We start from the raw sequence: 115,343 nt of genomic DNA on the forward strand, positions 1-115,343 counted from the left end.
TGATTACTTCGGAATCTCGCTTGTGGCGTTCAGTTAAATCGCGTCAAAGATTGGACTATCAGTTAGACGAGGAGCCACGTTCTGTCCAGATAGTTGGTGCAGATCCGCTTTTGCTCGCCGAGTCGGCCAGGCGTTGTGTCGACTTGGGTGCCCAGATTATTGATATCAATATGGGGTGTCCGGCAAAAAAGGTGTGTAATGTCGCAGCGGGGTCTGCGTTATTACAAAATGAAAACCTTGTTTCAAACATACTCGAAAAAGTCGTTGGTGCGGTTGGCGTTCCAGTGACCTTGAAAATTCGAACAGGTTGGAATAGGGATAATAAAAATGCTTTGAAAATAGCGAAAATTGCAGAGATCGCAGGGATTCAAGCCTTGGCGATTCATGGCAGAACCAGAGCCTGTGGCTTTTCTGGGGATGCGGAGTTTGAAACGATCGCGTATGTGAAACGCAATGTTTCGATTCCCATCATTGCAAACGGTGATATTACCGATGCAAAAAGAGCCAAACAGGTGTTGGACCTAACCGGTGCAGACGCAATCATGATCGGGCGTGGTGCACAAGGTCGGCCGTGGATATTCAACGAAGTGAATCACTTTCTCGATACAGGCGAAGTCTTGTCGCGACCGACAATAAAAATAATAAGCGCGCAAATCGAAGAGCATCTGCGACGACTGTATGATTTCTATGGGGAGTTCATGGGGCTCAGAATCGCACGTAAGCACATAGGCTGGTATATCAAAGGCTTAATGGGCAGCGATGCGTTTTGGAAAGAGATCACCAAAGTGGAGGATTCCCACCAGCAATTATCACTGGTGATGGAATATTTACATGAACTAGATGTAGAAGGGGATAAAGCGGCATGAATAGTGTTGCAGTACAACAAAGTGTGGAGGCGGCGATAGTGCAGCTTAAGAAAACATCCACAACAGAACAAAACATTAAGGACTGTGTTCGCGCGGCTGTGGAAAAATATTTGCGCGATATGGACGGGCATCAGGGGTGTGAATTATACGACTTGTTGATGAAAGAAGTTGAGCATCCTCTGCTGGAAGGTGTGCTGAAATTTACCAGGGGAAATCAAACTCAAGCCTCAGAGATTTTGGGATTAAATAGAGGCACTTTACGAAAAAAATTACGTCTACACGGCCTGGTTTAATACCAGGCCCTTTTCTTTTTAGCATTCGATTCAGGGGCAGATTCTATGGCGAAGATTAATCGCGCGCTTATCAGTGTGTCGGATAAGCGGGGCGTGGTGGACTTTGCACGTTCGTTAAAGAAATTAGGGGTCGATATATTGTCGACTGGCGGCACGGCTGTGTTGCTTGCTGACGAGCAAATTGATGTTACTGAAGTCTCTGATTACACCGGTTTTCCTGAAATGATGGATGGTCGTGTCAAGACTTTGCATCCTAAAGTCCATGGCGGTATTCTCGGTCGTCGTGGAACCGACGATCAAGTGATGCGGCAACATGGAATAGCAGCGATTGATTTAGTTATCGTAAATCTGTATCCGTTTGAACAAACGATAGCGCGCGCAGATTGTGAATTGCCGATGGCGATTGAAAACATCGACATCGGTGGGCCAACAATGGTTCGCGCTGCGGCAAAGAATCATAAAGATGTTGCTATCGTTGTCGACCCTGCCGACTATGATCGTATTCTCGCAGAGATGATATCGAGTGATGGTGTACTAAGCTTTGACACCCGCTTTGATCTTGCAGTAAAGGCTTTTGAACATACTGCTCGATACGATGGTGCGATAGCCAATTACCTCGGTACTATGAATGCGCGAGGAGACAAGGTTTCCGACTTTCCTCGGACGTTTAATCGCCAATACAAAAGAAAGCAATCCATGCGATATGGCGAGAATCCGCACCAAGCAGCGGCTTTCTATGTTGAACATGGAATTTCTCAGCCTAGCATTGCAACCGCAGACCAATTACAAGGTAAAGAGCTTTCCTATAATAATATCGCAGACGCAGATGCGGCTTTGGAATGTGTTAAACAATTTGATGAAACAGCCTGCGTGATAGTGAAGCACGCTAATCCATGTGGCGTTGCGATCGGTGATAGTTTGATCGAAGCCTACGATCGTGCATACCAGACGGATAGCGAGTCCGCCTTTGGCGGTATTATTGCCTTCAACCGAGAGCTTGATTTGGAAACGGCTACAGCAATAGTGGAGCGCCAGTTCGTTGAAGTGATTATAGCGCCATCTATTTCGCTCGAAGCCAGTGAGGCAGTGAGTAGCAAGAAGAATGTGCGCCTGTTGTCCTGCGGTTCCTGGGATAAAGCGAGTAACTTTCTCGATTTCAAAAAAGTTAATGGCGGTTTATTGGTGCAGGATGCCGATTTGGCGTTGTATGAAAAATTGGAATGCGTAACCGATTGCAAACCAACTGACGAACAAATGGCCGATTTGGTTTTTGCCTGGCGTGTGGCCAAGTTTGTTAAATCCAATGCAATTGTCTATGCTAAAAATAATATGACCATCGGCGTTGGCGCGGGGCAAATGAGTCGTGTCAATTCCGCCAGGATTGCGGCAATAAAAGCGGAGCATGCGGGTCTGAAGGTAAAGGGCTCGGTTATGGCTTCCGACGCATTTTTTCCTTTCCGTGACGGCATTGATGCCGCGGCTCAAGCAGGAATCGCCGCAGTTATTCAGCCAGGCGGTTCGATGCGTGATGAAGAAGTTATCGCAGCGGCAAACGAGCATGGCATTGCCATGGTGTTTACCAATATGCGACATTTTCGGCACTAGGGGTGAGTATTCAACGGTGTCAAAATACTGGACGGGTTTTCTAAACCCGTTTTTTTTGTCTGAAGGAAATGATATGGGTAAGTTTTCTTTGCATCCGAGACTAACGCAGGACACGATACACCTGCGTGACGTTGAATTCGCGCAGCTTCTACTTATGAATAATTCTCTTTACCACTGGTTTATTATCGTTCCAACGACGGAAATCACAGAATGGTATCAATTGTCAGAACAGCAACAGTTTTCACTAAATAAACTGATTAATCTTTTATCGCTAGCGATCAAGGAGAGGCTGAATGCGGATAAGTTGAATATTGCTCTGATTGGGAATGTTGTGGAACAAATGCACATACATGTCATTGGAAGGAATCGCAGTGACGTAGCCTGGCCAAATGTTGTATGGGGTAGAGAGGAACGGCAGAGCTATGAACCGCCCCAAATCGAAAAAATCCGACACATGGTCAACAAATTATTTTGAGAATCTATCAACTATTTCAAAAGGGAATACCCGAATACCTTGCCCGGCATTATTGGTGGGCCTACTTGTGGCGTCCGGCTATATGGTTCTTTGATCACCAGTTTATAATCAATTTGATCTTGTTTGGGCAGTATAAGCGACTTCTTAATGCTGCATTGGACATGGTGCCAGCAACTGACGGCGAGACGTTACAATTGACCTGTGCATATGGGCATTTGACACCTAAGTTGCTCGAAAAGCTTGATAAAAACAAACTTTATATTATCGATGTTGCGCAGCAACAGTTACTTCAAGCCAGAAAGAAGGTCAACGTATTACGATTGATTGCAAGTAGAATGAACGCCGAGAAGCTTGCTTTTAAAAATCAGTCTTTCGATACGGTGATTGTGTTTTTTCTTTTGCATGAATTACCTGAAGACGTGAGAGAAAAGGTTTTATCAGAATTGCTCAGGGTAGTAAAAAACAACGGGATATTGGTTTTTGTAGACTATTCCCATGCCCCGGTGCAGCATATTTTGTATCGTTTGTGGATTTTTCGAACAATTATTACAAAGTTGGAACCGTTTCTGGCTTCACTTTGGAAAGTGAATATTGATGAAAGATTGGCGCTTATCGGACGAGTTCAGAAAAAAGAATTAACTTTGGAAAAGTCTGTTACTGTATTCAATGGATTTTATTTTGTAAAGCGTTTTAGTGTTAAGCAATTGAGTTAACTGTTGTCATTAATGTGTCTTGTGTTTTATAAAGTGAATAAATTGAAGTTGCATGAGGGAAGTGTAAATGAGAGTTAAATTCTTGCTAAGTGTATTGGTTATTCCTGCGCTTGTTGCTTGTGGCGAGGACATTACACAAGGCGATCATAAAGACACAAAGTCGGGAAGCGTGGCAGACGCGTGTGTTGAATTGAAAACGACAAAAGGCGATATTCAGCTGCGCTTGAATAGAGCGGAGGCTCCCCAAAGTGTCAGTAATTTTCTCTCTTATGCGGGTTCAGGTTTTTATGAAGGTCTAATATTTCATCGCGTCATTTCGGGTTTCATGATACAAGGTGGCGGTTTCGATCAACTGTTTAATCAAAAACAAACCAATGCCCCAATCGAAAACGAAGCAAATAACGGATTACAAAATCTTCGTGGGACAATTTCAATGGCTAGGACGAGTGATCCTCACTCTGCCACATCACAATTTTTTATCAATCTTGTAGATAATTCTTTTCTAAATTATTCAGCCGAAACGACTCGAGGATGGGGGTACGCGGTTTTTGGAAAAGTAATACAGGGAATGAGTGTAGTTGATTCTATTGGTGCCTCAGCAACTGGTGCGAATGGTCCTTTTGCTCAGGATGTCCCACTCGAAGAAATTGTGATAAACAGCGTCAATGAGATCGCTTGTCCATAAATACGAAAATGAAAAGTATGACATTCATTTCCTTGTTGCGTGGTGTCAATGTAAGCGGCCAAAAACTCATAAAAATGGCAGATTTAAAGGCAATGTATGAAGCTATTGGATTGAATAACGTCACTAGTTATGTCCAGAGTGGTAACGTAATATTTCAGGCGACTGAAAAAGATGCTAGGAAACTAGAGCAAGTTTTGGAAAGTAACATTGCTGAGACCTTTGGATTTCACGTCCCGGTTCGTGTATTGACATTGAGTGAAATGAAGAATGTACTCGACAAGTGTCCATTCGGGCCGAAAATTGTTGCGAAAGATCCTACTAAAGTGCTTGTCAGTTTTCTCTCAGCTCGACCTGATGACGGAGCGATAGCACAGATCGAAGCTGTTGCTTCAAAATCGGAACAAATCAGATTCGATAGCCAATTGGCCTATTTGTATTGTCCCGACGGCTATGGCAAAAGTAAATTGAACAATAATTTTTTGGAAAAAAAGCTCAAACTGATTTCGACGACTCGAAATTGGAAATCGGTACAGAAACTGTACGAGTTGGCAGTTTCCAAATAGTGCGGAGGCTGTCTTAATTGCTATCCAACAAACCCTGTATGATGGCTTGTGTTCGTGACTGATCTGATTCACTGTCAGTGGTGAGCCATGTGTGGTCGGCCTGCATAACCCATGCGCCTCGGTACTGATGTGGGGGCGTGTTGTTCCAGTCCTGGGGGGATAGTAAGGACCAATAAAGCTGGTCTTCGTCTTTTGCATAAAGATGATAGGTTTTGCCCGCTACCTTCTTGAAATTACACTCAGCGTGATTGAGCTGTTGATCTTGTTGTGCCTTAGACAGAATGTCATGGGCAGCGTCCTGTAGTCGTTTAATCTGGTCTGCAATTACCCGTAATTTGTGATTTAGCTGCAAGCCAACCAGCTCATCGGCTTGGGCGATTTCTTTCGCAAGATCGACTAGTTCAACGGCAGGTGCCATGCGGCTAACCGGGTAGGGGGCTGTATTGTCACTGCCCCGGTGTATGTATGGTGCCGTTGGACTACGTTGCGGAGGTTTTTTCATCTCAGACGTGTTGTTCGCTTTCCTTTGCTCTTTTTGCCTTTTCGGCCTCGAACTTCTGGGCTGCCTTTTCATCCACTACCAGCAGTGTTTCTCCACGGCAGCCAATGACTCTAACTTTCGTACCCTTATCCAGGTCTCTACCATCGACAGGCCATATTTTTCCCTCAATATTGAGAGTGCCACTGCCTTCAAACATCGGGACTTCTAAGGTATAGGTCTTGCCTATGTGTTCCTTTCCCGGTCCTTCGTTGAGTGGGCCCTGTTTCGGAAACAGTTCGAGATTTCCCTTGTTGAGCAGGCTGGATATTAGGATGAGCGTCATCGCTAACATGACAAATCCGCCCATTTGATGCTTGACTGGAAAAAAGGGGTCTATCGTCAGGATAAAGCCGATGATGATGGCTGCCAGTCCGAGCATGGTAAGAATGACAGATCTCGAAAGCGCATTAAGAACGATGAGTAGGGTGCCTATGACCCACCAGTGCCAGTCCTGAACGATATTTATCATAAATTTAAACCGTATAATTTAAAAGGATGTTTGTTTTGTGGATCCCTATTTAATCGGATAGGTCAACCAAGATCAAGGGCAAGACTAAAATGCTTACCAGAGCGCATTTTACGCTATCTGACATTGAAATTAACCGCGGATTTCAGTAGGATATTGCGACTTTAGATAGCTTCTAAACATCGTGCTCGGGGGCCGCGCTCCCCTCCATCGCTCGGTTCCTGGGTTATATCATTCACAGCAAAAGGAGAATTACCGTGGCTGTACTAGTTGGTCGCAAAGCACCTGATTTTTCGGCACCTGCCGTGCTGGGCAATGGCGAAATCGTTGATAATTTCAATTTTGCCAATGCGTCGAAAGACAAATATTCCGTTATTTTCTTTTATCCGCTGGACTTCACGTTTGTGTGTCCATCAGAACTGATTGCATTCGATCATCGCCTTGAGGAATTCAAGAGACGAAATGTTGAAGTAATTGGCGTATCCATCGATTCGCATTTCACACACAATGCATGGCGCAATACACCTATCAACCAGGGTGGAATCGGACCTGTTGGCTATACGCTGGTAGCCGATATGACGCACAATATCTGTAAAGCCTATGATGTTGAAACGCCAGATGGTGCGGTGTCCTTCCGCGGTTCATTCCTTATCGACCGTGCTGGCGTTGTCCGTCATCAGGTCGTGAACGATCTGCCACTTGGACGCAATATCGATGAGATGTTGCGCATGATTGATGCGCTGCAATTCCATGAAGAACACGGCGAAGTATGTCCTGCTGGTTGGAAGCAAGGAGATGCAGGTATGAAGGATACGCCTGATGGGGTTGCCTCTTATCTGGCGGAAAATGCTGCTTCTTTGTAAAACATGCGTTTAAAGTAAAAAAGCCGCCTGCAGGCGGCTTTTTTTATTCATATTTAGCCTTCGATAAAATCGAATAGGGTTACTGTGTAATCCACCAGTGGCGTTGAGCCCAACTTGACTGGAATATCGGTGTGTCCGCCACCGCTTACTCGAACAGCGTGCTTGTTTACACCGTCTACACCAGGATGGTTTTTGTAAACAATCTCGCCGTGAGTATGAATGCTAAGAAAGTCATCCGCCGTACCGTGTATCCACAGTAGAGGCACGTTGGTAAGTTTTTTTATTTCCTCGGCGTTGTCGATTTTTAAATTCGTCACCATACTATCTGGTATGGCCAGCAGGGTGCTGTCCTGAACCATCACTTCCGCAGATGCGAAAGGCGCCTCAAGAATGATTTTTGATGCCACGAGATTACCTCGTGGATTAGCGGTTAGTTCGACTGCGGGAGCCGTTCCCATGCTAAAGCCATAAATAATGAAATCGCTCGACGCTAATCCTTCGCTTTCCAGCCAGTTGATGGCAGCCGCCGTATCCACGTAAAGACCTTCTTCACTAGGTTCGCCACCAGTCATGCCGAAACCTCGATAATCAAAGGCGAGCACACCATAGCGATTTTTGTCGCCCACATTGGCGAGTAGTTTTATCCTCGGCCAATAAAAATCCATGTGATCACGGTTGCCATGGCAGTACAGAATTACCTTGTAGCCTGGTGTCCCAATCTGCGTGCGGTCTCCGAGGAAATAAGAATAGACTTTCTGCTCTGATGTGCCGTCGTTAGATATGATCTCGTCTTGTAATGGAATGATAAGATTACTTGGTATGTTGTAACTACTATCAACTGTAATATCAGTTTTACCTTGGTAATTGTCCAGAGAGTACTGTGTTAACGTGGAGTTATTGTACAAATTTGCATCTAGTCGGGCACACGCTGTCAGCGCAATAACAGAAGCAAAAAAAATCGATTTCATCTGCATTAGAATCGATACCCCATACTTAAATAAATGCCAAGGGTGCCATAGTCCAATGGACCAAGATATTCGACGGCTATATTCTTGTTACTACTAAATGGAGCGAGATATTTGGCTTCAGCTGTAAGCCGCAGTCTACCCGGCAACCAGCTATAGCCCGCATGTAGAGCGGGTACCCAATGAGTTGGCTGATCTTCACCATGAGCTCTGGCTTGGCGTAACTCAAACCAGTTGGCCATACCCACGTAGAAATAATCGGGGCCTTCGAAAGCCAGCCAATACAAATTCATATCAATTGAAGGGTATGCGGCATAGGCGAATTCCCATCGATCAACCATTAGGTTAAGTGCGGGGGCAAAACTTACTCCCGGCAACATCCCGTCGGGCGGTAAAATCTCCTTTAAGACGCCAAGATCGATTTGCGCCACGCCGTATGCCGCAGCCGTGGTGTGCCAACCACCATACAGTGTAAGGTCGGGTTTGAGGCCATAGCTTGCAGAAAGAGAGCTCAAGGGCATGGGGATGAAATTATCCCCAAAGCGAAAGATCGGCCCACCCACATCTAGGCCCGCCTCCAATTGACCGGTGTGCAGCGGCTTCACTACGCGACTGTTCGTGCACGCAATAGAGCTGAGTAATAACACCAATACGACAATAGTTCTCATAGGATTGTTATCAAACCTAGTTTTCGGCCATCCACTTTTCCAGAATCTCAATCAACTTCTTTGCCTGATCCTTGCTAGAGATATTGAATTTCGATTTCTGTTGGTAGGCACCGTTGCGTTTCTGATAGCGACGTATACTGTATTTATCCGGCCCGTATTCTTGTTTGGTACGGTCCCAATCCTGGTAGCGGAAAACCACGGTTGACCAAGCGCCTTTAGTCAAAACTTCCTTATCCAGCTCCTTAACGGTCACCTGGCCATCTTCAGTGTATTCAATAGTTAATTCATCTACGGTAGAAGCCATTTTTTTTCCTTTAGCGTGTGAGGCCAAAGCTTAACCATAATGAATGCTTTGGGGCAAGTTTTGTGGGCATATTTGATCTAATGCAAATTAGATAGGGTGATGATGATTTCAATGATTATGAGTATGGTTATATACCATTCCACCCGATGGGTGCTGCGATGACGCATGAGTTCGAGCAAAGTTTCGGCGGTGCGCGTGATCAGGTTCAGTTTCTGTTCGAGGGCGGTATGCCGTTCCTGCAATTCGTATTCGTCTTCCAGGCGCAAATAATTGCGTTCGAGATCGGGTCTGTCCCATAGCAGCTCGGGTTTTTCATTAACTTCTACACGACCAAGCATTTTGTGCTCGACAGCGAGGCTGGCGCCAACTTGTTTTAGTAGGGCTTTGCTGTTAACACCGCTACGCCCTTTTTGTTGCAGATTGGTGGCGAGAGGCTCCACGCGATTGATGACGTCGGCCACGAGTCGCTCGTAGTATGCCAGGGCAACACTCTTCGCAAGTATCTCAGCCAAGATCTGCATTTGCTCCAGATCGAAACTTTTCAGGTTGAGAGCGTCCTGATACATGCCCTCTGCACGATTTGGGTCTATGGTAACGAGCTGTTGTTCGGCTTCCGGTTCGTCAAGGTTAGCACGAGAAAAAGCGCCAATTTTTTCCAACAGGTCTTTTTCCTCGTCAATATCGAGATTAAAAAAGACAACGGAACCGTAGCGGAAAAGGATAACATAACCATGATTGTTAACCTGTATAGTTAAGGGATAGTCCGCGACAACCTCTCCCAGTTCACTGCTGCGTATGCGTAGCCGATCTGCGATATGGTGGGCTCTGACAATGAGTGTTTCGTCGTTGTTAAACTGAAGCATAACGGATTCCTTTTCCCAATTTGATTGCATAAATGCTGCCGTTTAGACAGTTGCATATAGATAGGTTCTTGAGATAAGGGATAATCTACAACAGCAGGGGATTGTGGAAGGCAACGGTTTGGTTGCGTCCGGTACTCTTTGCCTGAATAAGTGCCTGCTCGGCCTTGCGCAAAAGTTCGTCTTTTTCCAGGCCATCCTCAGGAAAGGATGCAATGCCGATACTAAGGCTTACTTTTACTTTTTTTCTATCAACTTCCACGCTGGTATCCAACATGGTTTTTCGCAATCTTTCAGCTGCATTTTCACTATCAGTTTTGTCTGTATTCGGGAGCATAATCAGAAATTTTTCTCCCCCTATGCGGAACATAAAATCACATTCTCTGAGTTGCTCAGTGGCAATGTTTGCAAATTTTACAAGTGTATCGTCACCAGCAGAACGTCCGTACTTTTCATTTACACTTTTAAAATTATCGATGTCGAGAATCAAAATACTGAAGTAGTGTTCGTATCGACGCCCAGCCTGGGTATGATGGGTTATGATTTCGTCACAGGCTCGCTGATTAAGTAGCCCGGTTAGATCATCTACGCGCGCAATTTGGCCAAGCTGAACGGACATTTTGTCCATAGAGTTTGCCATAACGTCAATATTGGTTGCCAGCTGACCGATTTCATCTTTGGTATTGAAATTAAGCCGATCCTTTAGATTGCCACCAGCAAGTTTCTCAGCCATTTGCTTGATTCGAATTACCGGTTTTATGATTACATTATGGTTAACCCAAGTCGCGTATCCAACCAGTATGATTGTAAGTAAAGCCAAGGCACTTGCGTACATAAAGTAGTCTTGCATGCGTAGACTGTTTGAGTTTTGGATATGATAAACACGTTGCATATCCTGGCTATGCCATCGTTCGAGTTCTTTGTGCATCGGAGCAATGTGTAAATTCACAATTTTGTCGATGAGGTTCATCCCGATGTCGTGTTCTTTTGGTAGTTGTAGTTGCAGGATTTGCGTCGCGACGGCATTGATTGCTTCAAGGTGTTTCGCGATGTTTGATATTTTTTTTCGTTCTTCTTCGACCATATGCTCTTGTTTGAGCAGTGAGTCCAGAGTGATGTTAAGTTGATTAAGCTGTTCCTGTGCTTGCTGTCTTTGAAACTTGTGGTGTTCCTGATGCTGGCCCATGACGAATACAGAAAGTGGGAAAAGAAGTTCAGTGGAATGGCGGTCTAGCTGGTTGATCTTGCCGCCTTCCTCGAACCAGTCGATTAATTGTTCAGAGTGTGCCTGTGAATGCGATAGTGCTAATCCCCCTACAAAAAGCAGTAATAGTATGACTATCGCAAGGATTGCGACCGGTAGACCGGTTTTGAGTCGTATACTGAGGCTCACGTTCGACAGAATCTCTAAGCAGATGGAGGACGTGAACCTATATCGGTATCTGGTGCCGAGAATTGATCGAAAAAATGAAAACTAGAGGAATGAAATGGCGGAGCGGACGGGACTCGAACCCGCGACCCCCGGCGTGACAGGCCGGTATTCTAACCAACTGAACTACCGCTCCGCGGAGAGCGCGTAGTTTAGGGGAATCAATCACAAAAAGCCATCGAAAATATGTCGCAATTGCCTATCTCTTTTGAGGCGGAAATATCTTGCCGTTTACGCTGCGTAATATCGAGCTTGGTGATAGTGATTATTATTTAAAAATACATTTTAGGTTATTTATTCAGCCACTTACTGACTATTCTGGAAGTTTATCTTGCGATTGGCACGCGCTTCGCTCCTGTCTTTACAGTTTCTTTGCCAGGTAGAAATTATGATTTCCGTAATATCTGAGGTAACCGCTTTCGACACATTCTTGGAAGACGAGGGAGGGGCGGCGCTCACCCGCGAATCTCATCTCAATTCCGGTCAGGTACTGCGTCTGAGTAGCCGCCTTCAATCGACTCTCGATGTATATACGCTTATTGAATCCTTCGACCGCGAGCTGAAGAGCCTGGTCCAATTTTCGAGCGTGACTTACTCCAACGAGGCTTTGTCATTAATCAGAACCTTAGGTAATCCGGCGCAACATAGTCTGCGGTACAGGCTTGTTTTGCCAGACCATGAAATCCTTGGTCTTATTGAAGTGACAAGTGTCGCGCGATTCAGCCCGGAAGACATCGAACTAATCGAGTTCATGATTAGTAATCTCGTATATCCGTTACGCAATGCGTTGCTTTATTACAGGGCTCAACAGGCGGCATATAAGGATTCACTCACCGGATTTAATAATCGCGCGATGTTTGAGCTATCCCTGGAGCGGGAGATCAGCCTGGCCAGGCGTCATAGTAGCCCATTGAGCTTGTTATGCATTGATATTGACCATTTTAAGAAATTCAATGACTTGCACGGACATTTGGTCGGAGATAAGGTGCTCAAAGCAGTGGCTGAAGGTATTGGTGTCTGCATACGTGGGAGTGATGTGGTCTTCCGATATGGTGGCGAAGAGTTTGTTGTTTTGCTCAGCAATACCAATATTGTAGGCGCGTGTAATCTGGCTGAGCGCATACGCAGAAGGATTTCCAGTAGTTTCTGCATTCATAATGATCAACAGTTAGCAGTTACTGTCAGTATCGGCGCTGTAGCGCTTGCTGAAGAAGCGGGCTGGCGGGAATTTTTTGAGAAAGCCGACAAGGCGCTCTACACTGCTAAACGTTGTGGGCGAAATTGTGTGCGCACTGTGTAAACTCAGTCAGCAAATTCTAGTCGCTCGGCGAATTTTTCCAAGGCTTTTTGAGCGCAGAGTTCGTCGTTATCTCCGCCGGGGGCGCCACTTACGCCAATCGCTCCAAGCAGATTGCCACCGGCCGTGACGGGTATAGCACCGCGCAACATGAGTAAGCCATCTACATGGTTGAGTTCTTGACGTATATCCTGGCGGTTTTTTACTAGTTCACCGGATTTAATGCCGGCCATGATAGTGGCGTTAGCCTTTTCTTCTGCTATTTGTATGGTAAAACGCGGTGCAAGAGAGCTCCTGATAACCACCTGGGTGATAGCATTTCTATCCACGACGACGGCGCTAACCTGATAGCCCAATCCTTCACAAATATTGACCGCTGAAGATGCTAGCTCTACGGCTAAGGTGTGCGTGAGCGTGCGCGTTGATACTACATCAACGGCTGCGGTTTCGGTGCTGAAAGCGATGATGAGGATATATGCCAGTATTTTGAATCGTTGCATGGTTTGGAACTCGATTAAGAGAATTCCTACTATCACAGCAAATTCGAATTCTCTTGTAAATCAGTGTTTGCGGTCTTGGGCGGGCTTAGCGCGCATCTGCATGACGATCAGGGTGATGGCCACCAGACTACTGAAGACAGAGATTGGGGCTAGAACGGATAAAAAGCTTTGGCCAAGAACACTTATTATGCTCAGCGTTAACAAGCTTCCTACCCAGATGTTGTAGCGTTCTTTACACATAGGGTACACGCTAACAACCAAGAATTAACACTAGATTAATTGGTTATATCACTGATTTATATAATGATATTTCGATTCGTTACCTATTTCTCGTATGCCATTGTTTTATATCGGTATTCCTGTGTGTTAAGAGTCGTAACCGAGATTGGGTGCTAGCCATTTCTCTGCCTCTTCCACCGACATATTCTTGCGCGTTGCGTAGTCCTCAATCTGGTCACGATAGATTTTTCCAACATTGAAGTAGCGTGAATCAGGGTGAGAGAAATATATGCCACTGACAGAGGCGGTAGGCATCATGGCGTAGTGCTCTGTGAGTTCGATGCCAGTGTGTTTTTCGACCTCTAATACTTCCCACAATGTTCCTTTTTCGGTGTGTTCTGGACAGGCAGGATAGCCTGGGGCGGGTCGGATTCCGGCATACTTCTCAGCGATTAGATCCTGATTGTCGAGGTCTTCTTCGGTATATCCCCAGAACTCTGTGCGTACGCGCTGATGCAGGCGTTCGGCAAAGGCTTCCGCCAGTCTGTCAGCCAGCGCCTTCAACATAATCGCGTTGTAGTCGTCATGGTGATCTTCGAAGCGTTTGACATGCTCGTCAATGCCGATACCTGCGGTACAGGCGAATAACCCAATATGGTCAGCAATACCGGTTGTTTTGGGCGCAATAAAGTCTGCCAATGATTGATTGGGTTTTCCGTCTGGACGCTCCTGCTGCTGCCTTAGAAAATGAAGGCGTGCGTTTACCTTGTCGCGATTTTCATCGGCATATATTTCCACGGTGTCGTCATCGACGCAGTTTGCTGGATAAATCCGAATTACCGCTTTGGCCTTTAACCATTGATGGCGAATGATTTCGTCGAGCATCTGTTGCGCGTCATTGAACAGTTTTTTTGCTTCCTCACCTTTTTGTGCATCGTCGAAAATTTTTGGATAGCTTCCGCGTAGTTCCCAAGAGTGGAAGAAAGGCGTCCAGTCGATGTATTGAACCAGTTCTTCGAGGGAATAATTCTCGAAGACAACCAGGCTGCTGTCATTAGGCGTTGGCGCCTCGTAAAATTGCCAGTCGATACGCGTCTTGTTTTCTCGCGCCTGCGCGATGCTTAGTTTTTTCGCGCCGATTTGGCGACCTGCGTGCTGGATGCGTACCGCTTCATATTCGTCTTTTATCTTTTTAACGAACGCGGTTTTATTGTCCTTGCTAATCAGATTTTGCGCGACGCCCACAGCTCGAGAGGCATCTTTAACCCAAACGGTCTGAGAGGCATTGTAATGCGGATCAATTTTTACTGCTGTATGTGCGCGTGAAGTTGTCGCTCCACCAATCATTAAGGGGATATCAAAGCCCTGGCGCTGCATTTCTTTTGCGATGTGCGACATTTCTTCTAGAGAAGGTGTAATCAGGCCGCTTAAACCAATGATGTCTACGTCGTGTTCTTTGGCGGCTTCCAGAATCTTTTGTGCAGGGACCATGACGCCCAGGTCGAAAACTTCGAAGTTATTACACTGCAAGACAACGCCAACGATATTCTTACCGATGTCGTGTACATCACCTTTTACCGTAGCCATTAATATTCTACCGGCAGCACGATCACCGGCCTTTTTCGACGCTTCAATATAGGGAATCAGATAAGCGACGGCCTTTTTCATAACGCGCGCAGATTTCACTACTTGCGGCAGAAACATTTTACCCTCGCCGAAGAGATCACCCACGACGTTCATACCGTCCATCAATGGCCCTTCGATAACCTGTATTGGTTCTGGAAATGAAACGCGCGCTTCTTCCGTATCGCCTTCAATAAAGGCGTCTATGCCTTTCACCAGTGCGTGGGTCAGGCGTTCTCCTACAGGAAGTTTGCGCCACTCCTGTTCGTCATCTTTGGTCTTGCTGCTTTCACCCTCGCGATATTTGTCGGCGATCTCCAATAGTCTTTCAGTTGAGTCTTCGCGTCGATTGAGAACAACGTCCTCGACACGTTCGCGCAGTTCTTGCGGTAAGTCATCGTATACGGCTAGCTGTCCGGCATTGACTATACCCATGTCCATGCCGGCTTTAATCGCGTGATAGAGAAACACCGCGTGAATAGCTTCACGTACGGCATTATTGCCGCGAAAAGAAAATGACACATTGGATACGCCGCCAGAGATCATCGCGTGAGGCAGGGCTTTTTTTATCTTGCGAGTTGCTTCGATAAAGTCGACCCCGTAGTTATTGTGTTCCTCGATACCCGTCGCTACGGCGAAAATATTGGGGTCAAATATGATGTCTTCCGGTGGAAAACCGATTTGCTCTGTCAGGATGCGATAGGAACGCTGGCATATTTCGAATTTGCGTGCCTGCGTGTCTGCCTGTCCGGTTTCATCAAAGGCCATAACAATGACCGCAGCACCGTACTTTCTCACCAGCTTCGCATGTTTGATAAATTCCGCTTCGCCTTCCTTTAGGCTGATGGAGTTGACGATGCCTTTACCCTGTATGCACTTGAGTCCCGCTTCGATGATTTCCCACTTGGAAGAGTCAATCATGAAGGGTACGCGTGAAATGTCCGGTTCAGACGCGCATAGATTGAGAAAACGCTGCATTGCCTGTACGCCGTCGAGCATAGCCTCGTCCATGTTTACATCGACTATTTGCGCACCGTTCTCTACCTGATCACGTGCGATATCGAGGGCGGTATCGTAGTCGCCTTCAAGAACCAGGCGTTTGAATCGCGCGGAGCCGGTTACATTGGTTCGTTCGCCCACGTTGACAAATAAAGAATCCTCTCCGATATTGAGCGGCTCCAGACCGCTTAGACGGCACTCTGTCGAGACCTCAGCCTGTTTACGTGGCGGATAAGGTGCTACCGCTTTTGCAATAGCCGCTATATGTGGCGGCGTTGTACCGCAACAGCCACCGACGATATTGATGAAACCGCTTTTTGCCCAATCGGCTAACTCTTCTGCCATCCCTTCCGGGCTGAGATCGTATTCGCCAAACTCATTGGGCAGGCCGGCATTGGGATGTACGTTGACGCAAACATTCGAGACGCGGGACATTTCCTCGAGGAAGGGGCGAAGCAAATCTGGCCCAAGGGCGCAGTTAAGTCCAATGCTCACGGGGTTGATATGGCGTAATGAATTGTAAAAGGCTTCGGTGGTCTGCCCCGATAAAGTGCGTCCACTAGCATCGGTAATTGTTCCCGAAATCATGACGGGCAGTTTAAGCATGTTTTGCTCGAAAAAAGTTTCTATGGCAAACAGGGCCGCCTTGGCATTCAGTGTGTCGAATATGGTTTCCACTAAAAGAATATCGGCGCCACCATCGACCAGTCCTCTTATCGCTTCGAGATAGGATTCGACCAGTTGATCAAAATTGACATTACGAAAGCCAGGGTCGTTTACGTCCGGAGAGATACTCGCTGTACGGTTTGTTGGGCCGAGTACGCCAGCAACAAAACGAGGTTTGGATGGGTCTTTTGCCGTGTATTCATCGGCGGCCTCGCGCGCCAGTTTTGCCGATTCGAGATTGAGTTCGTACGACAATTCTTCCATGTGGTAATCCGCCATGGAAATGGAATTGGCGTTAAAGGTATTGGTCTCAAGGATGTCACATCCCGCATCGAGATAAGCGCAGTGGATTTCTTTGATTACCGCAGGTTTGGTCAGCGTCAGTAAATCATTGTTTCCTTTAAGGTCAGAATTCCAATCCTTATACCGTTCTCCACGATAGTCTGCTTCTTCCAGTTTGTGTCGCTGGATCATGGTACCCATAGCGCCATCAAGGATTAAAATGCGTTGGTCCAGGGCCTGGAGAAATAATTCGGTACGGATTGCTGACATGATGATTCCACTATTGGTCGATGCAAAGCCGCGTATTCTACCACACAAGCCTGCAGCAGCGAGTCTAAGACTCGATTAATAGATATTAATAGATGTTGATGACGTCGACGGCGGAACGATAAAAACGCATGTTTCCAACAACGACTTCAATGCTCTGCGTGCCAGGCGTGGGGCCGGTCTCCCACTCTACTGTTGCAGTGCGGGAAGTGGGATCGAGGTCCAGCACGTAACACGTTCCATTTGAGACACGGCACTCGAAATTCAGTTCATCCAGACTGTCCCAACTGACTTGGTACTGCAGGACAGATCCGAAAGAGACATCCTGATAGTCGTCATCGAGAGAAGGGCGAGCGTTATCATGGATATTTAGCCCCGCATACTGACTGATGTTATAGATGTAATCACGATCAACTGTCAGCGCAATACTGGATTCCGGTGTATTGTAATGGCCTGTGACGATGGGAGCACCAGGAGTCGATATATCAAAAATGAATACACCGGCATCTCCGGAAGCTGCGTATAACTCATTTTCATATAACTTGATTTGTTTGCAGTTAATGGCGACATCCGGTTCTACAACGCCAAGTTGCATGACTTGTTGTGGATTACTGATGTCGAGCATCGCGACACCAAAAGTACCGTTGGCTACATAGGCTATGTCGTCGACAATTTCAATATCATAGGCCCAGCCACGAATCTCAGTCGTGCCCATGTATATCGGATTTCTGATGTCGCTTATGTCATATATGGAGATACCAGCTTCCAATTCTGCAACGTAAAGATAATTTCCTCGTGTTGCTAAGGCGACAGAGCGACCCGGAGTATCAAATGTTATGGCATCTTCCGGTGTATCGATTCCGAAAAAAGACACCCCGTAAATATTATTGGCAACTATCACGGTTTGATCCACGATCAGCGCGTCATTCGCTTGTTCTACAGGAAACTGCGCTAATATCTCAGGATTATCTGGATGTGCGCTGAGGTCATAGACGCTAACACCGCGGTGTTGATTCGAAGCCAGCAAAAAGTCCTGATGAATACGTTGTTCCAACGTGGAAGACGGTGAAAACTGTGTCCCCGTAATTTGAATATCAAAAACATCACTTGCATCTAAGGTCTGTAGACCTTGATATGAAGATCCAAGATAGATGTAGTCTCCGGATCTACTGACTGAGAGGAATCGATTGTATCCAACATTTTCATCGATCCATGCTAAATCGCGTTGTTTTGCTAGGTCAAAGTGCTGGATGCCGTGTATTTCGTCAAGAAGAACCAGTTGGTTATTGTAAACATCGGCGTCAAGTAAGCGGTGAATGGAGTTATATATTCCAAGCAGTTTGGTGGAATAAATCTCACTAATATCGAAAACAAAGGCGCCTTTCAGTGGATTGATGACCAGCGCGTAATCTCCGGATATGCGTAAATAGGTGCCTGGGCTGTAGGCAACAGTTTGGCTATAAATAAGATTAAATGCATTGTCATAGATGCTGAATTGCGCGGTATCGAGGACAATTGTGAAATCATTTCGGCCATAAGCGTCGATAATCCCAACATGCTCGAAAAAAGATAATTGACCTGTGTCGTCGTTTCGTACGGTAAGCCCGTTACCGTCCGTAGTGATAAGCGTTTGGGAATCTTCATGAACATAAATGTTTTCATAGCTGCCACTGTTTGGCGTCATATCGCGTATGCTGCTGTCTTCTATATTAATATTGACTAGTCTGTTATCGAAAGTCTTGATTATCAGCGTGTGACCAATCAGGTTCATTCGGACGGGATCAAGAGATTCAACTTCTATGGATCTATTCAGCACGAATTTGCCAGGTATGGAATGGTCAATGATCTCTATACCATCATAGTGTGAAGCGAAAAGCTGGGTATCAGATATCTCAAGATTTTGTATAAAGTGTTGTGTTGCGTACAGCGCAGTAATTTTAGCTGAGTCCGGTACACTGATGTCCATACTGACAATGCCTAGATCTTCAAGATATACGAATAAAGTATTTTCCCGGCGTCGAACAAGAAGTCCCTTGTAAGGTAAAAGTTGTAATTGAAAAGGATTGAACTTGGTTGCTGTACTGCTTATAGCAGGCGCTGAATGAACCTCAAGAAGCTCTTCGTTGTCGGCGCCAACACGGTAGAGGCCAAACGTGAGTGCCCCACTATTGCCGTTGCGGTGTATTAACGCAAGACCATTCTGATTCGACACTATGCTTGCAGGAGAACCGCCAATTTGTTTCCAAACGAGTTGGCTTTCGCTTGGGTGTAAAGGGCGCAGGGCGAATAATTCACCTCGGATGGATTCATCGACATAGGCTAGCGTAGAGACCAATATTTCGATTTCGTACTCGAAACGTTGACCATTTTCATGCCAGCCGGTCACCTTCACCATATCAGTACCGAAAAAGTTGTCTGGTGCACGATAGATCAGCCGTTTATGGCTGGTAAGGGCAAGTGTTCCAAAGGTCGGTTTGCTTGGCGTTTCGAATTCGACGGTGTAGGGATGGGCGACCAGTGGCGTGATATCAATTGGCCTACCGGGTTCAATGCGAATATTTTCAGAGAAGGTAAGTTCCGGAACCGATATCGGGTCGGCTGCAGCCGGACCGCTATCGGTTTTGGCTAGAGTTTCCGGGAGTGAGAGGGTAATTGTACCGACGCGCCAGTTTCCGTAACGGTCGTTGACAATGTATTCAAAACTGTCCTGATCGGTAAAATTCTGGTCGGCGTGGTAGTTGGCCTTGTCAGAATGTAAGGCAAGCAAGCCTGTGTCCGGCATACGGCTTATTTTGAATTCCAGACCTTCACCAGAGGACAGTTTTGATAGCTGTATTTGCGCGGCCCCTTCGTCATCAAGAACGATATTGGCGTTTGCGGCCTGCAGTTGAGTTGTTTGGCCTCCTCCGCAGGCGGTTAACAAGCTGGCAAGCACTGCTGTTGACAAGGCGGTGCGCGTAAACCTAGCACCGTTTAATGTGATTTCTCTTTCTGGCTTGCTTTTCATAATTTAATCATATGGTTAGCATTGTTCCCAGGGAAGTCCTTCAAAGCGCCAACCCGAGATGCTGCTACGGTGATGGCTTTCGTCTAGCGGACCCTCGAACCCGCCTTCAATGTTAAATACCTCGGTAAATCCGTCTTCGATCAACTTTTTTCCAGCTTCCAGCGAGCGTTTACCGCTGCGGCAAATCAGCAGTACGGGTACGCAGCCTTCACCGTCACAGACTATCCCTCCCAGCATTAACTGTCGCACGTGCGCGGTAAAATGTGGGTCGACTACCCAGTCAGGTTCATCTATCCACGGCAGGTTTACCGAGCCTTTAGGGTGTCCTACAAACAGAAATTCCATAGACGAACGTACATCCACAAGGATGGCCTGTGGATTATTCTCTAGCAAATCGTATGCTGCTTTGGCGCTTATGCTCTTTACTTGGCTCATATTCCCTCCCGTCTCGGTATGCATCGCTTTGTAAAGGAGGATTCCGGTCTACAATTCCGGTAAAATGCCGCCTTTTCTCCATGATAGTGGGTTTACCAGTGGGTGTGAATAGCGGTGTTTGGGGGAGATTTCTCGACACCGTGCCAGAATTAGCAACGAAGGGCGTGATAGGCGAATGACAAATAATGTTTTTGAAGAACTCAAGTGGCGAGGTCTGGTGTTTGACGCCACTGAGGGTGTGGAAGAGTTACTGGCGCAAAAAAAGGTAAGTTTCTACACCGGTTTCGACCCTACTGGCGATAGCCTGCATGTAGGAAGTCTGGTACCTATCATCGGTCTGGCGCGTTTGCAGCGCTTTGGACACACGCCGATAGCCCTCGCAGGTGGTGGAACCGGGATGATTGGCGATCCCAGTGGCAAGACGCAGGAGCGCCAGCTACTAAGCCTGGAGCAGGTGCAGCACAACGTAGAATGCATAAAGCAGCAATTGGCCCGCTTTCTGGATTTCGACTGTGCTGGCAATCCTGCCCGACTGGTCAACAATGCAGATTGGTTAGGCAGTATGTCGATACTCGAATTTCTGCGCGATGTGGGTAAACATTTCACGGTCAATTACATGACCGCCAAGGAATCGGTAAAGTCGCGGATTGAACGGGAAGACGGCATTTCATATACCGAATTTAGTTATATGTTGCTCCAGGGTTACGATTTCTACCACCTCTTCAAACACCATGACTGCGTGTTACAAACTGGCGGCAGTGATCAGTGGGGAAATATAACTACGGGTATGGAGCTCGTTCGGCGTATGGATGGGAAACGAGGTTATGGTTTGGTCTATCCGCTGATTACCAAGTCTGACGGCACCAAGTTTGGTAAGACCGAAGAGGGTACGATTTGGCTGGACCCTCAGAAGACCTCGGCTTACCGGTTCTATCAATTCTGGATGAATACCGACGATCGCGATGTCGATCAATATCTGAAATATTTTACCTTTCTGACGCGCGAAGAAATTGCCGAACTACGCGCGAAAACGGAAGCTGAACCACATAAACGTGAGGCCCAGATTCGATTGGCGGAAGAAATGACGCGTACGGTTCATGGTGATAGCGCCCTGTCACATGCGCGTAAGGCGACACAGGCCCTGTTTGGTGGTGATATCTCTGGTCTAGATGCGACGGCAATTGAAGACATATTTGCTGATGTACCATCCGCGGAAATAGCGCGTGAAGGATTTGCGGGAGCCGGCTACTCGCTTATCGACTTGATGGCCGATGGTGGGGTGACTAAATCAAAAGGTGAAGCACGGCGTCTCATACAAGGTGGAGGAGTCTACGTGAATAACCAAAAAATAGATGATGTTGAACAGCGTATTGATTTAGATAACACAATAGAAGGTCGATATATTGTGTTGCGCAAAGGCCGCAAGAACTATCACCTTGTAAAGCTTTCGGATTAGCTTGTCAGAATTTTTTGTGTAGAGATAGGCCAGGAATCAACGTTAGGTTCTCGGTATTTATAAAATCAGAAAAATCGTTTGATTTAGTATAGATAGCCAGTTCCGGAATGATGCTTATCCCACTTTGGACGGGAAACTGGTAGTTAATGAGCATTCCCGTTACGTATTCAGTTCTAAGTTGTGTATATATATCGCCATTTTGTTGAACGATAAATCGCGGAATGAAGCTGAGTAATCTTCCTGAGGGCATTGGGATGGTATGGTAGTAAGAAAAATACCAGTCTTTTTTTAGCGGCAGGTTTTGTGTTGGTAGGCTTTTTACGCCAATACCCAATTCAATCGCGGATATAAATTTTCGGTTTTCCTGAGGAAGTGTATATTTTGCGTTGAGCACAGGACCACGAAGTAATTTGGCTTCAATGTCTAGAAAATCTGTTATTCCTAGGCGAGTCATGAATTCAAGTTCGACGACAGGTTTGGCGTCAGTAATGCCACGATCGAGTATGCCGCCTTGTATGCCTATCCCCGTTTCTTGCGAGCCTGCGGGCAATGAGAGCGCAGAGTTTCCGCTGCTAAAACTCGCGCAGCCGCTGACGAGAATCAGAAAAAGGACTGAAAGTCGTTCTATAGTTTTTATTCTGTTTCGTAACATGGTTCACCTGATTGCCAAATCCTAAGGGTGCGCCCCAGTATAATTACCTAAACCAAAACTGTCGCCAATATTCTCGTGGGTAACAAGCAAACCATTTTTACCGAAACGTAAGGGCTTCGATATAATGTCCTCTGTGAGCAGGTAATCGCTGAAGCCTCCTTCCATCGCTACCACTAAATCAGGCGCCTGGCTCGCCAACGACATAGCAGCGCGAGTTAGCAAACTGGTTTCTCCTACGTGGCTTCCGATTACAACAGGTAGGCCCATTTTTTGTGCGTTCCCAAGCATCTCATAAGAGCGTATAAGTCCACCCAACTTAGAAATACGTAGATTAGGTATCCACTGGTCTTCAAATCTTTCGAAATGCCGGAAATCGTCGGAACGTAGAAGGCATTCATCCAGAATAATTTTGCAGTTCACCCCAGTAGAAAACTTTTTAAGTTGTTTGAAGTCGCGGGCTCTTAGAGGTTCTTCGATAGCGAAAAGGTGCTCATGTAATGTCTCAAAATAATTTAGTGCAATCGCGGGCGTGCTGAAGTAATTATTTGCGTCGACGCGAACTCTGGCAGTTGGAAGTTTTTCCTTTATGGTTTTGATGCGAACCTGATCCAAGCCGATATCACCTGAAAGTTTTATTTTAAAATCCATAAAACCCAATTTTTGGTATTGCCCCAAAGTTGCCAGAAATGCCTTGTCGCTACCTGTGCCCAATACAGCGCTGTACTGAAATTGCGGAATTAGCTGTCGAAAACCGAGTAATTCTTCAACGGATAAGTTGTTTTCTTTGCATAGTGCATCAGTTAGTGCGAGTTCAATGGCGCACCAGGCAGCAGGATATCTGTTTATGAATTGTTGATGTGTATCTGCCCACTCGACTAACAGACTTGCGCTCCACTTTTGTTGAAAAATGTAATGAGAGATCTCTTTTATCTTTTTAACGGTACTGTCCAAGCGTTCCTGTGTAACATAAGGTCGTGGACATGATTCGCCATATCCACGGACACCGTTTTCTGTCTCTACGACGACGAGTACGCTTTCTGATACAGCCCGGTTTGCTGACGCATGGCTGAAACCGTAACGAAAAGGTATCCGCAGAGGCCTCGCGTTTAAGAAACAAATTCTCATGCTACCATCCCCTCTTGTTGCAATACTTCTTCTGGAAACTCGGATTGATACCAAAGTATGCGAGGTTTGTACTGACCTTCACGCTGTCCATGATCTACCGCATAGCGCTTAAGTCTGTCCTGCAAGCCGGGAGGAGCGACACTGATTTCCAAAGGCTCAAGACGCTTGCTATATCGCTTGGATTTGTACTCAATATTGTAATTGCATAGCAGCCGATCGATTTGCGTTGCGAGTTGCGAATAATCTGGTACATATTGACTTAAGCCATCAATGAAAAGTCGATATTTGGCCTGAGCAACGTCGGCTATCATTACATATGATGGTAGGAGCACCTGGCTCTCTTGCTGAACTCTCGTCACAGCACTGATGACCTGATGTTCATATAGTTTTTCGCCACTAATATTGGTAATTCCCTGTCCTTTTTGAACGAAGTTGAAAAGCGGTGTGTTCTTGTATTTTCCACAAACGCGCACGATATCGTTCATACAGTAACGATACAAGCCATTGCCAGTGGTTACGAATATGTAATATTCAGTTTGGTTTTTTAATTCGTGCAGCATCTCAAACAGATGCTGACCGTTTTCCCAGTTATGCTTTTCTACGAACTCAAAAAACACATGTTGAAGGTTTGGCATGCCTTCGCTCTGCGAGTTTAGCGGGAATGTAATGCGAGACTCGCTCGAGATAAGCCCGAGATCAAGTATTTGCGTATTACTTGGCAACACCTTTTTGAGTGCAGAAAGTGCTGTTCCACAACTTCCGCCGGTCCAGGTGTTTACCAGTTGTAGATTTGGCCAGATGTTGTGTATATGGCATTCTCCGCTTTGTAATTGAGTAATGACGTGTTTCCGTCTGATCTGTGTTTGCTTGCATCGTTCAGAAAATCGTCGGCAGACGACTGCTGGCACGTCTGGATGAGCATATAGTTTTCCCTGCTGTAGCACCTCAAGCAGAATATGTTTACGCTCATCTAGCAGTCGATCAATGCTTACCAATGAACTGGGATTTGCTGCTGCCAGATAGGTTACGTGTCTTTCAAGGAGCCCAAAGCACAAGATGACCAGATAACGTAGCTCGTAGTCTGCGATTTGATTAATTTCTTCCGGAATTAACATATTCTTCCGCAGAGTGGGTGGTGTAAGTCGTCCAATTAGTCCTGACACAGCGCCATAAGGGATGCCGTGAGAGGTATGTCCCTCTATCTCTGGGCTGGTAATGGCGAGTATTTTTCCGAAAAACGCCTGGGGGAATTGACGGAAAACGTTCAATCCAAACAGCGTTTGCTCCTTTTGTAAACGCTTAAGTTGGTCGTAATCTATTGGTAGATACTTAGGTTTGTCTGTCGAGCCGCTGGTGACAGCATAGTATAGAGGCGGCTTGCTGGTGATGGCAGGCAAGTTCTTATCAACTTGCAATTGGTACCAGTCACGCAGGTGTTCGTAATTATTTACAGGAATCTGTTCCTGAAATTGCTGGTAATCGTGGATTTTGGAAAATCCGTGTTGCTTCCCGTAAAGCGTATTCGCCTGTTCGTGAAGAATTCGTTTCAAAACTCTTTTTTGTACGCGAGCAGGGCAGGCGCTTTGCAATAAAATACCAGACCAGTTTCGTAGCCAGGCAATGCTTGCACCGAGATGTAGCAGGCTAAAGCGAATGGTTTTCATACATGAAAGCACCGGCACTTGATATTGTTCTATGCCCGGAATGAAGGGTGTTTTCATTTGAGTGATGAATCCGCTCGGATATTGGCGGTTGACGAGGCCAATATCTCCTATGACTGTATCTTTTGGGCAATAGTATGTGCCAAATAGTCGATCCCATATGATGAGATTGTTGCCAAAATTGTTGTCGGACTGTTGTTTATCTATGCTGTGATGCCAACGATGAAGCTCTGAGGTGCTGACAAAATAATTTAGCCACCCGAATTTGAGCTTGATATTGGCGTGTTGAAAAAAGCCATTTGTCGCATAGATGACGTAGTAGAGCGATAAGACAAGAATGTCGACACCCAACAGCATAAATGGCAAGGTGTCCAGGCTCAACTGCATCAGTTTTTCGAGTGGGTGAAAGCGGGATGTATTAAGCCAGTACATTTTTTTTGGCGAATGATGTACAGCGTGTAGTCTCCACAGAGGTCTCCAGGTATGTGCAAGCCGATGTAGCCAGTAGCGCAGAAAATCAGCGAGCAGAAATACCATTAAAAGCTGGGCGCCGGTGGATAACTCATGAGGCCAGAATTTATGAATTTGTGGAAAACTGCTCGTAATTGGCTGGTATGTGGCAAAGACAAATGACAGGACGACTAGCTTGGGCAGCAACATTTGCACGATGATTAAAAAAAGGCTGTCATTTATCCAGTCTTTTCGTCTAGGTTGCCAATGCTGACGATGTGGCTGTATGTGTTCCAAAATGATGATTCCGAAAACGGCCACCGCAATCGCAGAATAGCTTGCCACTTCGATAGGAAAGTGGCCTTTCATCATTAGAAATATTGCTACGCCTGATACCATCAGGGTCGGATAGCTCGACCATGCCAGTATTTGCGTCATAAATTTGTTCATATTGTTCACCCCTTTGTATTCTTTTTTTGTTTCAAGATGTTGGCTATTAGTAGTACGTACGCAGCGAGTACGAAATGAAAAATGGTCGAGAGCGTATTAGAAAACCAGCGACTCTCTTCAAATAGAGTCTGACCAAATATCAGACGCAGTATCATCACCAGCACGTATAGCAAGCCGAGTCGCCACAACCATTTCCCCCAAAATGGATTGACGGATATTCGGTTGTAGCGGGCGCGAAAGCTGTAACGCAACATGGCGAAAAGAATGAGAATCTGAAAAGTCAGTAATAAAAAATATGGCATCGTGCCGCTGTGCCAGGCTTCAAAAGGGGGCAGCGTAGGAAGGCTGATATGAAGCGAGGCAAACTGAGCAGCGACACGAAAACCAAAACACAGGGTCAGCAGAAACAAAAGAGGCGCGGTTCTTGTTGCCATTTTTGGACTCCTTTTCCTGTTAAACAATTTGTTATTGTTGTTTCCTCGGTATTCTGGCAAAGGTGTAGATATTTGCAACAATGATGTGTAAAGTAGCTAATGTATCGTCTATAAGTATCGTATATTGCTACCTTATGTCGCAGCCTACACTATTGATCTCGGCGCTAAAGAAAGTGTTGAAAAATCAGGGGGTCCGTTATCGAGATCTGGCGGAGGTCCTGGGTTTGAGCGAGGCGAGTATCAAGCGCATGTTCTCTGAGGGGAATCTGTCTATTCGACGCCTGGGAGAGGTATGTGCCTATCTCGGGGTGAATTTTACTGATCTGGCCAATATCATGGATCAGGAAGAGCGCCGTACCGACAGGCTTAACGAGCAACAGGAATATGAGCTAGTCGCAGACATCAAGCTGTTGTTGATGGCGTTCCTGGTAATCAACGGATTCCACTTTGGTGAAATACAACGTTATTACCGATATACAGATGCGGAAACGATCCGTTATCTCGCCCATCTGGATCGGATTGGTATCATCGACCTTTTTCCGAATAATCGAATTCGTCTGAAGATCTCGCCCAAATTTACCTGGCGTCGCGATGGGCCGATTCAGAAGTTCTTTACGCAGCGATTACAACCTGATTTTCTGGCAAGCCAATTTCTCAACGAGGGTGAGAGTCATTTCTTCCTCACGGCAATGCTGAGCCCGGAATCGGCAAAAGAGTTGGAAAAGCGCATCCATGATCTGGTTATTGATTTTCAACTTCGAAACCAGCAAGACGGTCTACTGCCTCTAGAGCAACGTACGATTTATAGCATGCTATTGGGGATGCGTTCCTGGCATCCTAGTGCATTTGAAGAATTACGTTTGTGAGCAATTATGGTGGCCCACTGCTTGAACTGACCTCAAGTTAATGTTTGATCCGAGGCCAATAGGTATCAAATTTGAAATCAGGGCTATGTTTTTGAATGTGGCATTGCTGACACATTTGTTCAGGTTTCCATCCTTTGTTGGCGACCGGCTTTGCTCCGCCACTATCCGCGTGCGCTTTGGCGGCACCATGGCAATTTTCACATTGCACATTCGCGAGGTCTTTTGTCAGCATGTAATCCAGATAACCGCCTTCTTTTTCAAAACCCACGGTATGACAGCCGATGCAGTTGGGGTCAAATGATTTGCCTACGTCCATTAACTTGAAAAATGCCTCAGCGTGCGGCGATTCGAACCATTTTTCATGTTCCTTCGCATGACAGGACTCACACACCTTTTCGCCGGCGTACGGACTTTGTCCTGTGGTCATGGCCTTGCGCGCAGCGACACGTGCTTCGTATTCCTCGCGAACCTTATCATTATAAGCCTTGTACCAGGCTTCCATACGCGGGGCGTCGCCTACATCAACCGGTAAAGCTATTACTTTGTGAATGTAGTTCTCGATATTGCCTTGTTCATTGATTTGCAAATCAAGTTTACCTAGGCGCATACCTCGAGAACCGGGTTGTAAGACAAGTGTATTGCCCTTCTTTATGGGTTCATTAATGATTTCATATGCGGCTTCGATCACCAGAATATCGATATTGTCTAGTGGAAAGAGCTTTTCTGCTGAATCCAAAGGCAGAGTTGTGGATAGTATTGTGATGTGCTTTTTCGCTTTTGCCTGTTTTAATTGTTGTGCAATGTCAGTCGTATCGTGCGAAACCGGGTTATCTCCCATCATGCCTTTGCTTTTTTCGCTATTGGGGTCGATCCAGTTAAAAATTTCTACAATTTGTTTACCCCGTTCGACTGCGACCGATTTCTGCAAGCTCTCGTTTTCCCAGTTACTTGCTATAAAAGTGTTAAAGGTTTCCTTTAGAAATGGCAAGCCGTAGGCAAGGTCTTGCCATTGTACCCCTATTGCATCGTAATTTAGCTCTTCGAGTCCGGAGAGTATGAATTGACTTTTAAGCTTGTCCTGTGGCATCTCGCTGACGAGCAAGCCGCCACTCGAGAATAAAATGAGGTCTGGCTGCTCCTTGCGAAGCTCATCGACCTTTTTGACGCGCCGCTTTATTCCGCCCTTGTCACCACCTTCGCTACAGCCGCAAGGCTCCAGTTCACCATCTAGATTTCCCGAATAGATCAAAGTGATGTTTTGAGATGACGCAAGGACAGTGGTTAAAGGTAAAGATATGTAAAGGATTACTAGTAGCGAAATCTTGAGAAATTTGTAGTTCATTTAGTATCAACCGTGAGTTTGTTCACCAAAAGTCTCTATAAAAATTAATCTTCGAATCATATGTCATGTATATATGAGTGTCATGTCTTTATTTAAGTTCTGTAGTTGAAAAAGACATGGCTGTTGTCAGTTTGCAGCCTCTCAAATAAGGAAAACGATAATCTACACGGAGGGAATATGGCGAATTCATATCAGCGCATTTCTGCGCTTGCTTCAATTATTGTAATGCTTGGGCTAGGAGGCTGCTTCCATGAAGGTATTTTTGCGTGGCAGTCTTCTGAAGTATCAGATGAATCGGTAGGCGATTCTGCTCATAATCATGATGCAAGCATGACACATGCTATGCACGAAGAGATGTACCCCGATCCTGTATTGGTTGATGAGAAAATTCTAAATAGCCTGTATAACGGCGAATTGCTTGATCATAGTTTGCAAAGCGTAAATAGCTGCACAGATTTAAAGCAAAATTTGGTTGCAAACTGGCTGGGAAAAGATATGGATGGTCACTCACTGGTTATGGTTGAACCAAATTATCTGCCTCCACCAATTCCATTTATGTATTCTCCCTATCGTTTGCCTGGATTTAATGACTTAATAGTTGATAATCAGACGCTTTTCTTTATGTACGAAAACACCCTGCACGTCGTGAGTGTGTCGGACGATGGCGCTATGAATCGCGTGAATAAGCTGCCTCTGGATTTTCTTTCATCTGGGCTGACCTTGCAGTCTGCCAATACACTGATTGTCGCAGGCCATCGCCTGGAGAGTGGTAGCATAATCAGCGGACAGGTATTCGCGATTATTGATATTGGCGAAGGTTCGGCACCTACTGAAAGACATCGTATTGTTGTCGCCGAGGGTAATGTGAACTTGACTAATGTGGATGCAAATAGCATGTCGATGTCTTATAGATCAGAGATTCGCTTGCCTCGCTCCTTGTTGGAAGATCAGCAATTTAGAGAAATAACGGAAAACTATCGGGATGCTGCGCGTCTTAATGAGCTATATCAATATGCCATAGACAATACTGAAGGCGACCCGGCGTCAGAGCTTGTCGAATTTCAAGCGGGTACGCAGGCCTTGCTTGATGCATATGAGATAATGTTTAACAATAAATTCGATGAGCATGTCGAAAGCATCAGTGAATTGCTCCCGTCTTTTACCTTGGTCAAAGGCCAAGAAAGCACGTCTATCAGACCCCTATCTTGTGACAATCTACTGACTTCTGAAGATGATGATGGGTTTAGCATATCTGGTTTTCTGGATTTGGAAAACGTCAATGGTGGTTTGCTGCGTTCTGTTGCACTATTAGGCCAATATGAGTTTGTATCCTTATCCAATGACTATCTGTTGTTGCTTTCTCAGCGTCACCCAGGCTACATGAATGAGTCGAGCTATCCATCAACACTTCTGGTGCAGCTGAAAGTTGAGGATGACAAGTATGAACTGGTTTCCGCCAAATCCATTGCCGGTCAAATCTTGATGGAAAACATTAAACTGAAGGATGGCTTGGCCTATTTGTTTTCTCAGCAACATTCGTTCAATTTCAATAGCGCATATCCTGATGTTGGTATGAGTAATTTCTTTGTTTTGTCAATTGATGAAAACGGATTGAATAAAGTGAGCGAATTGCCTCATGTTATATCGCAAATGTGGAACGTTCCACATCATGAAGCAGTGTTTTTGGACAAAGGGGTGGTTGTCTTTAATCGAGAGCACAACAGACGTGTCCTGGTGAACTATGTAGATCCCAATAATCCCTACGTTTCGGAGCAGGCTATGGAAAATACGCTGCACTCGTGGGTCGTAATCGATGACTCTCGTCTAGTAGTTCTTCTACAGAATCGTCAGTATGGAACTGGATCACTCATGCAACTGTGGCAAGTTTCTGGAGCTGTAGATGTTTTAGATACTCTGCATTTCGCTCAGGACATCAGCTTGGGCATGGACAGAGATGCGAAGGTAGCGCAGCTTGGTGATAAGCAGGTATTAGGGTTACGAATGAGCTATCCGCAAGTAAATGCAGACAGATCGCATTATGAAGGTCGATTACGTTTTATTGAAATTTCTGCCGCCGATACATTGGCCGATCTTGGCGAGGTGCGTATGAGCACCGTAAGGTCGAACTTTGCTTCATGTATTGGACACGCAGCACATGATGGGGTCGCGATGCAAACTGCACCTCCTCCTTATTACAAGGAGATGTGTTACATGGATGGTATGAGCATGATTAATTTTGATGGGGCTGTGAACACAGACGGCGCCTCCTATCTGGTAAGTCACCTCGACAATACTATTCAGTTAAACGAGTTTGGTGCACTTTCTCGTCAAACCAATTTGACTATTATCGAGTAGTGAAAAATGAAACAGGCCTCCTTCCTGAACGGAAAGAGGCCTGTTATCCACGTTTCTATAGCGTAGTAAAACTCCAGACCTCACTAGTAGACGATAAACCCTGAGTGTCTGTTGCTGTTACTTTCCAATAATAAGTCGTCTGTGCTTGCAGATTGAGTTCAATCTGTTCCATCGTGCCATTAGCGCCAGGTAGCGGAATGTTAGTTCCACAAGCCGTCATCAAGAGAGACGCAGCAATGAGCACGACTGCTTGCAGATAACGTTGTCGACGAGTGGAATTTCCCATCAAGCCGAACATCGCAAGCCCGATACCAGCACCGCCGCCCAAGCCTGCAATAGTTGCTACAGATCCAAATCTAAGTTGGGCGAGTTGTGTTCCACAGTTGGTGAAATCTGCATTTTCACAATACTCGAGTAGGTAGCTCACTTCGTCGCCATCCGGGTCGACGACAGCGTTCCATACAAATGTGACCAGACTCGGGTGTATGTTATTGCTGCCATTTGTTGGTGATACCAGGGTTGGCGTCTCAGGAGCCTGATTTTGCGGCGCCGGATCTTGCGGTATTGGATTCTGAGGCGTGGGATCAGCAACAACCGCATCATCGTCCGTGATGGTGATGTTAACTGATGAGGTGCCTATGCTTGCCCCGCCCGTTGCACCTGTTAGGCCAATAGATAGAATTTCAATATTTTCAACAATTGTATCGTCGACAATTGGTATGTTGAATGTTTTGGTCGCACTATCTCCATGCGCCCAATTTATAACACCAGAGGTAGATACATAGTCTTCCCCTGCCAGCGCAGAATTGTCGACGGTAGCATAGACCACGCTGATTGCACCATCGCTACCACCACTGCGTGTAACAGAAACAGTTGCACTCAGGCTATTTTCTGCAACCGACACTGAGCCTTCGGCAATAGATATCACGCCCGGGACGGCGGTGTCATTGTCGATAATGGTAACAGTTGTCGTGCTACTACCTATGGTTGCACCGCCGGTGGCTGATGTTAAAGCGATGCTGAATGTTTCACTGCCTTCGTAGATGATATCGTCAGTGATATTAACGACGACGAACTTGCTTGCAGCATCGGTATTCGACCAGTTTAAGGTGCCACTCACGGAGGTGTAGTCGGAACCAGTACTTGCGCTTCCATTTGCGCTGGTATAGTTGACTCCTACTGCTCCATCGCTACCACCACTGCGTGTGACTTCGATAGTCACTGCAATACCGTCCTCATTGACACTATAGCTGCTCGCGGCGAATGAAAGCGTACCGAAGACAGGTATATCGTCATCAATGATAGATAGTGTCGCACTGCCACCAGAGATAGTGGCTCCCCCAGTAACATTGCTTAACGACAGTGAGATGTCTTCGCTTCCTTCGATGGCGCTATCATTTGTGATGGCAACGGAAATGGTTTTATTTGCGCTATCGCCGTCTGCCCAGGACAGTGTGCTATTTGTTGATGTGTAGTCACTACCAGCGATTGCAGTCGAGTCGGCAGTGCTGAAATCAACCGAAATAGCCCCGTCACTTCCACCAGTACGTGACACTATAATAGTCGCTGTCGCACCATTTTCATTGACGCTGTATGAGCTGTTTGCAAAAGCAATAGAGCCCGGTACCGGCGTATCATCATCAATGATAGATAAAGTAGCATTGCCGCCGGTGAGTATTGCTCCACCGGTTGGATTGAACAGAATCAGACTGACGGTTTCAGTTGCTTCTTGTAGCGCATCGTTCGTCAAATTGACCGTAAACGATTTGTCTGCAAGGTCACCATTGCCCCAGGATAATGTACCGCTCGCGTAAGCGTAGTCTGCCGGTGATGAGGCACTGCCATCGGCCGTGGCGTAAGAAATACCCACCACGCCACCACTACCGTCGGTACGCGAAACGGTAATAGTCGCAGTGACACTGTTTTCAGCAGCAGAGTAGTTGATCGAACTGAACGCCAGTTTTCCTGCTGGTTCCCCAGCAGTCACACTGATGTTCACAGTGTCGCTTGCGCTTTGGCCGGAATCATCCGTTACTGTGAGTTTAAACGTCAGCGTCTCGGTTGTATTTGGCGCATAGAAAGACGGCGTTAGAGTATTTGCATTGTTAATTAGCACGGTAGTACCGGCTGTTTGAGTCCAGCTATAACTTAGTGTGCCGCCGTCCGGGTCCGATGCAGTTCCTGAAAGGTTAACTAATGCATTCCCTAGGACGTTTTGGTCAGTACCTGCGTTGACTGTCGGTGCGCCGGTATCCAATGTCCATATCCAGGCCTTGCCTGTAGCGATGTCTGGGTTAACTACATTAAAGTTTTGGGTTGTCGCGCGGGTATAGTCGACTTGAACACCGATAGTTGCGGAGTCGCCATTATTGTCTGTGGCAATATAGTGGACTTCAATATTCGGTGTGTTGACGGGTAGCACGACTTGCATTTGCACGAGGTTGCCTGTTGAAACACTTTTTCCTCTCCATTCCATTACAACTTCCTTGAAAGTGTAATTGAAGTTGGCGGGGTCGACATAGGTCTCAAATAATCTAAACCCGTAACCAGCCTGGCTAATATCCAGGTCATCCCAATATGGCGCTATTACATGCTCGAATACGTCTGTAGGAAGAGGTGTGTTTGCGCCAGTCATTTGTCCGGCCGATGGCGCGCCAAACATTGCTACGCCCTTCGGCAATAAGTAAAGCGTAGACGTATTCACACCACCAAACGGGAGTTGATAGTCGGCACTATAGCCGGGAAAAGAAATATAGGTGCTACTGTTAATCGGATTGTAAGACGACCCAAAGAAATCCGTTCGAGGCGCATAGGTAATAGCAACCGGTGCTCGATAGGCAATTCGAGAACTGTTGTTGGCGATGACGGTGACCGATTGAGTCTGTCCATTGCCAAAGCTAAGTGTGTAAGTTCCTGCGGTAGCCGGTGCCGTCCAATAGGCTGAATAAATTCCATCGTCTGCGGCTTCATCAAAACCAAGACCGTCATCTTGTAGTGTAAGGTTTGCGACGGTGCTGGGGCCAGTGGTTGTAACGGTGATACTTCCTGCAGGCGCCGCGCAGTTGATGTTCACTACGGCGAGTCCAAGCTTTTGTCCGGATATTTTTGATGAAGTTGTCGTTTGCGGATAGACGACGGCATTGACGCTCTGATTGTTACAAGTCAATGCACCAGTTCCATTGTTGTCCCATGCGCGAACGCGTCGACCGGTTACCGTGGTCCCGTTCAAAGTGGCGATCTCAGTTCCGCTGCTGATAATAAGATTTTTTACGGTTCTCCAATCACGCGTAGGATCTTCAGCAAATAAGAATCCAGCTAGTCCTGCAACATGCGGTGCAGCCATAGATGTGCCATTTAGGTGTGTATAGCCGCTTCCGGTGACGGTGCTATAGATATTGGTTCCAGGTGCGCCGACATGAACTGAGCGCACGCCGTAATTAGAAAAGGAAGCACGATTGTCGTTTTGATCAGTCGCCTCAACGGAAATGAGATTGGCAGCGAAGTAGTTAGATGGATAGTGTGGACCATTGTCATTATTGTTGTTCGAATTGCCCGCAGCGGCGATGAATAAAATGCCCGCCTGACGGTGCTTCGCAATTGCTGCAGCCACAGCCTGGCTACCACCGCCGGTGCCGCCCCAAGAATTGTTGGTGACAACGACATTGATACCCCGCATTTTTAAATCATAAATATAGTCGAGACATTTTAGTGCGTTGGAGTCGCTACCGCTTCCATTTGAAGCGAGAAACTTACACGCGAGTATTTTCGCCTGTTGGTTGATACCAGTGATGCCCGTGGAGTTGTTTCCAACGGCGGCAATTGTGCCTGCGACATGTGTACCATGATTATTGTCATCCATGGGATTACCGCTATTGGTGATAGCGTTGATTCCGTAGATGTCATCAACATAGCCGTTGCCATCATCGTCAACGCCTGCGGAACCGCCAATCTCTCCAGGGTTTACCCACATATTGGCGGCGAGATCTGGATGATTGTATTGCACACCGGTATCGATAACACCGATGACGATACTGTTGCTTCCGGTTGTGCCGCTGTTTGACCAGGCCTCGACGATATTCATATCCGCGTCAGCGGTGCCGGTAAAACCGTTTACGTTTTGTCCTGTGTTATGCAGTCCCCACAACTGGTTAAACGAAGTGTCATTGGTGGCATCGATTCCGACAATTGAATCGGGCTCGGCGAAAAGTACGTTGGGATTCTTCTTGTAGTGTTCGATGGCGGCTTGCACATCCTGGCCGGGAGGAAGTCTGAACATTTTGAGACCATCAAAATTTCTGTAACCGTGTTCAGCAACTGGCCTGCTAGGGCCATGAGACGCGTTAACAGCTGCTGCACTGGCGCCTGGTTTGAATTGCACCAGTATTTGATCAGGGGCCTGCTTGACTTCTGTGACGCCAAATTTTTGGGGTGCGGCCAATGCGTGAGTTCCCCAAACTATAGAAGTAGCTACAAGAACAGATGTCAGCAGATGTACATTCGGCTTTGTCAGTTTCATTATTTTTCCCCGGTTTTTGACGGATGCAACAGAGGGCCTGGCCTCTATCGGTCCTTGTGTCGTCCGGGGGTGATAATGCGTTAGCGAAAAAAGGCGAGAATACTTCGTAAATTCACGAAGTTAATCGATTCAGACTATGTTTTTTCGAGAACTAGAACCCAATTTTGAATTGAGTGAAAAAAATGGCGTAATCGTTAAAGCCTTTTGCGGGGGGAAGGGCGAAAAAATTCAACCCTACATTTTTTATATGAAAATCGAGATAAACTATCGGGGCAACCAGTCGTAACGGCTCTCTGACCGTACGGCCGTATTCGCCAGTAAGAACTCCGGCAAACAAGCGAAGGTTTCCCAGGGTATAGACGTCGCGCGCTGCTGTGGCATAGAGGAAAGGGCGATCGAGGCTATTAGTAAATTCGCCGGCAGCGATAGTTAGCCAAGGATGCTCGCACTCGATGCCTATGCCTGGGTGTGTCTGGCGCTTATAGCGAGTGTATTCATTAGGTTGATAAACTTCGACATGCTTGGATATGCCGGCGAGATGAACCCAGACTTTGTCACAGACGGCTGCTTGAGAAGAGGCAGACAGTATTGCCAAAACAAAAGTGAGAATGAGTCTATGCATGGCGACATCACCTGATCGTGAACTAGTCGCCAAGCATAGATTTGATTGCTTAGATCAGGCTTTAATACAACTCGTCAGTGTTATAGCCATTCTCTCGGTTTGAGATATTTCTCATACAATTCGGCTTCAGGTGTGCCTGACTCCGGGTGCCAGTTGTATTTCCAGGTAACGATAGGCGGTAGTGACATCAGGATGGACTCCGTACGTCCGCCACTTTGTAGTCCAAAAATAGTCCCTCTATCGAAGACCAGATTGAACTCAACATAGCGGCCACGACGATAGAGTTGGAAATCGCGTTCACGTTCACCGTATGTATCGTTTTTGCGTCGATTGACGATGGGGCGATAGGCTTTGATATAACTATTTCCGACACTCTGCATGAAGGCGAAACTTTGGTCGAAACCCCATTCGTTGAGGTCATCGAAGAACAGGCCACCAACACCACGTGGCTCATTGCGATGTTTCAAATAAAAATATTCGTCACACCATTTTTTGTATTTCGCATACACATCATCACCGAATGGATCGCAGGCTTCTTTAGCTGTGCGGTGCCACGCAATAACATCTTCGTCATTACCGTAATAGGGCGTGAGATCGAATCCACCGCCGAACCACCAGATCGGCTCTTCGCCTTCTTTCTCTGCCAGGAAAAAACGCACATTAGCGTGTGACGTCGGAACATAGGGATTGCGTGGATGTATGACCAGAGAAACACCCATGGCCTGCCATTGACGTCCAGCAGCTTCGGGACGATTAGCAGCAGCAGAAGGCGGAAGCTTGCTGCCATGTACATGAGAAAATGCAACGCCACCTTTTTCGAGCACCGCGCCATCGGCGATTATGCGTGTACGACCGCCACCACCTTCTTCCCTGGTCCAGGCGTCTTCAACAAATTTGGCTTCGCCATCTTCCTGTTCCAATTGTGAACAGATGTCATCCTGTAGGCCTAGCAAGAAGGCTTTTACTTTTTCGATATCAGGTGTACTCATATTGCTTCTCTCATGCTGCACGGATAACGCGATTGCTGATGGCGTCGCGTATCTCTGTGGGTTTACTGTTTGGATCGATGTCGCCACTGAGGACAAAATCAATTTGATCTCTGAACCAGTTGCGAACTTTAAGCGCGCTGCGCGCCGCTTGCCTGCCGTGATGATTGGCGCTGGTCGATACCATCGCGCCGCCAAAACTTTCACAAAGCGCACGCACTACGGGATGTGCGGTCACGCGCACTGCGACGCCAGAATGTTTTCCTTTTATCCAATAAGGCGTATGCTCGCTTGCGGGTAATACCCAGGTATGCGGGCCAGGCCAGCTTGACTGCACACGAGACAATACCTCGGCAGCGAGTGGTTCTACGTAAAGATTCAGTTGATTGAAATCGGAAGCGATGAGTATCAGGCCCTGATTTACTGATCGCTTTTTGATGGTCAGTAAATCGTGCACCGCGTGTCCATTCAATGGATCACAACCGAGACCAAACACCGCCTCTGTGGGATAGGCAATTATGCCGCCTTCTCGTAGAATATGCGCCGCTTGTTGTATGTGTATGCGTGGCATAGCGAGTCCTATTTTTCACGCGCGATAGCGCGATGCCCGATATCCTTGCGGTAATACATCTTGTCCCAATGAATTTGTTTGACCAACTCATAGGCTCGATGCTGTGCCTCAGTTACGTTTTTACCAAGTCCTACTGCGCACAACACTCGGCCACCATTGGTTACAACTTGGCCGTCTTTATTGTTGGTGCCCGCGTGGAAAACTTTTGCGTCGGCCATTTGTTCAGTTGGCAAACCGTTGATGACATCACCCTTGTTATAAGCTTCGGGGTAACCGCCCGCCGCCAAAACCACACCGAGTGATGCGCGCTCATCCCAGTCGGCGGTGACACTATCGAGCTTACGATCTAGAGCAGAATTGCACAGCCCTACGAGGTCTGATTTGAGTCGCATCATAATCGGTTGTGTTTCAGGATCGCCAAAGCGGCAATTGAATTCGAGAACCTTGGGCGTCCCATCAGGCCCGATCATCAGCCCGGCATACAGAAATCCGGTGTAAGAATTACCCTCGGCGGCCATACCGCGTATGGTTGGTTCGATAACTTCGCGCATGGCGCGATCATGAATTTCCTGCGTGACTACTGGTGCAGGTGAATATGCACCCATGCCGCCGGTGTTTGGACCTTTGTCGCCGTCGTCGCGGGCTTTATGATCCTGAGATGTCGCTAAAGGCAGGATGTGTTCGCCGTCGGCCATTACAATAAAACTGGCTTCTTCGCCGACGAGAAATTCTTCGATAACAACGCGGTGGCCTGCATCGCCAAAGGCGTTGCCCGCGAGCATATCCTCTACCGCCTGGATAGCCTCTTCTTCTGTCTGGGCCAGAATGACGCCCTTGCCTGCCGCTAGCCCGTCTGCCTTGACGACGATAGGCGCACCTTGGGACTTTATGTAGCTGACGGCTTCATCTACGCTGGTGAAATTACCATAAGCAGCTGTCGGGATATTGTGACGGGCGAGAAAATCCTTGGTAAAGGCCTTGGAGCCTTCGAGTTGGGCGGCACCCTTTCTGGGACCAAAACAACGTAATCCCGCATCCTCAAAGGCATCGACGACACCGAGAACCAGTGGTACCTCAGGGCCAACAATGGTCAGTGCGATCTGTTGCTTGCGCGCGAAATCAACAAGCCCGGCAATATCTTCCACACTGATGGTGACATTTTCCAGCTTGGGTTCCAGTGCTGTACCGGCGTTTCCCGGCGCAACATAAACAGTGGTGACATCTGGAGACTGTGCCGCCTTCCAGGCCAAAGCGTGTTCGCGGCCGCCGCTGCCGATAACCAGTATTTTCATTGGTCCCCCAGGAATATTGCAAAGCGGCAGATGATACCGCAAATGCCATGGGTTGTCCTGAGTGTGGCCTAGTGACAGACGTTGGTGGAATGCCAGTACTGAGGGACGATAAATTGCTGGACCTGTTCTTCCTGCCAATTGAGGCGGCACCAGATGGCGATTTCCATGGCCGTGTCGAGTCTACCGCTGACCAATTCGGCAGAATTGATTTCTCGCCAGTTTTGGGTGGATTTCTTGAGCGCTTCCAGGCGGGCCTCATATGCCTGAGCCCATTTTTGCCAATAGACTATATCTTTTGAATGCTGGTTCATGAAAGGTGTTCGCAGACAGGAGCGGATGATTTCGTCCCGGTCCCTGCGCACGATTACCCATTTGGCCTGGGGGAAGGTTTGCAGAAAGATAGGCCAGAGCAAGCTTAGTTTGGCATCTTTAAACAACCAGGGTTGCTTACCTTCATACTGCTCATGTTGTAGATAGTCGGCAATGGTCTGTTTCAGCCCATTGACATTAGGGAGCTGATTGAGTCGTGGGAGTGAGTGGACTCCTAGAGGGTCGACGCCACAGGCTGAGAGTATGTGTTTTACCACTTTTTCTCTCAGGTAGACGTTTTCAAAAAAACCTTTAGGATTTTCTCTACCACCCCCGGATATTGTATGGCCCAGCCAGGCGCCGCAAAGCTCAAATACACCAGCGACCATGGATGTGCCCGAGCGGGGTAGCCCAAGAACAAAGATGGGGTTATCGATTGGCGCGAATGCAGAATTTGTCACTGCTCTTTACAAGTTGGTATTTTGACCGCTAGCGGGATTCTTGTAAGCAAGCTTAAGTAAATTTGTGTAATTAAATGTATTTCCTTGATGTATTTATTGGTAGCACATTCAAGTTATTGTAGCTGCACGTCGATACAGGATGTATGAGTGGATCAGACTGGTTAAATGATAACAAGGTGAGAAACCCCAACGAGCCTCAAATTAAGAAGGATCCGTTGTACTTATTGCTGCGCGAAGAAAAAATCGAAAAATTCAACAAGTACAAGGCAGCAGGTAAGACGTGTGATCTGACGAATTGTGATTTCCGCGGCTTGAATCTTCAAGGCCTGGATGCGTCTGGACTGGATTTTTCAGGATCATACTTCCGTCAGGCCGATTTGCGCGGGATTGATTTTTCAAAATCCAAACTTGAAGGGGCAAGCATACACGAAGCGAAAATCTCAGGCTGCTATTTTCCAGACAAAATAAGTGCCGACGAAATCACGATGTCGCTTATCCGCGGCACACGCATGCGTTACGACCGCAAATAAAATCTAATTTCTACGCAATAATAAATCCCGAACAATATATAAAGCTGCAATACTGCGTGCCTCTGTACACTCAGGGTGTTGTACTAATTCGTGCAGGCGGTTGAGTTTCCAAGGTATAACTTCAATTGCTTCTGGCTCGTCGCCTTCGGCGCTTTCGGGATAAAGATCCTCAGCAAGAATGATGTGAGTGGTGTGACTGATATATCCAGGTGCGATCGTCAGTGAATGTATGTGTTTTAATGCTTTTGCACCGTAACCCACTTCTTCTTTGATTTCGCGGTTGGCGGCTTCAAGCAAATCTTCACCAGGTTCGACTTTTCCTTTGGGGAGCGCAAGTTCATAGCGGTTAACCCCTGCGGCATATTCGCGGATGAGTAACACGGTTTCCGCATCTACCATTGGAAGTATCAATACTGCGCCACCTTCGCCGCTCTTTAATCGTTCATAACGTACGCGATTCCCATTGGAAAACTCTATATCAAGTTCCTGTATATGAAATATGCGGGTTTTCGCGGCAGTTGTTGCGCTGTGAACAACAGGTGCTGTTTTATCTGTTTTTTCTGACATCAGAATGGCCTTACAACTACGAGTATGGATATACCCAGTAAGATAAACACAGGAAACTCATTGAACCAGCGATAATAAACATGGCTACGTGTGTTTCTATCTTCACGAAAATCCCTGACTATTCTGGAGCAAAGGTATTGATACCCGAGCAAGATCACGACAAGTAACATTTTGGCGTGAAACCAGCCGCTAGATGAATAGGCTGCCCATGCGTAATCAAATGCCATCCATAGTCCTAGGCCGATTGCGCCAATAGATGTGAACTTCATCATCGCAAATAATTTGCGTTCCATAATTTTGAAGCGCTCTTTTCCTGCCTCGTCGTGTGTCTCCGCGTGATAAACGAACAATCTCGGCAAATAAAATATCGCTGCAAACCAACTGACGACGAAAAACACATGTATGGCTTTTACCCAAAGCATAGGGACCTCATCAATTCCTCTGTATTTGTGCCTATGATACTTGGCTTCCTAACGGGAGTCATTTTATCACTCTATCCCCTTTACGACTTTTCGGACGAGGGCTACGAACAGTGAGAATGTCCTCAAGGGTTAGGACGCCAATGATACCTGAGTGGGATACGATGTAGACGGCTTCACCTCCCGAGTCAGTTAGTAACTCATAGGCATCTTGCAAGGTCGCCTGAGCAGACAAGGCACGCGCACTGAGGCGAGTAGCCGGTACGTCAAGCAAGTTGATTTCGTCGTCTATACCGTCACGCTCTAAAAAAGCCGCCAGGTCTGAAGCGGGCATGATGTAGGCGTCCTGGTCGCTTCCACTCAAGATCCATCGTGTGCGTTTGGAAATACGAGATTTTAGTCTGGTAGTCGGTATGAGATTTTCCAGATGAACCACGGATTTTTCCATTACGCTGGTAACGCCAACCCGCCGTAGCGCTTGGGCCGCTGGGTCGTTTTTGTAATCCAAGCCTCGAGCGGCTAGCAGAGCGCGGAATACCGCTTTCTGTCCAAAGATTCGTGCAGCGGTTAGTTGTGCTATTGCAACTGCCAACATGCCGGGAAGAAGTATCTGAGGATTGTGGGTGAGCTCGAACATTGTCATCAACGCGGTGAGTGGTGCTTGAATGACCGCGCCCATCATTGCGCCTATCCCAATTAAGGCGTATTGGCCGACATGCCCCGCATCTTGTGGTGAGATATCCATGGCCAACATGCCCACCGCTCCGCCGGCCGTCGCGCCGATCACGATTGTAGGGCCTATCAGTCCTCCTGGAAGCCCGAGTCCAAGAGTGAGAGTGGTGGCAAAAAGTTTCATCAATACAATAACCAGCAAACTTGCCAGCAGTAGCTCACCTGAAAGCGCCTGGCTGACCGTATCGTATCCGATGCCCATAATTTGAGGCGCTATAATGGCGCACAACCCGGTGGCCAATCCGGCGAGAGAAAAACGCAACCACACTGGAAGTTGGCGGGCACTTAAAGTGAAGAGCAGTAACATCCGGATGAAGGCCGCCCCTAATAGACCAATGGATATGCCTGTGACAATCACCCAGGGGATTTGCTCGATGCTCATGCCGGCGTTTAGATTGCTTGCCAGCAGCGCATCGGTCCCGAATACAGTGTGAGCGATTACTGTCGCAGTAACTGCGGCAAGTATTACGGGCAGTAAAGTGCCGGTGGAGATCTCCAGTACAATAACTTCGATCGCAAAAATGACCCCTGCAATCGGGGTATTGAATGACGCAGCAATCGCGGCTGCCACGCCGCAGGCGATGAGTACCCTGCCAGCATTATTGGGGAGACGTAACCATTGACCGACGAGACTGCCACCAGCGGCCCCCAGATGTATACTCGGTCCCTCGCGGCCAACCGAGTGCCCCGAGATGATGCTAATGGCTGCGCCAAGGAACTGCGCGAGAAAATTTGATAGCGGTAGGCGTCCCTGATGGTAATCCAGGCGCTCGATTGTATGGACGACGCCGACGCTTCGTTGGTCGGTACTCAGTAACTGAAAAATTAGTCCAATTACAAGTCCGCCCAACATAGGTAACACCAACAGCACCCAGCGGGGAAGTGCCTCATAGTTCTCTGGGTTTCCATCGGGCAGAAACTGGATTTGTACGCCTTCGACGACGAGTCGAAAGGCAATAATGATGGCAGCGGCAAGAATTCCTGTGATGACACCGAGGAGGGATAGCTCGATGAGTCCCTGGTGTTCTGAGGACAAACGTAACCTGATTTTATCGAGCATGGGGCTTTTAGCTTTCCTCCGACGCATTAGAGTGGTTACCCATGCAATGCGTGTGCAGTAACGACAGAATGTTTGTTATTGAATTATAATGGAATTCTTTTAGGGTGAAAGAAATACACAATGCAATCCGATCTATGGATATTGTTTGGAAGTGCGTTTGTTTCTTCCACGCTCCTGCCAGGGGGGTCTGAGGCGCTGTTACTGTACTATGCGACGAGGGGGGAGCAGGATGTTTTGTCTTTGTGGCTGGTAGCGACTACGGGTAACACCCTGGGAGGAATGACATCGTGGGGCGTCGGGCGGATAATTCAGTGGCGCTTTCCCGGTAAACGGCTGCAGGATGATAAGCATCGACGGGCGCTAGAGCGGGTCGAAAAATGGGGAAGCCCGTTTTTATTGTTGTCTTGGCTACCTATTATAGGCGACCCCCTTTGCGTCGCCGCCGGCTGGCTGAAGGTGAACGCAATCAAGGCATTGATTTTTATTGCTATAGGCAAGGCTGGACGTTACGCATTTTTGCTTTTGTTGACGTAGTTAGGTATTTTCCTGTTATAAAATAGATAATTAGACCGTTATACCTAATTGATAATACAAATTTAACCGAAGTGGTCTATTGTTCGTTTATGCATATTCTCAGACTTCCTGAAAACCACAATGGCCGAGATATCGTAGTAGGCGACATCCATGGTCACTTCGACGAATTCGAAGAATTACTTCAAGTTACTCGATTTGATACCAGCCGCGACAGACTTCTTAGCGTGGGCGATTATATCGATCGTGGCCCCCACAGTGAGCGCGCGTTGGAGTATCTTGAGCAGCCCTGGTTTTACTCAGTCAAAGGCAATCACGAGGCCATGCTTTCCGCTGCACAGAATTTTGAGCCGGGAATTTATGAGCTTTGGATGCGCAATGGCGGTGAATGGGCAGAGAATGTCGACGAAGACGTGCTCGATCGCTTGGCTGAGATTTATCAACAGCTTCCCTATGTGATTGAGGTTCCATCACGTCACGGCAAAGTTGCTATTGTTCATGCGGATATTCCAGAGTTTGCCAAGTGGGATGATTTTGTCTTTGATCTGGAAATCAATAACCAGGACGACAAACTACTACAAACTATGCTCTGGTCACGGTCGACGTATCGTCGCTTGCGATTGACTAAACTCTATCCAAATTGCTATCCACCCCCAATGGTTGAGGGGGTGCATAGAATTTACCTTGGTCATAGCATCGTTGCAGAACCAGTGGAATTTGGATCTTTCTACTTTATCGATACGGGCGCGTATGCCAATGGTCAGTTAACTGCTGTCGATATCAATTCCCAGGAAGTTTATTCTATCGGTGTGATGAATTACGCCATCGGCTATTGAATTTCGAAACTCGTTTTCTGTTCGGCAAGCCAGTCTGCTGTGCGCATGTTAGAATAGGCGCCCATTTTTGATGTTCAGTGCAGACAATATGCGCATTCGCGAAATCCCCTATAATTACACCTCGTATTCAGATCGTGAGATTGTTATCCGGTTTTTGGGTCCGCGTGGCTGGGAAATACTGGAAGAATTGAGAGTGGCCCGCAAGACCGGGCGTTCAGCACGTATGTTGTTTGAGGTGCTGGGCGATATGTGGGTTATCAAACGCAACCCGTATATTCAGGACGATTTGCTGAAAAACCGCCAGCGCCGAGACTCACTGGTGCACGCTCTACATCACCGTCTTGATCAGGTCGGTGAGCGTGCCGATCAAAACTCCCTAACATTAGAGCTGATCAACCTGGCTCGCGCTGCTGTGGCAGAGTTTGAGGCCTGGTTTTCACATCAATGGGATATGCGCAAGGAAGTCACGCGCAAGCTTTCCCGCTGTACAGGCAAAGACAATATCGATTTTGGCGGACTCGCCAAGGTCGCGCACGTCACAGACGCTACCGATTGGCGTGTGGAGTTTCCCTTTGTCGTCATCTATCCCGATACCGAATCAGAGGTTCGTGACATCGTTGCCGCATGTATCGAGTGCGGCCTTACGATAGTGCCGCGCGGTGGTGGAACCGGTTATACCGGTGGCGCTATTCCTTTATTTGAAAATACTGCAGTAATCAATACGGAAAAGCTCGAAGCCTTGAGTGGTGTCGAATTTCGACAAATCGAAGGTGTTGAGCATCCCGTGGCAACGATACGCGCTGAATGTGGCGTGGTGACGCGTCGCGTTGCCGATGCGGCGGAAGAAGTTGGGCAAATTTTCGCGGTCGATCCCACATCGATTGATGCGTCGACCATCGGCGGCAATATTGCTATGAACGCTGGTGGTAAAAAGGCAGTGCTTTGGGGTACGACGATAGACAATCTGGTCTCCTGGCGCATGGTGACGCCGGATGCAAAGTGGATGGAGGTTGAGCGAATTGGACACAACCTCGGAAAAATCCATGAACAAAAAGAAGTGCGATTTCGCGTTTCACGCTTTGAAGCGGATGGCCACACCTCGGCTGGTGAGCCGTATGAAATAAAAATGCCTGGTTCGGCGTTTCGCAAGCTTGGTTTGGGTAAAGATGTTACCGATAAATTTCTAGGCGGGTTACCGGGTGTACAAAAAGAAGGCTGCGATGGCCTGATTACTTCTGCTTACTTTATTTTGCATCGTATGCCCGCATTTACACGGACGGTTTGTTTGGAGTTTTTCGGACATGATTTGTCGCGGAGCGTACCTGCAATCGTCGAGATAAATGACTATCTTAAGCAGGCAAAATCGGTTTGTCTTTCAGGTCTGGAACATCTGGATGAGCGATATGTAAAAGCCGTGCGTTACACCACAAAGGCAGCACGGAGAGAGATGCCAAAGATGGTGTTGATCGCAGACATCTCTGGTGAGGATGAACAGCTAGTTGCAGCTGCTGCGGAGGCTGTCGTGGCGATGACGCAGAATCGTGATGGCGAGGGCTTTGTTGCGGTGAGTCCGGAAGCCAGGCGCCGATTCTGGTTGGATCGTACGCGTACAGCGGCGATAGCAGCGCATACCAATGCGTTCAAAATCAACGAAGACGTTGTTATTCCTCTGGACAAACTGGCGGAATATACAAGAGGTGTCGAGCGAATCAATATCGAACAGTCGATAAAAAATAAGCTGCAAATTGTCGACGCGGTACGCGATTACATACGCTCAGATTGGTATGAATTGCGGATGGCCGATGGCTATGAAGCAAACGACGAGTCCGACGTAATTCTAGAAGGAAAAAAACAGGCTGCATACGAAGTATTGGATAAAGTAGAAACTCGTTGGCGCGCGTTTTTAGAGAATTTCGATGCTCCAGCTAAAACGCTTGAGACATTCTATTCGCCAGCTACGATACCACTGTGCCGAGAAAATGATACGGTGCTTGATTTGTTGCTTAGACGTGATCTGCGTATCAGTTATCGCCGTTCAGTCGAACAAGCCGTAAAGGAAATTTTCGCGGGTAGAGACTTAGAAAGTATTCGGGCTCGTTTCGACGATGTGCATCAGAAGATCCGTAGTAGTCGGTTATTTGTTGCTACCCATATGCATGCGGGTGACGGCAATGTTCATACAAATATTCCTGTGCATTCGAATGACTACACGATGCTTCGTGAGGCAGATCATATCGTCGATCAGGTTATGGCTCTCGCTGAAAATCTAGGCGGAGTTATTTCGGGTGAACACGGCATAGGTATCACCAAGTTTCAATATTTAAGCAAGGATGCAATTGCATCCTTCGCTCGCTACAAGCAACAGATTGATCCGCAGGGTTGGTTTAATCGAGGAAAATTATTGGAAGGCGGGAATCTCGATGACGCGTACACACCCTCTCTTCGCTTGGTTCAGCAAGAAGCAATCATCCTGGAAGAGAGTGAACTTGGCGCGTTAAATGACGATATTCGTCACTGTCTTCGATGTGGTAAGTGCAAACCGGTCTGTAATACGCACATTCCAAGAGCGAATCTTTTGTATTCTCCCAGAAACAAAATTCTCGCAACCGGACTGATCATAGAGGCGTTCCTTTACGAAGAACAAACGCGTCGTGGTGTATCGGTTCTGCATTTTGATGAGATGAATGACGTCGCCGATCATTGTACGGTTTGTCATAAATGTTTTAATCCCTGTCCTGTCAATATCGATTTTGGTGACGTAACAACGCGTATGCGCAATATCTTGCGCGCGCGCGGCCAAAAGAAATCCAATATCGGAACGAAAATGTCAATCGCATTTCTCAATGCGACAGATCCTTCTGTTATAAAGGGTATGAGAAAGGGTTTGATTGAATGGGGTTACAAGGCGCAACGCATTGCGCATACCGCTGCCAAGAGTGTTGGTGTGGTGAAACAACAAAAACGGCCGGAATCGACAACAGGGCGTACGCCAATAAAAGAGCAAGTTATACATCTCATTCGCAAGCCGATGCCTTCGCAGTTACCAGCAAAAACAACACGTGCGTTGTTGCGTATCGAAGATAATAAAACTGTTCCTATCCTGCGCGATCCAGCGAAAGTAAACGATGATAGTGAAGCGGTGTTCTATTTCCCGGGTTGTGGATCCGAACGTCTATTTAGTCAGATTAGTCTGGCGACGTTGGCAATGTTATATGACGCAGGTGTTCAGACCGTGTTGCCTCCCGGTTATCTCTGCTGTGGTTATCCGCAGACTTCGACCGGTGATGAAGTTAAAGGCAAAAAAATTACGACGGAAAATCGCGTTTTGTTTCACCGTGTTGCGAATACGTTGAATTTTCTCGATATAAAAACGGTGATTGTTTCCTGTGGTACTTGTATGGATCAATTGCTGAAGTATGAATTCGAGCGCATTTTTCCCGGATGTCGTCTAATGGATATTCATGAATATTTGTTGGAAAAAGGCTATGGATTAAAGGAAAGTGACGGAATCAAATATATGTATCACGACCCTTGTCATACACCTATGAAGTTGCAAAATCCCCAGAAAGTTGCTTCAGGTTTAATGGGGCAGGAAGTGCTTTTGTCAGAGCGTTGCTGTGGCGAAGCAGGAACTTTTGCCGTGTCACGGCCAGATATCGCGACGCAGGTGCGTTTTCGTAAGCAGGAAGAGCTTAGTAAAGGTATTGAGTCGTTGGTCGGTAAGCCTAAAGCGAAGAAAGGGGAGGTCAAAATGTTAACCTCTTGTCCGGCGTGTATGCAGGGCTTGTCACGCTACAAAAACGATACAGGCTTAACAACGGACTATATTGTAGTCGAACTTATCAAGCAATTGATGGGCGACGACTGGCAAAAAGCTTTCATCGAAAAGGCTAACAACGGCGGAATTGAACAAATATTATTGTAGTGATTAACGAGAGAAGGATTACATCGTGAGGATGTCAGCAGAAGAATTTCGGGCCTGGGATAATAAGCGTATAACCTTGTTGGGGATGTCTGGTGTAGGTAAGACTCGCTTGGCAACGATGTTGCGAAGCAGTGATTGGTTTCACTTTTCTGGGGATTACCGAATTGGGACTCGCTATCTGGATGAGCCGATACTCGACAATATTAAACAACAGGCAATGCAGGTTCCATTTCTGCGTGATCTTTTGAGATCTGATTCGATCTATATTAGAAACAATATTACAGTTGATAATCTTCAGCCCGTCGCCAGTTTTTTAGGGAAGTTGGGTAATCCGGAGTTAGGAGGTTTGCCTCTAGAGGAATTTAAACGGCGTCAACGACTGCATCACGTTGCGGAAGTCGCGGCTATGAAAGATGTTCCAGAATTCTTACGCAAAGCCCAGGAAATATACGGCTATAAACATTTCATCAATGACGGTGGCGGTAGTGTATGTGAGCTTGATGATCAAAGTGTCATTGATGTACTTAGAGAGAATACCTTAGTCGTATACATAAAGGCGACCAGGGATGATGAAAAAGAGCTTATTCGACGAGCAGAGAAGGCGCCAAAGCCACTGTATTATCGCGAAGCCTTTCTCGATGAACAATTAGCGGAGTTTCTAAAAGAGCGCTCTCTGGATTTCGTGGCGCAAATTGATCCGGATGATTTTGTCCGCTGGATGTTTCCACGTCTATTTTACGCGCGCATTCCTCGATATGAAGCCATTGCCGATAGCTATGGATATACCATTTCGACTAAAGAATTGGCAGGAGTGTCGGACGAAGCGAGTTTTATTGAATTGGTAGCGGATGTATTAGCGCGTAGCAAGTGATAGGAACGGAAAATTATGCCATTAGTCGCGCATTCTAATTTGCCTAGTTTTGATCGCTTACGTTGCGATGGTGAGATAATCATGTCGCCTGAACGCGCACGTATGCAGGACATTCGTGAGATTCATATTGGCCTGTTAAATATGATGCCCGATGCTGCATTGTCAGCAACAGAGCGTCAGTTTTTTCGTCTGATCGGGGGAAGTAATCACGTTGTCCAGTTTTATGTGCACCCTTTTTCGCTAAAGGAAATTGATCGTTCAAGTGAAGGGCAAGCCTATATAGATCAATACTACGAATCTTTCGATGACATAAAACGCGAAGGATTGGATGGCTTGATTATCACTGGCGCCAACGTAACTAAGCCGGATCTGTCTGCAGAAGCGTTTTGGGAGCCTTTGAGTGAGATTATGTCGTGGGCTTATGACAATGTGACCTCGACCTTGTGTTCGTGTTTGACCACCCATGCGGTTATGCAATTTCGTTATGGACAAGTGCGTAGACGCTTATCGGAAAAACGCTGGGGTGTTTTTCCTCATCGGGTTATTGATCGTTTGCATCCATTGGTAACCGGTGTTAATACACGATTCGACGTGCCCCATTCTCGTTTTAATGAAATTACACGAGAGCAATTCGAACAGTCGGGTCTGAATGTATTGGTTGAAAGCGAAGAAGCGGGGGTGCACCTGGCCGTGAGTGAGGACGGTTTTCGGACTGTTTTCTTCCAAGGTCACCCAGAATATGACACGATTAGCTTGCTAAAAGAGTACAAGAGAGAAGTGAAGCGATATTTTGTGGGTGACTTGGATGAGTATCCGCCTGTACCGCGTCACTATTTTTCAAAGCAGGTAAAAGCAGTAGCGGATGAATTTCGTGCGATGGTAGAAAACGCCAAGCGCAAGAAATTGCAGTTTCCCGATTTTCCAGAACAATTTATTGAGGCTACTCTTGATAATACCTGGCGAGATACCGCTGAGGCAGTGATTAATAATTGGGTAGGTAAGATATATCAGCTTACCAACCAGAATCGGCTATTGCCTTTTATGGAAGGCGTTGACCCGGCGAATCCGCTAGGCTTGGAAAGAAAAAAGTAATCATATATAGCGAGTGAAGTGAAATGAAAGATATCAAGAATCTGGTAATTTACGGTGGGGGATCATTCTTAGTGATACTACTGGTCGTTGCATTGGCGTCCAGTAATGTTATTTCCTCAAGTACAGTTGGGTATATCTCAATTCTGGTAGTGATCGTTTTGCCGGTAGTTTTTAGCGTTTTTCTTGCTAAGAAAGAACGAAGTAAACAGGCTCGGGATACAAAGTAAGTGATGTGGCAAAAAAGGGCGCGATTACGCGCCCTTTTTTATGTTTAGCCATGTGTCTAGTTGCTGGCAAAACTAAACACGGCGCGGCGGTTTTTGCTCCAGAATTGCTCGGAATGTCCATCTTGTTCGGGGCGTTCTTCACCATAGCTTACAGTTTTGACCTGCTGTTTGGATACGCCTTTCAGCTCTAGCAGTTGCTTGATACTGTGCGCGCGTTTTTCCCCTAGCGCCATGTTGTATTCACGAGTGCCTCTTTCATCAGCATGGCCTTCCAATACCACCGCGATATCCGGATTGTTCATCAGATATTGCGCTTGACGATCTACGATGCGTTTTGCGGCATCGGAAAGATCGCTTGAATTAAATTCAAAATAAATGACATTTTTTCCACCTTCGTCAATGGTGTTTGCACTAGAAGATGTTGATGCGACGGTGGAGTCTTCAGTGCTAATGTCCTGGCCACTGATGGTTTCCTGCGTGGCTGCGTTACCTTGAACAGCTGTATTGCTGTCATCGGGTGTCTTGGATCCACCTTTTGACGTACAAGCACTGGTGACAAAAATTGTGGTCAGACTGAGTAATATCAAAATCGACTTTAGGTGAGTCATGGCTATTCCCCTTTATCTCAATTATTAGCACTTACAGATTGAATCCTTACGCTCGCGGCAAATATAGCATAGCGTACGGTAAAAATTAATTCACACGTGCTCATAAGAGACAACGTTTGCTATGTTTAACACATATAATGGGAAGACCATATAAAAAAACCACGGTTCCAGTATGATATGGAAATGTGTGAATTTATTGACAAAATATGTATTGATTGGAGAGTGATGATGAAAAAGTTCCATCTTTTTATTGCTTTTGCGACATTGTCGCTGATTCTGGCTTGCACCGAAGAGCAGCAAAACAAAATCAGTCGGATCGGAGTAACCTGGTTGGAAGGAAATTATCGTGTCACTTTCGCAGAAGGTAACCACTTGAAGCAGTGGACGATCAAAGATAGCAAGGTAACGTCGGAGCCAGCAAAAGGATATTACTATTTCTGGGCCCAGGAGAATGGACGTACGATCTACGTACAGACGCCGATTTCCAGAACGTATATTGAAGAAGTCAAATAGTGTCGTCGTTGCGAGTCAGTTTTTCCAAGGTTCTCAGGTAATGCAATGCTTGCTCACGATTCTCACCGCATGTTTCTGGTGAAGGTTGGAAGCCGGCGCATACTACCGGACGACTTTGATGATGGAAAATTTGACAACGCATCTCCATATCGAGATGAATGCAAGGGGTGTCAGCAGGCTTTCCGTGCGCCATTCCAGGTATCCGGGAGGTGATTGACGGCGCAATGCAACACGCGCCACAGCCTGAACGGCAATCAAACTGACTTGTCATTAATTTGTTTAGTCTCTAGGGAAGTCAACTTTTCGCGGACTGATTTCGGTGTTTGGCACCTTCAGTTTGCAAGCGCGCAAAGGCATCGCGTATTGAGGCTAGCACAATTTGTTCTGGTATGGTCGCAGTTTCTGCGTATTTCCTGAGTAATTCAGTCATCTCACGAGCGACACGGCCATATTCAGGGGCGTCGAATGTACCTGCAGAGCCAGCGATAGTATGAGTTAGGCGGAAAAGTTCTTGTACATCATGACTATTGCATTGCGACGAGCTAAGGCGGGCAATAAGCGCGTTGATGCTTTCGGCCTGTACTAGCATCTCCTTCCGATATGCCGACTTCAGTTCGTCTAGTCGTTGCTCAAAAATCTGTTTTGGAATACTACTCATGGGTAAATAATCTAAATTGGTGAAAAAGTGTACGAAATATCGAGCAATTTGTATTTCCTTACTCACAATGCCTGATATCGGCTCGTATTCGTAAAACCTTGAAGTAGATTGTGGGAAATATGACGTTCGATTTAGAACGTCTTGTCTAAAGTAGGTCAATTTAATAAAGATTAGGTTTTTCGCAGCCAAATATTCGACAATACAGTTTGGCGAATTGACAGGCGAGGAAAAGATTCATATGAGCCATGTCGTCGATTGAGTATCGATGCACGGGAAATATTTAGGCAAAACATATATGCCGTTTAACCCTGGCTTATAATGTCTACCACAAAAGGGAGTTGTTGATGAAAACTAAAACAATTGTTCTGGCAGCGATTGTATTTTTTTGTTCTTTTTTGAGCTTGTCCGTTCAAGCGTTTGAAGTAAAGAATAGGCTCAGTTTGCGTATTAATCCGATTGGCTTAGTCGGTGCTGTGTTTAGCGGTGATGTGATGTTGAAGGTATGGCCACAGGTGGCTGTTGGTCCAGTGTTCGCTTATCAGGATTTTGACTTTTCGGGCGCCTCAAGCAAGCTGCTGGGAACAGGTATGCGTATCGAATGGTATTTTGACGAAGCATTACAGAACGGTGGCTATGTTGGTTTGTTGTCTACATACGCACAAACCGAAAACTCAATTACGGAACAAGCCAAGCGCTATTCGAGAGCGGGTAGGGACTTGCGAATTGTTGGCATGATTGGCTATTTATGGCGTTGGGATAATGTGACATTTAATTTAGGAATTGGCGGTGGCTACACGTCTTTTGGAAACCCGGACTTGATTGCAGATGACGGCGCAGTATTTGACATGCCAATTAAGTTTCCAGATTCCCATGTTGCGGTAAATATGGATATCAGTCTTGGTTGGGTGTTTTAGCGCGAGAGAATATGTTAACTGCGCACTTGTTTTATCGTAAGTCAGTAAATAGAACGTAATTCTGTTTGATGGCTATCGGCTTCGCTGAGATGGGTGCGTACTAGCTCTGCAGGCATCGTTTTTTAGGCTGTGTTTTTATCCGCGTTGTAGATAAACAAGCAATCTTCAGGTTTTGTTTTACATATAGTGTCACGACTTGAAGGTAATACCTTTAACCGTTCAACATAGCATCCTGTAGTGATAAATGTTTATCCTGCCGGGAGTATTCTGCTTTTTCTGTTGTCTGACACCGCTAGTGTCTCAGATGCAGATGTGATGACTCCAGATTTTAAGGGATGAGCAGCGACAGTGTTTGATGCTCCTCGTATTTTGGAAACAGTCTATGCTTTAAAGGCGGGGTTTATGGAATATAACCATTTCCGAGATCAGTTTGGGAAAGCGCAATGCAGTTAACTGTATGTGTCAACAAGTCGTGCTTCAATTTGTCATTTGAAATATTAAGTAGATTGGTTTTAACTCATTGAATAGTTAATTGAAAGTATTGGCTTCTAAAAGTTGGATGTTGATGCTAAGAGCAGGTTAAGTGGTATCGTGTATACATTGCCATCTTGCAGTAAAAAGTGTTAAAAGGTCTTGATAATGAAAAAGGATTTGTGGCTGCTATTAGGGCTTTTATATGCGTTTACATCGACGTCTGTACGCGCATCACCTGTAGTATTGGATTCCGAGTTCTTAGCTCCCGGTGAGAGCGGGGTATCTTTCGAATATTTGCTCTTTTCTTCCAAGGCTGACGGCTTTTTCTCAACCAGTCTTATATCTGCTGTTTATAAAAGTGAATTGCTCCGTAACGCGGCTATAGCTCGATATCAATTGGGTATCGGTGATGCAGTTAATGTCACCGCTGCAATCCCATACCAGATTTTTGTTCATCAGAATGAATCATTGGAAAACAAACTCAAAAGAGTTGAATATCGTGTGACCGGCAAAGGTTTCATGGATCCCTCTATTAGAATTAAAGCCAGACTGGCCAATAAAAAGTTATTGAGCATATCCAGCTTTGCATCGGTCAGCATTCCTGTTGCCGACGACACAATCGCGATTGCAGAAATTAAAGAGGATGATGTAATCATTCAAAATGGAAAACCAGGTGCAGCCGGTCAAGGAAATATTGATTTGGATGCAGGCTTTTTTCTATTGTCCAAGCTCAATCATTGGCTCAAGGTGCAAACTGTCCTTTCCTATAATTATTCTGCAAGCAAATTGAGCGGTGGAGCTAAGGTTGACCAAGGTGATTCTCTGAATTTTTCTCTGACTAGTCTGATGAATATAAAGAGTTGGTTGGCGTTATCCGTTGAGGGAAGGGCAGGACACCAGTTTGAGGGAAATAGCGGTAGTTTAATATCATTGTCATCGCAATTTGTCGGCGTCTCAGCAGGATTGCATTTACGACCGTTCAAGAATTTACTGATTGGTATCCAAGGGGGATATGGTCGTGTTTTGGGATTGAGGCGCGTTGATCAGGCAAACGATCTGAGTTACCGTATAGATAATTCAGTTGCCCCAGCCGGTGGCTTTAGAATCTCGCACAGTTTCTAATAAACTTCGAGACAAACATGCAGAAGTTTAAATTGGTGGCTATGCCCTGATTCGAACAGGGGACCCCATCATTATGAGTGATGTGCTCTAACCAGCTGAGCTACATAGCCACGCGAGGAAGGCGAATTTTGCGGATTTAGGCCCTGTTTGTCAAGGACAGGGGGGTGTTACTTCCCGTCACACTATAAGGTACTGATAATCAGACATTAAAACGGAAGTGCATTACATCGCCGTCCTGAACAATATATTCTTTGCCTTCCAAACGCCATTTTCCAGCCTCTTTTGCACCCGCTTCACCTTTTAGTTGTACGTAATCGTTGTAGGCGATTACTTCAGCACGGATGAAGCCTTTCTCGAAGTCTGTATGGATGACGCCAGCAGCCTGAGGGGCTGTGGAGCCTATCTTGATCGTCCAGGCGCGGACTTCTTTTACGCCAGCGGTGAAATAGGTCTGAAGCCCAAGTAGTTTATAGCCTGCGCGGATTACCCGGTTCAGACCTGGCTCTTCCAGTCCCAGGTCAGAGAGAAACTCACCTTTCTCGGCATCATCCAGTTCTGCAATCTCGGCCTCGATAGCAGCGCAGACAGGCACAATCTCGGCCCCCTCTTTCTGTGCCAATTCGCTTACAGCGTCCAGCAGGGGATTATTGGTGAAGCCGTCGTCAGTTACGTTGGCGATATACATAGTGGGTTTGATGGTCAGCAGATGAAGTTCCCTGATCAAAGCCAATTCGTCATCATTCAATGCCATTGCCCGAACTGGCTGGCCGCTATCAAGATGCTCTCGAACCCGGTCGAGCAAGTTCTTTTGCGCGATGGCTTCCTTGTTACCACTCTTGGCATTCTTGGCGGCACGTAGAATCGCCTTCTCCACGGTTTCGAGGTCTGCTAATGCTAGCTCAGTATTGATAACGTCAATATCGCGCAACGGATCGACGCTACCGGATACGTGAGTAATGTCATCGTCGATAAAGCAGCGAACCACGTGTGCAATTGCATTGGTTTCGCGGATGTTGGCGAGAAATTTATTGCCCAGGCCTTCACCCTTGGATGCCCCTTCGACCAGGCCTGCGATATCTACAAACTCCATCGTGGCGGGAATCGTCTTTTGCGGTTTCACGATTTCGATTAAAGGGTTGAGTCTATAGTCTGGAACGGAAACAATTCCGACATTGGGTTCTATAGTACAGAAGGGATAGTTGGCAGACTCGATACCGGCCTTGGTGAGGGCGTTGAATAGAGTGGATTTGCCTACATTAGGAAGTCCAACGATGCCGCATTTAAAGCCCATATCCAGTTTCCTTATCTTAATGTGTTGTTGCTGTGAAGTTTATTAGTCGCCTTCTGGATTTCACCAGCGACCAGCTCTGGCAAAACGCGTATCGCATCATCGAGTGAGCGATCAATTAATTCACGTTCGCCTTGAGGTGTCCGGCCTAGTACGTGTCCCGTAACTTGTTCACGATGTCCCGGGTGGCCAACGCCGATACGCAAACGTAAAAATTCTTTATTGTTTCCCATGCGCGCAATGATATCGCGCAGACCATTGTGGCCGCCATGGCCACCACCGAGCTTCAGTCTGACGATCCCAGGTTCGAAATCGAGCTCGTCATGAGCAATCAGCATGGCGCAAAGCGGTAATTTATAAAAGGTAGCGACGGCGGCAACGCTTTGTCCACTACGATTCATAAAAGTAGTAGGTTTGAGCAAGAAGATCTTTTCCCCCTGCGCGTTGAATTGCGCAAGTTCGCCAAAGAATTTACTTTCTGGTTTGAAAGACACGCCATGCGCGCGAGCGATTTCGTCTACGAACCAAAAACCCGCATTGTGTCGCGTTGTCTCGTATTCTTTACCGGGGTTACCCAGTCCAACGATAAGTGTAATAGGATCAGCCATGGCGCGTATTCTACAACGAAAAACGCCCCACACGCGTTGGCATGTGGGGCGTTTTCAACTGAAGTGGATATTATTCTCCGCCTTCCTCTGTTGCAGCGGCGCCTTCGCCGCTGGCGGCTGCGTCGTCACTGCCCTTCTTCTTGTGGATAGATACAACAGGTAGGTCATGGTCTGCGCCATGGCTAAGTTGTACTGACTCCACGCCAGAAGGTAGTTTCAGGTCGCTAATGTGTAGTGTTTGCTCAAGGCTCAGGCCGGAAACATCGACTTCAATGAATTCTGGGAGGTCTTTCGCCAAACAGATGATTTCCAGGTCAGACATATTGTGAGAAATCAGTCCGCCTTCCTTAACACCAATCGCAGATTCTTCGCCAGTGAAATGCAAAGGCACATGCATGTGCAGTTTTTCTTTTTCATTGACGCGTTGAAGGTCGAGATGCAGGGCCTTAGGTTTGAAAGCGTGGCGCTGAACATCCTTCAATACTGCTTTGGTTGGTTTGCCATCAATCTTGATCGTCAGAACCGAAGCATAGAATGCTTCGTTTTCAAGCGACTTGATGACATCGTCATGGTTAAGTGTCAGAGAGACAGGATCTACTCCACCGCCGTACATAACGGCAGGTACTTTATTGGCGTGACGCAGGCGGCGGCTCGCACCTTTCCCCACATCGTCACGCGATTGTGCTTCTAGAACAAAGTTCGTGCTCATGGTTTACTCCTCATTGCACTGGTTTAATCAGCCTCCCCCGCGACCAGGTTCGGCGCATATTCGACAGCAGGAAAACCTGGTGTCGGAATTCGTTTAATCAATAAATAGCGAGCTGACCGATTCTTCCATGTGGATGCGGCGCATGGTTTCGGCCAGCATCTCGGCAATGCTCAACTGACGTATACGCGAACATTCGCGTGCTTCACTCCTTAACGGAATAGTGTCAGTTACGACTAATTCATCCAGTTTGGATGACTCGATATTCTCAATGGCACGACCGGAAAGTACCGGGTGCGTACAGTAGGCGACCACTTTTGCTGCCCCGTGTTCTTTAAGTGCGTCTGCGGCTTTGCACAGCGTCCCTGCGGTATCGACGAGATCATCCACCAATACACAGGTGCGATCTTCGACATCGCCGATAATGTGCATAACCTTGGCAACGTTCGCCCTTGGACGACGCTTGTCGATAATGGCAAGGTCGGCATCACCTAAACGCTTTGCTAGTGCTCTCGCGCGAACCACGCCACCGACGTCTGGCGAAACGACCATAAGATCTGGGTATTTTTGTCTCCAGATATCGCCCAGCAATATCGGCGATGCGTACACATTGTCCACCGGGATATCAAAAAACCCCTGAATCTGGTCCGCATGCAAATCTATAGTCAGTACGCGATCCACCCCTGTGCCGGCAATCATGTTGGCGACCATCTTGGCCGTGATCGGTACACGAGCAGAGCGTGTGCGACGATCCTGTCTGGAATAGCCAAAATACGGGATTACCGCGGTGATGCGTTGTGCAGATGCCCTATGCATGGCATCCACCATGATCATCAATTCCATGAGATTGTCATTGGCTGGCTGACAAGTGGGTTGGACGATAAACACATCCTGACCACGAACATTGTCGAGTATCTCGACAGTGATTTCGCCATCGCTAAATTTATCTACATGCGCCTTGCCAAGCGGAAGGCTGAGGAAGTGGGCAATATCCCGGGTGAGCTGCGGATTGGCGTTGCCTGTGAACACCATCATGCGACCGTCGGACACTCTAATCACCCTTGTATAACGAATTAGCCGGGTTGCAGAACCTGAAGTTCTTTCCAGCCGGTAGCGATATTGCTACCCGCCCTGTGTTTGTGGTTTTCCAACAGGATTACTCGGACGTACGTTGTCCTCAGCCCCTTCGGGGTCGCGCAGCGCGCGTTCAAAATCACTCCTGGCGATTTTGTCGAACCTTCACGGTTCCATCCTGGTGGTAGAGACTGTCTGCCTTTTCTGGCATTAGTATCTATGTGCCTTCAAAATTATGGCTGGGCCGCCAGGATTCGAACCTGGGAATGCTGGAATCAAAATCCAGTGCCTTACCGCTTGGCGACGGCCCAATTAAACCTGTTTAGATGCATAGAACATCTTATGTATAGGGGTCTCATTCATCCCCTTGGCCAGTATGGCCTGCCACCCGTTGGGTAGCTCGGACAAGCATGCTTCTGCTCGTATCTTGTCGCTAAATGCCGCGAACACGCAGGCACCAGTGCCCGTCATGCGGCTGGGGGCGTAATTTTCAAGCCAGTTAATGGCTTCCTTCACCGCCGGGTAGTGTTGCTCAACCAAAGGTTGACACACATTCACCGTTGCCCCGGAAAGAAAGTCGCGTATTGTGATCGGATGTTGGTTTCGTGTCAATTGTGGAGAGGAAAATATTTGGCCTGTGTTGACGTGAACATTCGGTTTGATGACAACAAACCAGGGCTCATCCAGGCAGACTGTTTCCAGCTTTTCGCCTACGCCTTCTGCCCAGGCAGCTCTGCCAAAGATGAAAATGGGTACGTCAGCGCCTAGCTGTAAACCAAGACTGGCCAGTTGTGCCAAGCTCAATTCAGTCTCCCAGAGTAAGTTTAGCGCCAATAGCGTGGTTGCCGCATCGGAGCTGCCCCCACCCAGTCCTCCGCCCATTGGTAGCTGTTTATCCACTCGTATTACGCATCCCCGTTTGCAATCGGTGAAAGACTGCAGCAGCCGTGCAGCTCGAATGATAAGGTCTTCGGATTCGGGAATTCCATGCACTTCATTTTTGCGTGAAATGCTGCCGTCCGTATTGGGCTCAAAATAAAGGTAATCGCAGGTGTCGATAAATTGAAAAATCGTCTGTAGCTCATGATATCCGTCGGCGCGTCGGCCGGTAATGTGTAAGAACAGATTGAGCTTTGCCGGGGCGGGCCAGGCGTAGTCGGGTAAGCGCCAGTTTTCCTGGTGTTGTCTATTCATCAAACTTCCACTGGTCAAGCACGAGCCGAATACGAATTTCAGAATTGCTCAGGACAATTTTGCGCGGCAGGAAAACATCACCGCGTTGTGTATATTGTTGGAATTTTACATCCCAGTGTGGATGGCGGATATGGTTAATCCTGCCTTCTTCATCAAGAGTGACTTTTTGTGTATCCCCTAATGGTTGCGGAAGTCCCAAGACCCAGAATCGTAGGCCGTCAAATGGGATATGCCAACCGATATAGCGTGAAAGCAGGGTTTCGGCGTTGCCATTATGGTGTTTGCTGCCGCTTCCCATGTCGAGCAGGGCATTCTTATCGTCACCACGCAGCAAAATAGCGCCCTGATTTAATGGGCCGGCAAGTTGGATTGAATAATTGGCGAGTTGCTGTTGCCACCAGATGGAGCCGCTCCAGGCATCATTCTCCATCGAGGCGCCAAAACGTCCGCTTAACTGCCAGCTGTCTTTGTGTGCGTTAATCTGATCTCGGTGTTGTTGCCATAAGGCAAACTGTTGTTCGTTGGCGTTAATGAACTGAGGTTTTACCTGTATGCCGGTGCAAGCCGCAAGAGCCGAACAAAGAACAAGCAGCGCAAATGCACGCATTAGTGGCCAAATCGTTTCATGGTCTGGAGTAATACTTCGTTGTCGCCAAATTGTTCTCTGGCCTCATCCCATACTTGACGTGCCTCGCTTGTCTGACCGGACACAAATAGGGCCTCACCCAAGTGTGCTGCAACCTCACCGTCGCGAATCATGGTATAGGCCTGACGCAAGAGTTCCACCGCTTTGTCATGCTGTCCAAGGCGGAAGTATACCCAGCCCAGACTGTCAATAACCGCTGGATCCTCGGGCTCAAGTTCCATGGCTCTCTTGATGTGCTGCAGTGCTTCTTCCAGGCGATTCGTGCGGTCAGCAAGCGTGTATCCAAGTGCGTTGTGTGCGGCGGCGTTATCTGGTTCGCGTTGCAGAACAAACTGGAGATCTTCTATGGTTACATCAATGCGATCCAGCTTTTCGGCTACCAGCGCGCGCGAGTAAAGCAGATCGATGTCGTTTCTGAATTCGTCGAGTCCACGAGAATATAAATTGTAGGCATCTTTGAATTGTCCGGCGTTCTTTAGCAGATTGCCTTCAAATATCAGGATCTCCTTTTTCTCTTCCAGCGTTTTGATTTCCAGTGCGCGGATGTGCTCCAGGGCTTCATTGAGTGAGTTAGAGCGCGCTAATACGGAGGCAATACGCAACTGTGAGTCCAGGTAATATTCGCCACTGGAGATTCGGTTATACCAATTGAGCGCATCGGAATCGTTTTCTTTTTGCTCAGCAATCTGTCCGAGGTAATACATCACCTGTGAAGAACTTTTACCCATCTTGTATAACTGGCGCAGGTATCCGTCTGCCTCATCGAGTTGTTTAAACTGCATGGAAAGCATGGCTAGCGTGAACAAAACATCTTCATTGTCCGGCATTTTAACTGCAAGCAGTTCAAATTGACTGCGGGCTTCTTCAAGGCGACGTACGTCAACTAGTGCACGGGCATAGGTCAGGCGGACACCATCTTCGCTGGGGTGGCTCTTGAGGTATTTTGCAAGATAGGTGAGCGCTTCTTCACTACGACTTAACTGAATGAGTACGCGTGCTCTAAGGGTGATAGCGTCTATCCAGTCCTGTTTGATTTTTAGTGCTTTCTCAACCGCTGCGAGGGCCTGCTCTTTTTCATTAACCCCAAGTAGCAAGCTGGCGTGTACATAATGGGTTTCGGCGTATTGCGGGTAACGTTCGCTCACAAAAGCTGATATCTCTACAGCGGATTTCTCGCTTGCTTCCCTTTGTAGCATGGCGCCTATGTGTAAAATGGTGCGCGAAATTCGCTCTTCGCTAGCCTCAAGCAGGGTCATAACCAGCTTCTTGGTGTCTTCGATTTTTCCAGTTCGGATATAAAAAACGGTGAGCATACGCGTAGCTTCAAGATTGCCTGGGTCGTTTTCCACCCAGATGCGTGCTGCTTCCAGGGCAACGGTGTCTTCTTTTGCAAAGCTGGCAATGCGGGCTGTACGCGCAGCAATCTCCGGATCGTGACTTTTCTTGGCGGCCTCGAGATAGAAGTGAGCCGCTACATCCGGCTGGCCGCGTTGTGTGGCTATTTCCCCCACCAAGATTTCGTACATCATATTTGCTTGAACAGAGCCGAAGTCCACGTCTCCAGGTTTTTCCAGTAGACGGCCATTGTTGGAATCGTGGCGTTGAGGTGTACTACTACAGGCAGTGAGCAGGCCTGTTGCCATAAGTAATAGAATGCCGACACTTGGCCTAATCTTCATCTAAACTCCGCTTTCGACTGGTAGCACTATATCGTCAATAAATTCAGTTGCTTAAATATTCTGTATCAACAGGGTTAATAGCGGCATAATGCGTCCGCCTATACTATTGGCCCATTCGACTGAATTTGGTTCCCGCCTATGGGTCAAACGGTGTGAACGTTGCCCGACATTGTTTAGCAAAAACAGGAAGTTGTTATATCCGGAGCAAGCGCTGCTACTATACCATTTTTGACAAAGGAATCAGTAAGCAAGAATTGCCCCGAGCGAAAGTATGGCTTGTTTTTACGGTGGCCTTTTAAGAAAATTACGGGTTCGCTGCTTCAGGACTCCTTGGCACTTATATGAAACTACTGGCATTCGGTATTAACCACAAGACCGCTCCCGTCGACATTCGGGAAAAGGTCGCATTTGCGCCAGAGCGCTTAGCTGAGGCCCTAAATGGGTTGGTGGCCGGCGCGCGTGTAAAAGAAGCCGCTATCTTGTCCACATGTAACCGTACAGAGCTCTATTGTTGCCTGAACGACGCGGATACCAGCGCGATCGAACACTGGTTCTCCGACTATCACCACCTGGAACTGGAAAAGCTTCGTCCCTATTTCTATGCTCATCCGGATAATGAAGCTGTACGTCATCTCCTACGAGTCGCCAGCGGTCTTGACTCACTGGTGTTGGGCGAACCGCAAATTCTGGGCCAGGTAAAAACCGCCTATCGTCAGGCAACCGAGGCGGGCACGGTTGGAAAGATTCTCAATAGACTTTGTCAGCATACGTTTAATGTAGCCAAACAAGTTCGCACAGATACCGCAATTGGCGAAAGCCCTGTTTCTGTAGCGTTTGCGGCGGTGAGTTTATCCAAACAGATTTTTAGCAATTTCGAAAAACATACGGCGATGCTCATTGGCGCAGGCGAGACAATTGAGCTGGCAGCGCGTCACCTGCATGAAAACGGTATTGGCCGTATGATCATCGCGAACCGCACTGTACAAAGAGCGCAAGCCTTGGCAGATGAATTGGGCGCTTATGCGATTCCTCTAGGCGATATTCCTAAGCATCTGGCAGAAGCCGATATTGTTATTTCTTCGACGGCCAGTCCTTTGCCAATTTTAGGTAAGGGAAGTGTCGAAAGGGCGATAAGGGCGCGTAAACATCGTCCAATTCTGATGGTTGATATTGCTGTGCCGCGGGATATTGAACCTGAGGTGGGTGAGTTGGCGGATATCTATCTCTATACCGTCGATGACCTCCAGGAAATTATTCAGGAAGGCTTGAAGAGTCGCCAGGAGGCCGCGTTCAAGGCAGAGGAAATCATAGATGGACAGGTTTCCAATTTCATGGGGTGGATGAAATCACAGGACTCGGTAAGTCTCATTCGAGAATTTCGTACCCAAATGGATATCCTCAAAGATGCGGAACTGGAAAAAGCGATTGCCGCACTGAATGGCGGCGCGAATGCAGAAGACGTTTTGCATCGTTTGGCGCATAATCTCACCAATAAACTCTCTCATAATCCTACGGCTGCGCTGCGTCGTGCCAGCCAGGATGGCGAAGTCGAATTGCTAAAAGCCATCCAGGAAATCTACAACCTCAAACATTCTGAAGAAGGTTAACTGTGAAAGCATCCATACTGGCCAAGCTGGAGCATATCTCCGAGCGGGTAGAGGAGATAAATGCCTTGCTCGCCGATCCTGGTGTTATTGGTGATCAAAATAAATTTCGAAATCTGTCGAAAGAACACGCGCAGCTAACGCCGGTTGCTGATTGTTTTCATGGTTATCAACAAACGCTAGAGGATATCGAGGCGGCGCAAATGTTGATGGATGACAGCGACGCGGACATGCGCAAGATGGGCGTGGAAGAATTCAAGCTTGCGGAAAAACGCCGTGAAGAATTATCGCTGGAATTGCAAAAACTTCTGTTACCCAAAGATCCCCATGACGACAGCAATATCTTTCTTGAAATTCGCGCAGGTACTGGTGGAGACGAGGCGGCGATATTTGCCGGTGATTTATTCCGAATGTATTCAAAATATGCCGAGATACAGCGTTGGCAAGTGGAAACCATGAGTGAGAGCCTGGGCGAACACGGTGGTTACAAGGAGGTTATCGCACGCATCATTGGAAAAGGCGCCTATTCAAAATTGAAATTCGAATCAGGGGCGCATCGCGTGCAACGTGTGCCAGAAACCGAGTCACAGGGGCGCATACATACGTCTGCATGTACGGTCGCGATTTTACCTGAAGTCGACGAAGTGGAAGCGATCAACATCAATCCTGCAGATCTAAAAGTCGACACCTATCGCGCATCAGGCGCTGGTGGGCAGCACGTTAACAAAACTGATTCGGCCATTCGGATAACCCATTTACCGACAGGCATCGTTGTTGAGTGTCAGGACGAAAGATCACAGCACAAGAATCGCGCTCGCGCTATGTCTTTGTTGCAATCAAGGCTGTTAACACAGGAACAGGAAAAACAGGCTGCGGAACAGGCTGAGTCCAGACGTTTGCAAGTCGGCAGTGGAGATCGCTCTGAGCGCATACGTACCTATAATTTTCCGCAGGGGCGTGTTACCGATCATCGTATCAATCTCACTCTGTACAAACTGGAAGCGCTAATGGAAGGCGAAATGAATATGATCGTCGAACCGTTGATTAATGAATATCAGGCGGATCAGCTGGCTGCGCTTAGCGAAGAGAAATAGAGGCGTGTTGTGCCCGAGTCTATACAACAGGCTTTAAAGCAGGCGTCGGAGAAAATGCCGAGCGACACAGCTGTTCTGGATGCTGAGTTATTGCTGTGTCATGTTCTCGATGTAAAGCGTGCTTATCTACGTACCTGGCCTGAGCGAGAGTTGAATGAGGACGAAGAGAAGTTCTTTCGCGCGCTGGTAAGCAGGCGTGCCACTGGTGAACCACTGGCTTATATTACAGGTACGCAGGAATTTTGGTCGCTAAGCCTCAAGGTGACATCGGATACCTTAATACCCCGCCCTGAAACAGAGTTGCTGGTGGAGCATTCGTTGGATTTGTTATCCAATGTCCGCAGCCCTGTCATTCTCGATTTGGGAACCGGCAGTGGAGCGATCGCGTTGGCGCTGGCGATTGAGCGCCCAGACGCAATGATTGTCGCAACGGACAAGTCTGCGGCAGCACTGGATATCGCAAAATTTAATGCGCTTAAACATCATCTGGCAAACGTTCACTTCGTGCGTGCGAGTTGGGGAGTATGTTTTGCCGATCATCAGTTTGATCTTGTCGTTAGTAATCCACCATACGTCGATAAGAATGATCCAGATCTTGCCTCTGATGTTCAAAGATATGAGCCTGGAGTTGCCCTGTTTTCGCAAGCTGCGGGTTTGCAGGATATTGATGCAATCACCACGCAGTCGAAGAATTTATTAAAGGATGAAAGTTGGTTGTTACTTGAGCACGGTTGGAAACAGGCTGAAAATGTTCGCGCCCTGTTGATGCAGAAAGGCTTGACCGACGTTCAAACTGTAAAAGACTTGGCGGGTCATGACCGAGTGAGCATGGCGAGACGATAACTAGAGCAGAATATGAAATCTTTCCCTATTTCACGCACCGTAGTTAATAAAATTCTGACTCAAGCACAACACAATATCGAAGTTGAAATATGTGGGCTGATTGGCGGTCGAGACAAACGACCTGAGACAGTCTATCCAGTGCCTAATATTGCCTGCGATCAAACGCGCTTATTTGAAATGGACCCTGCTAGACAAATAGAGGCAATGCGCGAAATGCGCGAAGCGGGCGAACAACTGCTGGCGATATATCATTCCCATCCCACTGCCCCTGCGCGACCATCACTAAAAGATATTCATGATGCGGCTTATAAAGAGGTCGTTTATTTGATAGTGTCGCTCAGTACTGAGGGTGTATTGGAAATGCGTGGTTTTTTTATCAGGGATGATGTGACAGAAGAGATTGAATTGAGCCTGGAGTAGCGGAGTAGCCTGGGATTAATGCTTGGTGGGAGGAATATCCTGGCGAGTATCTGAGGCGAAAATTTCTTCCGCATCAATTCGGTCAAATATATATTGCTGGCCGCACATTTCGCAATTGATGTCGACTAGCCCTTTTTCTTCGATAATGCTCCGCACTTCGGTAAGGCCAAGGCCGCGTAGCATGTTGCGCACGCGTTCACGGCTACACGAGCAGCGAAAGAAAACAGGCTCCGCATCCATAAGACGAATGTCTTCTTCGTGATATAAACGGTGTAAAATCTCCTGGGCTGACAACTCTACTAATTCCTTTTCTGTCATTGTCGACGCCAGCGTGGTCAGGCGATTCCAATCATCGGCATCGGGTTCGGTTTTTCCAGGCATGCGTTGTAATAACATGCCCGTCGCTTGTTCATTGTCTGTTGCCAACCACAGACGTGTATCCAGTTGCTCAGACTGGGTAAGATAATATTCCAAGGCCTCGGCGATAGTGTTACCGATTAATTCAATTATGCCCTGGTAACGTTCATTGGTGATGTTGTTCTCGATAGTGATGACAAGGTTTCCCTTGCCAAACAGTTCATGGAGTGTTCCTTGTTCCGGCATGTCCTCACTGTGTTTTGCGACGCCGCGTAGTGTGTGATCGTTGCTGGCTTCCATCACCATCAGTGAAATGGGTCCGTCGCCGGTTACCTGAAACGACAAGGTGCCTTCAAATTTCAACGTGGAGGATAGTAGCGCTGCAGCGGCCATGAATTCCGCCAAAGTTCTTTTTACGATTTCGGGATATTGATTTCGTTCAAGCACCGCGCGCCAGGTAGCATCGAGATGCACAATCTCGCCACGTACGGGGATATTTTCAAACATAAATCGTCGGATGATATCTTTTTCTTTCATAGATTGAATCTTCATAGCGTTCCCGAACCAAAGCCCAGTCTGAACGCAAACGTTGCCGTTTCTTATCCCTTTAATTTATCGCGCAGCAATTGGTTAACTTGTCCAGGATTTGCTTTGCCCTGGCTGGCCTTCATGACCTGTCCTACGAAAAAGCCGAGTACTTTTTCTTTTCCAGCGCGGAATTGCTCAACCTGGTCCATATTGTCGGCCATGATTTCGTCAATAATCTTTTCGATAAAGCCGGTGTCTGTAACCTGCTTCAGCCCCTGGCTCTCGATAATACTATCGGCATTGCCTTCACCGGCCCACATGGCTTCAAACACTTTTTTGGCAATTTTTCCGGAAATGGTGTTGTCACGTATACGTAGCAGCATCCCGCCCAGCAATTGCGGTGTAACCGGGCACTCGCTGATATCTTTTTCGTCACGATTGAGTCCGGCGATGACGTCACCCATAACCCAGTTGGCGCATAGCTTTGGATCTTCGCCACCCTCGCGTATGCATGACTCGAAGTAATCTGCCAATTCACGAGATGCCGTTAGAACGCCGGCATCGTATTCCGGAAGCCTGTATTCGTTGACGAAGCGGTCACGTTTCTGATCGGGCAGTTCTGGAAGATTTTCTTGTATCGCGTCAAGAAATGCCTGATCGACTTCAACAGGAAGTAGATCAGGATCTGGAAAGTAGCGATAGTCGTTGGCTTCCTCTTTGGAACGCATGGAACGGGTTTCGCCTTTGTCCGCATCATAGAGTCGCGTTTCCTGTACGACTTCGCCGCCGCTTTCGAGTATATGAATCTGGCGATCTACTTCGTAGTCGATAGCTTTTTCGATAAAGCGGAAAGAGTTGAGATTCTTGATTTCAGCGCGGGTACCGAATTTCTCTTCACCTTTTAACCGTACCGACACGTTGGCGTCGCAACGGAACGAGCCTTCCTGCATATTGCCATCAGAAATCCCAAGATAACGCACGATAGCGTGAATCTTTTTCATATAGGCGACGGCTTCTTTGGCTGAGCGCATGTCTGGCTCTGATACAATCTCCAGCAAAGGTGTGCCGGCGCGATTGAGGTCTATGCCTGTCATGCCTTGAAAATCTTCGTGCAAGGATTTGCCTGCGTCCTCTTCCAAATGCGCGCGAGTCACGCCTATCGTCTTGGTCGTACCGTCTTCCAGTTCGATGTCCATGGTGCCGTTTGCGACGATAGGTAATTCAAATTGGCTTATCTGGTAGCCTTTGGGTAAATCAGGATAAAAATAATTCTTTCGTGCAAACACAGAGCGTTTGGCGACTGTCGCGCCTATCGCGAGGCCAAATTTTGCGGCCATAACGACGGCTTCTTTGTTTAATACCGGCAATACACCTGGCATACCCAGGTCGATTAATGAGGCTTGCGTGTTCGGTTCCGCGCCGAACGTCGTCGCGCTACCGGAAAAAATCTTACTCTTTGTCGCAAGCTGCGCGTGAATCTCTAGACCGATGACTGTTTCCCATTCCATCTTCGAATAACCTCAATCTTATGCGTACGCAGCTGGACATTGTTTGTGCCAGTCAGTGTTCAACTGAAACTGGTGTGCGACATTGAGTAAGCGAGACTCATCGAAATAGTTTCCGATGAGCTGCATGCCCACGGGCATATTGTTCGAAAAGCCAGCAGGCACTGATATCCCGGGCAGTCCTGCAAGATTGACTGAAATCGTATAAATGTCTGAAAGATACATTTTGACCGGATCGCTAGATTTCTCGCCAATCTTGAACGCTGTTTCCGGAGCCGTTGGGCCGAGTATAAGATCGACTTCCTGAAAGGCCTTGGTGAAATCCTCGCTGATCAAGCGACGTATCTGCTGTGCTTTTAAATAATAGGCATCGTAGTATCCGGCCGACAAGGCGTAGGCGCCGATCATAATACGTCGTTTCACCTCAGCACCAAATCCTTCGCCCCGACTACGTTTGTACAGGTCTTCAAGGTCAACGGCATTCTTACAGCGATAGCCGTAGCGCACACCATCGAATCGCGACAGATTAGACGAACACTCTGCTGGGGCAACAACATAGTAGGCGGGGACCGACAATCGAGTATTCGGCAGACTAATGTCTTTAAAGCTTGCGCCCAATTTGCCTAAAACCTGACGTGCTTCCTCGATAACGGCACCAGTACCCGCATCCAGGGCGTCGTCAAAATATTCTTTGGGTAGACCAATTGTTAAGCCCTTAAGCGAGTTGTTCAAAGCCTGGGTATAGTCCGGTACATCGCGTTCCGCGCTGGTGGAATCTTTTGGATCAAAACCCGCCATAGCATTGAGAAGAATGGCGGCATCTTCGGCGCTACGAGCAAAGGGGCCTGCCTGATCGAGGCTTGAGGCAAAGGCGATCATGCCCCAGCGCGAAACGCGGCCATAGGTAGGTTTAAGACCGGTAACGCCACACATTGCAGCTGGTTGCCTGATAGAGCCACCGGTATCGGTACCTGTGCTTGCTACTGCCAGACGAGCCACAACAGCGGCCGCTGAGCCACCTGACGAACCACCTGGAATACGCTCCAGATCCCAGGGATTATGCACAGGTCCGTAAAAGCTGCTTTCGTTGGAAGAACCCATGGCGAACTCATCCATGTTGGTCTTGCCCAACATAATTGCGCCCTCGGTGTTGAACTTTTCAACAACGGTTGCGTCGTAGGGGGAGACAAAATTATCAAGCATCTTCGAAGCACAACTGGTTTTGACGCCAAGCGTACAGAAGATGTCTTTGTGGGCAATCGGAATGCCGGTCAATTGACGATGGGTTTTTGCGGCAATGCGTTCATCAGCCGCCTTTGCTTGAGCCAAAGCCTGTTCTTCAGTGACAGTGATATAGCTGTTAATGCCTGAATCGTGTTGTTTTATGCGCTTCAGATATTCCTTTGTCAGTTCAAGACTGGAGATCTTCCCGGTGGATAAATCTGAAGAGAGTTCCGCAATTGTCTTTTCTAACATGTTCTATTGGCTCCAGAACTTTGACTGTCGAATGGTTCCTGGGGAATTCGGAACGGTTTCTGCATTGTGGTTTATCGCTTTGAAATTACAATGTTTACTGGCTACAGTTTGCTATTCTGTTATTCGATGACTTTCGGAACCAGATACAAACCGTCTTCAGTGAGCGGAGCGAGCGATTGATAGTCGTCCCGATGATTCGTTTCGGTGACTTCGTCAGTACGCAAGCGTTGATGCATATCCAGGGGATGAGCCATAGGTGTAACACCCTGGGTATCGACAGAGCTCATTTGCTCGACGAGTTGCAAAATACTGGAAAGATTTTCTGACAAGGCAGGAATATCTTTCTCGTCGATAGCGATTCGGGCTAAATGGGCAATGTTTTTGACATCGTCTTTTTGTAAGGACATCGTGGTCTCCGGCGTCACTGTTTTGCTGGGGACGAACCTTATCACACGTTGATTGCTTGCCCAAAGTGTTTCACGTTGTTAGATTAGGCAACCTTTTAATTATTAACTAGATAGGATTTGGACTGACTATGTTTGGACGTCTCCGTGGCATGTTTTCCAACGATCTCTCGATCGATCTGGGCACCGCAAACACGCTAATTTATGTGCGCGGTAAAGGTATCGTGTTGGCCGAGCCTTCGGTAGTGGCCATACGCCAGGAACGTGGTCCGGGCGGCCCGAAGAGTATCGCGGCGGTCGGTCTGGAGGCTAAGCGCATGCTTGGCCGTACTCCTGGGAATATCACGGCTATACGGCCTCTGAAAGACGGTGTAATTGCCGACTTCACCGTAACCGAAAAAATGCTTCAGCACTTTATATTTAAAGTGCATGAATCGAAATTCTTCCGCCCCAGTCCGCGAGTACTGGTTTGCGTTCCCTGTGGTTCGACGCAGGTGGAAAGACGTGCGATCAAAGAATCTGCAGCAGGTGCGGGTGCACGTGAGGTTTATCTCATCGAAGAACCGATGGCTGCAGCAATAGGCGCAGGTATGCCGATCGGTGAAGCCAGTGGCTCGATGGTTGTCGACATCGGTGGTGGTACTACCGAGGTGGCGGTTATGTCACTCAATGGCATTGTGTATTCAGAATCGGTGCGTATCGGTGGTGACCGCTTCGACGAAGCGATTATCAACTACGTGCGTCGAAATTACGGCACATTGATCGGGGATGCGACAGCCGAACGTATCAAGCAGGAAATCGGTACCGCTTACCCGGCCGAAGAGGTGCGCGAGATCGAAGTTCGCGGTCGTAACCTGGCCGAAGGTGTGCCGCGCAGTTTTACCCTGAACAGCAACGAGATTCTTGAAGCCCTTCAGGAACCACTCGCCGGTATCGTTGGCGCAGTTCGTGGTGCACTGGAACAGACGCCTCCCGAGCTTGGTTCAGACGTTGCCGAACGTGGCATGGTGCTGACCGGTGGTGGTGCCTTGTTACGCGATCTGGATCGCCTATTGATGGAAGAAACCGGACTGCCGGTCATCGTCGCCGAAGATCCGCTGACCTGTGTTGCACGGGGTGGTGGACGCGCACTTGAGATGATCGACGAGCATGGTGGCGAAGTCTTCGCAGTTGAATAAGCCTTAGCGCTACTCCATTTCATAAAGTATCAGGTTTACGGAGGTAGACCATTAAACCGCTATTTGCTTACGGGCAGGCAGCAGGGCTTCGGTTCGTCTTGCTGGTGGTGTTTTCCAGCGCCCTGATGACTTTGGACCATAGACAAGGTTTCTTGAGCGATATCCGCTCAGCCATCTCCGTTATTGTATATCCGATACAAGCACTGGTTAGTCTCCCGGTCTCCGCCAGCGGATGGCTGGGAGAAAATCTTTCCTCGCGCGAAGCCCTGATGGAGGAGAATGGGGCTTTACGTTCGCAAAACATTTTCCTGAAGGCGCAACTGCAAAAATTCGTTTCGCTTGAAATAGAAAATATGCGTTTGCGTAAGCTGTTGCAGGCGTCAGAGCGAATCAATGACCGGGTGCTTGCTGCAGAATTGCTTTCTGTTGACCTCGATCCTTTTAGCCATCAAGTCGTGGTAAACAAAGGATTACGTCATGACATCTATAATGGCCAGCCGGTATTGGATGCTGAAGGGGTTTATGGCCAGGTCGTCCATGCAATGCCGCTGACCAGTCAGATCATGTTGATAACAGACCCCGCCCATGCCTTGCCCGTTCAGTTCAATCGTAATGGCATCCGAACAATCGCCGTCGGTACCGGCGCGATGGACAAACTCGAGCTGTTACATATTCCTAATAATTCCGATGTGCAGGTCGGTGATGTATTGGTGACATCGGGTTTAGGTGGTGTTTTTCCAGTGGGATACCCCGTTGCCGAAGTAATTGAGTTTGAACCTATCGTCAGTCAACCCTATGCAAAAGTATTTGCGCGCCCATTGGCTATGCTTGATCGTTCGCGGGAAGTTATGTTGGTTTGGCACCAGGAGCGCGTTGATTTAATTGCTGCTCAGAAAGCAGCGGAGGAACAGGCGCTGCAACTAGAAGAAGAGAAAAAGCGCAAAAAGGAACAGGCAAAGCGTGATGAAAAGGCCAAGCCCAAGGCTAAGCCGAAACCAGAACCTCGCCCTGAGCCTGAACCGGAAATCGATCCTGTACCGGAAGACGTGATTGAGTCAGAGATTGATGTACAACCTTAATTAAAGTGAGAACAAGGGAAGCGTTTGCGAAATGAGTGAAATTCAACGCCGTGGCGGCAGCACAATCCTGACTACCTTTGTGGTGGCCTTAGCGCTGGTGGCGCTTCCGCTACCAGATTGGGCGCGTTGGATGCGGCCGGAATGGGCGACACTGGTGCTGATCTATTGGTGTCTGGCCTTGCCGGGGCGCGTGAATGTTGGTGTTGGCTGGATGGTCGGGTTGTTTGTCGATGTCATTACCGGAAATTTGCTCGGCCAACACGCCCTGGCTTTGTCTATTGTCGCGTTTGTGACAGTGAAAGTGCACAAACAAGTTCGTGTCTATCCCTTGTGGCAACAAGCGTTGAGTGTTTTCGTACTTGTTGCGCTGGGACAATTATTGGTTGTATGGGTAAAGGGAATTATCGGACAGGCGCCAGAGGACTGGCTGTACTGGGTGCCATCGCTAACAAGTGCCTTGTTGTGGCCATGGGTTTATATCGTATTGCGGGATGCTAGACGTAAATTCCGAGTAGCAGGCTAGAATGAAATTTGGCGCGGATTCAAGAGTAAGACTCAAAGACCATTTGCGGGAAACGCAATTGTTTTCCAGTCGCGTAATTGCGGCAGTGTTTGTCGTGTCCTTGCTTGTGCTTACTCTGATCGGCCGCATGATTTACCTGCAGATACTGAGTCATGAGCATTACACTACTTTGTCGCAAAACAACCGGGTGAGTCTTGTACCGATTCCACCTACTCGCGGTTTGATCTATGACTTTAATGGTGTGGTGCTAGCGCAAAATATACCTTCGTTCACCCTGGAGATTGTTCCAGAAAAAGTTGAAGACTTTGACGAGACTATAGCGCGGCTGCGGGAAATCATGGAGATCACCGATGGTGATCTTGAGCGCTATCACAAAATACGCCGAAGAACGTCGAGATTTAAGCCAGTACCTCTACGCTTTCGTTTAACTGAGGAAGAAGTAGCACGTTTTGCGGTGAGGCGACATCAATACGAAGGTGTGGATATTCAGTCACGTCTGCTGCGGCAGTATCCTCAGGGGGCGCTGGGTGTGCATGCAATTGGCTATGTCGGCCGTATCAATGAAGCTGAAATGGATACTCTGGATCAGGCCGAATATAACGGTACGACGCATATCGGTAAGAGTGGTGTCGAAAAATCCTATGAAGAGTCTCTGCATGGCAAAGTTGGATTTAAACGTGTTGAAACCAATGCGCAGGGACGCATTATTCGTGTGCTTGAAGAACAAGCGCCCACGCCAGGAAAACACCTCTATTTAAACCTCGACGCGCAGGTGCAAATGATTGCCGAGCAAGCGCTGGGACAAAATCGAGGAGCCATCGTCGCAATCGATCCGCGCACCGGCGGTGTGATTGCCTTGGCCAGTATGCCGGCGTTTGATCCGAACCCATTTGTGAATGGAATCGACAGCGCTTCTTATGCCGCGCTTGCAAAGAACAAAGCCCAACCGTTGTTCAATCGCGCCCTGCGTGGACGTTATCCTCCCGGATCAACAATCAAACCTTTCGTCGGGCTTGCCGGTCTTGAATACGATTTGATACACGGCGGATCGCGCATTCCGTGTCCAGGTTATTACATGCTCAAGAATGACGATCGCCGATATCGCGACTGGAAAAAGGAGGGTCATGGCGAAGATGTTACTTTGCTTAGCGCCATTCGTGAGTCTTGTGATGTCTATTTCTATGACCTTGCGCTTAATTTAGGTATAGATCGCATTCATGAATACATGAAGCAATTTGGTTTTGGTGAACGAACCGGTATTGATGTCTCAGGTGAAACGCTTGGCTTGTTACCTTCGCGTGAATGGAAGCGGCGCGTAAAACGTGAACCCTGGTATCCAGGTGAGACATTGATTAGCGGTATAGGTCAGGGTTTTAATCTGGCTTCGCCACTCCAACTGGCGTCGGCAATAGGCGCCTTTGCCAACTTCGGTTTACACATGCAACCTCGCCTGGGTTATGCAACGGAAATCCCCGGTACTTTCGAGCGAGAATACGTTGAGCCTGAAATTAAGGCGATGATACCCGTTTTGAAAAAACAGAATTGGGACTACGTCGTGAAAAGTATGGAACGAGTAGTTCACAGTGCGCGTGGAACAGCGAAAAATATCAGTGACGCGCCATACCATATCGCCGGGAAAACCGGCACTGCACAGGTTTTTGGTATTAAGCAAGGCGAGGAATACGTCAAAGAGGAAATCGAGTTGCACCTGCGTGACCACGCATTATTCGTAGCCTTCGCCCCGGTTGATGATCCGAAGATAGCAGTATCGGTAATTGTAGAAAATGGTGGTGGCGGTGGCTCAACTGCGGCACCTATTGCGCGCGCTGTACTCGACGCCTACTTACTGAAGAAGACCATATGAACTATCAGCAAGGAACATCAGGCTGGAGTGATGCGCGACCGACGTCGGTAATGTCCAGTCTGCAAAACGCGCATATGGACTGGCCTTTGCTCGCCGGAATTCTGGTGCTAACCTCCGTCGGCTTGGTCATACAATATAGCGCAAGCGGTCAGAATTGGGATCTGGTAATAAAACAAATGATGATGCTAGCACTTGCCTATGTTGTGATGTTTCTCATCGCGCAGGTTCAGCCGCGTCACATCGAGCTATGGACGCCCTGGTTCTTTGGTTTCGGAATCCTATTGCTGTTGATCGTGCTTTTTTTCGGCGACACGGGAAAAGGCGCGCAGCGCTGGTTGGATTTGGGGATTTTCCGCTTTCAACCTTCTGAGATCATGAAAATTGCGGTGCCGATGATGGTCGCCTGGTATGTAGCAGAAAAAGCCTTGCCGCCAAGTATTCCCCGCCTGATTGTTGCCATTTTCATTATACTGGTACCCGTGGTGCTGATCGCAAAACAGCCTGATCTAGGTACTTCGATATTGGTCGCAAGTGCTGGCGTGTTTGCACTTTTACTTACAGGCCTAAGCATGCGGTTGATCATTGGTGCAGGCGTTTTGCTTGCGTCAGTAGCACCTGTCGTGTGGTTTTATCTGATGCGTGACTATCAGCGGCAACGCGTATTGACGTTTCTTGACCCGGAAAGTGATCCACTGGGTTCCGGTTATCACATCATTCAATCAAAAATCGCGATTGGCTCAGGCGGAATTTACGGAAAGGGCTGGCTGAACGGAACGCAGTCGCAGTTGGATTTTCTACCTGAACGAACCACAGACTTTATCTTCGCTGTATTTGCCGAGGAATTTGGCATGATAGGTGTTATCGTTCTGTTGGCGATTTATCTATTCATTATTTTCCGCGGTCTGACGATTGCATATCAAGCTCAGTCTGGTTACACACGACTGCTGGCAGGCAGTCTGATCCTGACGTTCTTTGTCTATGTGCTTGTGAATATTGGCATGGTAAGCGGTTTGATGCCGGTAGTTGGCGTACCCTTGCCGCTCATTAGCTATGGCGGTACCTCGATGGTGACGCTAATGGCAGGCATGGGAGTGTTAATGTCGATTCAAACTCACCGTAAATTGCTAACGGCCACTTAATTATTAATTGAATTTAACGTTATGAATACTCAAAAAATGCCAGTTGTTAACTGGGCTGTGGTTTTGTTGTGCCTCTGTATCATCCAATCATCTGCGTGGGCAAACGCTCAATCATTGACGCAAAACCCGAAGATAGTTTCCTTCATCGATACGATGGTAAAAAAACACAGCTTTGATCGAAAAGAGCTAGTTGGGATATTTTCGCGCGTTGAAGTATTGCCTGAAATTATCGAAAAAATTACTCGTCCTGCGGAGGCAATGCCATGGCACCGTTACCGAAAGATTTTCATGCAGGAAGAACGTATTGCCCAGGGTCGAGAGTTCTGGCAAAAAAATGAACAAGTTCTGCGTGAGGCGGAAAAGAAATACGGCGTGCCTCCCGAAATCATCATAGCCATCATCGGTGTGGAAACTCGATATGGACGACACACGGGTGGATTTCGCGTTCTGGATTCGCTAACTACCTTAGCCGTAGATTATCCGCGACGCAGTAAATTTTTTACCAAAGAGATGGAAGAGTTTTTGTTGCTGACGCGAGGCGAAGGATTTGACCCTTTGTCAGTTGAAGGCTCGTATGCTGGAGCGATAGGTAAACCGCAGTTTATGGCGAGTAGCTATCGTCGTTACGCAGTGGATTTTGACGGTGACGGTGTGCGAGATTTGCTAAATAATAGTTCAGATGCGATCGGAAGCGTGGCAAATTATCTGAATCGTCATGGATGGAAGCGCGGACAACCTGTTGTTACGAAAGCAGCGATTAAAGGCAAAGTCGGTAAGCGCTTACTCAAAAAAGGTTTCAAGCCGCAAACAACATTAGCGGAATTCAAGCGGCAGGGTATCACTAGCCGCGAACGGCTGAATCAAGACACAAAATCAGCACTGTTTCGTCTTGAGGCTGAAAAAGAAATGGAATATTGGTTAGGACTTGATAATTTTTACGCAATAACGCGTTATAATCACAGTGCTTTATACGCGATGGCGGTGTATCAGTTGGCTCAAGCGATTGCGGAGTCACGGCAAAACATCGCGGCAAAATAGTGAACCAGTCTATGTATCTACGTGTCTACCTGGTTTAGGTAAATACGATATGTATCTGTAAATCGGCAAATATTGTGATTCAAACGAAAGTTCTTTCTACATCAGTTCTGGTGTCATCGCTAGTCGTATTCAATGCGTGTTCGATGCTGGGTTTTCGTGACGGGCCACCACGTCATCCGCGTGGGTTCGATATCGCCAATATTGAAAATGCACAACCTCGCCCAGAACCATTGAGTAAATATGGTAACCCGGATAGTTATACGGTCAACGGCGTACGTTATGAAGTACTCGAAAGCGCCGCCGACTACCGCGCGACAGGCAAAGCATCGTGGTACGGGAGCAAGTTTCATGGCAAGCGCACCTCAAGCGGCGAACCTTATGATGCGTTTGCGATGACAGCTGCACACAAAACTCTGCCTATTCCCTCTTATGTTCGTGTGCGCAATCTTGAGAATGACAAAGAAATCGTCGTGAAGGTTAATGACCGAGGACCATTTCACCCGGAACGCGTCATTGATTTGTCTTATGCAGCGGCAATGAAACTCGGTGTATATGCCAAAGGCACTGCGGAAGTGGAAGTGCTTGCCATTGATCCAACTGGATCAGGCGTGTGGCCAAGTCGATCGGCTAGCAGAGAGGACTTTATCAAGCCGCTTTTTGTGCAAATTGGCGCATATTCGGCGCAAGAAAATGCTGAGCGTGTGCAGTACGAGTTAAAAAAATCAGACATACAAAGCGGCATATATGTTGCCAGTAGTTTAAATGGACATGGCAAGGTTTTTCGTGTGCGAGTTGGACCTTTTACAGATCGACAAGACGCCGATCGAGTCGCACGCGATTTATTAACTATGGGAATTCCTGAAGCAAAAATTGTGAGCGATTAAGGTTGATTGATAATGTTTGAAGTGAATAATGTACGTGTTTTCCTGAGAATGTCCGGTTGCTTTTTGTTATTGGCTTTGTGCGCTGCTAATGTCCACGCGGCTATCAATAATAATCTGAAACTGGCGGCTAAGGCATACATACTCCAGGACTTCAATAGCGGCAGAATTATCGCAGAACACAACGCCGACAAGACTGTAGAACCTGCCAGTTTGACCAAGATGATGTCGACCTACGTTGTAGAGCAGGAGCTTAAGCTTGGCAACGTCACTCTGACTGACATGGTAAAAGTGAGCAAAAAAGCCTGGAGTATGGGTGGCTCTCGCATGTTTATCGAAGTCGGTTCTACCGTAAGCGTTAAAGATTTACTTATGGGGGTGATAGTTCAATCGGGAAATGATGCCACAATTGCGTTGGCTGAGCATGTCGCCGGGACGGAAGATGCATTCGTCGCCTTGATGAATGAGTATGCACGTATGCTCGGTATGAAAGAGACAAACTTTGTGAATGCGACGGGCATGCCCCATAAAGATCATCGCACCACGGCGAAAGACCTGGCGATTTTAGTTGGTGCACTAGTTCGTGATTTTCCGGAAACCTATGAATGGTATTCGATTAAAGAGTTCACCTTTAATGGTATAAAGCAATACAACCGCAATAAGCTTTTGTGGCAGGATAAATATGTGGACGGGGTTAAGACTGGCCACACTGATTCGGCCGGATTTTGTCTCGCGGCTTCCGCCGTACGTGGCGACATGCGCTTGATATCCGTGGTGCTCGGAACCAAAAGTGAAAGTGCACGCGCCACCGAATCTCAGAAATTACTTACCTACGGATTTCGTTTTTTTGAAACATACAAGCTATATGCTGCTTCGGAGCCTCTTACCACGGCGCGGGTATGGAAAGGTCAGGCTGAGCGAATTTCTCTGGGACTGGCGGAAGATCTGTACGTGACCATTCCCCGCGGCAGTTACGACAAGTTGAAAGCAACAATGAGCATAGACGCTAAAATTATTGCCCCGGCACATAAGGGAAGGATTTATGGGCAAGTGAATATCTCACTTGATAAAGAGCCATATTTAAATCGTGAATTGACGGCACTGAGTGATGTACAGGAAGGTGGTTTGATTACCAGCATTCTTGATGAAGTGCAGTTATTATTTGAGTAAGACATGGACGTATATTTGAACGGTGCCTTCATGGCGCGCGATAAGGCCTCGGTTTCCGTTCTGGACCGGGGCTTTTTGCTGGGCGATGGTATTTATGAAGTCATTCCTGCCTATAAGGGACGACTTTTTCGACTGAACGAACATCTACAACGATTGCAAAATAATCTGGATGCCGTCGGTATGCGTAATCCACTTGATGAAAAGAAGTGGTCTGAAGTATTGAACGAGCTGGTACAGCGTAACGGGGAGGGGGATTTGTCGGTGTATCTACAAATAACCCGTGGCGTGGCTGAGCGTGATCACGCCTTTCCCATAGGTGTTGAGCCTACGATGTTTGCAATGGCGACACCGATTACACCATTGCCTGACAAGGTCTACCGAGAGGGAGTCGCCGCCGCGGTCTATGATGATGATCGCTGGCGTCATTGCGATATCAAATCCATCAGCTTGCTGGCAAATGTGTTGTTACGTCAGCGCGCATTGGAGGCCGGATTCGCTGAGGCCATACTGATTCGGGACGGATTGGTGACGGAAGGTGCTGCCAGCAATGTCTTTATCGTCAGTCAAGGCGAGGTATATACACCGGTCCAGACGCCTTTTCTATTGCCAGGCATCACTCGCGACCTGGTGGTCGAATTGTTGGAAAAAGCGGGCGTTCCTTGTCACCAGGAATCGATCACCAAAGAGCGGTTGTTTGCTGCGGACGAGGTATGGTTAAGTAGCTCGACCAAGGAGGTCGTGCCGGTGACTCGTTTGGATAATATCCTTGTTGGGAGCGGACTACCAGGCGAAGTGTGGAAAAAAGTAATTGAATTGTATAGAAATTATAAGCGCGCGCTATAGTCGCGGCGGACTTAAGCTTGCATTTAAGCCTAGTGCCCCAAAATACACCGCCTAGTCAAAAGCGGAGTCAACATGTCTGAACAAGAAACCTTGCTGGAGTTTCCCTGTGCTTTTCCCATCAAGGTCTTTGGTGAGAACAGCGAAACCTTTGAAGTCGCGGTAATCGAGATCATCAACCGCCACTGTAGTTCTCTGTCCGAAGGGGCCGTATCAAGCCGTGAGAGTAGCGGTGGGCGTTACCTGGCCCTGACGATTACTATAGAGGCCCATAGCAAGCAACAGTTGGACAATATCTACCAAGAGCTTTCCTCGCATACCCTGGTGAAAATGGCGCTGTGATGGGGAGACCATCAACAGTGCAGGTCAGGCGATTCGGGCTCGTGCCATATGAGCCGATGTTTCATTTTATGCAGTCCTGGAGTGCTGAGCGTACAACTGAAACTTCAGATGAGTTTTGGTTGGTGGAGCACCCACCGGTATATACCTTCGGACGGAATGCCAAACCAGAGCACTTGCTCAATCCAGGCGATATTCCTGTGGTGAATGTGGACCGTGGGGGACAAGTGACCTACCATGGCCCAGGCCAACTGGTGCTCTATTTGATGCTCGACGTCAGACGCGGCGGCTGGGGAGTTCGTCAATTGGTGACTTCTATGGAGTCAGCTATTGTCACATTGCTGTCAGGTTATGGTCTTCAAGCCTATGCGGACCGTCAAGCCCCCGGCGTTTATATCGACCGTAGAAAGATTGCAGCACTGGGCCTGAGGGTGAAAAGTGGCCGCAGCTACCACGGACTCAGCCTCAACTTGGATATGGATCTGGCGCCATTTCTGGGAATCAATCCCTGTGGCTATCAGGGCCTGGAGGTGATTCGGCTCGCCGATCAGGTAGAATACCAACGCGAAACGCTCGAGCGACGGCTCGTGGAGCTATTGGCTCAAGCGTTGGGCTTTGAGCATATGACGTGGCTGCCACCTCTGGAATTGGAAGATTTAACATGTCAAAAATAGAACCCGGTAAGAAAATGCGCGGCGCAGATAAAGTGGCACGCATCCCGGTAAAGATACAACCAACAACGAAACCCTTGCGCAAACCTAGCTGGATTCGTGCGAAAACCCCATTGACTGGGCGTGTAAACAAACTTAAAGACGTTTTGCGTGAACAGCGCCTGCATACCGTCTGCGAAGAGGCGTCTTGCCCAAATCTGGGTGAGTGTTTTAGTCATGGTACGGCGACTTTTATGATTATGGGTGACATATGTACCCGTCGCTGTCCGTTTTGCGATGTCGGTCATGGTCGTCCGCTACCGTTGGATGAAGATGAGCCGAAACATCTGGCTGAAACCATTAAAGCTATGGATCTCGACTATGTGGTGATTACCTCTGTCGATCGGGATGACTTGCGTGACGGCGGCGCTGCTCATTTCAAAGCGTGCATCAGCGCGGTGCGCGAATATAGTCCCAAAACCAAAATAGAAATACTGGTGCCGGATTTTCGTGGTCGTATGGATATCGCGCTCGAGATTTTGCAGGAAACACCACCGGACGTGTTTAACCACAATTTAGAAACCGTACCACGACTATATAAAAAAGCGCGTCCTGGCGCCGACTACGAATATTCGTTACAACTCATCCGCAGATTTAAGGAAATGTTTCCCGATGTCCCGTCTAAATCGGGCATTATGCTTGGTATAGGCGAGGAAGAAGAGGAAGTTAAACAGGTGCTTAGGGATTTGCGCGAGCATCAATGTGATATGTTGACCTTGGGCCAATATTTGCAACCAAGCTTGCATCACCTCGCGGTGGAACGCTACGTCACGCCGGATGAGTTTGATCAACTTGGTAAGTATGCCGAGGAAATTGGTTTCACCAGCGTCGCCAGCGGTCCGATGGTGCGATCTTCCTATCACGCTGATTTGCAGGCGGCGGGTAAAAAGATTTCCTGAGTCACAAGAGCCACACGGATCTGGTGAGCAGGGAATGCCATACAAGGAGATAACGTGTTCAGAGCTTTTGTCTTGAGTCTGCTGTCACTTTTTGCTGGAGCGCAAGCCTCCTATGCCGCCAGTCAATGTGTGCCTGTTGGCAACTGGGTAGATACAAAATCAGAAGAAGTCATAGAAGCCAAGAAAGTGCTGGGTAAAGCCGAAGGCGCGAAAGTTGTTCTGCTCGGAGAAGATCACGAAAACGCCGAGCATCATCGCTGGCAGTTAGGAATGATTTCGCAGATTTATTCACGTCGTCAAAACATTGCGCTCGGATTCGAAATGTTTCCACGTGAAGTACAGCCGATTTTAGATGACTGGGTTGCTGGAGAGATTTCCGAAGATCAGTTTCTGTCCCAAGTGAAATGGCATGAGATCTGGAACTACGATTCAGATCTTTATATGCCGATTTTTCACTTTGCACGTATGAATCGCATACCTATGTTCGCATTGAACATCCCTCGCGAAGTGGTTTCGATGATTGGTGACAAAGGCTGGGCCGAATTGAGCCCCAAGATGCGCGAAAGTATAGGCGAGCCAGCACCACCGACGTCTGAATTCAAAGAAATGATGCAGCAAGTATTTATGCAGCACATGCCTCATGGACAAGCTCAGGAAGGCGAAGCACCAGAGATTGATCAGGATAAACTGAGTAATTTTATGTACGGTCAATTGGCCTGGGACAGGGCAATGGCGGGTTCGATCAAGTCGATACTCGAGTCAGATAAATTCGATTCCGTCGTTGCGATTATGGGCGCCGGTCACATTATTCCCACCACAGCTGTTCCGTATCAGTTGAGCGCATTAAAGACAAAAGATGTTTTATCGTTTATGCCATGGGACGATACCATGCATTGCGAGGAGTTTTCCCAATCTATTGCGCATTTTGCATTTGGTGTTGATAAGAAAACAGAGCGCTTTGCCCATGGCAAGAGTTCCAAGCTTCGACGCGTAATGTTAGGTGTGTTTTTAGAGAAGTCGGAAGACGGTGTGCTGGTCTCTCGCGTAGTAGATGACAGTATTGCCCAGTCCGCCGGTATAGAAAAAGACGACATTATTGTTGAAATAGCGGGTAAGAAGGCGACTGAAGTGGAAGATGTGATTCGTGCTGTGCGCAAGATTGCACCTGGAACCTGGTTGCCACTAACCGTCAAACGCATGACGAAGAACATCGCTATGGTGGCAAAATTTCCGCCCTCGCCCAGCGACGATTAGTCTGGCTGAATCTATTTCAACAGATTCAAAGCCAGTTGTGGTCGTAGATTTGCCTGTGCCAGCATTGCAATCCCACTCTTCTTGAGTATGAGTGAACGCGTCAACTCCGCTGTTTCCTTAGCATAGTCGGCATCTTCGATGCGACTACGTGAAGCGGAAAGGTTCACATGATAGGTTTCAGAGTTGCGTATGGTGGATTCAAATTTACTTTGTAATGCACCGTAGGCGGCACGTTGAGACGACACACTCGCAATAGCGGCATCAACCATTGCCAACGCCTTATTGGAAGCGTCTACGGTGCTGACGTCTAGTTCTGCTACTTCGAGAAGCTTAGATGCCTCGGTGGAGTTAGTAATTACATCTCCCGCATTGCCCGTGACCGAAAACGATTTTTCAGAATCAAACGTAACCTGGCCTGTGACTTCCACCGTGTCTGCAACCGCGTCAGCGGTTAGCGTTTGTGTGCTGCTCGCGCCTTTAACTACAACATCACCGTCATTGGCGTTAGATGTATCGCTGAGGGTGATGTTTTCACCCCCAAAATGGGTCAGCGTAATACCAGAACCATCTTCTTTCACTGAGGCAACGACACCTGTTGTGGCAGTTTGATCGTTAAATGCTTGAGCTGCCTGATTGAGTGACTCTACACCTGTATTGTTATCGATTTCAAAGGCAACGGTTTTGGTTTCGCCATTGTCTGCAGTGATATTCAATTGATATGAACCCGCAGCACTGAACTCTAGATCAATTTCTGTCTGCGCAAAGGCTGTAACACCGGTTGACTCAGAGACAAGATTGACGTTTTGCGCAATTGTCGCGGCAGAATCACCAGCATCGTAGTTTACCGTTGCCGTGCCTTCTGAACCGGTGATGTCGACACTACCTGGAGCGGCAATTCGACTGGCAAGGTCTACCGATGAGGTATTACCTTCCAGACGATTATCGCCATACTGATCAGTCTGAAAATTCTTGGTGTTAGCGGAAATAACATTTCCTGCATTCGGGCCCACCTGAAACAGGGCGGTGTTAAAAGAGCCATCGAGCAATTTCTGCCCATTAAATTCTGTCGTCTGCGCAATACGATTAAGTTCGGAAGTTAACTGTCCGACTTCCTGTTGTAATGCATCACGATCCGAATCCGAATTGGTTGCATTAACGGATTGAACCGCCAATTCACGTACGCGCTGGAGTATACCGCTGGCTTCTTGTAAAGCACCTTCAGCAACTTGTGCCAGAGAAATACCGTCGTTGGTATTGCGTATGGCCTGGCTGGTGCCGAGTATTTGGGTCGTCATGCGTGCAACGATTGCCAGGCCGGCGGCATCATCGCGCGCACTATTGATGCGTTTACCAGAAGACAGTCGCTCAAGTGGTGTCTTAATCTTGCTTTCCGTACGGTTCAGATTCTTCTGAGCGTTGATCGAAGACACATTGGTGTTGATGTTCATGGGCATGACAAATCTCCAGCCTATACGCGGGTGTGTCCTTTTTACGGCCGGCGGCGGAAAAAGCCTCGGATTTGCGTCACATTTCCATAGTCCGAATCTACGAAAAAGTGAAAAATGTGATGCGGTTGGCGGTTCTGAGCTTAAGTCTGAATGGCGTGGATAGTGCACGTGGATAGAAGTAGATTATCGATCTGTTTTGAACTAAGAAGCATAATGATATATTTTGTGGCGTTAATTTCGTTAGGACAGCGCGTAGTGACATTCAATCAACGCAATTTGTGCGTACTTACTGTTGTATTTTGTTTGCTTTTTCTCAGTGGGTGCGGATACAAGAAAATTAAGCCATGGCACCGTAATATACTGGCGCAGGAAAAAGCACAGTTAATAGATGATAAATTGGAGGCGGAAGCCGACCAGCACATCTACTTCAGCAAAGAAGCGGCCAATGGTGGTGAAGGATTTGGCGGTGGAGGTTGCGGATGCAATTAAAAAAAGGCCTCCCCAAGATCAGCGGTGCACTTGCGGTGGCGACTGGTACTTTGCTCCATGGTGTTGGGCAGGTATTGGCTGCAGATTCAGTTGATAACAAGGCTAGTATTTCCCATCTGGAATATCTAGAAGCGGATCGTGTCGCGGTAAAAAAGACACAGTTGCTCTATGAAAAAGATTTCGACGCAGACAATCAGTTAAGCTTGAGTTTTGTTTACGACACGATGACGGGCGTTTCGCCAAATGGTCGACGAGTGGACTTCTCTAAACTGGACTCTGGTGAAATACCCGTAACGACAGCCTCTGGATTTTCATTCCAGGTGACAGGCGATACAACTGCCGACCCACGGACCTGGGTAACGGCTTTTTCTGACAGACGTTACGCGGGCTCGGGCGATTGGACGCGTAAATTCAATTCTAATCTAACAGGATCTTTCAGCGCTTCATTTTCGGACGAAAACGATTATCGTTCCTATGGTGGCGCGTTAAAGTTTGTTAACGAGTTTAATAGCAAGCTTTCGGCATTAACTTTTGGTGTTGGACGAAACAACGATCAAATTCGACCAGTGAGTAAAATACAAGAGGCAAAATCGGTTCTATGGTGCGAGGACTCGCACAATTATCAGCCAATTTGGATAGATTGTGTTCCCTCTTCTGTTCGTTACGAAGTGGGAAACAAGACATCAGTCGATGCGATGATCGGTTACTCTCAGATATGGAACAAGCGCACGATCTGGCAGCTCAATTATGGCTATACCAACTTGAGCGGTTATCTTACCGATCCCTATAAGCTAGTCAGTGTATTTGACCCCGTGTTTGGCGAATCAGCATTTATCTATGAGAAACGCCCTGAACAACGGAATATGCATCGACTGTTTTTCAAATTGGTAAAAGTTATTCGCGAAAACGTGGCGCGAATTTCGTATCGTTTCTTCTGGGATGATTGGGGAATACGTGCACATACCGTAGATTTGAAGTATCGCTATGAAATGAAGAAGTCGTTCTATCTTCGACCAAGATTTCGTTATAGCTATCAAAACAGTGCTTATTTCTTTCAAAACTATATCGACTCAAATTCATTGGAGCCGGAGTTTGTGTCTGCGGATCATCGCGTAGGCGAGCAAATAACGATTACGGCGGGTTTGAAAGTGGGTTTTGATTTGTCAGACGTCCATCGTATTTCTATTAAGAGTGATTATGTGCGTCAAATGTATCCCCAAAAAAACTTGCCTGCCATGAATACGCTGGTATTTCAATTTATATACGCCACCAAGTTTTAACAGGCGAATATCTGATGCACGAAGAATCGCTCACCCTGAAATTCAATAAACAATACTGGATTGCCAGTTTTAGTGCTATGGCTAGCCCATGTTATGTGTATATTGATCACAATGATGTGGAAAAGGTGAAAAATGCTGCGGTTGTTGTAGCCAACGAAGCGTATCGTATAGAAAGGAAGTTTAGCCGTTATCGTGATGACAATGTCATTTACCAGATCAACAATAGCCAAGGTATGCCAGTTAAAGTTGATGCTGAGACTTCGTTGTTGCTCAATTATGCTGAACAGTGTTATCAGCTCAGTGAAGGCGCTTTCGATATCACTTCAGGCGTTTTGCGTCGCGCGTGGACGTTTGATGGTAGTGACAACCTTCCCCGCAAGTCGGATGTCACGCAGCTTTTGGAAAAGGTAGGTTGGGAGAAAATTCAGTGGCAGTCTCCTCAGCTAACCTTACAAGATGGCATGGAACTAGATTTTGGTGGTATCGGTAAGGAATACGCGGTTGATCGCGCCGCAACATTATTAAAGGAAGCCGGTATCCAGTCTGCCATCGTCAACTTTGGCGGAGACCTGGTGTGTATTGGAGAAAGGCAAGCTGGATATCCTTGGGAAGTGGCCATAGAGCCAACTTCCTCGTCAGAAAAGGTCAAGTTAATAAAGATTCGTAGCAGCGCCTTGGCGACTAGTGGTACGACAAAACGCTATGTTAAAAAAAATGGGGTGCGTTATGGGCATATTATTGATCCGCGTAGTGGTTACCCCGTAGAACATGCGCCATTGTCTGTGACTGTAGAGGCGGCTACATGTTTGGAGGCCGGTATACTTGCAACGATGGCAATGTTGCACGGCGAGCACGCCGAGGCTTTTCTCAAGCTTCAGGGCGTGCGTTATTGGATGTAGACTTTACAAGGTCGAGACATCCCCTGGATCTACCCACTCATTTGTCGTACCGGTTTGATCGATGGGTGCAATTCCTCCAGTGAGAACTTCTGGATTATTTATTCCGAAATATCGATACATTGTTGCCGCCATGGCAAACGGCTCACATTGATAACTGTCGTCGGCAGGGGTTGTATAGAGTCGATTGTTGTCGGCAGAGCCTTTCAGTTTTGTCTTTCCAACTAAACGTCCGAGATTTTGAGTAGGAATACCAGTTCCAGCGGAGGGACCTGCGCCGACGATATACAAATTCTGATTGTTACCGTGATCCCATCCCAGTGAATTGTTGAGATTCGCGTTACGCCCAAAATCTCCGTGAACGAAAATCGCAATATTGTTTTTGCCCGATGCCTCTATGTGCTTAGCCGCAACTTCCAGAGCGCTGAACAGATCGCGCATGCGCGCGCTGTACTCTTGAATGGCATCATTGTGATCATCCCATCCACCGAGCCCGTCACTTCCCATGCTTAATGCTAGTGTGTCAGGATTGCTAACCAACAGGCGAATCGCGTTCTCTAGTTTACGGCTAAACTGGTTGTTATCCGGATAAACCAGTGTTGTGCCAGGATTGTCTGGGTCATCAGGTAACGCGCTAGTGCGAACTTGGGTGCTTAATTCCTCTATAAACGAAGACATCTCGCCGCGTTTCTTAAAGGCCTCGATCACCTTGGTGTACCGCTCTGTTTGGCCGGATATGGTTTGCTGCGCAAGTAGATCGAGTCGTTCATGTTCATCTGGATTGAATGCATCGTTATTTGCACGCTGATAAGGATTGCCGAGGTTTCGATCTAGCGAAAGCGGTTTAAATCTCGGATCTAGTGACAGATCACCCTGATTGAAGAACAAGGAATCACCCTCCATCGAAACAAAGGGAAAAAGCGCGTCAAGTGAAATAGCATCGTTCGCCGACAATATAGCCGCGACATTGCTTCCAATGCCTGGCCTCATATCTTCTTCTCCGACTAAACCGGTTAAATTGGAAAAAATACTGGGGCGATGCGCCTTTGAATCATCTAATACGCGATTTAATGTTCTGTATACTGAAAGGCGTCCGGCCTTCATCATGCGTTCCATTTGTCGACCGCCGGCATTTAACCAGAAGAGATTAGGTGTTACCTCGGAGCCACTCATCTCAGGCATGAGGTTGTTACTATATTTGTTTTGTGAAACGGAATTGATTTCATCCATGTTGCTCAAATTGGCGCCCAGTTCTGATGGGCCGCCATATAGAAATATATTGATGATCTGAGGTAATTTAGCTGGTTTGACAAAATCAATTTGTCCAAGAACCAGTGCTCTGGCATTCAATAGTTTCTTCTTGGAAATTCCCGCGGCGGAGGCAGGTGCTATGATGCCACCCGGGCCCATCGTCCAGCCAGCCGCGCCTAATATACCTAATGCTTTTAAAAGTGATCGTCTTTTCATATTCGTTACTCGTTCGTTGCCGTGCATGTGGCTTCGCGTTAAAGCGAAGCGTCCTCAATTTTGTTTAGAAAATATGTCTCTGGGAGACGAGACAGATAATCAAATACGATTTGAGTTTTACGAATTTCATTGCTGTCGTATTGTTTGTCAGATATGAAATCGTTTAGCGCTTTTAGCTCCTCATCTGAGGCTCGCCTGTTGGCGACGGACAGGAACAGGTAGTTAATAAAATCATCCCCGGTAAGAAATAATGCGTTTTCCAGTAATTCGGGCGCCCATCCTCGTTGACCGGTGTTCAGTTTGTCGCTAACACGCGGAAGTAACAATTGTTCACGCATTCCCTTGTGAAAAACCGCGAAGCTAAGCGAGTCAAGCGGTTGATCCTTCCAGCGTCCGAGTTTTAGTGTCATTGCAGGCTGGTTCATTTTTGCCAATGTCGGAAAGTCGGTGGATGTCGAAAGATTTGTGATGTTATTGAAGAAATCTCTATTAGCATGCCAATAGATTCGGCCACCTGTGCCAAAAAAAGCTTCCTCAAAACGTTTGGGTCTTTCGTTTTCCAGCAAATATGCTTTTGAAAATAACATCGCGATAAAAATGTGCTTAAAATGCGTTGGTTGTGAGCTCACTATAGACTGTACGATCGTGGCTCTTTTCTCTGACGTACTGGTTGGAAAGAAATGGTCAACCAGAACTGTTGTGATACGCGGGATTACCAAAGGGTGTTGCGCGATCGCCGCGTAAAATTCATCACACGTGGTTACCCACTTATTGTCCAGCACTAACTGAGGTTCGGTATTTTCATCCAGAAGATCCACCACTAATTGATAGTCCTCTGTGTCATCGGTTAAATACCAGTTTTTGCATGCCTTAGACGCCTTTGGTACGTCCTCGTCACGGTCAAATAGTCCGAGATAGATCTCAATCATTTCGCGAGTATTGTCTTCGGGTGATCGAAAACGACGCCAATTTGCCTCGGACTTCATGTGAGTAAGAATGATCTGTCTAATGTTGTCATCCCTAGCCATTGCGCGTGCAAGACCGGCATGTACCTTTTGAACATCTATATGAGATGCGGAATCAATTTCCTCAGCAGGCGAAAATAGAATAGTATTAGCAAGTGTATAAGCCATCCAGATTTCGAACTGATCACGGCTCACTGGTAGTTCATACATTGCGGCTAAGGGCTCAGCCATAGGCTTTCTGGTAGCGTTGAAGGCGTATTTTTCTTCGATTAGTTGTGCATAACTGTCCCGGCTGTCTAATCGAATATTGAGTTGCGCCACAGTCTCATTTAGAAAATCAGCATGCATGGGGCGCAGTTTCTGTACACCTTTTTTCAAGTCAAAAAACTCATGCATCGGCTCCCCTTTATACAGAGTGCCCAGCAATTTGCTCGCGACAGCATATTGGTTTTCCGGGCTAAGCCGATTGAAGTCGTTAGCGGTAAGCGGTGCCGCAGCGCCGGAAGTTACGCGGAAATTACTATTGTTCGCGTTCAACCCTTCTAATGCGTCAGTCTGACACGCGTTGATGGAAACGATGACGCCAAGTGCCGTTAATAGGCGAAGTATTTTCATTGAGGCAGCCTCTCAATTTATAAACATTGTTGGAGCGAACTACAAGGCAGAGTCTATGCCATTAGGCTATGTTTCGTCCGCGAGCATAAAAATTTTGTGAAAAAGTAGTCTTTTTTACCAGAAACATTTAGGGGTTCTTATTAAATCAATAGCTTAACTTCAATGCTGACAAGATAAAATTTCGATGCGATGTGCGACGTCAGTAGGAAATGCTTTATTTAGTCTAATTATGTCGGGTATTAGCGACTCCCTTGTTATATCCCCAATGACTGCCAAATACTATCAATCCGTGACTTCACTTCGGTATCCATAACAATGGGCGAGCCCCATTCTCGGTTTGTTTCGCCCGGCCACTTATTGGTGGCATCCATGCCCATCTTGGAGCCCAGGCCAGATACCGGCGAGGCAAAATCGAGGTAGTCAATCGGTGTATTCTCGATCATGACGGTATCGCGTGAAGGGTCCATGCGTGTCGTCATCGCCCATACGACATCTTGCCAGTCGCGAGTGTTGATATCATCGTCGACGATGATGACAAATTTTGTGTACATGAACTGGCGCAAAAATGACCAAACACCGAGCATGATACGTTTCGCGTGTCCTGCATATTGTTTTCGTATGCTGACTATCGCCATGCGATACGAGCAACCTTCCGGTGGCAGATAAAAATCGACAATTTCGGGAAATTGCTTTTGTAATATTGGTACAAATACTTCGTTCAACGCCACCCCTAAAATTGCGGGTTCATCCGGTGGTCTTCCGGTGTATGTTGAGTGATAAATCGGATTGTCTCGATGCGTGATGCGTTCTACAGTGAAAACAGGGAAGGTATCGACTTCGTTATAGTAACCCGTGTGATCTCCAAACGGTCCTTCAGGTGCGGTTTCACCTGGATAGATAAATCCTTCCAGTACAATCTCCGCACTGGCGGGGACTTGTAAATTATTTTTGTGGCAGTTCACAACTTCCGTTTTGCTGTCGCGCAACAATCCTGCAAAAGCATATTCAGACAACGTATCGGGCACCGGTGTCACCGCGGCGAGTATTGTCGCAGGGTCTGCGCCGAGCGCGACGGCAACTGGAAACGGTTCGCCTGGATGTGCCTTTTGCCAGTCACGGAAATCCAGAGCTCCACACCGGTGTGCTTGCCAGCGCATAATCAGCTTGTTTTTACCGATTACCTGTTGGCGATAAATTCCCATGTTCTGGCGTTCTTTTAGTGGTCCTTTGGTGACGACAAGCGCCCACGTAACCAAAGGTCCTGCATCGCCAGGCCAACAGGTTTGAACGGGTATCGTGGACAAATCGACATCACTGCCTTCGATGATATTTTCCTGGCATGGGGCTTTGCGCACGACTTTCGGTGACATGCTCAATACTTTTTTCAACAGTGGAAGTTTATTCCAGGCGTCTTTCATGCCTTTTGGTGGGTCGGGTTCCTTGAGATAGGCGAGTAGTTTTCCGATCTCACGTAGCGCACTGATATCTTGTGCGCCCATACCCATGGCAACGCGTTTCGGTGTGCCAAAAAGGTTGCCTAGTACCGGCCACTTATAATCAGTCGGATTCTCGAACAGAATCGCCGGGCCTCCTGCGCGCAAGGTTCGGTCGCAAATCTCTGTCATTTCAAGACGAGGACTAATGGGCTGAGAAACCCGTTTTAAATCGCCGGATTTTTCCAGTTGTTGAATAAAGTCGCGCAGATCATGATATTTCATTGTGGGTTTCCACTAGATAGCGAGGCGTCATTATAGCGTAGTGTGCGGCTGATTTGCTTGATTGGCATGCGTATCAGGATTTGGGATCGTTACGTAGTCGCAATACGTTGGTAATGCCTGTGTTGACGCCTGCGCGCATTGCAAGTGTGATGGCTTCAGTGAGTGCCATTACAAACTTGCGCCGTAACGGGTTTTGGTGCAGGACAAGAATTTGTTGTAGTTCCTCGTCAGACAATTCGCGATAACGAAACTGTAAATCAAGTCTGTTTGCATTGCGTAAGTTGTGCTCAACGGTATCTTTGAAGCTGGAAATCTGGTATTCCAGTTTTTGTTTGTTTTCGTCATCGTACTTATCAAAGTAGATTAGCTTCGCTTTGGCCCGTTCTTGAAACACGTTTGCTTTAAGGTAAAGTTGTGACTCTGTAGTGAGTGACGCCTCTTCTACCTGGTTGATAAGTTGTATGCGTGCTTTGGGTGGAATATGCTGGTCGAGAAAATTGAAAAAATCGTATTGAGATTTAAGTTGTTCTGGCTTCTCGTATGGTCTATCTAATACGGTTAGCTTGCGCGCGAGCGGTTGTTGGTAAAAATCGATTAGCTGTGAAATTTCCTCTTCGGAAAGGGCTTTGACTAAGTAGTCTTTGACGCGAGAAGTGAGAATAGCTTCAGAAAGTTTTTCCAGATAAAGATCTTTTTCGCTAGTAGATAAAGCTTGTTCTGGGCGAGTAAGATCTTCCTCACTCAAGTCTGTGCGTATCTTCCGCTCCAGGCGTTGTATGCTGTTGTCGACTTCTGTAGTTGCCAAAAGCGTGTCAATTTTTGAGTTCGTTTCGTCGGACAAAGCTGGGTTTACAGCAGCTAGGTATGCTAGCAGCACATACAGGAATCGTTTGCGCATTGTTTTTATGCTCCCAGCTTTATGTTCAGCATTTCTTCAATCGTATCCAGTTTCTCTTTTATTGTATGGCCATAGAAATCCTGATAACGCTGATCTTTGCGCCACTGCTGAAAGCTTTTATCAAAGTGTTTGTTCCAGTTTGACTCACCCACAACAGACTTGACTGATGCCTCAAGCCCGGCTTCGTGGAGTATGAAAAAAGGAATTTCGTCAGGAAAATAATTTCGAAAGTAGGGACTATCGATTTTGACACCAGTGACACGTACCACGTACATGCGGTGATTCTCCTGAGTGGTGTATGCCTCTACGATACTTAGCCGTGATTGTTCTTCCCCAGGGCGCGTATCGTAACTCCATATCTGACCCAGGCGAAAACATTTGTTGTGCTGCTGACTTGTTATGTTGGCGCAGCCAGATACCAGGCCAAGGAATAAAATTGCAGCAATGTGTACGGCCAGGGGAGGAGTCGTAAATATCATTTTTCTCGGTGCGCTGATGAGTTTTGTTGGTGTTCACTATATAGAAATTCAATGTGCTGGAAAAGTACTACGCATTACATGTAAATACGGTGAAATGTTTAGGTGGAGACTAAGGTTGGAATTTTTGCTTGCGATTCATGTTGTTGATGATTTGCGCTCACAAACTGGCATAGGTAATATGAGCACATTCAATTTCACGCGGAGTCTTGTCAATGGATAGAAGAAAGTTTCTTTCAGGTGTAGGTGCGGGCGTTGCTGTTGCTGGCGCCAGTGTGGCAGGAATGAAGACAGCTGCCGCGGCGAAAAAGATTAAATGGAAAATGGTTACTACCTGGCCGAAGAATTTCCCAGGTCTTGGTACCGGTGCGAACACCCTGGCCAGATTGGTCGGCGAAATGAGTGGTGGGCGCATGGAGGTAAAGGTATACGGCGCCAACGAGCTAGTGCCTCCCTTCGAGATATTTGACGCGGTTTCCAAAGGCACGGCGCAAATGGGTCACGGTGCGGCCTATTATTGGAAGGGTAAGAGCGAAGCCGCGCAGTTTTTCGCCGCAGTACCCTTCGGTCTCACCGCACAGGAGATGAATGGCTGGCTTTATCATGGTGGTGGCATGGAGCTGTGGAAAGAGGTTTACAAGCCATTTGGCTTGATTCCTTCCGCTGCAGGTAATACGGGCGTTCAAATGGGCGGGTGGTTCAACAAGGAAATAAACAGCGTAGGCGATCTGAACGGTTTGAAAATGCGTATCCCGGGCCTGGGGGGCGAGGTGCTCAAGCGTGCTGGTGGTACCCCGGTAAATCTACCCGGAGGGGAAATTTTTACATCTCTCAAGTCTGGTGCTATCGACGCGACGGAATGGATTGGACCATACAATGATCTCGCCTTCGGTCTGCATAAGGCTGCTAAGTATTATTACTACCCCGGTTGGCACGAGCCCGGTACCACGCTTGAATGCTTTATCAATGAGCAAGCATTTAAAGAGTTGCCTGCTGATCTGCAATCCATCGTGATGCAGGCCTGTCGTATCGCCAATCAAGATATGTTGGCTGAGTATACTTCTAATAATAATGCGGCTCTCGCTACGTTGAAGAATAAACACAAAGTGGAAGTCAGACGTTTCTCTGATGATGTGCTGAAAAAACTGCGTGACCTTTCTGATGAGGTGGTGCGCGAGGTGGCTGCGAAAGACGCCATGTCGAAGAAGGTATTCGAATCTTTTAATACGTTCAGGCAACAGGTTATCGCTTGGCACGATATTTCGGAATTGGCTTATTTGAACGCACGTAAACTGTAATACGGAGAGGATGCAATGAAACGTCGTGATTTACTCAAGGGAACGAGTGCAGTCGTCGGCAGCGTCGCATTGGCGGGTGCGCCAGCCATCGTAGGCGCGGCAAATAAGATTCAATGGAAGATGGTCACGGCGTGGCCGAAAAATTTTCCCGGTCTCGGTACCGGCGCAAACTTCCTGGCCAATCTGATCACAGAGATGAGTGGCGGGGAGCTTGAAGTAAAAGTGTATGGTGCGGGCGAGCTCGTGCCACCCTTTGAAGTGTTTGATGCGGTTTCCAAGGGAACGGCGCAAATGGGGCACGCAGTGTCTTATTACTGGAAAGGCAAGACCGAAGCGTCCCAGTTTTTTACCTGTGTACCCTTTGGTTTGAATGCCCAGGAGATGAATTCCTGGTTGTACCACGGCGGCGGACTGGAGTTGTGGCAGGAACTATATGCGCCTTACAGTATTGTGCCGGCGGCCGGTGGAAATTCGGGTACGCAAATGGCCGGTTGGTTTAACAAGGAGATTAATTCCCTGGAGGACTTGAAAGGCCTGAAAATGCGTATCCCAGGCTTTGCTGGGGACGTTTTCAAGCGCATAGGCGGAACTCCTGTGACGATTCCCGCGGGCGAAATCTTTACCGCGTTAAAGTCTGGTGTGATAGATGCTGCGGAGTGGGTGAGTCCTTACAATGATCTCGCATTTGGTTTATATAAGGCGGCTAAGTATTACTACTACCCTGGTTGGCACGAGCCCGGTCCAGCCCTGGAAGTTCTCATTAACGAAACGGCGCTCAAGCAGCTTCCCAAAGATATGCAAAGCATCGTAATGAATGCCTGTCGTGTAGCGAATGCTGATATGGAGGCGGAGTTCACTGCCAGGAACAGCACGGCGTTGACGACGCTCAAGGAGAAGCACGGTGTTCAGGTTAAGCAATTACCTGATGACGTGTTGCGGAAGCTGCATCAAATCTCAACAAGCGTTGTGCAAGAACTGGCTTCAAAGGACAAGATGGCGGGGAAAATTCATGAATCAGTGGTGAACTTCCAGCAACAATCTTCGTCCTGGTTGGAGCTTTCAGAGCATGCTTACATGCTGTCGAGGCGGATTTAAGCGACGTTAGCGTCGCTTTCGCTACAATTTCCTTAATTTTGCCGCGCTGTACTCTCCAGATTGCGCATGCCCCATCGTGTCAGTATAATTTCTGGCCATTTTGCCTGTGATCCGGACACTATTCGAAAAAATATGCCGGTTCCGTACTCTCAATGTTGGATACATCAGTGGAACAGAAAAACGCTTTAAACACAGGGCTTTATCGCCCGGAATTCGAAAAAGACAATTGCGGTTTCGGCCTGATCGCGAATATGGACGGTAAGCCCAGCCACTGGGTGGCGGATACCGCTATTAAAGCATTGGCACGTATGACTCACCGTGGAGCGGTTGCTGCAGATGGCAAGACCGGTGACGGGTGTGGTCTTTTGTTCCGCAAACCCGATAGTTTTTTGCGACAAGTGGGAGAGAGTCTAGGCTTTGAGCTCGCCGATAACTATGCCGTGGGAATGGTGTTCCTTAATCCTGATCAATCCAAGGCTGAAGCCGCGCGCACTAAGTTGGTAGACGAATGTCGTGCACAAGGTCTTGAGGTGCTCGGCTGGCGTGAAGTGCCCGTCGATCCATCAGCCTGTGGTGAAGAGGCTTTAAAGAGTCTGCCACGTATTGAGCAGTTATTTGTCAATGGACCCACGGGCATGGACGAGGATACTCTCGACCGCCAACTGTTTCAGGCGCGTCGTCGTACCGAAAAAGCCCTGGAGGTTAGTGACCCAGTCTTTTATATACCGACGTTCTCGTGCAAGGTAATTTCCTACAAAGGCCTGGTAATGCCCGAGTATCTGCCAATCTTTTATAAAGACTTGCAGGACGCAGGACTGGAGACATCGTTGGCAGTTTTCCACCAACGGTTTTCTACCAACACCTTGCCACAGTGGCGTCTTGCCCAACCCTTCCGTTATCTGGCGCATAACGGTGAAATCAATACCGTACAGGGCAACCGTAATTGGGCTATTGCGCGTGGACACAAATTTGAAACGCCATTGATTAGCATGGAAGACGTGCGCCCAGTGGTGTCATTAACAGGATCAGATTCCAACAGTCTCGATAATATGCTTGAGACCTTGTTAGCCGGCGGGATGGACATTTTTCGCGCCATGCGTTTTCTTGTCCCACCGGCGTGGCAAAACGTCGACACCATGGACCCCGATTTGCGTGCTTTCTATGAGTATGCCTCCATGCACATGGAGCCATGGGATGGCCCTGCCGGTATCGTTTTGACCGATGGCCGTCATGCGGCCTGTTGTTTAGACCGCAATGGTTTGCGTCCAGCGCGCTACGTGATCACTAACGATAGGCATATCACGCTAGCCTCTGAGATCGGCGTATATGACTACAAGCCCGAGGATGTTGTTGCCAAGGGTCGATTAAAACCAGGTCAGATGTTGGCGGTAGACACCTTTACTGGTGAGTTGAAGTTGCCGGAAGATATCAACAAAGATATCGCCAGCCGTCATCCTTACAAAGAATGGATGAGCAAACACGCTCAGCGTCTTGAAGCACGGCTGTTTGGTGATGTGGCCGGCATGGGGAGTTTTGAGCCGGAGCAGTTGGATGTATATCAGAAGATGTTCCAGGTCTCTTTCGAAGAGCGAGATCAGGTAATTCGCGTTCTCGCCGAATCTGCTGCGGAAGCGGTAGGATCAATGGGCGACGACACGCCTATGGCTGTGTTGTCCGAGCGTCAACGTTCATTGTTTGATTATTTCCGTCAGCAGTTTGCCCAGGTAACGAATCCGCCGATTGATCCTTTGCGGGAACAGATCGTCATGTCGCTAGAGACCTGCTTTGGACGTGAGCTGAATATTTTTGAAGACAGCGCCGAGCACGCGAGACGCTTACTCGTCGATTCGCCTGTGTTGTCTCAGGGCAAGCTAGAGCAGTTACTCAGCATCAATGACGCCGACTACGCTCACCATAGCATCGAGTTGAATGTGGATGAAAATATCCCGCTTAGCAATGCATTGAAGTCAATCACCGATGAAGCTGTCAATGCAGTACGTAGCGGCAAAGTGGTATTGGTGCTGAGTGACAAAAACATCGCCAAAGGCAAACTACCCGTTCATGCATTGCTTGCGACAGGTGCAGTACATCATCGCTTGATTGCTGAAGGGCTGCGTTGTGACGCTAACATCGTGGTAGAAACCGGTGTGGCGCGTGATCCGCATCACTTCGCGGTATTGCTTGGTTACGGCGCGACAGCAATCTGTCCTTACCTGGCCTATGAAATCCTGTCAGACATGGTGCGAACTGGTGAAGTTCGCGATGGTGTGAAGCCTAGACTTGCCCAACGTTACCGTCGCGGTATCAACAAAGGCCTGTTCAAAATTATTTCCAAGATGGGTATTTCTGCAATTTCCAGTTATCGAGGCGCTCAGCTATTCGAGGCTGTAGGTTTGGATAATGAAGTGATCAATTTGTGCTTTAAAGGTACGACGGCACGTATCCGTGGAACCGGCTTTGCTGAATTGGAAAATGATCAACGTTCGCTGGCTAAGTTAGCCTGGACACCACGTAAGAATATCGATCATGGCGGTCTACTGAAATATGTGCATGGCGGCGAATATCACGCCTATAACCCTGACGTAGTGCGTAGCCTCCAGGTTGCCGTTAAGAGTGGTAAATATGAGGACTATCAGGTTTACGCGGATATCGTGAACAATAGACCGGTTTCCTCATTGCGCGATTTGCTTGCGCCTCGCACAGACATTAAAGCAATCGCGGTCGATCAAGTTGAGGCTGAAGACGTCATACTTAAGCGCTTCGATAGCGCTGGTATGTCATTGGGCGCCTTGTCACCAGAGGCGCACGAATCCTTAGCCATTGCGATGAATCGTCTCGGTGGCCGTTCGAACTCGGGTGAAGGCGGCGAAGACCCTGCCCGTTTCGGTACTGAAAAGGTTTCCAAGATCAAACAGGTTGCATCTGGTCGTTTTGGCGTAACGCCACACTATCTCGTTAACGCTGAAGTAATTCAGATCAAAATTGCCCAGGGCGCCAAGCCTGGTGAAGGCGGTCAGCTACCGGGCAAGAAAGTGGACAAGCTCATCGCGACCCTGCGCTATGCGCGTCCCGGTGTGTCGCTGATTTCACCACCACCTCATCATGATATTTATTCGATTGAGGATCTGGCGCAGCTGATTTTCGACCTTAAGCAAATCAATCCGAAGGCACTGGTGTCGGTCAAACTTGTCGCCGAGGCTGGTGTTGGTACGATCGCCGCTGGTGTTGCTAAGGCCTACGCCGATCTGATTACGATTTCCGGTTATGACGGTGGTACGGGTGCAAGTCCTTTGACGTCAGTAAAGTATGCAGGAAGTCCGTGGGAATTAGGCCTTTCTGAAACACACCAAACACTGCGCGCAAATAACCTGCGTGACAAGGTTCGCCTGCAAGCGGACGGTGGTCTGAAGACAGGTCTTGATGTCATCAAGGCGGCCATACTCGGCGCGGAAAGTTTTGGTTTCGGTACCGGTCCTATGGTGGCTTTGGGATGTAAATATCTGCGCATTTGTCACTTGAACAATTGCGCAACGGGTGTTGCCACCCAGGATAAGGTGTTACGCATGGAACACTTTATTGGTTTACCCGAAATGGTGATGAACTATTTCAAGTTTATTGCGCGCGAAACACGCGAGTGGATGGCAAAACTGGGCGTCAGCAAAATGGAAGACCTGATTGGTCGCACAGACTTGTTGACTATCCTCGAAGGTAAAACGGCTAAACAGCGCAAACTGGATTTGTCGCCGATTCTGTCTGATGGTGGTGTTGCAGCCGACAAACCGCGCTTCTGCGTAGAGCCACACAACGAACCTTTTGATAAAGGCGAATTGGCTGAACGCATGGTAGCTGATGCCTTGTCTGCGATTGAAAGCAAGAGTGGTGGCGAATTCAGCTACGAAGTGAAGAATGTGAATCGTTCAATCGGTGCACGTTTGTCTGGTGAGATCGCCTTGCGTCATGGCAACCAGGGTATGGTTGAGGCGCCAATCAAGCTTCGACTAACAGGAACTGCGGGTCAAAGTCTTGGAGTGTGGAACGCAGGCGGTTTGCATATCCACTTGAAAGGCGATGCCAACGATTATGTGGGTAAAGGTATGACAGGTGGCAGAATTGTTATTTCGCCTCCGGTCGGTAGTAAATTCAAGAGTAACGAAGCCGCAATTATCGGCAACACCTGTTTATATGGTGCCACCGGTGGTGTGCTCTATGCGGCCGGTACGGCCGGTGAACGTTTTGCCGTGCGTAATTCGGGCGCCATGTCTGTTGTTGAAGGTGTGGGTGATCATGGCTGCGAATATATGACTGGTGGCGTGATTACTGTGCTTGGTGAAACCGGCGTTAACTTCGGTGCAGGCATGACCGGTGGTTTTGCCTATGTTCTCGATCTGAATAATCGCTTCGTCGATCGTTACAACCATGAGTTGATCGACATACATCGCATATCGACAGAGAACACCGAGGCGCATCGCCACTACCTGCGCGACATGATTCAGGACTATGTGAGTGAAACTGATAGTGAGTGGGGGCGCGAAATCCTCGACAACTTCAGTGATTACATCGGCAAGTTCTGGCTGATTAAACCGAAGGCCTCTGAACTTGAGACCCTCATGGACGCTCTGCGTAGCGCGGCATAAGCAAGTTATAAATTGGTTGATTAGACATGAGTGATAGTTTTCGATTTCTCAATCTGAATCGTCAGGACCCAGCGAAGAAGCCCGTTGAAGTCCGAGTCTACGATTACAATGAGATTTATGGGCAGTTCGATAGACAAAAAGCGGCAGATCAGGCTGATCGTTGTCTTGCGTGTGGCAATCCTTACTGTGAGTGGAAGTGTCCGGTTCATAACTACATTCCCAACTGGCTGAAACTGGTTGCTGAGGGCAATATCCTCGAAGCCGCAGAACTATCCCATCAGACAAATTCACTACCCGAAATATGCGGTCGAGTTTGCCCGCAAGACCGACTTTGTGAAGGTTCATGTACACTCAATGATGGCTTTGGTGCAGTAACCATAGGCGCAATAGAACGCTACATCAGTGACACCGCTTTTTCTCAAGGCTGGCGTCCGGATATGTCAAAGGTGGAGCCGACAGGAAAGAAAGTTGCGGTTATTGGTGCAGGTCCAGCGGGACTTGGTTGTGCTGATATTCTTGTACGTAATGGTGTGAAGCCAGTGGTCTTTGATCGTCATCCAGAAATCGGAGGTTTGTTGACCTTCGGTATCCCGGGATTCAAACTGGAAAAAGAAATCGTTCAACGTCGTCGCAGCGTGATGGAAGAGATGGGTGTTGAATTCGTTCTCGATACTGAGATTGGCAAGGATCTTCCGTTTCAGAAACTACTCGATGATTACGATGCCGTTTTCCTGGGTATGGGCACTTACAATTATATGAAAGGCGGTTTTCCTGGCGAAGAAATGCCTGGTGTATATGAGGCATTGCCATATCTGATTTCCAATACCAATAACATGATGGGCTTTGAAAAATCATCGGATGAGTTCATCAGCATGAAAGACAAGCGCGTAGTGGTTCTTGGTGGTGGTGATACGGCTATGGACTGTGTGCGCACCGCATTGCGTCAAGGTGCCTCGCAAGTGATTTGCGCCTATCGCCGTGACGAAACCAATATGCCAGGTTCGAAAAAGGAAGTGGAAAACGCCAAGGAAGAAGGCGCGCAGTTCATGTGGAACCGTCAACCTATTGAAGTTGTAGGAGATGGTCAGGTAAAGGGTGTGAAAGTTGTCACTACCCAGTTGGGTGCGCCTGATGCGAGAGGACGCCGCAGCCCGGAAGCGGTATCTGGTTCCGAAGAAATTATCGATGCCGATCACGTTATCGTTGCCTTTGGTTTTCAGCCCAGCCCCTCTCCGTGGTTCGAAGAATTTGGAATTAGCATTGATGAACGTGGTCGCGTAGTTGCGCCGGAAAATAAGACATTTAAATTTCAGACGACGAATGAAAAAGTGTTTGCCGGTGGCGACATGGTTCGTGGTTCGGATCTGGTGGTAACCGCAGTTTTTGAAGGGCGCAACGCTGCCGAGGGTATACTCGACTATCTCGGTGTTTAGCTGATTTAGTTATTTATAAATTTAAAACCAAAACCGAATTCATTTTTTGTGCTTTCGTCGGTCCTTTGATGAATTCAAACAACTGAGCTGTTTCTCCCGTTAGTCTATAGCTTGTTAAGACTGTTTTTTTCGAGAAAACACAAATAGAGATAATCATGACTGAATTAAAAAACGATCGTTTTCTTCGCGCCCTGTTAAAAGAACCTGTTGACTATACGCCAGTGTGGATGATGCGTCAGGCTGGCCGCTATTTGCCAGAATATCGTGCGACTCGTACTAAAGCGGGTAGTTTCATGGATCTCTGCAAAAACGCAGATCTGGCTTGTGAAGTTACTTTGCAGCCTTTGGATCGTTATCCACTAGATGCGGCTATTCTGTTTTCAGATATCTTAACTATTCCCGATGCAATGGGTCTGGGTCTGCGCTTCACGACTGGCGAAGGGCCAGCCTTTGATCGTCCGATTCAAAGCGAAGCGGACGTGAAGAAGCTGGGTGTTCCTGATCCAGAGGGTGAGTTGAAGTATGTTATGGATGCGGTTCGCACCATACGCCGTGAACTAAACGGGCGTGTACCTCTAATCGGATTTTCCGGCAGTCCGTGGACGCTTGCGACCTATATGGTAGAAGGTGGTTCAACCAAAGATTATGCGAAAGTCAAAGGCATGATGTATGACCGTCCAGATTTGATGCATAAGGTGTTGGATACCACCGCACAATCGGTTATTTCTTATCTCAACGCACAAGTGGACGCGGGCGCACAAGCTTTAATGATTTTTGATACTTGGGGCGGCATCCTCACGCCAAGAGATTACAAAGAATTTTCTCTGCGCTACATGGCGCAAATCGTTGATGGTCTTAAACGCGAAGCCGAAGGGCGTAAAGTGCCTGTGATCCTGTTCACCAAAGGCGGCGGTGCCTGGCTGGAAGACATGGCCGCGACCGGATGCGATGGTTTGGGTCTTGATTGGACGATTGAAATTGGTGAAGCACGTCGACGTGTGGGCAATAAGGTCGCGCTTCAAGGAAATATGGATCCGTCTATCCTGTATGCCTCGCCAGAAAGAATTCGCAAAGAAGTCGCGTCTATCCTGGAAAGTTATGGTACAGGTTCTGGTCATGTCTTCAATCTTGGTCATGGTATTCATCAACACGTTAACCCGGAACATGCCGGCGCTTTTATCGAGGCCGTACATGAGTTAAGCGCGAAGTACCATAAATAATATTTTTCAGATCGACTGAAGGGGCTGTTGAAGCCCCTTTTTCATTTGTGAATCCTAGTATCCTGAAACGCATATCTATACAACTCAACGATTGACGTTGATATCTGCATTTCTAACGTCCTAGCCTTAGCCTGTCTTAGTCGATATAGGGGCGATTCCGATCTAAAAAGTATAGTGGTATCGTAGGTTCTCGTCTCTACTCTGCAATACATGTATACAAATCGCGTATTGGGACCGTGTTCACACTTGTCACGCGAAGAAATCACAAGAACTGCGCCTCCGTTCCCTTTTGTCTGTGAGCAAATCGACATCACTTATACGTGAATTTTCCTATGATTTCTCTACGTTAACGTTTTCGGTTTGTATTATGTTGTCAGACCAAGTTCTGGATCAAAAGTCTCAAACTGCAGAGGCCTTAGTGCCGATGATTGATCTGTTTGCTGTCCTGGCGTTGGTCTTCATGCTGTATTCGACGCAGGAAATAATCGACGTAAAAGTAGAGACTGAGCAGCAGATACAGGAAATTGTTACACAAGTTGAAACAGAGAAAAAAGAGGAGTCACGGCGTCGAGCCTTAGCGCAGAATTCAAATTTGACATTAGACATGATTAAGCAGCGACAGCAGGAACAAGCTGAAGAGCTGATGCAAAAATTCGCTCAATTATTGGCGGTAGAGCAAAAGAAATTTGCAGGTGAATACGAAGAGCTGGTAGTCGATATCGAAGACAAGCATGCTCGTCAGCGAGAAGATTTGGAAAAACAACGAAAGCAGGATCTTGCAATCGCAGAACAGAATTATCGCGACAATTTGGCTGCCAAAGAACGTGAGCTGGAAGAGCGAAAATATGTTGCCATAGAGCAAGCGGAACGTCGATTTGCCGGGCAACTTGTGGAACAACAAACGCGTTTGGAACAACAAAAGCGCAAAGAGTTAGAGATCGCGCGCTCTGCGCTTGAACAGGCACTTGCGGATCAAGAGTCTAAACTGGCTGATAAACGAAAAATCGAATTGGCTAAGGTCCAGGCAGAATATGCGCGGACGCTAACCGATCAAAAAACTGCATTAGAACACCAGAAGCGAAAGGTGTTGGATGAGGCGAAGCTTGCATTTGACCAGGCTTTGCGTGAAAACGAAAAGCAAGAGCTGGAGAACAGACGAGCTGTAATGGATAAGGCGCAAGACGAATACCGGCGCGCGTTATTGGCGCAAAAGATAGCGTTAGAAGCGCAGCGAAACCAGGAATTGAAAAATGCTGAGCAGGACTACCAGCGAGCTTTGTCAGAACAGCAGTTCGAGCTGGCACGAAAGAAACGGGAAGAACTCGCCAAGGCAAAGCAAATACATATGGCAGCGCTTTCCGAACAAAAAGCTGTTTTGGAAACACAAAAGCGCCATGATCTGGAAAAGGCGCATCAAGCATATCAGGACGCCATTAGAAGTAATAAAAGCCGTATGATTTCTGAGAAGAAAATGGAATTGACTCAGGCAAAGCGCGATTACGCAGATGCCTTAGCCGTGCAAAAAACGGCACTGGAGGCAGAAAAACAGATGGCGCTAAAGCAAGCGCACAAAGAGTATCGTGACGCCATAAAAAACAAAGAAACTGATTTAAGCAAAGAAAAACAAATGGCTCTTGCTAAGGCGCAAGAAGAATACTTCCAGGCACTGGCAGAACAGAAAACGGCATTAGAGCGACAGACGCGCGAGACTTTGAGTCGTGCACAGCAGGCATACGATAAGGCGCTCGCGTCAAAGCAGACCCAGATTGCAGCAAAAACTCATCGGGAACTTGAGCGCGCCAGGGCTGAGCATGAGTCTGCATTACAAGCTGAACGTGTTGCACTGAACGCGCAGAAGAAAGAAGCGCTTCAAAGAGCGCAACAGGAATATGATGACGCGCTTGCAGAAAACAAAGCGCAATTAGCAAAGGAAAAGGGTGTTGATCTGGCAAAGGCTAAAAGTGAATACGACAAAATGCTGGCAGAGCAAGTTTCTTCCCTGGAAACGCAAAAACACAATGAGCTTGGTTTAGTTAAAGCAAAATTCAGCAAGCAATTGGAAACAGAGCGCGCCAAGGCTGGTCGCTTGAAGGGTGAGTTAGATCAATATGTAAAGGCCATGGAAGCCAAAGAAAAAATAGTATCGGAACTGAAGGAAAACTTTCTAGACTTTGATTCGCGCGCGGTAGAAATCGACAGTAAGACTGGGCGTGTGAAGCTGCATTTTCAACAGTCATACTTTAAGCGTGGAAGAGGCGAGCTAACCGATGAGATGAAGGCAGTATTGCGGGTAATGATCCCTAAATATGCGAAAAGTATTTACTCCAACAAGGAAGCGGCTAAACAACTGGGTTCTTTGAAAATTACGGGTCTTACATCCCCGGTGTATCGTGGCCGTTATGTGGATATTAATGATAAATCGAGAGAGTCGGAAGCGGCGCGTAAATATAATCTCAAACTTAGCAACGATAGAGCGCTGGCGATGTACAACTTTATATTCTCCGATCCTTCCATGAGGAGCTTCCCCTATAGGGACGAATTGAAAGCCGATATGAGTATTTCCGCACAGGGATATTTGAACGCTAGCCCGGTACCGAAACGTCTGGTTGGGAAAAAGGCAAATTGCGTAGACTATGATTGCAGTCAGGAACAGGCGGCTGTATTGCAGTTCAGGATGAACCTGGACTAAATGACACGAAAACGATTGAGTCGAGGTATTTATGTTCTTATTGTTTCTGCTGTCTTTGATATCTGCACTCGGTGCGTTGGTTTATGTGAGTGGTATTACGATAACTAACGAAATGATCGGGTTTGTGTTTGTTGCGCTAATACTTCTGGTGTTCTTTGTGTATGCGCTATTCAAATTTGGATTGCACTACAAAATTAGAGCCTTGAATAAGTATGTGATGGCATTTTACTACTCTGTATTCGAATACAAAAAACGTGCTCAGAAAAGTCTGCGCACGTCGACGTATGCACATAGTTTGAGGGATCAGGCAGAAGTCGCGTTATCGGCCAATTTTGATCCGGCAGTTGCTAAAGTGGCGATGAAGGTGCCAGTCTCGATGTACACCAAGGATAGCGCTTACATGCCTGTTTTACGTGCAAGAATCAAGGAGGCAGAACGTTTGAAGCAGGAAGCACGTGATTTGGAGGAGCAGGCTTCAAAGCTAATCGAACAAACCGAAGACATTCTAGTGAAGAAAAAGATAAAGGAAAAATCTAAAAGAGGTTCGATGTTGGAGCGTCTATTTGGCATTCAGGAAGGCGTGCAAAACATGGTCGAATTGACAGTCAATGAAGTGGCCGACCACGATTACAGTCATACGCCGGAATATGAAATCATTACGCATATCGCTTTAGATAATAATCCGTATTTTACGTCCGTCTACAAAATATTCAGCGCAGAAAACGTTGCCGCGATACTTAATCGGGCTCCGTTTATGATTATTCTAATCGGGATAATTGGTACGTTCGCCGGGTTTTTTCTTGCATTGTCCGAAGGAGGCGATATCAAAACCGGGGCTGCAGTAGCGATCGTCAGCTCTCTGGTAGCGTTGCCGGTATCGCTTGCGGTCGACTACATTAACACGCTGTACCCGGACAGTGAACGCTACCAGCACGCGTTCAGCCGTTACAAGATAAGCCTGGAAATTCTGTTTAATTTTGAAAAAGACCGATATCCAAACCGCCGACAGCGCAGGGATAGCGACACTAGTGCTTACCAAAAACTCGACGAATTGGATGCTTAGCGCGACAAGCAGTTGCAAGCAAATATCTCGTTTTTAACAAATTTGCCTGACGTTTTTTCAGTATTTCCCAAATAACGACTCTTTCTGGCTGCCCCGTCCCCGGGGCTTTTTTTCAGTCTCACGAATAACGCAATTTCTTACGACCGCTAATTGTTTCTACGATCTAAAAAGAATGACGATTTGTCCATGTAGATTTCTAATAAAAGCGGTAGACCAAGTCGACTATGCGCAAGATTTTAGAATAGTTCTTTCTGTAACCGTATGTTCCATGTGGGATAGGATGGCCAAGATCAACTTACCAACGAAAAAATGGAAGCACAAGATTAAGTAAAAAATTTCGGTATCCACCAGAAATTAAATGGTTTTCTAGGGGGAGTAAGGTAAAGAGCTGATTTATTGTGCCGATACTACTGGGTGATACCATCTAAGTCTAGTTATTGGGGCAGTGTCGTTTTGCTACTTGTCAATCGAACCAACCAACTATTGAGCAGAATTGTCTCTAATATTGGTTTGCGTAAAAAGATTCTATCCATCTCTATTTTTTATAGCTTTGGATTGATTGCGGTCAGTATCATGGCCGGGCTAACTGTTACCAATGAAGTAAGCACTATCAGCACGGCAACTTCTGCCTCAATTGCGCGTATTAACGCGGTGAATTCTGTCAATACCGCGATTCAAGAATTAGCAAAACTACAAGGTGAACTAATCATCGAGAACGATGGCGAGGCAACACGCTCGGCTTCGATTGCCATGATACGCAAAGGGGCGGAGGTCGACGAAGAGTTGCACAAACTTAAGACCATTATGCCCGAAAACCCTCTTGTGACGCGTATGGTGGAGTTGAGAAATCAGATCAAACCGGTACAGCTCAAAATAATCAAAGACGCACGGGCAAATAACGACAGCGAAGCGTTGGCAAAAAGTCGTTCCATAAGTCAAATGGTGCAAGAGATTGAGGCGCTCGTTATTGCCGTGCTCAATCAGCAAAAAATAGAATTGGATGAATTTCTTGCTAAGCAGAAAGATGAAAGTCTGCGCGCGATACTGCTGCAAGGAATGTTTGTCGTGATAGGCATAGTCGTTGCCATCATGCTTAGCTTTTTTATAGTAGCGCGGATTACCAAGCCAATTTCCGTTCTGGAAGACCTGATGCATTCACTTGCACAAGGTAACCTCAATTTGACGGTGCCTGACGCTGGGCATGACGAGGTGGGGCGTATGGTCAGGGTTATGGGCAATACTGTTGACGACCTAAATGAAATAGTAGGCAATGTAACCAACTGCGCTGTCGATGTGTCTGGAAGAGCAGATGATGTGTCGCACACGGCGAATAATATAAAAGCCATCGCTATGACTTTGAAGCATATGGTGGAGAATATAAAACATGAGTCTGATTCAGTAAGCCATTCAACTAATAGCTCTATGCAACAGCTACATCAGGCGACGACTGAGGCCGAACAAACCGCAGCGATTGCAGAACACGCTGCTGTCGAGCTGACAGAAACGGCAAACAATTTTATACAGTTTAGGACAAAAATCGAGGCTACCGCAGTGGCAACGAATGATCTCGCGGAAATGGCTAATAGCATTACAACGATTACCGGTACCATCAGAGACATTTCTGAGCAGACCAACCTTCTTGCCTTAAATGCAGCCATAGAGGCGGCGAGAGCAGGTGAGCAAGGTCGAGGCTTCGCCGTGGTCGCTGACGAAGTCAGGGTGTTGGCGACTCGCACTGATGTGGCGACATCGGAGATTTCACAGTTAATCGAAAGAATTTCCAATCAAATCCGCAGTACTGTCACGATGCTGCAGGAATCGACTGAGCAGGCCCATGTAAACGTCACCCGTCTGCAAGAGGTGGCTTCGACTACTGTCGCCAGCGGCAAAAAGACCACGGAGATGAAAGGCATCATGGGCGAAGTGGTTAATATGATGAATATGCAGGCAGACTCGGTCATAAAAATCATCGAGTCAGTCGGTTCCTTAGTTGAGTCTACAAACGAAACGAATTCGCAAACAGATCACCTGCATGACCTGGCAGGAAGCCTGACCGGAGCGTCAAATCGCCTGGGTGAAGTGATAGGTAAATTCAAACTCAGGTGATGTTTAAAAACATTTGTAGATATACGCTTTTTCCTGGAGTTATTTGACTGTAGCTATCGAGGTTAAAGAGTAGATGGATATTGACGATGAATAGAGAAGTAAATACAAAAGGTTAATAGGAGACTCAGATGTTTGTTCAAAATCTGACATTACGCGGGATTATTTTCGCTGCAATAACAATGGCTTTCCTTGTGGCGTCAGTAAATACGCCTGCCAGCGCGGCAAAAAAAATCCCTAGTAATAAAGATGTAAAAACCTATTTGCGTCCAGCCAAAGTTCCAGAGCCCTTGGATAACAAGTTAACTCGGGAGAGAGTAAAGCTGGGCAAGGCCTTATTTTTTGATCCGAGATTGTCATCTTCCAATTTCATTAGCTGTTCGACATGCCACAACCCTGCCCTGGGTTGGGCCGACGGGATGAAGACGGCGACCGGGCATGGAATGAAAACACTAGGCCGTGCTACGCCAACGATATTGAATACCGCGTTTCAAACGTCACAATTCTGGGATGGTCGCGCACAAACACTGGAAGAGCAGGCCTTAGGGCCTATCGTTGCCGGCGGTGAGATGGCACAGAATCTCGATGAGTTAATTATTGAACTGGTAGCGTTACCCGGTTATGTCAAGATGTTCCAGGAGGCCTATCCTGGTGAAGGTGTCACTGGCGAATCGATAGCCAAAGCGATAGCCAGTTTTGAACGCACGATTATCTCAACGGATTCACCATTTGATATGTGGCTAAAAGGGAATAAAAGAGCGATTTCAACATCTGCCGCCAGAGGGTTTAATCTGTTCAAGAACAAGGCACGATGTGTTGTTTGCCATGAAGGTTTTAATTTCACCGACAACGGCTTTCACAATATTGGATTGAAGGGTAATACGGATGATGGGCGCTTTGCCATCAAATCCGTCGCTGTTTTAAAAGGCGCATTCAAAACACCCACGTTGCGCGATGTAGCGCTCACGGCACCATATATGCACAACGGTGAGTTCGATACGCTTGAAGAAGTTATTGATCACTATGATATGGGTGGAGAAAAGGTTGAAGGACTTTCGCCTAATATGAAACCTTTACGCCTAAGTAAAGCGGAAAAAATGGATCTGGTCGAGTTTCTAAAGTCTTTGACTGGAAAACCAAGGCGAGTAACGGTTCCAAACTTGCCCAAAGCAAACTAACTTTTTCCTTTAGGGATTTACAAGGAGACGATTGATGAAACCAGTAGTGAACGGCATCGCATTGATGATTTTTTCAATGGTATTGAATGGAGCGGTGTTCGCGGGAGATATCACCGTTGGGCAAAAGGATAAGGCGTTCGTAAAGAACGGAAAGTCGGTTTCAAAAATCGTTGTTAAAGTTGGCGACACGATCCATTTTAAAAACGAAGATCCGTTTTTCCACAACGTGTTTTCACTGTCTGATCTGAAAACTTTTGATTTGGGTTCATATCCCGCTGGGCAATCCAAACCCGTCACCTATGACAAAGCGGGCGAGGCTGATGTAGAGTGTGCCATTCATCCCCAAATGCGCCTCAAAGTGGTAGTACAGTAGTCCTACGGGCTCTGAAATATTTCTCAGTCGAATTAACAAAAAAACGCATGCACTTAACAGTGTATGCGTTTTTTATGTTAGTCAAATGTCCAACGAAGATGTAGTGCGCGGACAAATTCCAGCCGAGCCGTAAACTGTCTTCTTCGCGGCCTTAGACAGCCTGTCGAAGCTAGTTCATATCGTTAAGAAATGTATCAATATCCCGATTTGCGATGTCTGCCGGGATGCCCGGTGGTCTCTCGCGTACTATTTCAACCGGTTGTATGCGTAGTTCTGTCACATAGTGTTCGCGGTTTTCAAGTTTTTCGGGTTGGTCGGGGGTGTAGCGATTACTGATGACAATAATATCCTGGTCGCCATCTATCTCTCCTGTCACCATGTCGATGATGATATTCATAGGGCACCTCCTCACCACATTAAGGGCATTTAATACAATATCGGCCTAGCGCGATACTATGTTTAGGATACCAGCATCGCAGTTTTTTGCTATAGCCTGTTTCACAGTTCTCACACTAGCCAAGCCATTGATTTATGTACGATCTTAAAAATACCGATTTTCTCTTGCCAAAAACTTAGAGCAACTTCCAGTCCAGTTTGTTCAGAAAAAGTCTAAGTGCTTTATGGGGACTTTGTGGGGTAAATCAAGCGGGATAGTGAAACATGTTATGGCGGGAGGCGCCACAAGGCCTCCCCCATCCAATAGTTTAGGTTCTAGGTAGTGTTACGCCGGTCTGGCCCTGATACTTGCCCTCGCGATCGCGATATGAGGTCTCACAGACTTCGTCAGACTCCAGAAACAGCATCTGCGCTACGCCCTCGTTAGCATAGATCTTTGCCGGAAGAGGCGTGGTATTGGAGAACTCCAAAGTCACGTGTCCTTCCCACTCTGGCTCCAATGGCGTTACATTGACGATGATGCCACAGCGGGCGTAGGTCGATTTGCCGAGGCAGATGGTCAACACATTGCGTGGGATGCGGAAGTATTCCACGGTACGGGCAAGAGCGAACGAGTTTGGCGGGATGATGCACACATTTGAGCGTACATCGACAAAGCTTTCGCTGCTAAATGCCTTGGGGTCGACGACAGCAGAATTGATATTGGTGAATATTTTGAATTCATCCGCACATCGCACATCATACCCATAGCTCGACGTGCCGTAGGATACGATGCGCTTGCCATCTGACTGCTTGACCTGGCCGGGTTCGAACGGTTCGATCATTCCCTCTGCCGCCATGCGGCGTATCCATTTGTCAGACTTGATGCTCATTGCTAATTATTTTCTATTACGATGTTAGGGAATTTGCTGCTGTAATCTTTTGCTTGCAGGGAAAGCTTGCCGGCAACACTGCGAGCGATCTCACGGTATAGCTCTGAGATTCGGCTGTTCGGGTCTGCAATCACTGTCGGAGTTCCGCCATCGGCCTGTTCGCGGATGGTGATATCCAACGGTAAGGAACCCAACATGTCGACGCCATAGTCTTCCGACATGCGCTGTCCCCCGCCTGCGCCAAAGATGTGCTCTTCGTGACCACATTTGGAACAGATATGTATGCTCATATTCTCGATGATTCCGAGTACCGGTACGTTGACCTTTTGGAACATCTTTAGCCCTTTGCGCGCATCCAGCAATGCGATGTCCTGAGGTGTGGTGACGATAACAGCGCCACTGACCGGGATTTTCTGCGCCAGCGTCAGCTGCGTGTCGCCAGTACCCGGTGGCAGGTCGATGACCAGGTAATCCAGGTCGCGCCAGTTGGTTTCATTTAGTAACTGTTCAAGCGCCTGGGTGACCATCGGGCCACGCCAGATCATCGGGGTTTCTTCTTCAATGAGAAAACCGATCGACATCGCCTGAACGCCGTGGTTTTCCATGGGCTCCATGGATTTGCCATCTTTGGAGTCTGGCTTGCCGGTAATGCCCAGCATACGCGGTTGGCTTGGACCATAGATATCCGCATCCAGAATGCCAACGGTCGCACCTTCTGCCGCCAATGCCAACGCCAGGTTAACCGACGTTGTGGATTTGCCTACACCGCCTTTGCCAGACGCGACAGCAATAATATTCTTGATGTTCTGCATGGGCTTGACACCCTGCTGTACCGAATGAGCCACGACCTTGCTGCTGATTTTCACCGTGACATTGTCGGCACCACACGCTTGCTTGATCTTAGAGCTCAGTTTTTCCGACAGGGTATTAAAATAACCCGCTGCCGGGAATCCTAAAACGATGTTTACTGTGACCTTGTTACCTTCAACGTCTATCTTTTTGACGCATCCAGCGCTAACCAGATCTTTCTGGAGATAGGGGTCGACGTAGTTCTTAATTTCCGATTCGATTTGCGACTGGGTAATCGATGACATTTTAATCCTCCCGCACACTAAACAGGGTTACTGATCCAAACCAGGGGGGCGAATTTTACCTGATTTACTGCGTCGTTGCCGAATTTATTCGCCCGATTGTTTGCTATAATGACGAGTTTTCGAAAAATACCCAAACTATCTAATTGCTTAGCTGAGTAAAAAGTTAATGAATAAGCAACGTCGTATCCTGGTAACCAGCGCACTGCCCTATGCCAATGGCCCTATCCATCTTGGGCATATGGTCGAATATATTCAGACTGATATTTGGGTGCGTTTTCAAAAAATGCATGGCCATCAAATAATTTATGTATGTGCCGATGATGCCCACGGCACGCCGATCATGTTGCACGCACAAAAGCTAGGGATAACGCCGGAAGAACTGATCGCTCAAATCGCAAAAGAACACACTCGCGATTTCGAAGGTTTCATGATCGGTTTCGATAATTACTATTCAACGCATTCGCCTGAAAATCGTCAACTTGCCGAGACGATTTTTCTGAGCTTGAAACGCGCAGGACATATTGAATCGCGAACCATCGAGCAAGCGTATGATCCGGTCAAGGAAATGTTTTTGCCCGATCGTTTCGTTAAAGGCACCTGCCCGCGTTGTGGTGCAGATGATCAGTATGGTGACAACTGTGAAGTTTGCGGTGCCACATATGATCCTACTGATTTGAAAAATCCCGTGTCTGTTGTTTCCGGCGCTACGCCGATTCAAAAACAATCGGAACATTTGTTTTTTAAATTGGGCGATTTTGAAACCATGTTGCGCGAGTGGACGGGCAACGATGGAAACAAGAGCGCCGAGGGTCGTATTCAGCAGGAAGTCAGTCACAAACTTAAGGAGTGGTTCGACGCCGGTTTGCATGACTGGGATATTTCCCGTGATGCGCCTTACTTTGGTTTTGAAATTCCAGAAAGCCCAGGGAAATATTTTTATGTGTGGATGGATGCGCCTATGGGTTACATCGCCAGCTTCAAGAATCTGGCAGATAAAAATGGCATAGACTTCGATAGTTTTTGGTCAAGTGATAGTGACGCCGAAGTTTATCATTTTATCGGAAAAGACATTCTCCGTTTTCATACGCTGTTCTGGCCCGCTGTTTTGTCTGGAGCCGGAATGCGCACGCCAACAGCGGTATTTGCCCACGGGTTTTTAACCGTCAACGGCAAGAAGATGTCAAAGTCCCGCGGTACTTTTATCAAGGCCGAAACTTATCTCAAACATCTTGGTCCGGAATACTTGCGCTATTACTTTGCCGCACGCCTGAGCAATGGTATCGATGACATCGACTTGCAGTTCGATGATTTTGTGCAGCGCGTTAATGCGGACCTGGTGGGCAAAGTTGTCAATATTGCCAGCAGATGCGCAGGATTTATCAGTAAGAATTTCGAGGGTGTGTTGGCGGCTCAGTGCAGTGAATCAGAACTCTACGCCTCTTTTGCGGATGCCGCGGGCGTGATTGGGGGGTTTTTCGAGTCGCGCGAATACAGTCGTGCGATTCGCGAGATAATGGCTCTGGCGGATCGTGCGAATCAATACGTCGATGAAAAACAACCCTGGGTATTGGCGAAACAGCAAGGACAGGAACAGGAGCTTCAAAATGTTGCCAGTGTCGGAATTAACCTTTTCCGTATTCTAGTGACTTACCTAAAACCTGTATTGCCTCAGTTGGCGCAAAATGCCGAAGAATTTCTGGCAGCAGGTGAATTAGTCTGGGATAGCGTCAAGCAACCCCTGACTGGTCACAAGATACAAAAATACAAACCGCTAATGACACGAATTGAAACAAAGCAGATTGAGGCGATGGTGAACGAAAGCAAAGAAGCACAATCAGAATCCTCTCCGGCGGCGAAAAAGAACCCCCAAGCGTCTGAGGTGTCGGCAACGATCGAATACGATGATTTTGCCAAGGTTGATTTGCGTATTGCGCGGATTGTTAAGGCAGAGCACGTTGAGGGCGCAGACAAATTACTGCGTCTGCAATTGGATATCGGCGAGGAAACTCGACAGGTGTTTGCCGGTATCAAGTCTGCCTACAGTCCCGAGCAGCTCGAGGGCAAGTTGACGGTCATGGTTGCCAA

Annotated in this window: 100 protein-coding genes and 3 tRNA genes (2 of these 103 cut by a window edge); 52 read left to right on the forward strand and 51 right to left on the reverse strand. The window is 47.5% G+C overall.

The features are described from left to right. From dusB to OEZ43_03750, 7 genes are all read left to right on the forward strand, one after another. Positions 1 to 866, forward strand: the 3' portion of a protein-coding gene (dusB, locus tag OEZ43_03720) for a tRNA dihydrouridine synthase DusB (protein ID MDH5544676.1). 121 nt of this gene lie to the left of the window's left edge; 866 of the gene's 987 nt are visible here — the last part of the coding sequence; its start codon lies off the left edge, out of view; the stop codon is at positions 864 to 866. Next, the gene (fis, locus tag OEZ43_03725) at positions 863 to 1,159 is read left to right on the forward strand and encodes a DNA-binding transcriptional regulator Fis (GenBank protein MDH5544677.1); all 297 of its coding nucleotides are present in this window, start codon (positions 863 to 865) and stop codon (positions 1,157 to 1,159) included. Before dusB ends, fis begins: the two co-directional genes overlap by 4 nt. A 45-nt stretch (positions 1,160 to 1,204) precedes the next feature. Beyond that, the gene (gene purH, locus OEZ43_03730; protein ID MDH5544678.1) at positions 1,205 to 2,764 is read left to right on the forward strand and encodes a bifunctional phosphoribosylaminoimidazolecarboxamide formyltransferase/IMP cyclohydrolase; all 1,560 of its coding nucleotides are present in this window, start codon (positions 1,205 to 1,207) and stop codon (positions 2,762 to 2,764) included. A gap of 73 nt (positions 2,765 to 2,837) precedes the next feature. Beyond that, entirely contained in the window at positions 2,838 to 3,239 is a 402-nt protein-coding gene (locus OEZ43_03735) for an HIT family protein (protein ID MDH5544679.1), read from the forward strand. Beyond that, positions 3,236 to 3,952 (forward strand): rhodoquinone biosynthesis methyltransferase RquA, encoded by a 717-nt coding sequence (rquA, locus tag OEZ43_03740; GenBank protein MDH5544680.1) that lies wholly within the window; start codon positions 3,236 to 3,238, stop codon positions 3,950 to 3,952. Before OEZ43_03735 ends, rquA begins: the two co-directional genes overlap by 4 nt. Positions 3,953 to 4,019: 67 nt before the next feature. Beyond that, positions 4,020 to 4,637: a peptidylprolyl isomerase gene (locus tag OEZ43_03745; protein MDH5544681.1), complete on the forward strand. Its 618-nt coding sequence runs from the start codon at positions 4,020 to 4,022 to the stop codon at positions 4,635 to 4,637. Positions 4,638 to 4,654: 17 nt separating this feature from the next. Further along, positions 4,655 to 5,200, forward strand: a complete 546-nt coding sequence (locus OEZ43_03750; protein MDH5544682.1) for a DUF1697 domain-containing protein — start codon at positions 4,655 to 4,657, stop codon at positions 5,198 to 5,200. Between the two features lie 13 nt (positions 5,201 to 5,213). On the opposite strand, the gene OEZ43_03755 is transcribed toward OEZ43_03750, so the two are convergent. Together OEZ43_03755 and OEZ43_03760 are read right to left on the reverse strand one after the other, a co-directional pair. Next, positions 5,214 to 5,702: a DUF2452 domain-containing protein gene (locus OEZ43_03755; GenBank protein ID MDH5544683.1), complete on the reverse strand. Its 489-nt coding sequence runs from the start codon at positions 5,700 to 5,702 to the stop codon at positions 5,214 to 5,216. A 1-nt stretch (position 5,703) separates the two neighbouring features. Next, positions 5,704 to 6,210, reverse strand: coding sequence for an NfeD family protein (locus OEZ43_03760; GenBank protein MDH5544684.1), 507 nt, complete (start codon positions 6,208 to 6,210; stop codon positions 5,704 to 5,706). Between the two features lie 254 nt (positions 6,211 to 6,464). Here OEZ43_03760 and OEZ43_03765 point away from each other — a divergent pair, with 254 nt between their 5' ends. Continuing rightward, complete coding sequence (locus tag OEZ43_03765; protein MDH5544685.1) at positions 6,465 to 7,070, forward strand: peroxiredoxin C; 606 nt, start codon at positions 6,465 to 6,467, stop codon at positions 7,068 to 7,070. Between the two features lie 53 nt (positions 7,071 to 7,123). Here OEZ43_03765 and OEZ43_03770 read toward each other — a convergent pair whose 3' ends face one another. The 6 genes from OEZ43_03770 to OEZ43_03795 form a co-directional block, all read right to left on the reverse strand. Further along, positions 7,124 to 8,044, reverse strand: a complete 921-nt coding sequence (locus tag OEZ43_03770; protein MDH5544686.1) for an alpha/beta hydrolase — start codon at positions 8,042 to 8,044, stop codon at positions 7,124 to 7,126. Next, positions 8,044 to 8,703 (reverse strand): hypothetical protein, encoded by a 660-nt coding sequence (locus OEZ43_03775; protein MDH5544687.1) that lies wholly within the window; start codon positions 8,701 to 8,703, stop codon positions 8,044 to 8,046. The genes OEZ43_03770 and OEZ43_03775 overlap by 1 nt, the downstream gene beginning before the upstream one ends. A 16-nt stretch (positions 8,704 to 8,719) precedes the next feature. Continuing rightward, the gene (locus OEZ43_03780; GenBank protein MDH5544688.1) at positions 8,720 to 9,007 is read right to left on the reverse strand and encodes a hypothetical protein; all 288 of its coding nucleotides are present in this window, start codon (positions 9,005 to 9,007) and stop codon (positions 8,720 to 8,722) included. A 77-nt stretch (positions 9,008 to 9,084) separates the two neighbouring features. Continuing rightward, complete coding sequence (locus tag OEZ43_03785; GenBank protein MDH5544689.1) at positions 9,085 to 9,870, reverse strand: RMD1 family protein; 786 nt, start codon at positions 9,868 to 9,870, stop codon at positions 9,085 to 9,087. A gap of 85 nt (positions 9,871 to 9,955) precedes the next feature. Beyond that, positions 9,956 to 11,260, reverse strand: coding sequence for a diguanylate cyclase (locus tag OEZ43_03790; protein MDH5544690.1), 1,305 nt, complete (start codon positions 11,258 to 11,260; stop codon positions 9,956 to 9,958). Between the two features lie 95 nt (positions 11,261 to 11,355). Further along, positions 11,356 to 11,432 (reverse strand) — tRNA-Asp (locus tag OEZ43_03795). Positions 11,433 to 11,684: 252 nt separating this feature from the next. On the opposite strand from OEZ43_03795, the gene OEZ43_03800 reads away from it, so the two are divergent. Continuing rightward, positions 11,685 to 12,596: a GGDEF domain-containing protein gene (locus OEZ43_03800; protein MDH5544691.1), complete on the forward strand. Its 912-nt coding sequence runs from the start codon at positions 11,685 to 11,687 to the stop codon at positions 12,594 to 12,596. A gap of 2 nt (positions 12,597 to 12,598) precedes the next feature. Here the strand turns inward: OEZ43_03800 and OEZ43_03805 are convergent, their stop codons facing one another. The 4 genes from OEZ43_03805 to OEZ43_03820 form a co-directional block, all read right to left on the reverse strand. Continuing rightward, positions 12,599 to 13,093, reverse strand: a complete 495-nt coding sequence (locus OEZ43_03805) for a heme-binding protein (GenBank protein MDH5544692.1) — start codon at positions 13,091 to 13,093, stop codon at positions 12,599 to 12,601. A gap of 366 nt (positions 13,094 to 13,459) precedes the next feature. Next, positions 13,460 to 17,152 (reverse strand): methionine synthase, encoded by a 3,693-nt coding sequence (gene metH / locus OEZ43_03810; GenBank protein ID MDH5544693.1) that lies wholly within the window; start codon positions 17,150 to 17,152, stop codon positions 13,460 to 13,462. An 85-nt stretch (positions 17,153 to 17,237) separates the two neighbouring features. Further along, positions 17,238 to 20,156, reverse strand: coding sequence for a hypothetical protein (locus OEZ43_03815; GenBank protein ID MDH5544694.1), 2,919 nt, complete (start codon positions 20,154 to 20,156; stop codon positions 17,238 to 17,240). Between the two features lie 15 nt (positions 20,157 to 20,171). Beyond that, a complete protein-coding gene (locus OEZ43_03820) occupies positions 20,172 to 20,591 on the reverse strand; it encodes a rhodanese-like domain-containing protein (protein MDH5544695.1) in 420 nt (139 codons plus the stop codon). 175 nt (positions 20,592 to 20,766) lie between these two features. Between OEZ43_03820 and tyrS the strand changes: the two genes are divergently transcribed. Further along, on the forward strand, positions 20,767 to 22,047 hold the full coding sequence (gene tyrS, locus OEZ43_03825; GenBank protein MDH5544696.1) for a tyrosine--tRNA ligase: 1,281 nt from the start codon (positions 20,767 to 20,769) through the stop codon (positions 22,045 to 22,047). A gap of 4 nt (positions 22,048 to 22,051) precedes the next feature. On the opposite strand, the gene OEZ43_03830 is transcribed toward tyrS, so the two are convergent. From OEZ43_03830 to OEZ43_03845, 4 genes are read right to left on the reverse strand one after another with little or no spacing between them, the layout of a single operon-like run. After that, complete coding sequence (locus tag OEZ43_03830) at positions 22,052 to 22,699, reverse strand: hypothetical protein (protein MDH5544697.1); 648 nt, start codon at positions 22,697 to 22,699, stop codon at positions 22,052 to 22,054. 21 nt (positions 22,700 to 22,720) lie between these two features. Beyond that, complete coding sequence (locus tag OEZ43_03835; GenBank protein MDH5544698.1) at positions 22,721 to 23,824, reverse strand: hypothetical protein; 1,104 nt, start codon at positions 23,822 to 23,824, stop codon at positions 22,721 to 22,723. Then, a complete protein-coding gene (locus OEZ43_03840; GenBank protein ID MDH5544699.1) occupies positions 23,821 to 26,385 on the reverse strand; it encodes a GH3 auxin-responsive promoter family protein in 2,565 nt (854 codons plus the stop codon). The genes OEZ43_03835 and OEZ43_03840 overlap by 4 nt, the downstream gene beginning before the upstream one ends. Positions 26,386 to 26,390: 5 nt before the next feature. Then, the gene (locus OEZ43_03845) at positions 26,391 to 26,819 is read right to left on the reverse strand and encodes a hypothetical protein (GenBank protein MDH5544700.1); all 429 of its coding nucleotides are present in this window, start codon (positions 26,817 to 26,819) and stop codon (positions 26,391 to 26,393) included. 134 nt (positions 26,820 to 26,953) lie between these two features. Here OEZ43_03845 and OEZ43_03850 point away from each other — a divergent pair, with 134 nt between their 5' ends. After that, on the forward strand, positions 26,954 to 27,685 hold the full coding sequence (locus OEZ43_03850; GenBank protein MDH5544701.1) for a helix-turn-helix transcriptional regulator: 732 nt from the start codon (positions 26,954 to 26,956) through the stop codon (positions 27,683 to 27,685). Between the two features lie 37 nt (positions 27,686 to 27,722). Here the strand turns inward: OEZ43_03850 and OEZ43_03855 are convergent, their stop codons facing one another. Continuing rightward, positions 27,723 to 29,027: a multiheme c-type cytochrome gene (locus tag OEZ43_03855; GenBank protein MDH5544702.1), complete on the reverse strand. Its 1,305-nt coding sequence runs from the start codon at positions 29,025 to 29,027 to the stop codon at positions 27,723 to 27,725. A gap of 177 nt (positions 29,028 to 29,204) precedes the next feature. On the opposite strand from OEZ43_03855, the gene OEZ43_03860 reads away from it, so the two are divergent. Continuing rightward, on the forward strand, positions 29,205 to 31,382 hold the full coding sequence (locus OEZ43_03860; GenBank protein ID MDH5544703.1) for a hypothetical protein: 2,178 nt from the start codon (positions 29,205 to 29,207) through the stop codon (positions 31,380 to 31,382). A 55-nt stretch (positions 31,383 to 31,437) separates the two neighbouring features. Here OEZ43_03860 and OEZ43_03865 read toward each other — a convergent pair whose 3' ends face one another. From OEZ43_03865 to OEZ43_03890, 6 genes are all read right to left on the reverse strand, one after another. Further along, positions 31,438 to 35,898: a S8 family serine peptidase gene (locus OEZ43_03865; protein MDH5544704.1), complete on the reverse strand. Its 4,461-nt coding sequence runs from the start codon at positions 35,896 to 35,898 to the stop codon at positions 31,438 to 31,440. Between the two features lie 151 nt (positions 35,899 to 36,049). After that, positions 36,050 to 36,520, reverse strand: a complete 471-nt coding sequence (locus OEZ43_03870) for a hypothetical protein (protein MDH5544705.1) — start codon at positions 36,518 to 36,520, stop codon at positions 36,050 to 36,052. Positions 36,521 to 36,600: 80 nt separating this feature from the next. Continuing rightward, a complete protein-coding gene (hemF, locus tag OEZ43_03875) occupies positions 36,601 to 37,509 on the reverse strand; it encodes an oxygen-dependent coproporphyrinogen oxidase (GenBank protein MDH5544706.1) in 909 nt (302 codons plus the stop codon). A 10-nt stretch (positions 37,510 to 37,519) separates the two neighbouring features. Then, a complete protein-coding gene (locus tag OEZ43_03880) occupies positions 37,520 to 38,077 on the reverse strand; it encodes an L-threonylcarbamoyladenylate synthase (protein MDH5544707.1) in 558 nt (185 codons plus the stop codon). An 8-nt stretch (positions 38,078 to 38,085) separates the two neighbouring features. Next, positions 38,086 to 39,369 (reverse strand): phosphoribosylamine--glycine ligase, encoded by a 1,284-nt coding sequence (gene purD / locus OEZ43_03885; protein ID MDH5544708.1) that lies wholly within the window; start codon positions 39,367 to 39,369, stop codon positions 38,086 to 38,088. Between the two features lie 68 nt (positions 39,370 to 39,437). Beyond that, on the reverse strand, positions 39,438 to 40,139 hold the full coding sequence (locus OEZ43_03890) for a sulfotransferase (protein MDH5544709.1): 702 nt from the start codon (positions 40,137 to 40,139) through the stop codon (positions 39,438 to 39,440). A gap of 143 nt (positions 40,140 to 40,282) precedes the next feature. On the opposite strand from OEZ43_03890, the gene OEZ43_03895 reads away from it, so the two are divergent. Next, entirely contained in the window at positions 40,283 to 40,669 is a 387-nt protein-coding gene (locus OEZ43_03895; protein MDH5544710.1) for a pentapeptide repeat-containing protein, read from the forward strand. Positions 40,670 to 40,672: 3 nt separating this feature from the next. Here the strand turns inward: OEZ43_03895 and nudE are convergent, their stop codons facing one another. From nudE to OEZ43_03910, 3 genes are read right to left on the reverse strand one after another with little or no spacing between them, the layout of a single operon-like run. Beyond that, positions 40,673 to 41,236, reverse strand: a complete 564-nt coding sequence (gene nudE, locus OEZ43_03900; GenBank protein MDH5544711.1) for an ADP compounds hydrolase NudE — start codon at positions 41,234 to 41,236, stop codon at positions 40,673 to 40,675. After that, a complete protein-coding gene (locus tag OEZ43_03905; protein ID MDH5544712.1) occupies positions 41,236 to 41,658 on the reverse strand; it encodes a CopD family protein in 423 nt (140 codons plus the stop codon). Before OEZ43_03905 ends, nudE begins: the two co-directional genes overlap by 1 nt. A 58-nt stretch (positions 41,659 to 41,716) precedes the next feature. Further along, positions 41,717 to 43,447 (reverse strand): chloride channel protein, encoded by a 1,731-nt coding sequence (locus tag OEZ43_03910; protein ID MDH5544713.1) that lies wholly within the window; start codon positions 43,445 to 43,447, stop codon positions 41,717 to 41,719. A 120-nt stretch (positions 43,448 to 43,567) separates the two neighbouring features. Between OEZ43_03910 and OEZ43_03915 the strand changes: the two genes are divergently transcribed. The 5 genes from OEZ43_03915 to OEZ43_03935 all read left to right on the forward strand — a co-directional run bounded on the left by OEZ43_03915 (position 43,568) and on the right by OEZ43_03935 (position 50,702). Continuing rightward, complete coding sequence (locus OEZ43_03915) at positions 43,568 to 43,981, forward strand: DedA family protein (GenBank protein MDH5544714.1); 414 nt, start codon at positions 43,568 to 43,570, stop codon at positions 43,979 to 43,981. An 89-nt stretch (positions 43,982 to 44,070) separates the two neighbouring features. Next, on the forward strand, positions 44,071 to 44,814 hold the full coding sequence (locus tag OEZ43_03920) for a metallophosphoesterase (GenBank protein ID MDH5544715.1): 744 nt from the start codon (positions 44,071 to 44,073) through the stop codon (positions 44,812 to 44,814). Positions 44,815 to 44,884: 70 nt separating this feature from the next. After that, positions 44,885 to 48,739, forward strand: a complete 3,855-nt coding sequence (locus OEZ43_03925) for an FAD/FMN-binding oxidoreductase (protein ID MDH5544716.1) — start codon at positions 44,885 to 44,887, stop codon at positions 48,737 to 48,739. Positions 48,740 to 48,764: 25 nt separating this feature from the next. Beyond that, on the forward strand, positions 48,765 to 49,610 hold the full coding sequence (locus OEZ43_03930; GenBank protein MDH5544717.1) for an ATPase: 846 nt from the start codon (positions 48,765 to 48,767) through the stop codon (positions 49,608 to 49,610). Between the two features lie 15 nt (positions 49,611 to 49,625). After that, a complete protein-coding gene (locus OEZ43_03935; protein ID MDH5544718.1) occupies positions 49,626 to 50,702 on the forward strand; it encodes a homoserine O-succinyltransferase in 1,077 nt (358 codons plus the stop codon). A 283-nt stretch (positions 50,703 to 50,985) separates the two neighbouring features. Here the strand turns inward: OEZ43_03935 and pal are convergent, their stop codons facing one another. Next, complete coding sequence (gene pal / locus OEZ43_03940; protein ID MDH5544719.1) at positions 50,986 to 51,537, reverse strand: peptidoglycan-associated lipoprotein Pal; 552 nt, start codon at positions 51,535 to 51,537, stop codon at positions 50,986 to 50,988. Positions 51,538 to 51,762: 225 nt separating this feature from the next. Between pal and OEZ43_03945 the strand changes: the two genes are divergently transcribed. Further along, a complete protein-coding gene (locus OEZ43_03945) occupies positions 51,763 to 52,050 on the forward strand; it encodes a hypothetical protein (protein ID MDH5544720.1) in 288 nt (95 codons plus the stop codon). Here OEZ43_03945 and OEZ43_03950 read toward each other — a convergent pair. Then, positions 52,043 to 52,321: a YkgJ family cysteine cluster protein gene (locus tag OEZ43_03950; protein MDH5544721.1), complete on the reverse strand. Its 279-nt coding sequence runs from the start codon at positions 52,319 to 52,321 to the stop codon at positions 52,043 to 52,045. The two genes, OEZ43_03945 and OEZ43_03950, sit on opposite strands and share 8 nt — an antisense overlap. A gap of 24 nt (positions 52,322 to 52,345) precedes the next feature. Beyond that, positions 52,346 to 52,708, reverse strand: a complete 363-nt coding sequence (locus OEZ43_03955) for an Hpt domain-containing protein (protein MDH5544722.1) — start codon at positions 52,706 to 52,708, stop codon at positions 52,346 to 52,348. A 344-nt stretch (positions 52,709 to 53,052) separates the two neighbouring features. On the opposite strand from OEZ43_03955, the gene OEZ43_03960 reads away from it, so the two are divergent. Together OEZ43_03960 and OEZ43_03965 are read left to right on the forward strand one after the other, a co-directional pair. Beyond that, positions 53,053 to 53,622 carry a DUF3575 domain-containing protein gene (locus tag OEZ43_03960; GenBank protein ID MDH5544723.1) on the forward strand — a complete coding sequence of 190 codons (570 nt, stop codon included), beginning with the start codon at positions 53,053 to 53,055 and terminating at the stop codon, positions 53,620 to 53,622. 639 nt (positions 53,623 to 54,261) lie between these two features. After that, positions 54,262 to 55,218 carry a hypothetical protein gene (locus tag OEZ43_03965; GenBank protein ID MDH5544724.1) on the forward strand — a complete coding sequence of 319 codons (957 nt, stop codon included), beginning with the start codon at positions 54,262 to 54,264 and terminating at the stop codon, positions 55,216 to 55,218. Positions 55,219 to 55,251: 33 nt separating this feature from the next. Here the strand turns inward: OEZ43_03965 and OEZ43_03970 are convergent. The 9 genes from OEZ43_03970 to OEZ43_04010 all read right to left on the reverse strand — a co-directional run bounded on the left by OEZ43_03970 (position 55,252) and on the right by OEZ43_04010 (position 62,413). Next, positions 55,252 to 55,328 (reverse strand) — tRNA-Met (locus OEZ43_03970). An 89-nt stretch (positions 55,329 to 55,417) separates the two neighbouring features. Beyond that, entirely contained in the window at positions 55,418 to 56,509 is a 1,092-nt protein-coding gene (gene ychF / locus OEZ43_03975; protein ID MDH5544725.1) for a redox-regulated ATPase YchF, read from the reverse strand. 11 nt (positions 56,510 to 56,520) lie between these two features. After that, positions 56,521 to 57,114 carry an aminoacyl-tRNA hydrolase gene (gene pth / locus OEZ43_03980; GenBank protein MDH5544726.1) on the reverse strand — a complete coding sequence of 198 codons (594 nt, stop codon included), beginning with the start codon at positions 57,112 to 57,114 and terminating at the stop codon, positions 56,521 to 56,523. 70 nt (positions 57,115 to 57,184) lie between these two features. Next, a complete protein-coding gene (locus OEZ43_03985) occupies positions 57,185 to 57,823 on the reverse strand; it encodes a 50S ribosomal protein L25/general stress protein Ctc (protein ID MDH5544727.1) in 639 nt (212 codons plus the stop codon). A gap of 93 nt (positions 57,824 to 57,916) precedes the next feature. Further along, positions 57,917 to 58,855, reverse strand: coding sequence for a ribose-phosphate diphosphokinase (locus OEZ43_03990; GenBank protein MDH5544728.1), 939 nt, complete (start codon positions 58,853 to 58,855; stop codon positions 57,917 to 57,919). Positions 58,856 to 59,130: 275 nt separating this feature from the next. Continuing rightward, positions 59,131 to 59,205: transfer RNA gene (locus OEZ43_03995), tRNA-Gln, on the reverse strand. A gap of 1 nt (position 59,206) precedes the next feature. Further along, a complete protein-coding gene (gene ispE / locus OEZ43_04000; protein MDH5544729.1) occupies positions 59,207 to 60,088 on the reverse strand; it encodes a 4-(cytidine 5'-diphospho)-2-C-methyl-D-erythritol kinase in 882 nt (293 codons plus the stop codon). After that, entirely contained in the window at positions 60,081 to 60,695 is a 615-nt protein-coding gene (gene lolB, locus OEZ43_04005; GenBank protein ID MDH5544730.1) for a lipoprotein insertase outer membrane protein LolB, read from the reverse strand. Before lolB ends, ispE begins: the two co-directional genes overlap by 8 nt. Continuing rightward, positions 60,695 to 62,413 (reverse strand): tetratricopeptide repeat protein, encoded by a 1,719-nt coding sequence (locus OEZ43_04010; protein MDH5544731.1) that lies wholly within the window; start codon positions 62,411 to 62,413, stop codon positions 60,695 to 60,697. Before OEZ43_04010 ends, lolB begins: the two co-directional genes overlap by 1 nt. A 341-nt stretch (positions 62,414 to 62,754) precedes the next feature. On the opposite strand from OEZ43_04010, the gene hemA reads away from it, so the two are divergent. Genes hemA through OEZ43_04030 form a run of 4 tightly spaced genes read left to right on the forward strand, consistent with a single transcriptional unit; the run spans position 62,755 to position 66,374 of the window. Next, complete coding sequence (gene hemA, locus OEZ43_04015; protein MDH5544732.1) at positions 62,755 to 64,020, forward strand: glutamyl-tRNA reductase; 1,266 nt, start codon at positions 62,755 to 62,757, stop codon at positions 64,018 to 64,020. Positions 64,021 to 64,022: 2 nt separating this feature from the next. Beyond that, a complete protein-coding gene (prfA, locus tag OEZ43_04020) occupies positions 64,023 to 65,111 on the forward strand; it encodes a peptide chain release factor 1 (GenBank protein ID MDH5544733.1) in 1,089 nt (362 codons plus the stop codon). A 9-nt stretch (positions 65,112 to 65,120) separates the two neighbouring features. Further along, positions 65,121 to 65,954 (forward strand): peptide chain release factor N(5)-glutamine methyltransferase, encoded by an 834-nt coding sequence (prmC, locus tag OEZ43_04025; protein MDH5544734.1) that lies wholly within the window; start codon positions 65,121 to 65,123, stop codon positions 65,952 to 65,954. A gap of 12 nt (positions 65,955 to 65,966) precedes the next feature. Then, positions 65,967 to 66,374 carry a M67 family metallopeptidase gene (locus OEZ43_04030; GenBank protein ID MDH5544735.1) on the forward strand — a complete coding sequence of 136 codons (408 nt, stop codon included), beginning with the start codon at positions 65,967 to 65,969 and terminating at the stop codon, positions 66,372 to 66,374. Positions 66,375 to 66,389: 15 nt separating this feature from the next. Here the strand turns inward: OEZ43_04030 and hslO are convergent, their stop codons facing one another. From hslO to gatC, 4 genes are all read right to left on the reverse strand, one after another. Continuing rightward, entirely contained in the window at positions 66,390 to 67,268 is an 879-nt protein-coding gene (hslO, locus tag OEZ43_04035; protein MDH5544736.1) for an Hsp33 family molecular chaperone HslO, read from the reverse strand. Positions 67,269 to 67,330: 62 nt separating this feature from the next. Further along, on the reverse strand, positions 67,331 to 68,767 hold the full coding sequence (gene gatB / locus OEZ43_04040; GenBank protein ID MDH5544737.1) for an Asp-tRNA(Asn)/Glu-tRNA(Gln) amidotransferase subunit GatB: 1,437 nt from the start codon (positions 68,765 to 68,767) through the stop codon (positions 67,331 to 67,333). An 18-nt stretch (positions 68,768 to 68,785) separates the two neighbouring features. Beyond that, on the reverse strand, positions 68,786 to 70,240 hold the full coding sequence (gene gatA, locus OEZ43_04045; GenBank protein ID MDH5544738.1) for an Asp-tRNA(Asn)/Glu-tRNA(Gln) amidotransferase subunit GatA: 1,455 nt from the start codon (positions 70,238 to 70,240) through the stop codon (positions 68,786 to 68,788). 119 nt (positions 70,241 to 70,359) lie between these two features. Beyond that, positions 70,360 to 70,647 carry an Asp-tRNA(Asn)/Glu-tRNA(Gln) amidotransferase subunit GatC gene (gatC, locus tag OEZ43_04050; protein ID MDH5544739.1) on the reverse strand — a complete coding sequence of 96 codons (288 nt, stop codon included), beginning with the start codon at positions 70,645 to 70,647 and terminating at the stop codon, positions 70,360 to 70,362. 128 nt (positions 70,648 to 70,775) lie between these two features. On the opposite strand from gatC, the gene OEZ43_04055 reads away from it, so the two are divergent. The 13 genes from OEZ43_04055 (at position 70,776) to OEZ43_04115 (ending at position 83,558) form a co-directional block, all read left to right on the forward strand. After that, complete coding sequence (locus OEZ43_04055) at positions 70,776 to 71,822, forward strand: rod shape-determining protein (protein MDH5544740.1); 1,047 nt, start codon at positions 70,776 to 70,778, stop codon at positions 71,820 to 71,822. 50 nt (positions 71,823 to 71,872) lie between these two features. Beyond that, positions 71,873 to 72,901 carry a rod shape-determining protein MreC gene (gene mreC / locus OEZ43_04060; GenBank protein ID MDH5544741.1) on the forward strand — a complete coding sequence of 343 codons (1,029 nt, stop codon included), beginning with the start codon at positions 71,873 to 71,875 and terminating at the stop codon, positions 72,899 to 72,901. A gap of 31 nt (positions 72,902 to 72,932) precedes the next feature. Then, positions 72,933 to 73,424 (forward strand): rod shape-determining protein MreD, encoded by a 492-nt coding sequence (mreD, locus tag OEZ43_04065; GenBank protein ID MDH5544742.1) that lies wholly within the window; start codon positions 72,933 to 72,935, stop codon positions 73,422 to 73,424. Position 73,425: 1 nt separating this feature from the next. Beyond that, positions 73,426 to 75,288, forward strand: a complete 1,863-nt coding sequence (gene mrdA, locus OEZ43_04070; protein MDH5544743.1) for a penicillin-binding protein 2 — start codon at positions 73,426 to 73,428, stop codon at positions 75,286 to 75,288. 50 nt (positions 75,289 to 75,338) lie between these two features. Continuing rightward, positions 75,339 to 76,427, forward strand: coding sequence for a rod shape-determining protein RodA (rodA, locus tag OEZ43_04075; protein ID MDH5544744.1), 1,089 nt, complete (start codon positions 75,339 to 75,341; stop codon positions 76,425 to 76,427). A gap of 21 nt (positions 76,428 to 76,448) precedes the next feature. Then, on the forward strand, positions 76,449 to 77,465 hold the full coding sequence (mltB, locus tag OEZ43_04080) for a lytic murein transglycosylase B (GenBank protein MDH5544745.1): 1,017 nt from the start codon (positions 76,449 to 76,451) through the stop codon (positions 77,463 to 77,465). Between the two features lie 143 nt (positions 77,466 to 77,608). After that, on the forward strand, positions 77,609 to 78,349 hold the full coding sequence (locus OEZ43_04085) for a septal ring lytic transglycosylase RlpA family protein (protein ID MDH5544746.1): 741 nt from the start codon (positions 77,609 to 77,611) through the stop codon (positions 78,347 to 78,349). A 12-nt stretch (positions 78,350 to 78,361) separates the two neighbouring features. Next, positions 78,362 to 79,516 (forward strand): D-alanyl-D-alanine carboxypeptidase, encoded by a 1,155-nt coding sequence (locus OEZ43_04090; protein ID MDH5544747.1) that lies wholly within the window; start codon positions 78,362 to 78,364, stop codon positions 79,514 to 79,516. Positions 79,517 to 79,519: 3 nt separating this feature from the next. Next, a complete protein-coding gene (locus OEZ43_04095) occupies positions 79,520 to 80,359 on the forward strand; it encodes a D-amino acid aminotransferase (protein ID MDH5544748.1) in 840 nt (279 codons plus the stop codon). A 72-nt stretch (positions 80,360 to 80,431) separates the two neighbouring features. Continuing rightward, entirely contained in the window at positions 80,432 to 80,698 is a 267-nt protein-coding gene (locus tag OEZ43_04100; GenBank protein ID MDH5544749.1) for a DUF493 domain-containing protein, read from the forward strand. Further along, positions 80,698 to 81,369: a lipoyl(octanoyl) transferase LipB gene (gene lipB / locus OEZ43_04105; GenBank protein MDH5544750.1), complete on the forward strand. Its 672-nt coding sequence runs from the start codon at positions 80,698 to 80,700 to the stop codon at positions 81,367 to 81,369. Before OEZ43_04100 ends, lipB begins: the two co-directional genes overlap by 1 nt. Next, on the forward strand, positions 81,357 to 82,304 hold the full coding sequence (lipA, locus tag OEZ43_04110) for a lipoyl synthase (GenBank protein ID MDH5544751.1): 948 nt from the start codon (positions 81,357 to 81,359) through the stop codon (positions 82,302 to 82,304). Before lipB ends, lipA begins: the two co-directional genes overlap by 13 nt. Before the next feature lie 54 nt (positions 82,305 to 82,358). Beyond that, on the forward strand, positions 82,359 to 83,558 hold the full coding sequence (locus OEZ43_04115; protein MDH5544752.1) for a ChaN family lipoprotein: 1,200 nt from the start codon (positions 82,359 to 82,361) through the stop codon (positions 83,556 to 83,558). An 11-nt stretch (positions 83,559 to 83,569) separates the two neighbouring features. On the opposite strand, the gene OEZ43_04120 is transcribed toward OEZ43_04115, so the two are convergent. Then, positions 83,570 to 85,012, reverse strand: coding sequence for a flagellin (locus OEZ43_04120; GenBank protein MDH5544753.1), 1,443 nt, complete (start codon positions 85,010 to 85,012; stop codon positions 83,570 to 83,572). A 249-nt stretch (positions 85,013 to 85,261) separates the two neighbouring features. On the opposite strand from OEZ43_04120, the gene OEZ43_04125 reads away from it, so the two are divergent. Genes OEZ43_04125 through OEZ43_04135 form a run of 3 tightly spaced genes read left to right on the forward strand, consistent with a single transcriptional unit; the run spans position 85,262 to position 87,674 of the window. Continuing rightward, on the forward strand, positions 85,262 to 85,495 hold the full coding sequence (locus OEZ43_04125) for a DUF4266 domain-containing protein (GenBank protein ID MDH5544754.1): 234 nt from the start codon (positions 85,262 to 85,264) through the stop codon (positions 85,493 to 85,495). Continuing rightward, positions 85,486 to 86,775 carry a DUF3570 domain-containing protein gene (locus OEZ43_04130; protein MDH5544755.1) on the forward strand — a complete coding sequence of 430 codons (1,290 nt, stop codon included), beginning with the start codon at positions 85,486 to 85,488 and terminating at the stop codon, positions 86,773 to 86,775. The genes OEZ43_04125 and OEZ43_04130 overlap by 10 nt, the downstream gene beginning before the upstream one ends. Positions 86,776 to 86,789: 14 nt before the next feature. After that, positions 86,790 to 87,674, forward strand: coding sequence for an FAD:protein FMN transferase (locus OEZ43_04135; protein MDH5544756.1), 885 nt, complete (start codon positions 86,790 to 86,792; stop codon positions 87,672 to 87,674). A 3-nt stretch (positions 87,675 to 87,677) separates the two neighbouring features. On the opposite strand, the gene OEZ43_04140 is transcribed toward OEZ43_04135, so the two are convergent. From OEZ43_04140 to OEZ43_04160, 5 genes are all read right to left on the reverse strand, one after another. Further along, complete coding sequence (locus OEZ43_04140; GenBank protein ID MDH5544757.1) at positions 87,678 to 89,138, reverse strand: DUF1501 domain-containing protein; 1,461 nt, start codon at positions 89,136 to 89,138, stop codon at positions 87,678 to 87,680. Positions 89,139 to 89,176: 38 nt separating this feature from the next. Then, on the reverse strand, positions 89,177 to 90,718 hold the full coding sequence (locus OEZ43_04145) for a hypothetical protein (GenBank protein ID MDH5544758.1): 1,542 nt from the start codon (positions 90,716 to 90,718) through the stop codon (positions 89,177 to 89,179). A 254-nt stretch (positions 90,719 to 90,972) separates the two neighbouring features. Next, entirely contained in the window at positions 90,973 to 92,436 is a 1,464-nt protein-coding gene (gene ubiD, locus OEZ43_04150) for a 4-hydroxy-3-polyprenylbenzoate decarboxylase (protein MDH5544759.1), read from the reverse strand. Positions 92,437 to 92,509: 73 nt separating this feature from the next. Continuing rightward, positions 92,510 to 93,334 (reverse strand): hypothetical protein, encoded by an 825-nt coding sequence (locus OEZ43_04155; protein MDH5544760.1) that lies wholly within the window; start codon positions 93,332 to 93,334, stop codon positions 92,510 to 92,512. A 5-nt stretch (positions 93,335 to 93,339) separates the two neighbouring features. Then, positions 93,340 to 93,813, reverse strand: a complete 474-nt coding sequence (locus tag OEZ43_04160; GenBank protein ID MDH5544761.1) for a hypothetical protein — start codon at positions 93,811 to 93,813, stop codon at positions 93,340 to 93,342. Positions 93,814 to 94,025: 212 nt separating this feature from the next. On the opposite strand from OEZ43_04160, the gene OEZ43_04165 reads away from it, so the two are divergent. The 10 genes from OEZ43_04165 (at position 94,026) to OEZ43_04210 (ending at position 110,896) form a co-directional block, all read left to right on the forward strand. Beyond that, positions 94,026 to 95,108, forward strand: coding sequence for a TRAP transporter substrate-binding protein (locus tag OEZ43_04165; GenBank protein ID MDH5544762.1), 1,083 nt, complete (start codon positions 94,026 to 94,028; stop codon positions 95,106 to 95,108). Between the two features lie 15 nt (positions 95,109 to 95,123). After that, the gene (dctP, locus tag OEZ43_04170; GenBank protein ID MDH5544763.1) at positions 95,124 to 96,203 is read left to right on the forward strand and encodes a TRAP transporter substrate-binding protein DctP; all 1,080 of its coding nucleotides are present in this window, start codon (positions 95,124 to 95,126) and stop codon (positions 96,201 to 96,203) included. A 152-nt stretch (positions 96,204 to 96,355) separates the two neighbouring features. Further along, entirely contained in the window at positions 96,356 to 100,837 is a 4,482-nt protein-coding gene (gene gltB, locus OEZ43_04175; GenBank protein ID MDH5544764.1) for a glutamate synthase large subunit, read from the forward strand. 26 nt (positions 100,838 to 100,863) lie between these two features. Continuing rightward, positions 100,864 to 102,270, forward strand: a complete 1,407-nt coding sequence (locus OEZ43_04180; protein ID MDH5544765.1) for an FAD-dependent oxidoreductase — start codon at positions 100,864 to 100,866, stop codon at positions 102,268 to 102,270. 155 nt (positions 102,271 to 102,425) lie between these two features. Next, positions 102,426 to 103,490: a uroporphyrinogen decarboxylase gene (gene hemE, locus OEZ43_04185; protein ID MDH5544766.1), complete on the forward strand. Its 1,065-nt coding sequence runs from the start codon at positions 102,426 to 102,428 to the stop codon at positions 103,488 to 103,490. Between the two features lie 367 nt (positions 103,491 to 103,857). After that, complete coding sequence (locus OEZ43_04190; protein MDH5544767.1) at positions 103,858 to 106,179, forward strand: hypothetical protein; 2,322 nt, start codon at positions 103,858 to 103,860, stop codon at positions 106,177 to 106,179. Positions 106,180 to 106,210: 31 nt separating this feature from the next. Beyond that, the gene (locus tag OEZ43_04195) at positions 106,211 to 107,242 is read left to right on the forward strand and encodes a hypothetical protein (protein ID MDH5544768.1); all 1,032 of its coding nucleotides are present in this window, start codon (positions 106,211 to 106,213) and stop codon (positions 107,240 to 107,242) included. Between the two features lie 483 nt (positions 107,243 to 107,725). Further along, on the forward strand, positions 107,726 to 109,348 hold the full coding sequence (locus OEZ43_04200; GenBank protein ID MDH5544769.1) for a methyl-accepting chemotaxis protein: 1,623 nt from the start codon (positions 107,726 to 107,728) through the stop codon (positions 109,346 to 109,348). 128 nt (positions 109,349 to 109,476) lie between these two features. Next, the gene (locus OEZ43_04205) at positions 109,477 to 110,523 is read left to right on the forward strand and encodes a c-type cytochrome (GenBank protein MDH5544770.1); all 1,047 of its coding nucleotides are present in this window, start codon (positions 109,477 to 109,479) and stop codon (positions 110,521 to 110,523) included. Between the two features lie 34 nt (positions 110,524 to 110,557). After that, positions 110,558 to 110,896: a methylamine utilization protein gene (locus OEZ43_04210; protein ID MDH5544771.1), complete on the forward strand. Its 339-nt coding sequence runs from the start codon at positions 110,558 to 110,560 to the stop codon at positions 110,894 to 110,896. A gap of 169 nt (positions 110,897 to 111,065) precedes the next feature. On the opposite strand, the gene OEZ43_04215 is transcribed toward OEZ43_04210, so the two are convergent. From OEZ43_04215 to apbC, 3 genes are all read right to left on the reverse strand, one after another. After that, positions 111,066 to 111,293, reverse strand: coding sequence for a hypothetical protein (locus OEZ43_04215; protein ID MDH5544772.1), 228 nt, complete (start codon positions 111,291 to 111,293; stop codon positions 111,066 to 111,068). Positions 111,294 to 111,600: 307 nt separating this feature from the next. Then, on the reverse strand, positions 111,601 to 112,164 hold the full coding sequence (dcd, locus tag OEZ43_04220) for a dCTP deaminase (protein ID MDH5544773.1): 564 nt from the start codon (positions 112,162 to 112,164) through the stop codon (positions 111,601 to 111,603). A gap of 2 nt (positions 112,165 to 112,166) precedes the next feature. Then, the gene (gene apbC / locus OEZ43_04225; GenBank protein ID MDH5544774.1) at positions 112,167 to 113,258 is read right to left on the reverse strand and encodes an iron-sulfur cluster carrier protein ApbC; all 1,092 of its coding nucleotides are present in this window, start codon (positions 113,256 to 113,258) and stop codon (positions 112,167 to 112,169) included. A 166-nt stretch (positions 113,259 to 113,424) separates the two neighbouring features. On the opposite strand from apbC, the gene metG reads away from it, so the two are divergent. Continuing rightward, positions 113,425 to 115,343 carry the 5' portion of a methionine--tRNA ligase gene (gene metG, locus OEZ43_04230; protein MDH5544775.1) on the forward strand. 127 nt of this gene lie beyond the right edge of the window, so only the first 1,919 of its 2,046 coding nucleotides appear in the window; the start codon lies at positions 113,425 to 113,427; the stop codon falls past the right edge of the window.

It is taken from the genome of Gammaproteobacteria bacterium (assembly GCA_029881255.1).
Taxonomy (GTDB): Bacteria; Pseudomonadota; Gammaproteobacteria; order S012-40; family S012-40; genus JAOUMY01.

Excerpts from the sequence above, each read along its gene's own strand:
- fis (MDH5544677.1), top strand. The coding sequence starts at position 863 with ATGAATAGTGTTGCAGTACAACAAAGTGTGGAGGCGGCGATAGTGCAG.
- purH (MDH5544678.1), top strand. The coding sequence starts at position 1,205 with ATGGCGAAGATTAATCGCGCGCTTATCAGTGTGTCGGATAAGCGGGGC.
- OEZ43_03735 (MDH5544679.1), top strand. The coding sequence starts at position 2,838 with ATGGGTAAGTTTTCTTTGCATCCGAGACTAACGCAGGACACGATACAC.
- OEZ43_03745 (MDH5544681.1), top strand. The coding sequence starts at position 4,020 with ATGAGAGTTAAATTCTTGCTAAGTGTATTGGTTATTCCTGCGCTTGTT.
- OEZ43_03750 (MDH5544682.1), top strand. The coding sequence starts at position 4,655 with ATGACATTCATTTCCTTGTTGCGTGGTGTCAATGTAAGCGGCCAAAAA.
- OEZ43_03755 (MDH5544683.1), bottom strand. The coding sequence starts at position 5,702 with ATGAAAAAACCTCCGCAACGTAGTCCAACGGCACCATACATACACCGG.
- OEZ43_03760 (MDH5544684.1), bottom strand. The coding sequence starts at position 6,210 with ATGATAAATATCGTTCAGGACTGGCACTGGTGGGTCATAGGCACCCTA.
- OEZ43_03770 (MDH5544686.1), bottom strand. The coding sequence starts at position 8,044 with ATGCAGATGAAATCGATTTTTTTTGCTTCTGTTATTGCGCTGACAGCG.
- OEZ43_03775 (MDH5544687.1), bottom strand. The coding sequence starts at position 8,703 with ATGAGAACTATTGTCGTATTGGTGTTATTACTCAGCTCTATTGCGTGC.
- OEZ43_03780 (MDH5544688.1), bottom strand. The coding sequence starts at position 9,007 with ATGGCTTCTACCGTAGATGAATTAACTATTGAATACACTGAAGATGGC.
- OEZ43_03785 (MDH5544689.1), bottom strand. The coding sequence starts at position 9,870 with ATGCTTCAGTTTAACAACGACGAAACACTCATTGTCAGAGCCCACCAT.
- OEZ43_03800 (MDH5544691.1), top strand. The coding sequence starts at position 11,685 with ATGATTTCCGTAATATCTGAGGTAACCGCTTTCGACACATTCTTGGAA.
- OEZ43_03805 (MDH5544692.1), bottom strand. The coding sequence starts at position 13,093 with ATGCAACGATTCAAAATACTGGCATATATCCTCATCATCGCTTTCAGC.
- metH (MDH5544693.1), bottom strand. The coding sequence starts at position 17,152 with ATGTCAGCAATCCGTACCGAATTATTTCTCCAGGCCCTGGACCAACGC.
- OEZ43_03815 (MDH5544694.1), bottom strand. The coding sequence starts at position 20,156 with ATGAAAAGCAAGCCAGAAAGAGAAATCACATTAAACGGTGCTAGGTTT.
- OEZ43_03820 (MDH5544695.1), bottom strand. The coding sequence starts at position 20,591 with ATGAGCCAAGTAAAGAGCATAAGCGCCAAAGCAGCATACGATTTGCTA.
- tyrS (MDH5544696.1), top strand. The coding sequence starts at position 20,767 with ATGACAAATAATGTTTTTGAAGAACTCAAGTGGCGAGGTCTGGTGTTT.
- OEZ43_03830 (MDH5544697.1), bottom strand. The coding sequence starts at position 22,699 with ATGTTACGAAACAGAATAAAAACTATAGAACGACTTTCAGTCCTTTTT.
- OEZ43_03835 (MDH5544698.1), bottom strand. The coding sequence starts at position 23,824 with ATGAGAATTTGTTTCTTAAACGCGAGGCCTCTGCGGATACCTTTTCGT.
- OEZ43_03840 (MDH5544699.1), bottom strand. The coding sequence starts at position 26,385 with ATGAACAAATTTATGACGCAAATACTGGCATGGTCGAGCTATCCGACC.
- OEZ43_03845 (MDH5544700.1), bottom strand. The coding sequence starts at position 26,819 with ATGGCAACAAGAACCGCGCCTCTTTTGTTTCTGCTGACCCTGTGTTTT.
- OEZ43_03850 (MDH5544701.1), top strand. The coding sequence starts at position 26,954 with ATGTCGCAGCCTACACTATTGATCTCGGCGCTAAAGAAAGTGTTGAAA.
- OEZ43_03855 (MDH5544702.1), bottom strand. The coding sequence starts at position 29,027 with ATGAACTACAAATTTCTCAAGATTTCGCTACTAGTAATCCTTTACATA.
- OEZ43_03860 (MDH5544703.1), top strand. The coding sequence starts at position 29,205 with ATGGCGAATTCATATCAGCGCATTTCTGCGCTTGCTTCAATTATTGTA.
- OEZ43_03865 (MDH5544704.1), bottom strand. The coding sequence starts at position 35,898 with ATGAAACTGACAAAGCCGAATGTACATCTGCTGACATCTGTTCTTGTA.
- OEZ43_03870 (MDH5544705.1), bottom strand. The coding sequence starts at position 36,520 with ATGCATAGACTCATTCTCACTTTTGTTTTGGCAATACTGTCTGCCTCT.
- hemF (MDH5544706.1), bottom strand. The coding sequence starts at position 37,509 with ATGAGTACACCTGATATCGAAAAAGTAAAAGCCTTCTTGCTAGGCCTA.
- OEZ43_03880 (MDH5544707.1), bottom strand. The coding sequence starts at position 38,077 with ATGCCACGCATACACATACAACAAGCGGCGCATATTCTACGAGAAGGC.
- purD (MDH5544708.1), bottom strand. The coding sequence starts at position 39,369 with ATGAAAATACTGGTTATCGGCAGCGGCGGCCGCGAACACGCTTTGGCC.
- OEZ43_03895 (MDH5544710.1), top strand. The coding sequence starts at position 40,283 with ATGAGTGGATCAGACTGGTTAAATGATAACAAGGTGAGAAACCCCAAC.
- nudE (MDH5544711.1), bottom strand. The coding sequence starts at position 41,236 with ATGTCAGAAAAAACAGATAAAACAGCACCTGTTGTTCACAGCGCAACA.
- OEZ43_03905 (MDH5544712.1), bottom strand. The coding sequence starts at position 41,658 with ATGCTTTGGGTAAAAGCCATACATGTGTTTTTCGTCGTCAGTTGGTTT.
- OEZ43_03910 (MDH5544713.1), bottom strand. The coding sequence starts at position 43,447 with ATGCTCGATAAAATCAGGTTACGTTTGTCCTCAGAACACCAGGGACTC.
- OEZ43_03915 (MDH5544714.1), top strand. The coding sequence starts at position 43,568 with ATGCAATCCGATCTATGGATATTGTTTGGAAGTGCGTTTGTTTCTTCC.
- OEZ43_03920 (MDH5544715.1), top strand. The coding sequence starts at position 44,071 with ATGCATATTCTCAGACTTCCTGAAAACCACAATGGCCGAGATATCGTA.
- OEZ43_03925 (MDH5544716.1), top strand. The coding sequence starts at position 44,885 with ATGTTCAGTGCAGACAATATGCGCATTCGCGAAATCCCCTATAATTAC.
- OEZ43_03935 (MDH5544718.1), top strand. The coding sequence starts at position 49,626 with ATGCCATTAGTCGCGCATTCTAATTTGCCTAGTTTTGATCGCTTACGT.
- pal (MDH5544719.1), bottom strand. The coding sequence starts at position 51,537 with ATGACTCACCTAAAGTCGATTTTGATATTACTCAGTCTGACCACAATT.
- OEZ43_03945 (MDH5544720.1), top strand. The coding sequence starts at position 51,763 with ATGATGAAAAAGTTCCATCTTTTTATTGCTTTTGCGACATTGTCGCTG.
- OEZ43_03950 (MDH5544721.1), bottom strand. The coding sequence starts at position 52,321 with ATGACAAGTCAGTTTGATTGCCGTTCAGGCTGTGGCGCGTGTTGCATT.
- OEZ43_03955 (MDH5544722.1), bottom strand. The coding sequence starts at position 52,708 with ATGAGTAGTATTCCAAAACAGATTTTTGAGCAACGACTAGACGAACTG.
- OEZ43_03960 (MDH5544723.1), top strand. The coding sequence starts at position 53,053 with ATGAAAACTAAAACAATTGTTCTGGCAGCGATTGTATTTTTTTGTTCT.
- OEZ43_03965 (MDH5544724.1), top strand. The coding sequence starts at position 54,262 with ATGAAAAAGGATTTGTGGCTGCTATTAGGGCTTTTATATGCGTTTACA.
- ychF (MDH5544725.1), bottom strand. The coding sequence starts at position 56,509 with ATGGGCTTTAAATGCGGCATCGTTGGACTTCCTAATGTAGGCAAATCC.
- pth (MDH5544726.1), bottom strand. The coding sequence starts at position 57,114 with ATGGCTGATCCTATTACACTTATCGTTGGACTGGGTAACCCCGGTAAA.
- OEZ43_03985 (MDH5544727.1), bottom strand. The coding sequence starts at position 57,823 with ATGAGCACGAACTTTGTTCTAGAAGCACAATCGCGTGACGATGTGGGG.
- OEZ43_03990 (MDH5544728.1), bottom strand. The coding sequence starts at position 58,855 with ATGATGGTGTTCACAGGCAACGCCAATCCGCAGCTCACCCGGGATATT.
- ispE (MDH5544729.1), bottom strand. The coding sequence starts at position 60,088 with ATGAATAGACAACACCAGGAAAACTGGCGCTTACCCGACTACGCCTGG.
- lolB (MDH5544730.1), bottom strand. The coding sequence starts at position 60,695 with ATGCGTGCATTTGCGCTGCTTGTTCTTTGTTCGGCTCTTGCGGCTTGC.
- OEZ43_04010 (MDH5544731.1), bottom strand. The coding sequence starts at position 62,413 with ATGAAGATTAGGCCAAGTGTCGGCATTCTATTACTTATGGCAACAGGC.
- hemA (MDH5544732.1), top strand. The coding sequence starts at position 62,755 with ATGAAACTACTGGCATTCGGTATTAACCACAAGACCGCTCCCGTCGAC.
- OEZ43_04030 (MDH5544735.1), top strand. The coding sequence starts at position 65,967 with ATGAAATCTTTCCCTATTTCACGCACCGTAGTTAATAAAATTCTGACT.
- hslO (MDH5544736.1), bottom strand. The coding sequence starts at position 67,268 with ATGAAAGAAAAAGATATCATCCGACGATTTATGTTTGAAAATATCCCC.
- gatB (MDH5544737.1), bottom strand. The coding sequence starts at position 68,767 with ATGGAATGGGAAACAGTCATCGGTCTAGAGATTCACGCGCAGCTTGCG.
- gatA (MDH5544738.1), bottom strand. The coding sequence starts at position 70,240 with ATGTTAGAAAAGACAATTGCGGAACTCTCTTCAGATTTATCCACCGGG.
- gatC (MDH5544739.1), bottom strand. The coding sequence starts at position 70,647 with ATGTCCTTACAAAAAGACGATGTCAAAAACATTGCCCATTTAGCCCGA.
- OEZ43_04055 (MDH5544740.1), top strand. The coding sequence starts at position 70,776 with ATGTTTGGACGTCTCCGTGGCATGTTTTCCAACGATCTCTCGATCGAT.
- mreD (MDH5544742.1), top strand. The coding sequence starts at position 72,933 with ATGAGTGAAATTCAACGCCGTGGCGGCAGCACAATCCTGACTACCTTT.
- mrdA (MDH5544743.1), top strand. The coding sequence starts at position 73,426 with ATGAAATTTGGCGCGGATTCAAGAGTAAGACTCAAAGACCATTTGCGG.
- rodA (MDH5544744.1), top strand. The coding sequence starts at position 75,339 with ATGTCCAGTCTGCAAAACGCGCATATGGACTGGCCTTTGCTCGCCGGA.
- mltB (MDH5544745.1), top strand. The coding sequence starts at position 76,449 with ATGAATACTCAAAAAATGCCAGTTGTTAACTGGGCTGTGGTTTTGTTG.
- OEZ43_04085 (MDH5544746.1), top strand. The coding sequence starts at position 77,609 with ATGCTGGGTTTTCGTGACGGGCCACCACGTCATCCGCGTGGGTTCGAT.
- OEZ43_04090 (MDH5544747.1), top strand. The coding sequence starts at position 78,362 with ATGTTTGAAGTGAATAATGTACGTGTTTTCCTGAGAATGTCCGGTTGC.
- OEZ43_04095 (MDH5544748.1), top strand. The coding sequence starts at position 79,520 with ATGGACGTATATTTGAACGGTGCCTTCATGGCGCGCGATAAGGCCTCG.
- OEZ43_04100 (MDH5544749.1), top strand. The coding sequence starts at position 80,432 with ATGTCTGAACAAGAAACCTTGCTGGAGTTTCCCTGTGCTTTTCCCATC.
- lipB (MDH5544750.1), top strand. The coding sequence starts at position 80,698 with ATGGGGAGACCATCAACAGTGCAGGTCAGGCGATTCGGGCTCGTGCCA.
- lipA (MDH5544751.1), top strand. The coding sequence starts at position 81,357 with ATGTCAAAAATAGAACCCGGTAAGAAAATGCGCGGCGCAGATAAAGTG.
- OEZ43_04120 (MDH5544753.1), bottom strand. The coding sequence starts at position 85,012 with ATGCCCATGAACATCAACACCAATGTGTCTTCGATCAACGCTCAGAAG.
- OEZ43_04130 (MDH5544755.1), top strand. The coding sequence starts at position 85,486 with ATGCAATTAAAAAAAGGCCTCCCCAAGATCAGCGGTGCACTTGCGGTG.
- OEZ43_04135 (MDH5544756.1), top strand. The coding sequence starts at position 86,790 with ATGCACGAAGAATCGCTCACCCTGAAATTCAATAAACAATACTGGATT.
- OEZ43_04140 (MDH5544757.1), bottom strand. The coding sequence starts at position 89,138 with ATGAAAAGACGATCACTTTTAAAAGCATTAGGTATATTAGGCGCGGCT.
- OEZ43_04145 (MDH5544758.1), bottom strand. The coding sequence starts at position 90,718 with ATGAAAATACTTCGCCTATTAACGGCACTTGGCGTCATCGTTTCCATC.
- ubiD (MDH5544759.1), bottom strand. The coding sequence starts at position 92,436 with ATGAAATATCATGATCTGCGCGACTTTATTCAACAACTGGAAAAATCC.
- OEZ43_04155 (MDH5544760.1), bottom strand. The coding sequence starts at position 93,334 with ATGCGCAAACGATTCCTGTATGTGCTGCTAGCATACCTAGCTGCTGTA.
- OEZ43_04160 (MDH5544761.1), bottom strand. The coding sequence starts at position 93,813 with ATGATATTTACGACTCCTCCCCTGGCCGTACACATTGCTGCAATTTTA.
- OEZ43_04165 (MDH5544762.1), top strand. The coding sequence starts at position 94,026 with ATGGATAGAAGAAAGTTTCTTTCAGGTGTAGGTGCGGGCGTTGCTGTT.
- dctP (MDH5544763.1), top strand. The coding sequence starts at position 95,124 with ATGAAACGTCGTGATTTACTCAAGGGAACGAGTGCAGTCGTCGGCAGC.
- gltB (MDH5544764.1), top strand. The coding sequence starts at position 96,356 with ATGTTGGATACATCAGTGGAACAGAAAAACGCTTTAAACACAGGGCTT.
- OEZ43_04180 (MDH5544765.1), top strand. The coding sequence starts at position 100,864 with ATGAGTGATAGTTTTCGATTTCTCAATCTGAATCGTCAGGACCCAGCG.
- hemE (MDH5544766.1), top strand. The coding sequence starts at position 102,426 with ATGACTGAATTAAAAAACGATCGTTTTCTTCGCGCCCTGTTAAAAGAA.
- OEZ43_04190 (MDH5544767.1), top strand. The coding sequence starts at position 103,858 with ATGTTGTCAGACCAAGTTCTGGATCAAAAGTCTCAAACTGCAGAGGCC.
- OEZ43_04195 (MDH5544768.1), top strand. The coding sequence starts at position 106,211 with ATGTTCTTATTGTTTCTGCTGTCTTTGATATCTGCACTCGGTGCGTTG.
- OEZ43_04205 (MDH5544770.1), top strand. The coding sequence starts at position 109,477 with ATGTTTGTTCAAAATCTGACATTACGCGGGATTATTTTCGCTGCAATA.
- OEZ43_04210 (MDH5544771.1), top strand. The coding sequence starts at position 110,558 with ATGAAACCAGTAGTGAACGGCATCGCATTGATGATTTTTTCAATGGTA.
- OEZ43_04215 (MDH5544772.1), bottom strand. The coding sequence starts at position 111,293 with ATGAATATCATCATCGACATGGTGACAGGAGAGATAGATGGCGACCAG.
- dcd (MDH5544773.1), bottom strand. The coding sequence starts at position 112,164 with ATGAGCATCAAGTCTGACAAATGGATACGCCGCATGGCGGCAGAGGGA.
- apbC (MDH5544774.1), bottom strand. The coding sequence starts at position 113,258 with ATGTCATCGATTACCCAGTCGCAAATCGAATCGGAAATTAAGAACTAC.